Here is a 107,188-nt window from a genome sequence, read left to right on the forward strand (position 1 = left end):
ACAGGGAGTAATGATAGAGACAAGATCTTTCATTTATGTTTTTTAAACTGCTAAATTATAAAAATCTTTTTTCATAAAGATGCCAGGAGCTTATACCTACTGCAATTACCACCAACATACATACCAAAGCCATTACAAATGGATTGTAATCTTCAAACAATCCTAAAGTCTGGAAAGTCCTGATAATAGGGAAGTGGAAAATGTAGATTCCATAGGTGAAATCACCATATTTTCCAAAATTATTTAAGAATTTGAATGAATAGGCAACATACATTACGATAACCCCGATCATCATTGGAGAAAAAAGCTGAACTTTTAAAAATAAGTCAATCCACACAGTAACGAATGCAATAATGAAAATGATATTTTTATGCTGGATAAATTTATCGAAATTAAAGTAAATCAACATTCCAGGGATAAAATAGGATAATGTTCCTGGAAGCTGTTTGGCAAGGGAAATTTTATTTAAAGATTCAAAATAATTTAGATAAATAAGTGATAAGAAGTATAGAATAACCAAACTTACATTTCTGTATTTATTGTTTTTCCCGAAAAGCAAAAACAACAGAGGAACCGCAAAATAGTAGCACATTTCTATTTTCAGTGTCCATAGGGCACCATTTACTGCTTGATTCCCAAAAACTCCGGGAAGCCAGGGTGCTTTAAAATTTAAAAATAATGAATTCCAAAATAGGTATTTATAAACTTGTGTATTGCTGAAATATTCAGTGAAGGAATAGGTACTTACCAGGCTTAATAAAATTGCGCATAAAAAAATAACCAATAAGTAGGCGGGAACAATTCTTCTGATTCTCTTTTTTAAATAGCTTTTCAGGCTTGAAGACCTTTCATAGCTCCTTGCAATAAGAAATCCGCTCACCGCAAAAAAGCCGAAAACAGCAATTTCTATAGGGCTATGCTCAAAAATCCTGAGGTCAGGAGAAGCGCTGAGTGTGCCAAGATGTCCCAAAAAGACAATAAAGGCAAGGAGAACACGTATAAAATCAAAATTGTTTCTCGTAATATCCTGCATTTGTATTTTGTTTCCTGCAAAAATAACTTTTTTAATAGAATGAACGATGCTCATGTATTCACTATTTGTTAAATAAAGGGAAAATCAGGTGTCCCTATTTTTAAATATATATAAATAATCGTCGATGAAATAATTTTTCATAAAAAATAGTAATATAAATCAAAAAAATTATAATTTTAGCGCTTGAAAAAATTGATCTATGAAGAAATTAGCATTACTATTTGCAGGTTTATCTTTGTTTGCTGCAGCTACAGGCTGTAGTAGTGACAATGATACTGTTCTGGAAGCTCCTCTTGTTGGGACATGGCAACCGTTAAAAGAAGTAGTTACCACTGTAGAAGTTGGTGAAGACCCGGTTTCTAACACGATTACTTATACAGACTGTCAGAAAAAGACAAGATGGTGGTTCAGCGTTGATTCTAAGGGAGGGAAAACGAACTGGGGAGATACTGCTACCCCTGGTCAGTGTGCTATTCTTTCAGATATAAAATTCAATTATACTTATAATAAGGAAGGGAAAGACGTTCAGATGAAAATTCAGGGAATCGTAGAGCCGCAGAATGCAAAGGTGATTACTTTGGATGCAACAACGCTCAATCTTGCGGTAAGAGAGGAGACTCAGGATCCTACTATATTCCAGACAAGAACATATACCTTCAAGAGAGTTACTCAATAATAGTATATACTTCAGGATATAAAACAGATCTCATCTCCGGATGGGATTTTTTTGTTGAGGTAGAATTTGTAATTCATCATAATTTCAATTTCTATTTACTTTAAAATCATTAATTTTGTGAATCTTGACAAAAAGAAAAAATAATCAGTTTAACATATAACATATATATCAAGTGTTTTACGATCATCAGCAGATAGAAAAAAAGTGGCAGAAATACTGGGAGGAAAATCAAACCTATAAAACCTCTAATAACACAGACAAACCTAAGTTTTATGTACTCGATATGTTTCCGTACCCATCAGGAGCAGGACTTCACGTAGGTCACCCGCTGGGATATATTGCATCGGATATCTATGCGAGATACAAAAGACATCAGGGGTTTAATGTACTCCACCCGGTAGGATATGACAGCTTTGGACTTCCTGCTGAACAATATGCTATTCAGACAGGGCAGCACCCGGCTATTACTACAGAACAGAATATCAACAGATATGAAGAGCAGCTGAGAAAAATCGGTTTCTCATTCGACTGGACCAGAGAAGTAAGAACTTCAGATGCTTCTTATTATAAATGGACACAATGGATTTTTATCCAGTTGTATCATTCCTGGTATAATAAAAATACAGATAAGGCGGAGCCTATTGATTCTTTAATTCAGCATTTTGAAGAAAAAGGAACAGAAGGATTAAATGCCAATCAGAACGACGAATTAAATTTCACTGCAGAAGAATGGAAGAATGCTTCTGAAATTGATAAAGAAGACATCCTTTTAAACTACCGTCTTGCCTACAGAGCAGAAACCACTGTAAACTGGTGCCCTGCATTAGGAACTGTATTGGCCAACGATGAAGTAAAGGATGGAAAATCCGAAAGAGGAGGATTCCCGGTTTTCCAGAAGAAAATGATGCAGTGGAGTATGAGAATTTCCGCATATTCTGAAAGATTATTACAGGGATTAAATACCTTAGACTGGCCGCAGCCGTTGAAAGATTCCCAGGAATACTGGATCGGGAAATCTCAGGGAGCACAGGTTCAGTTCAAAGTAGAAGGGCATGACGAGACTGTTGAAGTATTTACAACAAGGCCTGATACGATATTTGGAGCAACCTTTATGGTACTGGCTCCGGAAAATCCTTTAGTGGAAACGATTACTACAGATGCTCAAAAAGTAGAAGTAGATACTTATATTGAAGAAACATCCAAAAAAACGGAGAGAGACAGAATGTCTGACGTGAAAAACGTGAGCGGAGCTTTCACAGGAAGTTATGCAATCAATCCTTTCAGCAATGAAAAAATGCCGATCTATATTTCCGACTATGTGTTGATGGGATATGGAACAGGAGCAGTAATGGCAGTTCCGGCACACGATGAGCGTGACCACAGATTTGCTAAGAAATTTAATCTTGAAATCAAGAAAGTTGTAGAAACCGAAGAAGACGTTCAGGAAAAATCTTTTGATTCCAAAGATTCCGTTTGTGTAAACTCTGATTTCTTAAACGGATTACATTATAATGAAGCGAAAGCAAAAATGATTTCCGAGATCGAAACGAAAGGAATCGGTCATGGAACAACAAACTACAGACAGCGTGATGCTATTTTCTCAAGACAGCGTTATTGGGGAGAACCAGTTCCTATATATTATAAGGATGGAATGCCTTACACGTTGCCAACTTCCGCTTTACCTTTGGAACTTCCTGAAGTTGAAAAATACTTACCTACAGAAGATGGAGATCCACCATTGGGAAATGCAAAAGAATTTGCATGGGATGAAGCTAACCAGAAAGTAGTAGCTACAGATCTTATTGATGACAAAACTATTTTCCCGTTAGAATTATCTACAATGCCAGGTTGGGCAGGAAGCTCATGGTATTTCCTTAGATACATGGATCCGAATGATGAAGAAACTTTTGTTAAAAAAGAGTTAGCAGATTATTGGGGACAGGTAGACCTATATATAGGAGGAAGCGAACATGCAACCGGTCACTTATTGTATTCCCGTTTCTGGAACATGTTCTTAAAAGACAGAGGATATATCAGCCATGATGAACCATTCCAGAAACTGATCAATCAGGGGATGATCTTAGGAATGAGTGCATTTGTATACAGAATTGACGGCACAAATCAATATGTGTCTAAAAATTTAGCTAAAGATTACCAGACTCAGCAGATTCACGTAGACGTATCCTTATTAAAAGGAACTTCTGACGAATTGGATACTGAAGCCTTCAAAGCATGGAGACCGGATTATGCAGATGCAGAATTTATTCTGGAGGACGGAAAATACATCACAGACCGTGAAGTAGAAAAAATGTCCAAGTCAAAATATAATGTAGTCAATCCTGATGATATCTGTGAAGAGTACGGAGCAGACGGCTTACGTTTATATGAAATGTTCTTAGGACCGTTAGAACAATCCAAGCCTTGGAATACTCAAGGGTTAAGCGGAGTATATGGTTTCCTTAAAAAATTCTGGAACCTGTATTTCAACGGAGACGTATTTGAAGTTTCAGACGAAGAACCTACAAAAGCGGAATACAAAGTTTTACATACCTTAATAAAGAAGGTAGTATACGATATTGAAAACTTCTCTTTCAATACTTCAGTATCATCCTTTATGATTGCTGTAAACGAGCTTCAGAAAATAAAATGCAACAAGCGCAATATTTTAGAACCGCTTGCCGTTATCATTTCTCCGTATGCTCCTCACATCTGTGAAGAATTGTGGAGTTTATTAGGACACGGTACATCGATAGAATTTGAAAAATTCCCGGCATTGAATGAGGATTATCTGGTTGAAGACGAAATTGAGTATCCGGTAAGCGTAAATGGTAAAATGAAGTTCAAAATTTCACTTTCCGCTCAATTATCTGCCAAGGAAGTAGAAGATTTGGTGATTTCTAACGAGAAAATGCAACAGATTTTGGAGGGTAAAACCCCTAAAAAAATCATTGTAGTCCCTCACCGTATTGTGAATATCGTAATTTAAAAAAAAATTAACATTGGGAAATTAAAAAAAATGGGTGTCTTATTTTTATGATTTTTTAATTCAAATGTTAAATTTGGAAAAAATAAATAAAATAATTTAAAATAATTATTATTTCGAAATCGTATTAAAATTTCTTTATCAAAAAAAAGCAAAATGTTTAATTAAGACTCTTGCATTTTAATTAATTTTGCCTTTAATTTACACCCTGTAAAATTTTAAAACAATATAATTTAGTTAAATATGGAAATGAATGTTTCAAAAAATGATGAGCAAGTAGTTGCTAGAAAGGCAGGAGGTTTAAATCCAGCTGTTATTATTCCTATTCTATTTGCTATAGGAGTATGTATTTATTTATTCGTTCTTGGTAGCCCAGGAAACTTTAAGGATGCAGAAAAACTAGGAAGTGGTTCTGTAGCTTTTTCAAGTGTTGAAGGAAAAGACATTCACCCAGAATCGTTTTTAGGTATTATCTACAAAGGAGGGGTTATCGTACCAATCTTGATTACTTTCATGATTACTGTAATCGTTTTCTCTTTTGAAAGATATTTCGTTCTTGGTAAAGCAGCTGGAAAAGGAAACTTAGACAACTTTGTTGTACAGGTAAGAAGCTTACTAAACCAAAACAAAATCGACGAAGCTATCGAAGAGTGTGACAGACAACAAGGTTCTGTTGGTAACGTGGTAAAAGAAGGTCTTACTACTTACAAAGCACTTTCTCACGATACTACATTAAATAAAGAGCAGAAAATGGTAGCGCTTAACAAAGCTATCGAAGAAGCTACTACTCTTGAGATGCCAATGCTTGAGAAAAACATGATGATCCTTTCTACTCTAGGTACAGTTGCAACCCTAATCGCACTACTTGGAACAGTAATCGGGATGATCAAAGCGTTCTTTGCATTAGGTTCAGGAGGTGGTACTCCAGATGCTGCTGCTCTATCTACAGGTATCTCTGAAGCCTTGATTAACACGGCATTAGGTATTGGTACTTCAGCAATCGCTATTATCCTTTATAACTTCTTTACATCTAAAATTGATGGATTAACTTACAAGATCGACGAGATCTCTATGAGTATCCAACAGTCTTTCGCTGAATTCAACTAAGAATTAGCAAGATATTTGCATTAGCAATTAAAAGAAGTTTAATTAAAAATATTTTATAATAATGGCGAGAGTCAAACCTAAAAGACATGGAGTAGTAACGGACATGACCGCAATGTGTGACGTTGCGTTCCTACTTCTTACGTTCTTTATCTTGACCACTCAGTTTAAAAAACCTGACGTGGAGCAGATCAAACCGCCATCTTCAATTTCGGAAAAATTGCTTCCTGATGCTAGTTTAATGACTATCAACGCTACTCCGGACGGAAAATTCTATTTCCAGCCAGTAGAAAATGCATCAGAAAGACTTGCTCTTTTGGATAAAATGGGACAAAAGTATGGGATTACTTTTGACAACAACCAAAAAGCTGCTTTCCAGAAAGTTCAGGCAATCGGAGTTCCAATGAACCAGCTTAAAGGTTACTTGGATATGCCTGCAGATGAGCAGAAAAATTATAGAAGTCCATCAGGAATTCCTATGGACAGTACAAATAAGCAATTAATTGATTGGGTAAAAGAAAGTTTGAGTGTTAACCCTGACTACAAGTTGGCGATTAAAGGTGACGTTACAACACAATACCCTAAAGTGAAAAGCTTATTTGAAGGTTTAAGAGATATTGATTTTCTTAAATTTTGGTTGATTACATCACAAGAAGGTAAACCTAACGAATAATATCGATAGAAATGGCAGAAGTACAAGTACAAGAAAAAGGCGGCAAGGGCGGCAAGGTCCGTTCCAAGAAGCAAAACACCAGAGTCGATATGACTCCGATGGTGGACTTGGGTTTTCTATTGATTACCTTCTTTATGTTCACAACTACGTTCAGTAAACCGAACGTGATGGATTTGGGTCTTCCGGCTAAACCGAAAGATGAAACAAAAAAACCACCTCCAACAGAAATTAAACTTTCTAACTCAATTTCTATCTTATTAGGAAAAAATAATAGAGTTTTCTGGCACCAGCAGGATGCTACATCCTTGAATGACCAAACTCTTATGGAAACTACTCTTGACAGAGAAGGAATTAGAAAAGTAATTCAGCAGGCAAAATCTAGAGCTGCAGATCAAACGAAATTTACCGTGATCATTAAGCCAACTGACGATGCTGTATATAAGAACTTTGTTGATATTCTTGATGAAATGGCAATTACCAAAAGTGAGCAGTACGGGGTTACTGATATCAAACCTTGGGAGAAAGCTATTTATGAGAAAAAAGTAGGAGGTGCTGCTGCACCGGCTGCTGCTACAAAGTAATTTAACCATAAAATTGTTATATCTAATCTATGGCAGATGAAAATGTATACGGTCAGAATCTTACTTTAGACGAGATCGTATTTGAAAATAGAAACAAGGAATATGGTGCCTATGATCTTAGACATCAGTATCCGAGACTTTTAACCAAGTCTTTTATTATCGGAACAGCATTATTCCTTTTGGCAGCTTTGTCTCCGTTCATCTATCTTACGATTAAAAATCTTACAGCTCCGCCTAAGCAGGAAGTGAAGGCAGATCTTGTAGATATTATCGAAGAAGATCCGATTATCGAGCAGCCTAAAGAAGAAGAACCACCTCCACCACCTCCACCTCCAAAAGAAGAGGAGAAAATTGAGGTAATTCAGAACGTAGTTCCTGAGCCTGTAAAAGCTCCGAAAATTGAAACTCCACCACCACCGATTTCTAAGCAGTTGGAAACTACAACTGGTTTACAGAATCAGGAGGGGGTAAAAGCTCCGGCTTATACACCACCACCGCCACCACCATCTACAGGTACTAAAGCTAGTACAGTAGAAGTGAAAGCGAACAACCCTAACGAGATCTATAAAGATGTTGACCAGTCTGCAGAATATCCTGGAGGTATGGGTGCATTGAGAAAGTTCCTGGGTGATAACTTTGATACTTCTTTGATGGAAGGAGGTGAAGGAACACTTAAAGCGAAGCTTAAGTTCGTTGTAGAAAAAGACGGTACTGTTTCGAATGTAACGATTGAAGAGAAATCTCCAAACGGCGACTTCAACAGTGAAGCGATGCGTGTAGTTAAGAAACTTAAAAAATGGACTCCTGCGAAAAGAAACGGGGAGAGCGTTAGATCTTACTATAGCGTACCATTTACTATGAACTTTGAATAAGACTTATTTATTCAAAATATAAATAAAAAGAGAGGCTTATGCTTCTCTTTTTATTTTTTTTGGTATTTTTGTTACATGATGTTCAATTGGTTATCCCTGGTTACGGGATTGTTTTATATCGTTTTAGGAATTGTAGTGATTGTCTACAAATTCTTCTTTACTATTTTAGAGCCAGCTGTTGCTTATGCATTGGGAGTGGTGCTTATTATTTATGGTATTTTTAGAATTTACAGGGCGATCTCAAGAATTAAAAAATCGAGAAATGAAGAATAGTTTCAAGCTTGCAGTAATTTTTGTATTGACTATGATGCTTGCAAGTTGCAAAAAGGAGAAAAACACTCCTTCTTATCACAAAGGTGATCTTACAATTTTTACTGACGAATCTTTTCAAAGCGTTACAGAAGCATTAGCTGACGGCTATATGATCAACTATCCTGAGACACACATCAAAGTAGAAACCAAGAAAGAAGATTTAGGACTTCTTGATCTTTTGAAAGGAAGTGCTAAAGTGGTAGTAATGTCCAGAAATCTTAATCCTGAAGAAATAAAAACATATGAGGAAAGAACAGATTTAAAGTTTCTTCCTGCTAAATTTGCTGCAGATGCAGTAGTTTTTGTTGTTCCTAAAGATTCTCCGAAAGAAAGTATTTCAATAGAAGAAATCAATAGCGGGTTGATGTCTGATAAAAAGGAATTTATTTTTGATGGAACGAACTCCAGTAACCTGAATTTTGTTGCTGAGAAATTAAAAAAACAGCCAAAAGACATGAAATTTTCCATTATTCCGGGAAATCAGAAGATTATAGAGGAGTTAGGAAAATATCCCGATAAAATAGGCGTTATTGGATTGAATACTTTTAGCCGTCCTTATGATAAAACGTCTGAAAAATTGAGAGAAATGGTAAAGATTCTTCCTGTGGTTGAGAAAGGAAAATTATACAATGCGGATTTTGAAGGACTTCGTACAATGAAATATCCGTTTACAAGAGTGCTTTATTTCCTGATTAACGAGGGTAATTTTAATATTGCCAATGGATTTATAAGATTTTCATGTACCCATTTAGGTCAAAAAATTGTACAGAAAGAAGGGTTGCAACCTTATAATATTTATAAGAGAGAAGTGCAGATGCGTTAAAAAATATTAAATTCACAATTTATCCTCATTAAAAATTTTGATTTGGTCTGAAAATTGTGTAGAATAAAACTCAATTATTTGAAAATATAAAATGAAAGATATAATGAATATGAATGTAAAGAAGATTGCTTTTGGAGCAGCCGTGGTATTTTTTACCGGTTTTGCCTCTGCACAGACATTGCAGGATGGTATCAACAGTATAGACAGTGATAAATTTGCGCAGGCAAAAACAAACTTCACTGAAATGATCGCTAAAGAGCCCACAGCTGATAACTACTTCTATTTAGGAAATACTTTCTTAAGACAAGGAGAGCCAGATTACGCTAAAGCAACTGAAAATTTCAATAAAGGCTTAGCGGCTGATGGTAAAAGCTATCTGAACAAAATTGGTTTAGCTGCTGTTAAATTGGGTAAAGGTGATAAAAATGCCATTGCTGAAATTCAGAAAGTAGTTACTGATTCAAGAGAAAAAGATGCTGAAGTTCTTTTCAGAGCAGCAGAAGCTTTAACTCTATTCGAGAAAAACAGTTCACCTGATCTTGCTATTCAGTTTTTGACTAAAGCTATCGAGAAAGCTGAGAAAAAAGGAGTTCCTGCACATTATTATTATACATTAGGAGACGCTTACAGATTGAAAAGATCTCCAGGAGAAGCAATGTCAGCTTACGACAAGGCGTTACCTGTAGCTAAAAATAAAGCTTCCGTTTACACGAGAATGGCTACTTTATGGATGGCAGCACAGGTATGGCAAAAAGCGAAAGAAAGCGTTGATAAAGCAATTGCTGTAGATCCTACATACGCTCCTGCGTACAAAGCATTGGCTGGTTACGATATCAGATACCAGCAAAATGCAAAGGCTACTCAAGACCTTATCAACTATACAAAATATGCTGACGAAGATCCATATACCCAGTTAGAAATTGCTAAATTATACTTCACCAATGAAGATTATGCAAACTCTAAAATGGTATTAGATAAGATTTTTGATAAAATTGATGATCCTATCAAATTCAAATTGAGAGCTTATAATGCATATGCAGATAGAAATTATGCAGATGCCAAGCAAAATATGGATACTTTCGTTTCGCAGGCTGAGAAAACAAGAATATTGCCTGCAGACCAAGGTTTACAGGGGCTTATTGCTGCCGGTTTAGCAAAAGATGAAAAAGATGCAGCTAAAAAATCTGCTTTAATGGCTGAATCTCAGCAAAAAGTAGGTATTGCAAAAGCTGCTAAGGATGAAACAATGAAGTGGGATCTTGAATTGGCAAACATCGCAGGTGGTGGTGGAGCTTCTCAGGCAGAAGCTGACAAAGGACCTACTAATCCTGAAATTGAAGCATTGAAACAGAAAGTTGCTGCCAACAGCCAGGATTCTGATTCATTATTTAAGTTAGCAACAGCTTATCAGGATGTTAAAAACTGGAATGGAGCAATTCTTACATGGCAAAAAATGTCAGCACTTCTTCCTGATTGGGCTCCGGCTTATTACAGCCAGGGATATTCTTACCAGCAGGCAGGAAACAATGAAGCAGCAAAATTGGCTTATGAGAAATTCATCAGCACAGTAAAACCTGCTGATCAGGAAGCTAACAAACAGACCCTTGCTTACGCTTACTTTGCAGTAGCATATATGAGTAAAGATTCTGATATGGCAAAAGCAAAAGATTATGTAGCTAAATCTTTACAGCTAGACCCTACCTATCAGGATGCTGTAAAATTAAATGCAGAAATCAACAAGTAATTTAAAATTTAAATTATAGATATTAAAACTTCCCATGCGTAATGTTTGGGAAGTTTTTATTTTAAATCCTATCTTTGAGTTTATGAAAACTGATATACTTGCTTTTGGTGCACATCCTGACGATGTAGAACTTGGATGTGGCGGAACTATTGCTAAAATGGTTTCTGAAGGAAAAAAATGCGTTGTTGTAGATCTTACCAGGGGAGAGCTTGGAACAAGAGGTACAGATGAAACCAGAAAGACTGAAGCAGCAGATGCAGCCAAAATCCTTGGGCTTTCCGCAAGAGAGAATCTTGGAATGAAAGATGGATTTTTGGTAAATTCCGAAGAATATCAAATGAGGATTGTAAAAATGATCCGCAAATACAGGCCAGAAATCGTCTTGGCTAATGCAATTGATGATAGACACCCGGATCACGCAAAAGGAGCGAAATTAGTATCGGATGCGTGCTTTTTGTCCGGACTGAGAAAAATTGAAACCGTACTGGAAGGTGAATCTCAGGAAGTATGGAGGCCAAAACATATTTTTCATTATATTCAGTGGAAAGATATTAAACCGGAATTTGTTATTGACATTTCAGAATACCTGCCTAAAAAACTGGAAGCTTGTATGGCGTACAAAACTCAGTTTTATGACCCAACTTCTAAAGAACCTGAGACTCCCATTACCACAAAAGACTTTTATGAAAGCTTAACGTACCGTGCACAGGATTTAGGGCGGTTATCGGGAGTTGCTTATGCTGAGGGCTTTACGTCTGAAAGATTAATTTCTTTGAAAAATTTTGATGGAATTGTTTGGTAGTTGAAGAAATTGTCCTATATTTGCACTCAGAAAACGGTGATTGTAGCTCAGTTGGTTAGAGCGTCGGATTGTGGTTCCGAAGGTCGTGGGTTCGAGACCCATCATTCACCCAAAGAAAGTACACTTTTTGAAAGTGTACTTTTTTATTTTGTACTAATTTCAGCAGTCGTTGAAAGTTTCTTTTTTTACTTTTTTCTCTAAAATTTTTCACGTATTAAGTTTATAATCTTGAGCCAACGCATAAAAATGGTATTCTTTGATCCTTTAAAATAAATTCATGGATTGATGATTGAAACTTTTATATTTGTCTAGCCGGCTTCAAGGGAAATATTTCTCTTTAAGATGATCTCAAAAATCAAAACTATTACTATGAAAAAACTCTTTGCAATTCTCACGTTATTATTTGTTCTACAGTCTTATGCTCAATCTTACTATAAAAATCTATTTGATGAGAAGCATTATGATACATCTTTAGGCAATTCAGACAGCCCTGATCAGGCTGAATTTGCTTGGGGTGTACCTGCCCATATGGAAGCATTAGTATTAATGTATGAAAAAACGCACGACCCTAAATATGCTAATACTTTGATACAATGTATGGGTAATGTAATTGATAGAAGGGACGATCTTAGAGGCCAGGTGCCTGGTCTAAATCAAATTTTTGATTATCGTAATGTTTCAGGTGCTGCCTGGTCGCATAATCACTACAATTATCCAAAGGCGGATTCGGGAAAGACTTACGCTCATTTAGTACATAGTGCAAACATAATTTACCCTATGGCTAAATTTGCTGCTATTGTTAAAAATGATAGTAGTATTCAAAATATACTATATCAATCAGGAGGGCGTTATAATGATATGACTTTTAAAAATATTGCTGATGATCTTAAACAAAAGATAAAAGAAACGCTTCTTTATCACAAAGGCCAATGGTTTACAGAGTATAATTCTAATCCTAATGATAGTATAGGTTATTATAAAGAAAGAGATTCTCTTAATGTTAATAGTAATCCTCCAATAAAGTATAAAGGTGTAATTGCTCCCTTTAATATGCAAAGCTCTATGGGAAGGGTTTTGGTACAAATGTATAGAGCAACAGATGATCAAAGTTATCTTAAACAGCTTAATAAAATAGCTAATTTTTTAAAATTAAATACTTCTGTTAATAATAATCTGGGGTCATATACTTGGATATATTGGAATCATTTTTATTTACGTGATGATATATCCCATGCAGGCTTAACGGTGAGTTTCCCATATGAATGCTATAGATATAATATAAAGAATAACTCCAACGATTCTCTTTATACATCTTTAGATATGGAGAGATATGTTAAAACTTATACAAAAGATATTTATCAGGGTCCTTTATCAATAAATGATGCAGTGAATTATAATGGGTTAAAATGGAATATTAAATATAGTACTATAAATAATCTTCCAACAGATATTAATACTAAATATGGCGCATATATTTCCTACATGTGGTTATATCTCTCAGCGGAATATGATAAAAAGATATATCAGATAATCGCAGACTTACAAGCGGCAAAAAATTATTATGATCATATCAATGTAGAAGGGTCTGCTTTGACACTTGCACTTTTAGCAACTTATGAAAAATTTATTGTACCTGTGAATACTTATCATTTGTGGGGAGAAGATTCTGATTGGAGAGGTGTAGCAAAGGGTAATTTTGATGGAGACAGTGATGATGAGTTTGTGAAAATCAGGAATTATGATGGGTTGATAGGTACTTTGGAACCTGATGGGAAGAGCTTTCATACTGTTACAAACAGCATCGCTTATGGAGGTAATTATAATTGGAAAGGATTGGGTGCTGGTGATTTCTTTGGAGATAATAAAAGCGAAATCATTGCATTAAGTGATCATGCTGATTTTAATAAGAATGGCTTTTATATTTTTAAAATTGAAAATAACCAAATTGTTGAGCAGTCAAAATTTACAGGGTTTGGAACAGACTCAGATTGGGTAGGAACCACTGCCGGAAATTTTATCAGTGGAGGCAAAGATGATTTTGTTGCAGTGAGAAATTATAACAAAGAAGTAAGAGTGTATAAATTTAATGGTACTGATCCTGAATTGGTTTATTTTAATCAGCTCAATCTGCCTGCAAATTCTAAAATTAAAGCGGTGGCAGCCGGTAATCTTGATGGAGTTGGTAAGGATGAAATTGTAGTGTTGGTTGATGCTGATGATTATATGCAGAATGGGGTGTATGTTTATAGTATTGATGATAATGGAGTAATGACTCTTATTGATAAATCTATAGGGTTTGGGGCAGCTTCAGACTGGAAAGGATTGGCTGTTGGAAATCTGGATGGTGATGAAGCAGATGAAATTATTGCTCATAGAAACTTTGATGGAGATTATAAAGTTTTTAAAATGAAGGAATCAAATGGGGCTAAATATTTAGATAATATTGGGCTTGAAAGCTTTCCTGCAGTGCAAACCCAAAATAATGTAATGTGTTTTGGAAACTTCGATTCAAGTTCAAAAAATGATGAACTGGTTACTCTTAGAAAAGATGGCGGTATAGTGATGTTTTCGGCTGCAAAAGTTGTCAAAAATCCTCCTGCTGCCAGTAAGCAAGCAGATCCATGTCAGAATGAGGTACCGGAAGTATTATTTAGCTTCCTGAATCCGGATCACTATAATAACTAAATTGCTCTAAAATTCATTTGAATTTTAAAATTATAATATGAAAAAACTTTTTACCGTTCTCACCTTATTATTGATATTAAAATCTCATGCTCAATCCTATTATAAAAATCTATTTGATAGTAAGCAGTATGATGTTGTGCCTCTTAATTCAACAAGCCCCAACCAAGCAGAATTTTCATGGATTGTATCTGCTCATATGGAAGCATTGGTGTTGATGTACGAAAAGACACATGATGTAAAATATGCTAATGTTTTAATAGGGACTATGGGCAACGTGATTGATAGGAGAGATGATCTTAGAGACCAATTACCACCTAATATAGGTGTAAGTAATATTTCCGATTACCGTGGAATTTCTGGTGCAGCCTGGTCTACCAATCATTATAATATAACCCCGGATTCAGGAGGAACTTATGCTCATGTAGTACATAGTGCTAACATAACTTATCCTATGGCTAAGTTTGCAGCTATAGTAAAAAAAGATACTACTATTCAAAATACAATGTATAATTCTGGTGGCCGTTATAATGGGTTGACTTTTAAAGTTATCGCTAATGACCTTAAACAAAAGGTAAGTGAAACACTTATTTATCATAAAAATCAATGGTATACAGAACCCAATAATATGATAGGTTACTATAAAGAACGTAATGATAATCCACCAATAAATAATGCAGGTGAAATTTTACCTTTTAATATGCAAAGTGCAATGGGAAGAGTATTAGTACAGATGTATCTGGCAACAGATAACCTGGATTATCTTACACAAATTAACCAAATTGCCAATTTTTTAAAAGCAAATACTTCTTTTAATGCTAATTTGCAGTCTAATAAATGGACCTATTGGAAAAAAGATACTTCGCGGGAAGATATTTCTCATGGTGGTTTAACCATATCTTTTCCCTATGAGTGCCATAAATATGGTGTTTTGAATGGTAGTACACCTATATATACGGATTCTGATATGAATGCCTATGCCAATACTTTAACTAGAGATATTTATCAATCCCCTTTGTATATAAATAATGGAGTAGATTATTCACTAATTTCTTGGAATGTAAAGTCTGGACCTGCTAGTGGCGTGGACATAAGTACCTATACTTGTTTTCGATGGGCGTGCTTATCTGTATATGATAAAAAAATATATCAATTACTTGCTGAGATACAAACGGCAGAAAATTATTATACGCCATTAACACCTGAAAATTCTCCCTTAGCAGTTGCTTACTTAGCTTATTATGAAAACTTAATTGTACCTGTCAATACGGAACATGGGTGGGGGTCGGGCTCTGATTGGAGAGGATTAGCAAGTGGTAATTTTGATGGTGATGATGCCCATGAATTTGTTGTTATTAGAAATTATGACGGGATGATAGGGACTATGGAACCCTATGGTAAAAAATTTCATTCTGTTACAAACGATAAATATTATAATGGTCAATATAATTGGCGAGGCATAGCAGCAGGAGATTTTTTTGGTGACAATAAAAGTGAGATTGTAACATTAAGTAATCATGCCGATCCTGGTAATAATGGAGTCTATATTTTAAAAATTGAAAACAATAATATTGTTGAACATACAAAATCTACCGGTTGGGATGGGCAATCTGATTGGGTAGGTACTGCAGCAGGAAACTTTATTACCGGAGGAAAGGATGATTTTATTGCTGTCAAAAATTTAAATAAAGAAGTACTTGTTTTTAATTTCAATGGGACTACTCCTCAACTGGTTCATACTAACGCTCTCAATCTGCCATCGAATTCTAAAATTACGGCGGTAGCATCAGCTAATCTTGATGGTGCAGGTAAAGATGAAATTGTTTTGCTTGTAGATGCTCAAGATTCTGATTATAACGGGATCTATGTTTACAATATAGATGATAATGGTGTAATGACAAAAATAGCTCAATCTACAAATTGGGGTTCAGGTTCAGAATGGAGAGGATTAGCTGTTGGAAATCTGGATGGTAATGGAGCAGATGAAATTATCGTTCATAGAAATTATGATGGTGAATATGTAGCGTATACACTAAATGGGAATATTTTGAATAGTACAGGTGTTGAAAGATTTCCTATCCTACAGACCCAAGACAACATCATGTGTACTGGAAATTTTGATTCAAGTTCAAAAAATGATGAACTGGTTACTCTTAGAAAAGATGGCGGTATAGTAATGTTTTCTGCAGCCAAAGTTATCAGAAGTAATTTTAGTAGTAATAAGCAATTAGATCCATGTAAGAATGAGGTGCCGGAAGTATTATTCAGCTTTAAATCAGCATCTTTTAAAAGGGACGATATAAAAGAAATATCTGTAAGATAACAAGATGCGGGAATAAAAATATAATATTAATAGAACGGGCTTCAGCCCGTTTTTTATGCATAGATAGTTTTAGCGCATAAAAAAAGCATCTTTTTCAGATGCTTGTGTTTTTAGATATTCTTTTTTAAACCTCGTCGTCAGAATCTATTGTGTAAGATCTGCTTTTGAAGTCTTTGTCATGTTTTTCTGAAATTACATCCTCACCCTTTTCATTAATGATGAAATCTGTGGACTCATTAAACATCTCCTGGAAACTCTTAAAATCTTCCTTGTAAAGGTAAATTTTATGCTTCTCGAATGTAGCTTCCCCATTCTCTCCGAAATTCTTCTTACTCTCAGTGATTGTAAGATAATAATCTCCTGCTTTCGTCTCGCGCACATCAAAGAAATAAGTTCTTCTCCCTGCTTTTAACACCTTCGTGAAAATCTCATTTTCATGGCGTTCCTTGTATTCACTCATTGTTAGATATTTTTTAATCTTGTTAAGAACAAATATAAAAGAATTCTTTTAATCACAAAATTTTTTTTATGATTTATTTAACAATTGAGAATGAAATGGCTAAGCGGTTACAGAATTGGCAATTTCGGTTAGGTTGATAATCTGATGGGCTTTTTGTGCGCTAGACTCTCTGTGTGTGATAATTATGGAAGTTGCGTTACTGATTTTTTTGTCAATATTTTCCAGAATATTCTGCTCCGTTTCTGTGTCTAAAGCGGACAGAGAATCATCAAAAATAATGATATTAGGATTCTTAATTAAGGCTCTTGCGATACAAATTCTTTGCTTTTGCCCCCCCGAAAGCATGACCCCGCGTTCACCTACAAGTGTTTTATATTGGTCTTTAAACTCTATAATATTTTTGTGAACATCTGCAATATTGGAATACTCTACTACTTTCTCATGAGAAGGATGATCAATGGCAAAACCAATATTATTTTCAATAGAATCAGAGAATAAGTAGCTCTCCTGAGGAATATATCCGATAAAGTTTCTGTAGTTCTCCAGATTATGGTCTTTCAGGTTTTTACCATCAATTAAAATTTCCCCTTCTGTAGGATCTATTAATCGGCATAATAGCAAGGCAATTGTTGATTTTCCACTACCGGTTTTCCCCATAATAGCTAATGATTCTCCGGCTTTTACTTTAAAACTTAGATTGTCCAGGGCTTTAATTCCTGTATTTGGATATACGTAAGAGACATTTATGAATTCTATATCTCCTTTGATTGGATAGTTTTCAAAATTAGTATTAATAATCTCCGATTTTTTATCCATAAATTCATTGATCCTCTGCATGGATGCTTCAGCTCTCTGGTTGACAGAAGTTACCCAACCTACCATGGAAAAAGGGAAAATCAGGGTATTGATATACATAAAGAAATCAGCAATCTTACCAATGCTTAATTCTCCGGCAATATATTTTGTACCTCCAATCCAGATAATAGCAACATTTAATAATCCGATGACAAAAAGAATAATGGTGAAGAAATAGGCTTCTGTTTTGGCAAGATCTAAAGCTTTATTCTGATAATCGGTGACTTTGATTCCGTAGTTTTTTTCAATGTATTTTTCTCTGGCGAAAAATTTTACCACACGGATTCCGGAAAAACTGTCCTGAACAAAAGTTGAAATCGCAGACTGGCTTTTCTGCATGATCTTTGATTTTTTATTGATAATAGAACTTACCTTATAAATGGCAAAAGATAAAATAGGAAGTGGAAGTAAAGTCCACATCGTCATGGAAGCATCCGTTTTTACCATGTAAATAGCAGTAATAATTACCAGTACAATGAGGTTGGCTACATACATTACCCCGGGACCAAGATACATTCTTACTGCCACCACATCTTCACTTAATCTGTTCATCAAGTCTCCGATAGTAGTTTGTTTATAATCCGTTAAAGATAAATCCTGATAATGTCTGTAGATTTTATTTTTAAGTTCGTATTCTATTCTTCTGGATGCAACAATGATGGTCTGTCTCATCATAAAGGTAAAGAATCCGGTTAAAAGAGAACATCCTACAATAATTCCAACATAAATCAGAACCTGATTGTTAAAGCCAAGATTCCCATTTTTTGTAAGTTCATCCACAGATTTTCCTACAAACTGAACCTTATATATATTAAAGAAATTACTGGCAATGATAAAGAGTACCCCCCAAAACAATAGTATTTTGTGTTTCCAAAAATAGGGGTTTAAGGTTTTAAGCGCTTTCATATAGTTGCACAAAATTACAAAAATGTCATCACACTACGAATTTCATCAATTTTAAATTTCGTATCTTTGCAGCCATAAAAAAGCTCTTTGAATGTTAGGAAGACGACAAATCCGTGAAAAAGTAGTACAGACCGTGTATTCTTACTACCAAAATCCTGTAAAATTTGATGTTTTAGAGAAAAACATGTTTGCCGGGATAGAGAAAATCTATTATCTATACATCTATCAGCTCAACTTTTTGGTGGGTTTGAAAGATTTGGCAGAAAATCAGATCGAAATTGGTAAGAATAAATTTCTTAAAACTGATGCTGATATTAATCCTAACCAAAAATTCATCAACAACCAGGTATTGCTTAAGCTGGAAGAAAATCCTGAAAGATTATTTTTTACAGGGCAGCACAAGCAGTTGAAATGGGATATGCATGATGATTTATTGGTAAAAACTTTCCAGAGAATTACTGCTGGGAAACGTTATCAGGATTTCATGAAAGAAGAAGGATATTCTTTTGAAGAAGATCAGAAATTTATAGGTAAATTATTTCTAAGGTATATTGCTGAAAATGAAGATTTTCATGACTATTTAGGTGATAAGGAACTTTCATGGTATGATGATATCCATATCGCCAATTCAATGGTACAAAAAACAATCGGTTTCCTGAGAGAAGATGAAGAAAGCAGAACTCTGATCAAAATGATTAAAGATGAAGAAGATAAAACATTCGCTTCAAAATTGCTAAGAGATACCCTGAATAACTGGGAAAACAATGAAAAGAAACTGGAAGAAAGACTGGAAAACTGGGATCTGGAAAGAGTTTCTCTAATGGATAAAGTAATTTTATCTACAGCCATTGCAGAGCTTGATAACTTTGCTTTCACACCTTCAAGAGTGATCATTAATGAATATATTGAAATTGCAAAAGTATTTGCTACAGACCGTTCCAATATCTTCATCAATGGTATTTTAGATAAATATTGTAAAGATCAAAATAGAATATAAAATGAAAAAGACGTTATCAATTATCGCCTTGTCAATTATAGGCTTTGGGTTAGTTTCATGTAAAAAAGAAAACAAAGAAACTCAAAGTGCTGAAACTGCAACTATTGATTCTGCAGCTGTTGCGGCTCCGGTTACCACTGATTCTGCAGCAGCACCTGTAGCAGGTGAAACAGTTGCTCCGGTTTCTAACGAACCATCTACTTCTGTAGCTTTATCTGAAAACAGCTTCGATTTTGGAAAAATCAAAAAAGGAGATAAAGTAGAGCATGTGTATGAAATTACCAACACAGGTAAAAACCCATTGATTATTTCTGAAGTGAAGCCAGGATGCGGATGTACAGCTCCTGATTTTACAAAAGAGCCTATCATGCCTGGTAAAAAAGGAAAAGTTACTTTACACTTCGATTCTTCAAGCTTCGACGGAAACGTTCAGAAGTATGCAGACGTTTTTGCTAATGTAGAAAAAGCTCCAATCAGATTAACTTTCACGGCGAACATTCAGCCATAATATTTTAAATATGTTGACACTATTTTTACAGGCACAGGGTGGTTCTTCACCTATGATGCTGATCATGATGGGGGTAATGTTTGTAGGATTTTATTTCCTGATGATCAGACCTCAAATGAAAAAGCAAAAGCAGGAGAAAAACTTTCAGGAAAACCTTAAAGTGGGAACAAGAGTAGTTCTTACATCAGGCCTTCACGGAAGAATTGCTCAGGTTCAGGATGACGGTTTTGTTATCGAAACATTATCCGGAAAACTGAAATTCGAAAAAGCTGCAGTTTCAAGAGAAATGACTGAGGCTCGTTTTGGAGATAAAGCAAAAACTGCTGAAAAGGCAGATGACAAAAAAGAAACAGCAACTGAAGAAAAGAAATAATTCAGTCTGAAAATATTAAGCTGCGGCGGGTGAACAAAGTTCACCCGCCGCAGCTTTTTATAAGATTTTGATTTCATAAGTCGTATTTACTTCCCATATTTTTAATATGTTTGGCTGCTTTTGGGTCCAATTGTGAAAGCAATGAGTGGGAATAGTGTTTAATAAAAAAATTATCTTTGCTTCATGAAGCAAAACACAAACAAAACGGTTCTTATTCTGGGAGCCAATTCAGATGTAGCGAAACAATGTATAATACAATATGTTGAAAAAGGATTTTCCGTAATTGCAGCTTCCAGGAATACAAACTCTTTGAATGATTTTATTGGATCAAACAATCTGGACCGCTCCAAAGTTTCTGTTTTGTATTTTGATGCTGCAGATTTTGATTCTCATCATCAGTTTTATTCCAGTCTTTCTGTACAACCTCATATTGTGGTTTATTCCGCAGGTTTTTTAGTAGACAATCAAAAGGCGCTGGCTGATTTCAAGGGAGCCAAACAAATGATGGAAGTCAATTATATGGGGGGAGTTTCTATCCTGAGTATTATTGCAATGGATAAAAGCAATACCAACCTGGAAAGAATAATCGGACTCTCTTCCTTGTCAGGAGTAAGAGGAAGAAAAAGTAATTTTGTCTACGGAAGCACAAAGGCTGCATTTACTCAGTTTCTTGCGGGATTGAGACAGGAACTAGCTTCCCGAAAAATAATTGTGAATGCCTTGGTTATTGGTTATATCAGAACAAAAATCAACGAAGGGCTGGAACTGAATGAATCTCTGATCATGGAGCCGGATTATGTGGCGAAATTTATTGTCAATGCTGGAAATTCCTTTACCATTGTTCCGAATTTTAAGTGGAAAATTATCTACCATATTCTTAGGCTTTTACCGGAAAGTCTGGCTGCAAAATTACCTTAGAGAATGTTTCTTGATATTATTTTCTTTGAAAACACTCACACTTCGGTATCGTTTTTGTAATTCTATGACCCAAAAATTATTTCTTCCTGCAAGATTCAATTTCTGAATGATTATTGAGTAAAGCAGAAATATTCTTTTCTGCTGTCAATCTATTTTTAAGGATAAAATATAATTTACTTTCACTCCACAGTGCAAGGTGAATTTCTTTTTTTTCGGATCCTGCAGAAGATGTCAATGCTTCATTGATATAAATAGTAAAACACACAGTATAAAAATGGACGATTTAGAACTGAACAAGATTCAACAACACTGGGATACCTTAATTTCTTCAGCAATTTCATGGGCACCGAGAATCTTTACTGCAATCATTTCTGCATTATTAATTTATCTTATCGGATCATGGATGATCAGGATGATTAAGAAACTGGTGGAAAAAGCTTTCAAAAAAAGAAATATGGAAGCTTCACTGCAGCATTTTCTTTTAAATATTATCAACTGGGGACTTAATATTCTTTTGTTTATTGTAGTTGTAACGCAGCTTGGAGTACAAACCTCTGCATTTGTTGCAATGATTGGTGCCGCAGGTTTAGCGGTTGGTTTAGCTTTACAGGGGTCCTTAACAAATTTTGCAGGCGGAATCTTAATTCTACTATTAAAACCTTTTAAGATTGGTGATTTTATTTCTACCAATTCAGGGGTTTCAGGGACTGTAGATGCTATTGATATTTTTCATACAAAACTGATCACCCCACAAAACCAGCTGATCGTTATTCCTAACGGAGTAGTTTCAAATAACAGTATTACCAATTTTACCCAACTGGGTACAAGAAGAACATCACTGGATATCGGAATTGCCTATGATGCAGATCTTAGACATACCAAGGATATTTTAATGAATGTTATTAAGAATAATCAATATGCTCTTGCAACACCTGCTCCACAAGTGGTAGTTACTGAATTGGGAGACAGTGCTGTCAATGTATCTGTAAGAGTAAGTGCTTCCACTGAAAATTTCTGGACGATGAATGAAGAACTAATCATCGGTTGTAAAGAAGCTCTCGATAAAGCTGGAATCGGAATACCTTTTCCTCAAAGAGATGTGCATATTTACAATCAATAATTATATTTAATTTTTTTAAGAAACTCCTGCGTTATACTATGTGGGAGTTTTATTTTATTCCATATTCTGCAGGAGTTCCAACGCCTTCATCATATCAATTCCCTTACCCAAAACCGGTTTAAACAAATCTCCTTTCTCCTTAATTCTGTCAAGAGCATTGTTAATAGTAAAATCTGTTGGTTTCACACCAGGCTTCAACTCATCCCAATCCAAAGGCATAGAAACGGAAGCACCTTGTTTAGGTCTCAGGCTGTAAGCACTTGCCAGAGTCTGCCCCGTTCTGTTTTGCAGGTAATCAAGGTAAATTTTTTTGTTATCCCTTTTTTGAAGACTTCTTTCCAACGTGGTAATCTTAGGCAGTTTTTCGTTTACCTGTTTCATGAGAATATGGGCGAAATCTTTTACCTGGTCAAAATCATAATGAGCTCCCATAGGAATATAGATATGAATTCCTGTACTTCCGGAAGTTTTACAATAGCCTTTTATTTTAATAGTTTTTAAAACTTCATTCACCTGAAGTGCTGTTTCAATCACCTCATCAAATGTATTTTTTGAAGAAGGGTCAAGGTCTAAAACCAGATAATCCGGATGCTCAAGATCTGGTAAAGAACTGTTCCATGGATTGAAATCAATGCAGCCTAAATTATTAAGATAAGCCATAGTAGCTTTGTCATTACAGTAAATATAATCGATATGTTTATCATTGGATTCCGAATATACCTGTGTGGTTTTTATCCAGTCAGGAACATGATCTCCTGCATCTTTCTGATAAAAGCTCTGCTCTTCAATTCCATTGGGAAAGCGGTTGAGAGAAAGCGGACGATTTTTTAAATAAGGGAGAATATAACGTGCTACAGACTGATAATATTCAATAACATCTCCTTTTGTAATGCCATCTTCAGGAAAATATACCTTATCCTGATTGGTAAGCTTTACGGAATGCTTGTCTAAGGTAATCTCTTTCTCTTTTTCAGAAGTCTTTGTCTTTTTTGATGAAGCTTTCGTATTCATATCTTTAGATTTTTCGGTGAAGGATGGAGCTTTAGTATCTTCCGGGCTTTTGTCATCCCTGATTGTGATAAAAACCGGATGTCTGAAGATTCCGTCCTTGGTAATTTCAGAATATTTGATTTCACATACCAGCTCAGGTTTTACCCACGTTACCGGCATATTAGTCTTCGGAGCTGTTTCGAATGGAGATGACTTTACAATTATTTTCTGAAGTCTCTCATACACTTCTTTCAAAGAAGCCGTATTGAAACCTGTTCCTGTATGACCACAGTAAGTAAGCTTCCCATCAATAAATTTTCCTAATATCAATGCTCCGAAGCTTTCCCGTGATCCTCTGGGTTCTGTAAAACCACAAATAATGACCTCTTCTGTATTGGAAAACTTGATTTTAAGCCAATCAGTGGTTCTGTGATTTTCAACATACGGACTGTCTGCCCGTTTTGCAATCATTCCTTCCAGCTGCATTTTCTTCATTTGTTCAAAAAATTCAATGCCCTTTTCAGGAATATGATCACAATATCTGATCCGTTCGGTTTCAGTTAATGCTTCTTTTAAAAGTTCTTTTCGTTGAATTAAGGGAAGATCTTCTGTAGAATATCCATTGAGCCATAAGATATCAAAAACCTGATAGGCAAGGGCGGCACCAGGGTTATCCCCAATTTGCTGTAAAAGCTGAAAGTCAGGCTTTCCCTGTTCATTATAGACCACAACTTCGCCATCCAGGATCATACGATGCCTTTGTTGGCCGAAGTCCTGAGCAATTTTGTCAAATTTAGATAAAAAGGAAATTCCATTTCGGGAATAGAAAAGCGGAGCATCATGGCTGAGGTCTGCAATAGCTCTGTAGCCATCCCATTTTATTTCAAAGATCCAGTCTTTATCATTGAAGGCTTCCTCTGAAAGTTTAGCCAGCATGGGTTTAATGAAAGACTTAAGCTTTTTTTCATTCGTTAACGAATTGAAATTCCTGAAGGTTTTTTCAGAAGTTATAACTTCTTTTTTTCTCTTATTTTTAGGCTTTTTTTTTCCTTTAAAAATTGAGTGACCAGTGATTTTGGTGAAGTATTTTCTTCGGCATTATAAGGACTTTCTGCAAATTCATCCTTATGTTTGATAAGCAACCATGAGTTGTCATCCGTATTTTTCATTTTTACCAGAGCAAATTCACCTTTCAGCTTTTTACCGTGTAAAATAAATTTTAAAGAACCGGCATGAAGTTCCTTCAGAAGTTCTTTTTCATCAGAAAGTTTTGAATTCTCCTCCAAAGGTTCATAGGTTCCGCTGTCCCATACTTCCACTTGTCCGGCACCATAATTTCCTTCCGGAATATTTCCTTCAAAATCTTTATAGTCGTAAGGGTGATCTTCTACCATCATGGCAAGACGTTTATCTTTTGGGTCTAATGACGGGCCTTTCGGAACGGCCCAGCTTTTCAGTACACCTTCCATTTCAAGCCGGAAGTCATAATGAAGTCTGGAGGCAGCATGTCTCTGAATCACAAAAATCAACTTTTCTTTGCTTTTCTTTGTTTTTCCTTTAGGTTCGCTGGTTTCATCGAACTTTCTTATGTTATGATAATCTTTGAGAGCCATTATGATGCAGATTTGGATTTAGAAGTATTCAGGCTGGCTTTTAACTGCGCCATAAGGTCAATCACTTTACCTTCCTTAGCAGGCTGCGCTTTTTGGGCTTTTACGTTTTTGCCTTTTGCTTTCTGCTTGATGATCTTCATCAGCTCATCAGAATAGGTATCTTTATACATTGCGGGATCAAATTCCTGGGAAAGCTGCTCAATCAGGCTAACAGCCATCTTCAACTCTGCAGGTTTCGGAGCTTTTTGGGCAGGAATTTTTAAATCTGAATAGTCTCTTATTTCCTGATCAAATCTCAAACGATTCAAAACAAGTATGTCGTCATTATAAGGACGGATCATCCCAATGGCTGCACTGTCACGAAGCACAAAAGTTCCTATACCTACCATGGCAGTTTTTTCAAGAGCTTTTAATAAAAGTCTGTAAGCATTTTCACCATTTTTCTGAGGTTCCAGATAATAAGGAGTCTCAAAATACATACTGTCTACTTCTACTTCCTTTACAAACTGGTCAATAGAAAGTATTTTTGTTTTTTCAGGGCTTGCTGCTTCGTAATCTTCTTCGTCAAGAACAATATATTTGTCGTCCATGAGATAACCTTTGACGATATTTTCCCATTTTACTTCTTTCCCCGTATTTTCGTTTACCCGTTTGAAACGGATGTTTGAAAAATCAGATTTATCGAGCATATCGAGATCCAATTTTGTGGTTTCCGTTGCGGAATAAATTTTAACAGGAATGTTGACTAATCCGAAGCCAATTGCGCCGTTCCAAATTGCTTTCATTGTCTTACGTTTTTAAAAATCAAGCAATTAATATGCCGACAGAAGCCCGTGTGGTACCTTTCATGGACTTTGTTGCCAAATGACAATTGTTTTTATCCGCGACTTTTATACCTTTATATTTCCGCAATCCGTGGTTATATCAAAATATGGAAGAGCTTTTTACTTATATCAAAAAATTCGGGACACTGAATCCTCAGGACGAGCTGTTGATTGCTGAAGGAATTCAGGAAATAACGGTCAAAAAGGGAGATCCTTTCATAGAAGCCGGAAAAGTAAGTCAGAGAATTGCTTTTGTGAAGGAAGGTGTTTTCCGGTCTTTGTATTATAACAAGCAAGGTGATGATTTTACACGGTATTTTATTTATGAAGGACGATTTATTGGGGACTTTCAGGGCTTTACCGATCAGCTGCCAGCGCATGAAGACATTGAAGCGATTACCGATGCTGTATTGCTGGTCATTGACCGTGAGCATTTTAAAATCCTGGAAGAGAAAATTGCGGTATGGCCTATTTTGTTTGCAAGAATTCATGCCTTTGTAGTAGAAAATAAACTGAAGGTCGCCAGTATCATGCTCAATCAGGATGCAAAATCACGATACATTCATTTTTTAAATCATTATCCGGGCCTTGCCAACAGGGTTCCGCAGTCTATGCTGGCTTCTTATCTTGGCGTGACACCTTCTTCACTTAGCAGGATCAGAAGAAATATAGTTTAAGATTATTACTGATAGATGATAATTGATTAATGATGTAAGTGGGAGTGTTGTGAATTGCTTCTAGGCTCTAATATTTAGCTTCTCATTTCTGGTCAGATCTCTTTTTGTCAAATGGCAATGGTGTTTCATGCTGACTGTCATAGCTTTGCTTCATAAAATTTAAAGTACGAATATGGATATTGTATTAGGACTACAATGGGGAGATGAAGGAAAGGGAAAGTTTATTGATCTGATCAGTGAAAATTACGACATTACAGCTCGTTTTAACGGCGGATCTAATGCTGGGCACAGTATTGAAAGAAACGGACGCAGAATAACGCTTAAAATGATTCCTTCGGGAATCTTTATGAAAGGAGTACAGAATGTGATCGGTACGGGAACTGTTATTGATCCGGTAAGTTTTAAAAAAGAAATTCTGAATCTTCAGGTATTTGATAAAACCGTTCAGCCAGAAAACAATATCATTATTTCCCAAAAAGCACACCTGGTAATGCCAACGCATAAGCTTCTGGATATTTTTATGGAGGAAAGTCCCGAGTATACCACTATCGGAACTACAAAAAATGGGATTGCTCAGGCGTATTCAAACAAAATATTAAGACAGAATCTGAGAGTAGGGGATATATTTTCATCGGATTTTCAAAGCAGGGCACAGCACATTTTGGATAGAGATTACAGAATGCTGGAAGAAGAAGGAATGCTTGTTTTGCCTGCTTTGGAAGAAATCAGTAAAGAGTTTTTTGATGCGGTGGAATTTCTTAAAAAATTCAATTGTACAGAGACTGAAATTTATATCAACAAAGCTTTATCTGAAGGTAAAAAGGTATTGGCAGAAGGATCTCAGGCAGCGATGCTGGATATTGATCATGGTACTTATCCGTATGTAACGTCTTCCTCCACGACAGCATCAGGGGCGAGTAGCGGTTTAGGTGTGTCACCGAAAAAGATCGGTGAGATTTACGGTATAGCAAAAGCGTATTGTACCCGTGTGGGAAATGGTATATTTCCAACGGAACTTTTAGATGAATTTGGAGATGATCTCAGAATGAAAGGAAATGAATTTGGTTCCAATACAGGACGTCCTAGAAGAACCGGCTGGCTGGATTTACCTGCTTTAAAATATGCGGTAATGATCAACGGGGTTACTCAGCTGGTTCTGACAAAAGCGGATGTTTTGAGTGGATTAAAATCTGTAGCAGTCTGTACCCATTATGAACTGGAAGATGGAAAAACAGTGGATGTTTCAGGTTTACTTCCTGAAAATGGAAAACCTGTATTGAAATGGATGAATGGCTGGAATGCTGATTTCTCTGCAATGAAAAGTCCTTCTGAGCTGCCAAAAGAAGTCCTCGGGTTTCTGTCATTCCTGGAAGAAGAATTGGGAATTCCTGTGGCTTATCTTTCAACCGGGCCGGGAAGAAATGAAATGTTAAAATTACTCTAATAAATAGTAATAGAATAGAAAGAGGTTAGAAAATTTATTTCCTAACCTCTTTTTGTATGAAGAAATTTAGTTAACTTTTGTAAGGATGAAGCGTTGTTTTGTAGAAGGCTGAAGCGTTTGATCAGTTGTTCCGATTACAATAGGGGTAAGATTGGTTGTTGTGCCATTTTTTACCTCTAATCTCAATGCTGGTGCATTCTTCGGAGCAAATCCAAATCCATTATTTCCTAAGTTGAATAATAACCATTTTTGAGAATCCGTATTGGCATTGGTTCTTAATTCAACAGCTGTTCCATTCGTTGTCCCATTACTTTTCACGGTTAACACCTTGGTAGGATCCAATATGGATTTGATGGTATAGTAACCATGATCTGATTTGGTGAAAGTAAATCTCTGGTTATTCCCTGTAGAAGCAGAATACAGAATGATGCTGGTGCCGTCTGTAGTTGAACTTCCTGAAACATCTACATTTTTATCACTTGCTAAAGCTGTTCTCATTGTATACGTTCCGTTGATGGCAGAATTAGCATTAACAGGTCCGTACAGATGATTGATACCAGCATAATCACCTGCAGACAATCCTGTTCTTTGCTTAGTGAATGTGGAACCATCCAGCTTAGTCATTACAGGCTGACTTGAGTCTATAGCAAAGTCTGTAGACTGATACATCATAACTGAACCGAAATCAAACGCACCGTGTCCTGCGTAATCATTGTAAAGATTGAAGTTATGACGGCTTCCTTCTACGGCTTTATTAACATCTACAATGATGTACTGATCCCTATCCGGGCGGCACTGCTCGTGCATGATTCCCATCGAATGCATGATTTCGTGAGCAATAATTGCTGGATAAGTGATATTATAGATTTTAATACCATTAACTCTGTTTTTCTGCCATCCAAGCGGAGAGCTGTTGGATGTTGTATAGGTAAAAGTAATATATTCTGTTTGGTTGGTTCGTTCAACAAACTGCATACTGGTTTGTGAAGAAATCATATCAAATGCTTTGTTGATATTGGTCAGGAACGTATTATAATTCTGGGTACTCAGACTTCCCTGGCTGGGTAATGTATAATAGACGGTTGCATTCGGCCATGTCTTAATAAAAGAGCTTACAATGGTACTTTTTTCTGCTGTTGATGTTCCGGAGTTGGCCTGCTTTTGTAATACATTAAACTGTTCGGGGCTGATCGTAATATCTTCTGCATAAAAATATTCACCATTTATTTCATTAACATAAGTGAATTTTCCGTCAATAGATAATTTGTGAATCTTTGCATTGTCGAGCTTCGTGGTTGCAGGATCGATTGAATCAGCTTGAGGATTTTCAATGTCTGACCTACATGAATTCAGTGCCAGAACAAGGCATCCTGATAATAGTAATAGTTTGCTTTTCATATTATTTAATATTGGTTTGGTTATCAAGGTTTAAAATATGAACAGCTATATTATTATCATGCGCATGAGATTATAAAAATACATCAATTTCTAAGTTTTGATTAAGTCTTCATTATAATTCAGCTGTGTAACGTAAATATATCAATAAAAATTATATTTACATATAACATAATATAATGATTGTTTTGTTGTTTTTTTATTTGAAAAATGTATTTATTTCGTTAATGTAATTGTTTTAATTTAATTTTTACTATTAAATTTTAAATTAAGTTATTTCACGAATATTTGACATAGTGTATAAAAATGTATATTTCACTAGTGTAAAGTTTGTTTTGTTAGTAAATTGATAAATTAGAGTGGAATTTGTAATGTTTTTTGATTCTAAATAATACTACTTTATTACTATTTGTTTTTCAAAAATAATATTGTCAGTATAAAGCATCAGGAAGTTCAGGGTAAACTTAAGGCTCCTGTATAAGAATATAAAAAAAGCGAGGCATTTGCCCCGCTTTACATTTATGCTTTTAAATTCAATTGTAATTCTAATTCGTCGAGCTGTGCATCAGCAATCGAAGCAGGCGCATCGATCATTACATCTCGTCCTGAATTGTTCTTAGGGAAAGCAATATAATCTCTGATTACTTCGTTTCCGTCAAGAATCGCTACCAAACGGTCAAATCCGAATGCTAAACCTCCGTGTGGTGGTGCTCCGTATTTGAAGGCATTCATAAGGAATCCGAACTGAGCTTCTGCTTCTTCTCTGGTAAATCCTAATAAATCGAACATTTTAGACTGAAGATCTCTGTCAAAAATTCTGATAGATCCACCTCCGATTTCGTTTCCGTTCAGAACCATATCATAAGCGTTAGCCCTTGCTTTTCCAGGATCAGTTTCCAATAAGTGGATATCTTCCGGTTTTGGAGACGTGAAAGGATGGTGCATTGCATGGTATCTTTCGGTATCTTCATCCCATTCCAATAGCGGAAAGTCTACTACCCAAAGTGGAGCAAACTCATTTCCTTTTCTTAATCCCAAACGGTTTCCAAGTTCCATTCTTAATGCAGAAAGCTGAGCTCTTACTTTATTTTCGTTTCCAGAAAGAATCAACATCAAGTCACCTTCTTTTGCTCCGAATTTTTCGATGATCTTTGCTAAATCTTCTTCGTTGTAGAATTTATTTACCGATGAGGTTTTTACACCATCATTCTGGAATTTTGCCCAAACCATTCCTGAAGCACCAATCTGAGGACGTTTAACCCAATCCACAAGTTCATCAATCTGCTTTCTTGTATAGTCTGCACACCCTTCTACATTGATTCCGACTACTAATTCAGCATCATCAAATATCTTAAAGTCTTTTCCTTTTACCAGTTCATTCAGTTCTACGAACTCCATTCCGAAACGGATATCCGGTTTGTCATTTCCATATTTTCTCATCGCATCTGCGAAAGTCATTCTTGGGAAATCTCCGAATTCCTTACCTGTAATGTCTTTTAATAGAGTCTTAGTCATTCCTTCGAATACGTTCATAACGTCTTCCTGCTCTACGAAAGCCATTTCACAGTCGATCTGCGTGAATTCCGGCTGTCTGTCTGCTCTTAAATCCTCATCACGGAAGCATTTTACAATCTGGAAATATTTATCCATCCCACCTACCATCAAAAGCTGTTTGAAAGTTTGTGGAGACTGTGGCAATGCATAAAACTGTCCAGGATTCATTCTGCTTGGTACAACAAAATCTCTTGCTCCCTCTGGAGTAGACTTGATCAAAACAGGTGTTTCCACTTCAATAAAACCTTCTTCAGATAAATAATTTCTTACTTTCTGTGCCATTTTGTGGCGGAAGATCAGCTTATCTTTTACCGGATTTCTTCTGATATCCAGATAACGGTATTTCATTCTTAATTCTTCACCACCATCCGTTTCATCCTCAATGGTGAAAGGTGGAAGCTGAGAATCGTTCAGAATAGTCAGTTTTTCTACCAGAATTTCAATTTCCCCGGTTGGAATATTAGGGTTTTTGCTTACTCTTTCAATAACTCTTCCGGTAGCCTGAATCACAAATTCACGGCCCAGTTTTTTAGCTTCCTCCATCAATTGAGCAGAAGAGCGGTCCTGGTCAAAAACCAGCTGGGTAATTCCGTAACGATCTCGAAGATCTACCCAAATCATAAATCCTTTATCACGGATAGTCTGTACCCATCCTGATAGTGTAACTTCTTCATTCAGATTTTTCAGAGATAGCTCTCCGTTGGTGTGTGATCGAAACATAATTATTTGTTTAAAGTTCAATGTTTAAGGTTCAATTCCGAACCTTGAATTTTTCGTTGGCAAAGATAAGATTTTTGCAGGTTTTATAAATAAAAAAAACTCCCTTTCGGAAGTTTCATATATTGTTTTTGGATTTTTTTAAATTCTGTTACCACCTTTTGCGATCAGAATTCTCTTTACATCCTCACTGCCTTTTGTTTCATCAGCTACTTCAAGAGGTGTTTTATTCTGACATTTTTTATTCACATTTGCCTTATTGTCCAAAAGGAAGTTGATAATATTCTTTCTGTCAGACATTACACTGAAGCCAAGGGGTGAATAAAGTATATCTCCCACAAGAAAACATTTGTTGTAATCTCCCGGAGCAAACTGTTTTTTAAATGTTGCTATATCATCAGAATAAATGGCTTTCATCTTTTCCTGACTCATCTTCTGGGCAGAGAACATGCTGCCGGACAGTAACATTCCAAATAGAAAAGTAGTAGAGATTATTTTTTTCATAAGGATAATTTTTAAGAATATACAAATCTAAATTAAATTTTATTACCAATTGCTAAGTTTTTCTAATAATTGGATTTGTATTTTTGGGATTACATAAAATATTAATTGCGAAATGACAAAATATATTGAATTTTTGAAAAAAGCATTCAGTGGTGAAGAAACTGATTTTACGAAAGTGAATATCAGAAGTGCTGTGCTGCTTTTAGCCATTCCCATGATGCTGGAAATGGCTATGGAATCTGTATTTGCTCTTGTGGATCTTTATTTTGTCGGCCATCTGAAAGAAAGCGGTTTTGCGATTCAAACGGTAGGGCTTACCGAATCTGTACTTTCGATAATGTATTCTATTGCCATTGGGATGAGTATGGCGGCCACAGCTTTGGTAGCGAGGAGAATTGGTGAAAAAAATCCGGAACAGGCTTCCAGAAGCGCAGCACAGGTATTACTCGTTTCCTTTGCGATTACTTTTATTTTAAGTTTGCTTGGAGTAATTTATGCTGAAGAAATTCTGATTCTGATGGGCTCAAAACCGGAAGCGGTTGCTTATGGAAAGAATTTTACCAGAATTATGATGGGAAGCAGCACGATTATTATGCTTTTATTTTTAATTAATGGGATTTTCAGAGGGGCCGGAAATGCTATGATTGCTATGAAAAGTTTATGGATCGCGAATATTGCGAATATCATTCTCTGTCCGATTCTGATAAAAGGCCTTGGGCCTGCTCCTGCTTTGGGACTAACGGGAGCTGCTTTGGCAACAACAATAGGACGTAGTATTGGAGTAATTTATCAGCTGTATCATCTTTTGGTTGCGGATACTCAGATAAGAATTAAACTTCCTTATTTTAAGCCGAATTATTCATTAATCAAATCCATTATAAAAATTGCAACTCCCGGAATTTTTCAGTTTGTCATTGCCTCATGCAGCTGGATTTTCCTTGCAGAACTTGTAGCAACTACAGGAGGAGAGAATGCATCGGCTGGTTATCAGACTGCTTTAAGACTGATGATGTTCTTTATGCTTCCAGCCTGGGGATTGAGTAATGCAGCATCCACTTTGGTAGGACAGAATATGGGAGCAAATGAAATGCTGAGAGCAGAACAGTCGGTGATGAAAACCGTGAAATATAATGTCATTTTTATGCTGGTGGTAAGTTTAATTTTCCTTTTTATGGGGAACTTTTTAGTTAGTTTTTTTACTCAGGAAATGGCGATTAAAGATTTTGCTAAAAATGCACTTCAGATTATGAGTATAGGATTTATTTTCTATGGAATCGGGATGGTGATGATCAATGCCTTTAATGGAGCTGGTGATACATGGACCCCTACCTGGGTTAATCTTTTTGGTTTCTGGCTGTTTCAGATTCCGCTGGCCTATTTTTTATCAAAATATCTTGACTTGGGACCCAAAGGAGTTTTTATATCAATTCCAGCCGCAGAAACATTGATTACCATTGTTGCCTTTATCTTATTTAAAAAAGGAAAATGGAAGACAATAAAAGTGTAGAAAGCGTGGGTGATGGAATTCTCCAGCTTTCCTCCCTAATTTATAAAACTTTAACAGCTTCATTAATTGGATTTTAGTATTGTATTTTCTAAATTCGTGGTACAACAAATACATAATACTATGGGAAAAGGAGACAAAAAATCTAGAAGAGGGAAAATCAATTCAGGAAGTTATGGTAAAAGAAGACCTAAAAAAGCCTCAAAATCTTTTGCAGCTTCTGAAGAAAAATCTAAAAAGTAATCAAAAATAAAAAGACCGAAGATCATATCTCCGGTCTTTTTTATGAAAATTAAATTAATTATTTACCTCCCAAAATATTACCAAGGATGCTGCCTAAACCGCCGCCGCCTTGTTGTTGGTTTCCACCACCACCCAATACACTTCCCAGTATATCGTTCAGTGGATTTCCTGATGATTGTGATTGTCCGCCACCTCCTAAAACACTTCCAAGAATGTCATTCAAAGGATTAGACTGCTGAGCTTGTGCCTGATTGGAAGCATTACCAAGGATCCCTCCTAAAAGATCTCCCAGGCCGCCTGCTCCTACGTTGCTCTGTTGTTTCTGCTGTCCGATGTAACCCATTACTACTGGTGCCAGCATCGCAAGGATAGGACCAATTTTGTCTATTGAAATTCCTGTGTTCTGTGACAGTTGGTTTTCAACGGTGCTTTTTTGCCCACCGAAGATATGATCAAGAATAGATCCTCCTTCAGCCTGTCTTGCTTCAATTTGTGAAGCATCATTTAAAATACTTCCGTTGTGGTCTTTATCTAAAGCATTATTTAAAGCTTCTGCTTCTTTAGCATCCTGAGATTTATTTCTAAGATAAGAAATGATAAGAGGGGTAGCAACAGCTAACAGGGCAATTACCTGGTTTTTACTGATTCCGAATTTGTTTTCAGCCTGTTCAGCAACCTGATTGCCTGTGTTCCCTGTAAGTAGGTCAATTAAACTCATTTTTTGTGTTTATTTAGTATTAAGTACACCAAAGTTATCAAAAAATATGCCTCACAAAATCACCGCCCTTCATAATTATTGTTAAAGTTTCTGAGCGTGTTTCAGAAGACCTTAGTTTTTAATGATAGGAACGTTTGAACACGCTTCTCCGAACATCAGAGATTTTACAATAGGCTTTAGCTGTTCTACCAATTCGATATAAGCATTTTCAGGAATTTCTTTATCTGAACATCCTTTCACCAGTACTCTTTTTCCTCTCATTTCTTCAAAATCATGAGTCTGGATGGCATTATGCATTAAAATAACTTCCAGATCCTCGCGGTTTCCAAAAACTACTTTCTTTGCTACATCGGTGATTTTTGCTGTTAAAACAAAATAAGCCCATAGAGGAATAATAGTGTCTACAGAATTGTAAATATATACGTAAGCGTCTTTATATTTTTCCGTATCGATAGCATCTACCTTTTCGCGGAAATCTTTTTCTTTCAGGATCAATTCCTGAAAAAGGAAATCTTTAAGGTCTATACCTTTTCTTTCCCCTTTTGGCAGTAAAGTGGTAAGGTCAAAATTGATAAGGCCGCTTTCTGCAACTTTATTCCGGATTTCAAATTCTTCTGACATTTTTTATCATTATCTTTGAACAAATTTACGAATTAAGATCATATCTGTCTTAATTTGTTCTCTATCCTTACTATAGAAATGAAGTATTATATTATTGCAGGAGAAGCTTCCGGCGATTTACATGGAAGCAATCTGATGAAAGCCATAAAACACAAGGATCCCCAAGCGGAATTCAGATTTTGGGGTGGCGACCTGATGAAAGCTCAGGGCGGAACGTTGGTGAAGCATTACCGTGATCTTGCTTTTATGGGATTTCTGGAAGTGGTGATGAATCTCCGTACTATTCTGAATAATATTAAATTCTGTAAAGAGGATATTCAGAAGAACAGACCTGATGTTTTGATCCTGGTGGATTATCCTGGATTTAATCTGAGAATTGCCAGATTTGCCAAGGAATTGGGAATCAAAGTCGTTTATTATATTTCTCCCCAGCTTTGGGCTTGGAAAGAAGGCCGAGTAGAGATTATTAGAAAATATGTGGATGAAATGATGGTCATCCTTCCATTTGAAGAAGACTTTTATAGAAAACATGGAGTTCACTCCCATTTTGTAGGTCATCCTTTGCTGGATGCTATTTCAGACCTTGAGGAAATAAGTATTGAACGTTTCAAATCGGAGCATGGCTTGAATGAAAAAGAAATCATTGCATTGCTTCCTGGTTCCAGAGAACAGGAAGTAGAAAAGATGCTTGAAATAATGCTTTCCGTAAGACCGCAGTTCCAAAACTATCAGTTTGTGATTGCCGGTGCGCCAAGTCTTCCAAAAGAATTTTATCAGAAATATGTAGATGATAATGTTCATTTTGTTTCTAATAAAACCTATGATCTGCTAAGATGTTCAAAAGCGGCTTTGGTGACTTCCGGAACAGCTACGTTGGAAACCGCTTTGTTGAATATACCTGAAGTAGTTTGCTATCGTGGAAGTAAAATTTCCTATGCTATTGCTAAAAGATTGGTGAAAAATATCAATTATATTTCTCTGGTTAATCTGATTATGGACAGAGAAGTGGTGAAAGAATTGATTCAAAATGATCTCAATACCAAAAATCTGGTTGAAGAGCTCAATAAAATTTTGTCAGGAGAGAGAAGGGAACAGGTTCTGAATGACTATCATCTTCTCAGAGAAAAGCTTGGCGGAAAAGGAGCCAGCGATCATGCTGCTGAGGTGATATTGAAAGTGTAGTTTGTATTGAGTTTCTGATTATTAATCTACTTTTTAACTATGAATTATTGTAACCGTTTTCTGTTGTTACTGACTTTTACTTTGTTTTTCACAAACAGTTTTGCCCAGCAGAGCAGTGTAAGAGATAAAGTCCAGATATTTTATTACGGCTGGTACGCCAATCCTGCAACAGATGGAGAGTATCAGCATTGGAATCATGAGATCCTTCCTCACTGGAGCAATCCGAAGTGGAACAATCTGGGACATCATAAAGGAGGAGATGATATCGGAGCTAATTTTTATCCGGCTCTTGGCAATTACAGTTCCAACGATGCGAAAACCATCGAGCAGCATATGAAAATGATCAAAGACTCAGGAGCAGGAGTGGTTGTCGTAAGTTGGCTGGGAAAAGATTCGTTTACGGATAAAAGCCTTATCAAATATCTGGATATTGCAGATCGGTATGATTTAAAAATAGCATTTCACATTGAGCCATTTTATAAAAACACTTCAGAATTAAAAGAGCAGCTTTCTTATCTGGTAAAAACGTATTCTAATCATCATGCATTCTATAAAAAAGAAGGGAAACCTCTGTTTTATGTCTATGATAGCTATAAAATACCTAAAGAAGAATGGGTGAAAATACTATCCGCAAATGGAGAAAAAACAGTCAGAAATACAGATTTAGATGCCCTTTATATCGGACTTTGGGTTGAGAAAGATGATGCTGAATTTTTTGATTCGGCAGGCTTCGATGGTTTCTATACCTATTTTGCCAGCGAAGGATTTGTATACGGAAGTACAACTTCGAATTGGGATTTTATGGCAAACTTCGCTAAAGATCACCATCTTATTTTTATTCCTTGTGTGGGTCCTGGTTATTCCGATACGAGAATTCGTCCATGGAATGAAGCGAACTTCAAAAGCAGAGACAATGGAAAATATTATGAGAAAATGTTTGATGCTGCTATTAAAGTAAATCCGGAGTTCATTGGCATTACATCATTCAACGAATGGCATGAAGGAACACAAATAGAGCCTGCTGTTCCTAAAAAAGCCGGTGATTTCAAATATGAAGATTATGGGAAAGATCCTTTATTTTATATCAAAGAAACGAAGCGTTTGACGGATAAATTTTTGAAAAAGAGATAATATACTTTTAATCCTAATTTTTAGGAAAAAAAATTAAGCGTTCTGTTAACATTTTTAATGATGACAGAACGCTTATTTAGTTTTTAAAGAGATCATGAATTTCCCATTCATTGCCTATTTTAAAAGGATAATTAATGGATTTTGAACAAACAGCCTCTTCTTATTCTGGCAATATGCTTTATTCTTGGAATTCTTTTTCAGGATAAAATGGTATTGCCAGAGACCATTGTTGGTGGAGTTGGAATGACCTGCTCAATATTGTTGATTTTAATCTGCTTTCATTCTTATCTTCTGCATAAAACCAAAACAGTTTTCCTGATGCTTCTGCTGTTCGGAGCAGGAATTGTTCTTCATTTCTATAACACTTCTTCACTAGTTGGTAAGCATTTGGTGAAGAAGCATGAAACGATTTCATTTAAGATCTCTCAGAAATTAAATTCTTCGGAAAAATATAGAAAATATGAAGGCATTGCACAGTCAGATAATGCATGTTTCAATTCAATTTTTTATGTTCCAAAAGAGAGTAAAGAGCTGGATTTTATTCATTACTACAAAGCTGAGGCTTACATTACACAACCTCAGGTTCCATCGTATGATTTTCAATTTGATTATGCTCAATATCTGAAAAGAAAACATATTGATTACCAGGTTTATCTTTCAAAAGAAATTATATCTGCAGAACGGAATGATTTAAAGTGGGCAGATCAGCTTAGGCAGTATAGGTTTGAGGTTCTTAACAAAATAGATAAAACAGAAATTTCTGAGAAAACTAAAGAATTTCTAAAAGGTATTATTCTGGCAGACCGAACAGAGATTGACACGGGTACTGTTAGAGATTTCAATAGATCAGGGCTGGTTCATTTTCTTGCTATTTCCGGAACTCATATTGTGGTTGTTTTTGGGATATTCTATTTTTTTCTGATTCGGTTTGCTCCTTTACAATTCAGAAAATATGCTGCTATTTTTAGTTTGATTTTTATCTGGTTGTTCGCCGCTTTTATTGGATTTGGGAATTCAGTATTACGATCTTGCATTATGCTGAGTGTTTATTTCATTTTTGTTTTGCTTCAGCGAAAGACGGATTTGCTTCACTCACTGGCCCTGTCTGCTTTTTTTATTCTAATCGGAGATACGCAACAGATTTTTGATGTAGGTTTTCAGCTCAGCTTTTCGGCTGTTTTAGGCATTTATTGGCTGAATCAGCCTTTGTTGAAATACTTCCCAAAACAGGATAATTATATTAAAAAACTCTTGTTTAACACAATTACAATATCTTTATCCGCACAGTTGGTAACTCTACCTCTGGTGTTGTATTATTTTCATCAGTTTTCATTGATATCAATCCTTGCCAATTTTGTTATTGTTCCTTTTTCTGAATTAATTATTATTTTCTCTTTTTTAATAACAGTTCTTATTTCTTTTGGGATTGATTTTGAACTTATAAATGGTCTGTATGATGAGATTATTCAGGTTTTACTGAAGGTGATCCATTGGTTTGCTGAAGTGGATGTGCTGTTCTTTGAAAATATTCCAATGAATGGGGTAGAAGTGATATCCGTATCAATGTTTGTCTATTTACTAAGAGCAGCGATACTGAAATTCAATGCGAAAAACACGATGAGGCTGATGATGGCAGCAATACTATTTCTCATGATAAGAAACGGAATCACAGCTTTTGAAAATCGGAAGGAAGAGATATTGGTTCATCATTTTAACAGAAACAAAATTTTTTCAGTGAAAAATGGTGACCGAGTCTGTTTCTGGATTTCGGATATGAAAAATAAGACGAAGATTTTACAGTATATAGTCAATCCATATTGTGCTTCCAGAAGAGTAGATCATTTTGAGATAAAAACCTTGTCACCCTCCATTCAAAAAGTAGTTTTCAGGAATAAGATTTATGATCTGAAATGATGGTTCTGAATTTAGCCATTTTCCTGTATTTATAATGGGTGAAAATCTTATTTAGAAAGATTACAAACTGTCTATTTGTGAGATTTCTCACTTTTCGATATTGTTAAACTTTCTTAATTTTGTGGAAATTCAAATTTAAACTTATATGGCAGGTTTAACGAGTTCTACGATAGGTAGAAAATACGCTATGGCATTATCAGCTCTATTTTTGCTGATTTTTCTTATACTGCATTTGACAACCAATTTGTTATCAGTTCTAAACAAGGATGCATTCAATACAGCATCTGACTTTATGGGCTATAATCCTTTTGTGCAGTTCTTAATGCAGCCTATTCTTGGTTTTGCAGTAATTTTCCATTTTGTAATGGGATTTGTGCTTGAGATCAAGAATAATAAAGCGCGTCCGGTAAAGTATGCAGCAAACAATGCATCAGTGAATTCTTCATGGATGTCCAGAAATATGATTATTTCAGGAGCTGTTATTTTAGCTTTCTTGGCGCTTCACTTATATGATTTCTGGCTACACGAAATGAATTACAAGTATGTAGAGGGATTGACTCCTGATGCAGAACGTTTCTGGCCTGAGCTTCATGAAAAGTTTGCTGACCTTTGGAGAGTAGCTTTGTATGTAATCTCTTTTGTTTTGTTAGGATTACACTTAGCTCACGGATTCCAGTCTTCATTCCAGTCTATCGGTGCCAGACATCCAAAATATACACCGGTGATCAAAGCTTTCGGGACATGGTATTCAATCCTTATCCCAGCAGGATTTATCATCGTTGCAGTTTTCCATTTTATAACTCAATAATATCAATATACTAATATGAGTAAATTAGATTCAAGAATTCCAGCGGGTCCTCTTAAAGACAAGTGGAAAAATCATAAAGACCATATGAACCTTGTTGCACCAAACAACAGAGATAAGATTGATATTATTGTTGTAGGTACAGGTTTGGCAGGAGGTTCTGCTGCAGCTACATTAGCTGAGCAAGGATACAACGTAAAAGCATTCTGCTACCAGGATTCTCCAAGAAGAGCTCACTCGATTGCAGCTCAGGGAGGGATCAACGCAGCTAAGAATTACCAGGGAGATGGTGACTCTACTTACAGATTATTCTACGATACCATCAAAGGTGGTGACTATAGAGCAAGAGAAGCTAACGTTTACAGATTAGCTGAAGTTTCTGCAAATATTATTGACCAGTGCGTTTCCCAAGGGGTTCCTTTCGGAAGAGATTACGGTGGTCAGTTGGATAACCGTTCATTTGGTGGGGTTCAGGTAAAAAGAACTTTCTACGCAAAAGGACAAACCGGACAGCAGTTATTATTAGGTGCTTATTCTGCAATGAGCCGTCAGATCGGTAAAGGAAGAATCAAGATGTACAACCGTCATGAGATGTTGGATCTTGTTATTGTTGACGGAAAAGCAAGAGGAATTATTGCAAGAAACCTTGTAACAGGAGAAATTGAAAGACACTCTGCTCACGCAGTGGTAATTGCTTCAGGAGGATACGGAAACGTATATTTCCTTTCTACCAATGCAATGGGATCTAACGTTTCTGCTGCGTGGAAAATCCACAAGAAAGGAGCTTACTTCGCAAACCCATGCTACGTACAGATTCACCCTACTTGTATTCCTGTTCACGGAACACAGCAGTCTAAACTGACTTTGATGTCTGAATCATTAAGAAACTCAGGAAGAATCTGGGTTCCTAAGAAAATTGAAGATTCAGTAGCGATCAGAGAAGGTAAATTAAGACCTGAAAATATTAAAGAAGAAGATAGAGATTATTATCTGGAAAGAAGATATCCTGCATTCGGTAACCTTGTACCTAGAGACGTTGCTTCAAGAGCTGCTAAGGAAAGATGTGATGCCGGATACGGAATTGAAAATAATGATACTAAAGAAGGTGTTTACCTTGATTTCTCTACAGAGATCATGAAAAAAGGTAAAGAAGCCGCTATCGAAAAACATATTCATAACCCTACAGATCAGCAGATCTATGATCTTGGTAAGAAGTGGGTTGAGGAGAAGTATGGTAACCTATTCGTAATGTACGAAAAAATTACCGCTGATGATCCTTACAAAACTCCAATGAAGATCTATCCTGCAGTTCACTATACAATGGGTGGTGTTTGGGTTGATTATAATCTTCAGTCTACGATCCCTGGATGTTTCGTAATCGGTGAGGCTAACTTCTCAGATCACGGGGCAAACAGACTGGGGGCTTCTGCATTGATGCAGGGTCTTGCTGATGGGTATTTTGTACTTCCTTACACGATTGCAGATTACCTTTCTGCAGATATCAGAACAGGAGCTATTCCTACCAATTCAGCAGCATTTGACGAGGCTGAAAAAGGAATTAAAGAGAAAATTAATTTCTTCTTAAACAATAAAGGAACTCATTCTGTTGACTATTTCCACAAGCAGTTAGGAAACATTATGTGGAATAAAGTAGGAATGGGAAGAACTCCTGAAGGGTTAAGAGAAGCGATCAAGGAAATTGAAGAAGTAAGAAACAATTTCTGGAAAAACGTAAAAGTTCCGGGAGAAGGAGAAGGAATGAACACTGAGCTTGAAAAAGCATTCAGAGTAGCAGACTTCCTTGAACTTGGACAATTAATGGCTATCGATGCACTGCACAGAAACGAATCTTGTGGTGGACATTTCCGTGAAGACCATTCAACTCCGGACGGAGAAGCGGAAAGAGACGACGTAAACTACAAATACGTCGGAGCTTGGGAATATCAGGGAGACGATATCAACGCGGAAGTGTTGCATAAAGAAGAACTGATCTACGAGAACATCGAGGTTAAAACTAGAAGTTATAAATAATCTCCAACCTATAAATATAACATTATGAGTGCAAAAAAAGGCTTACATCTTACGCTGAAAATTTGGAGACAAAAAAATAGTAAAACTAAAGGTCAGTTTGAGACCTATAAAATATCAGATGTATCTACAGACTCTTCATTTTTAGAGATGTTAGATATCCTGAACGAAAATTTAATTAACGAAGGAAAAGAACCAATCGCTTTCGACCACGACTGTCGTGAGGGAATCTGCGGTATGTGTTCTCTTTACATCAATGGTAGAGCTCACGGACCTGATACAGGTATTACAACTTGTCAGCTTCACATGAGAATGTTCAAAGATGGTGAGACGATCGTTATTGAACCTTGGAGAAGTGCTGCTTTCCCTGTAATCAAAGATTTGATGGTAGACAGAAGCGCATTCGACAGAGTAATGGCAGCAGGAGGATTCATTTCTGTGAACACTTCCGGTAATACACTGGACGCTAACGCTATCCCTGTTCCCAAAGAAGATGCAGATAAAGCAATGGATGCTGCAGCTTGTATCGGATGTGGAGCTTGTGTAGCTACATGTAAAAACGGGTCTGCAATGTTATTCGTTGGAGCAAAAGTTTCTCAGTACGCATTACTTCCACAAGGTAGAGTAGAAGCTAAGAGAAGAGTTCTGAACATGGTGAAAGCTATGGACGAAGAAGGATTCGGAAACTGTTCAAATACCGGAGCATGTGAGGTAGAATGCCCTAAAGGTATTTCTCTTGAAAACATTGCGAGAATGAACAGAGAATACATGGCTGCTCTTGTAGATCAAGGATAGAATTGATTCAAATACATAGAAAATCGTCTTCATTTTTGGAGGCGATTTTTTTATGGAAAAGTTAACCCTGTTAAAGTTTGTTAACTTATTAACTGATCTTCGTTATTCTTTATTTATTAAGTATATATTTGGAAGGTAATTGAATCGTTTTCTGAAAAAACTTTCAAATACTTTTTACCTCCAAAAAGATGATTTCCAATAATTGGAATATCTCTTTTTAATGGTAATAATAAAATTTTTAAAAAAAATAATTAGTGTGAATTAGCAAGCCCTAAAAAGCGTATTTTTGTGTAATATTAAAAATTGAAATGAAAAAATATCTTTTATTGTTTATCATCACATTCTTTGTGATGTCTTGTTCAAAAAAAGTAGAAGTAAAAGGAAAAATTACCGGAAGCTCACCATTAGAAAGAATTGAATTTGTAGAAGCTTCAGGAGTAGGAACCCTGCCTTTGATTAATATAGGTCTTGATAAAGACGGAAACTTTTCAGGGAATTTTGACGCTCCTAAAGATGGAATGTACGTAATCAATTACGCGGGCAGACAAAGCCTGATTTATCTTGAAGGTGGCCAAAAAGTAAATATCTCAGGAAACGGAGCTACTTTCCCAAATGAATATGTGATTACCGGAGATGCTAAAAAGAATAATGACTTCCTTACGGCAAGTATGAAGTTCTTGGCAGACTATGGAGGTAAAGTTAATTTACCTGTATTAATGGGTGGTGACGAAGCTGCATTTTTGAAAGGTATGCATAAAATTGAAGCAGATATTAATAAAAATGTAGATGACCTTGCCAAGAAAAATAATCCAAGCAAAGGACTTTTGGAATGGAAGAAAAACGATGTGAAAGTAACCATTCTTAACTTGCTTGCCAACTATGAAATGTCTCATGGTCCAATGTCAGGGAACCCATCTTTCAAAGCTTCTAAGGCCTTCAAAGATTACGAAACTCAGCTGGAAACAGACAAAGATGGAATGGTAAAAACTATTCCTCTTTACAGACAATATCTTCTTGTAAAAATGACTCCTGATTTCCAGAAATATGCTGAAGCAAACAGCAAAGGAAAAACAGGGATTACAACTTCTGAGATGTTCGCCCAGTATTTAAAAACAAAAAAAGATTTATCTCAAACTGCAAAAGATTATCTTCTTGCATTTGTAATGGCTCAGGCTGATATTCATCCAACAACTCCAGCTGCCAATATTGACAAGATTAAAAAGATCATCGATTCAGATATTAAAGATGCTACGATTAAAAGTGACCTTTTAAAAATGCAGGTAGCTATTACAGGACTTAAAATCGGAGAGACAGCTCCTGAAGCAGCGTTAGCAAAACAAGACGGAAAAACATATAAACTTTCTGAAAACAAAGGAAAACCTTATATGTTGTTCTTCTATGCTTCATGGAATCCTTACATTAGCGAAGCTACAGTACCTGTATTAAAAGAAGTGGTAAACTTTTATAAGTCTAAAATGAATTTTGTATTTGTAAACGTAGACGATACAAAAGATCAATTCATTAAGACAAGCAATTCTTTATTAAAAGGAATTCAGGGAGTGAATGTTTATGGAGAAGGAGGATTGAACTCTGACATCGCTAAGAAATATGGAGTATACGGGTTCAAGTTACCTTGCTTTGTCATTATCGATAAAGATGGTAAAATTGCCAGCAGATCTTTCGTAAACCTTGGTGAGCAGGAACTAGTGACTATTTTGGATAAACAAACAGGTCTTTCAGCTCCGAAGGTAGATCCAAATGCACAAATGCAGCCACAATTACAGCTTGATCCATCTGCAATGCAACAAGCGCCACAGCCAGCAAATCCACAGCCGGCTCCAACAAAATAATAAACTTTAACACAGTATAGAAACCTTATCTTCGGATAAGGTTTTTTTTATTGTATTTTTGCAAACCGGAACGTAAAAGTTCCCATTAGGAAAATAGAAAATTTTAGAATGAGTAGGAAGAAAAAAAGAGATCTAACTCTTGAAAATATAAAATTGTTGACAGCCGGAGCAAAAGGCGTGGCAATAGGAAAAACAGAGGAAGGTAAAACGGTAATGGTAACAGGCGCAATTCCAGGTGATATTGTGAATGTGAGAGTGAAAAAAGCAAAGTCTAAATACTATGAAGGCGAAGCCATTGAAGTACTTGAAAAATCACCGTACAGAGTTGAGCCTAAATGTATTCATTTTGGTACTTGCGGAGGATGCAAGTGGCAGAATATGAGCTATGAAAAACAGCTTGATTTTAAACAGGAAGAAGTCTATAATAATATCAAAAGGATCGGAGGAATTGATGACTTTGAAACGGTTCCGATTCTAGGATCTGAAGAACAATATTTTTACAGAAATAAAATGGAGTTTTCCTTCTCCAATGCGAGATGGCTTACTCAATATGAAATAAGCTCCGAAGAAAATTTCGGGAGCAAAGATGCCTTAGGTTTTCATATTCCGGGAATGTGGAGCAAGATTCTTGATTTGAAGGAGTGTTTCCTTCAAGAAGATCCTTCCAATGCCATTAGACTGGCTGTAAAAGAATATGGCGTTAATACTGGCCTTGACTTTTTTGATGTGAGAAATCAGGAAGGATTCTTAAGAACTTTAATGATGAGACAGAACTCCAAAGGAGAATGGATGGTTCTTTTCCAGCTTTACAGAGAAGAAAAAGAAAACAGAGAGAAACTTTTTGAATTCTTATTAGAAAAATTCCCACAGATTAAAACATTGGTATATGCCATTAATCCTAAACAGAATGACTCTATCTATGATTTAAATATCAACGTATATTTCGGAGAAGGGTATCTTATGGAAGAAATGGATGGGCTGAAGTTTAAGATTGGACCGAAATCATTCTTCCAGACCAATTACAAACAAGCGCTAGAATTATACAGAAAAACACTGGAGTTTGCAGACCTAAAAGGTGATGAAGTAGTATATGACCTTTATACAGGAACAGGAACAATTGCTCAGTATGTAGCGAGAAATGCAAAACAGGTAATCGGAATAGAATCTGTACAGGAAGCAATAGATGCAGCAATAGAGCATGCAGCATTGAACGGTTTAACAAATACAACGTTCTATTGTGGAGATATGAAAGACATTTTCAATGATGAATTCATGGCCAGCCACCCTAAAGCAGATGTATTAATCACAGATCCACCAAGAGACGGGATGCACCAGAAGGTTGTAGAGCAGATTCTTAAGCTTTCACCGGAAAAAGTAGTTTATGTAAGCTGTAACTCTGCTACACAGGCAAGAGATCTTGCTTTAATGAAAGACCATTATATTTTAGTAAAGATCTTACCAGTAGATATGTTCCCACAAACACACCATGTTGAGAACATTGCATTACTGATTAAAAAATAAATTTATTTAAATTTGAATTTCAAATCTTAATATGAAGTACTTTAAATTTCTTATAGCGATCTGCTTTTTAGGAATGCTTGTTTCCTGTGGGGGTGACGATGATATTTGTGAAAGCGGAGAAGGAACTCCCAGACTGAAGGTGGTCTACAGAGATAAGGATAGTGGAAAAGAGACTACTCTGGATTCACTCTATGTTGCAGTAGATTATGGTGCAGGAAAGGTAGATCTCGGAGTCGCTGTAAAGACTGATTCAAGGTTAATTCCTCTACGGGTAGACAATTCACCTTATACAGACGTTTATTTTAAACTTACTAAAAAGGGGAAGGAATCTAAAGTAAGAATTAATTATACAACGAAGTCAACCTATGTATCTCCCGGATGCGGAATCAAAAAGTATTACGAGAATTTAACTTCAGAATTAGTAACTCCGGATCCAGTTCAGAAAGTGGAGGTCGGACAAAATCAAATAGAAAATGAAGACAAGACTAATCTTTACCTTTCTTTTTAGTTTATTTGGAATAATAAGCTGGGCACAAGACAAAAAAAAGGAAGCAGAGAAGAAGGTTCAGGAAAAATATGAACCTAATTTTATGGTTGGCCTTGATGTATTGAATACCGGAGCCGGATTTTTTTCAGATAGAAAACTGTATCAGGGATTTATTTCCTCCAAGATCAAAGGAAATGTTCATGCTATTGCAGAAGCAGGTTTTGAGAAAAACGTATATCAGAAAAATGGCTATGATGCTAAGGCAAACGGACCTTTCGTAAAGTTAGGTGCGTTCTATATGCTGGCAAAAGATGCTGAAAATGAATTCAACGGATTTTATGCCGGAGGAAAAGTGGCAGGATCATTCTATAATCAGGAATATATGGCGATTCCTGTTCGTGGATTTGGAGGAAGTAATTCTTCTGAAGCATTTCCTTCATCCTCGCAGTCTTCTTTTTGGCTGGAGGGAACTATTGGAGGTAGAGTACAGTTATTCAGCTCTAATTTTTATATAGATGTGAATCTTCAGCCAAGATATATGGTATACACTACCAAGCAGGATGACATCTCTCCGATGATAGTTCCCGGGTTCGGAAAAAGTTCCTCAAAGTTTAATATGGGATTTGCATGGAATATTGCTTATAAGTTCTAGAAATAACTGCTCTTAGCGTTTAAAATATAAAAAACACAAACTTTAGATTGTTCTAAAGTTTGTGTTTTTTTTAATGAATGTTACTTATAATTTCTATAAATGATAATCCTTGAATTGTACAATATATAGAATATAAAATTAATCATATTATTTGATTTGTATTTTTTTTAATGAATATGTTTGTTAGGTGTATAATATTAAAAAATATTAAGTTATTTCATTTGTGTGATTTATAAAATAGCTATATTTGGCGGAAATTATAATTGTGTTTTAATTTATGAAAAAAGTATTTACTGCTTTAATGTTTACTTTTATAGGAGGAGCAGTGTTCGGCCAATGGACACCCACCTCTCTTAAAAAAGGAGACGATAACAAAAGAAGTACAGGATTTAGAGTAGATCAATCTAATGTAAGAAGTAACGGGTATTATAAACTGGACCTGAACTTACTAAGATCTCAGCTGAAGAATGCACAGGAAATGGGAGCAAATTCCACTCCTGTAGTAATTTCTCTTCCTACAATGAGCGGGAAGATTGAAAGGTTTAATGTATATAGTTTTCCAGTAGTTGTAAAAGAACTGGCAGACAAGTATGAATTAGGATCTTATGTTGGAACTAGTGTCGATGACCCTACCAAATACTTAAGATTCAGTATCGCTCCTAATGATTTTCAGTCAATGATCATCCATGGAGATAAATATGAATTTATAGACCCTACAGCCGCAGATAAAACAGTATATGCTGTTCATCCTAAATCAAAAAAGGAAAAGAACGGTTTCTTGTGTTCTACAGAAGAATCTCCTGCTGCTAAGAAGGAAATAGATGCTTTATTAAAAAATGGACAGTCGTTCACTAATCAGCCGACAACTTTTAACAAAAGTTCTGATAAGAAATACAGAACAATGAGACTGGCAATGTCTGTTACGGGTGAATATACGCAATACTTTATGGGACTTGCTGGTGTACCTGCTACTGCTACGGATGATCAGAAAAGAGCTCCTGCACTTGTTGCTATCAATAATACTCTAACCAGAGTAAATGGAGTTTTTGAGAAAGACTTTGCATTGCATTTGAATTTACAGAACTTTCCTAATGTAATTTATATTGATCCTGCTACTGATCCATATTCTGCAGCTGCAACCGGAGCACAGGGAGCGTGGAACGCGCAGTTACAATCAGCTTTGACAGCCAATGTTGGAAATACCAACTATGATATCGGACACTTATTCGGTAAATCTGGAGGTGGAGGAAACGCCGGATGTATCGGATGTGTATGTATTAATCCTACAACTTCAGTTCCTAAAGGAAAAGGTTCAGGATTTACTTCTCCTGCGAATGGAATTCCATCAGGCGATAGCTTTGATATCGACTATGTAGCCCATGAGATGGGTCACCAGTTAGGAGCTAATCATACTTTCTCTCATAATCTTGAAGGAAGTGGAGTAAATATGGAACCTGGTTCTGGAACTACTATTATGGGATATGCTGGTATTACCGGTCCTGATACAGATGTTCAGCAAAACTCTGATCCTTATTTCCATAAAGCAAGTATCGGTCAGGTACAAGCAAACTTAATTGCAAAAACTTGTGACGTAGAAACTACAATTACCAATAACCCACCGGTAATTGCTGATCTGCCAACATATACTATACCAAAAGGTACTGCTTTTGCTTTGACGGGTAGTGCTACAGATCCTGAAAATGACCCAATGACTTATTCTTGGGAAGAGGTAGATGATGCCTTGGTTTCTATTGATAAATATAACTTAGGAAACACAACATCAGGAGCTTCATTCAGATCTGCTGCTCCAAACGCAAGCCCAACAAGATATTTCCCGAAATTTACGTCTGTAATGAACGGAGTATTAAATAATGCAAACAATACTTGGGAGGCAGTGTCTACTACGGCAAGAACTACAAATTTTGCATTAACGGTAAGAGATAATAATTCCAATGTAGCTCAACAGCAATCTGCTTTTAAAGTTCAGACTATTGTTGTAGGAGATAATGGTCCTTTCAGATTAGCTAACCAATATGCTGATGTGAATACTCCAACTCCAGTTCAATGGATTGTTGCCAATACCAATGCAGCTCCTTATAATGTTGCTAATGTAAAAATTGATTACACTACAGATAACGGAACAACCTGGACGGTATTATCAGCATCAACACCTAATGACGGATCTGAAAACTTCACTTTCCCTTCTTCATTGAACGGTCAGACAATTAAAGTAAGAGTTTCTTCAATAGGAAATGTTTTCTATGCGGTAGGACCTGTAAGTATTGCACCTCTATCTGCTTGTAGCAGTGCTGCTCCAACCAACGTTGTTGTAAGTAACATTACAGTGTCTTCAGGAAGTGTATCTTGGATGTCTTATACAGGCGCAACTTATAAAGTACGTTACAGAAAAGTAGGTACAACTGTATGGACTGAAGCTGATACAGCAGTTCCTTCAATCAACTTAAGTAACTTAATTGATGGTACAACGTATGAAGTTCAGGTAGCTTTAGTTTGTGGTACTACAGTAGGAACATATTCTGCATCCGTAAACTTCAGTACACCTGCACTTGCTTACTGCGCAGCTGCTTCAACAAGTTCAGACTATGAGTATATTGCCAATGTGACACTTGCGAATGTAAATAACACTTCTGTAAATAGTACATATACAAACTATACAACAAATACAGCACTTCAAATTAACTTAACAAAAGGGAATGTTTACCCTATGTCTGTTACCGTAGGGAACTCCGGTAGTGCTGATTATGATACGGTAGCTGCATTTATAGACTTTAACAAAGATGGTGTTTTCAGTGATTCAGAAAGAGTATTGAATTATCCTGTAACATTAACGCAGCCATCAACTGTAGTAAGCGGAAACGTTACAATTCCAGCGAATGCAGTAGAAGGACAGCCATTAAGAATGAGAGTTGTAGCATTCTATGTAGGTGCTGGAACTGGAGGGGGTAACGTTGGTTTATCATTACCTTCAGATTATGTTTGTGGAGAACTTTTCGATGGTGAGGTTGAGGATTATAACGTAGTTATTACGGGTAACCTTGCTACTTCTGAAAATACTATTAAAAATAATGGCATTCAGATTTATCCAAACCCTGCAACTGATGTTCTGAATATTACTAAGGTTTCAGATAAAGCAACTTATAAGATCTATAGTGCTGCCGGACAATTAGTAGATAGAGGAAATATCAATAATGGAAAGGTTAATGTTTCAGCTTTAGTTAAAGGTGGTTACATTATTACAATAGATGATAAAGGAATTGAACAGTTCAAATCTAAATTTATCAAAAAATAAAGATAACCTTTAAATATTAGTAAATCCCCGGGAACTCCCGGGGATTTCTTTATTTAGAGCATAAGTGATGAATTTGTTATTTTTTTATAAAAAAAACATAAATGCACTTATAAATTAATAATAAAAAATGATTAGATTTGTGTGATTAATATTATAATGAAAACATTATGAAGAAATTCTTTACCTCTTTAATTCTGTTTCTCTGTTTGATTTGTACAGGCTTTGCATCCAAAGTCTCGGCTCAGGCAGGACAGATCGGGACAGGAACTGGTACCTCTGTGTATCTCCCCATACGTTCCTATTATGGGTATAGTTATTCCCAGCAGATTTATACAGCTGCGGAACTTACGACTGCCATTGGTACGTCGAACTATATCACAGCTATAAAGTTTTATTCTACCACCGTTGCAGCCTCTCAGGCTGTTTATAAGGATTGGGTGGTATATATGGGAAACACAACCCAGAATAGCTTTACATCCAATACAAACTGGGTTCCGGTAAGTTCTATGACTCAGGTGTTTGACGGAGTTTTACCTAACTTAACGAATGGAAGCTGGGTAACTCTTCAATTGTCTACACCATTTTTATGGAATGGAACAGACAATCTTGTGGTTGCTGTCAATGAAAAAACTCCCGATTATGCATCTTCTCCAGGAACGGCTTGGGGATCATATAATGCTGGAGCGAACCGTGGGATCATCTATTATGAGGATTCTACAAATCCAGATCCTGCATCACCGCCTTCTGCAAAAGACAGGCTTGCAGATATTCCGAGAATACAGTTGGAAAGCCACCCGCTTCCAGCTTGTTCAACGGCGCCACCTACCAACATTACAGTTTCAAACCTGACAACAACTTCTGCTAATGTAGGATGGTACCTTTCCTCGGGTGCCACTTATGTGGTAAGATACAGACCTGTTTCTGGGGGAGCCTGGACAACAATCAATGTTACAACTCCTATGGTCGCAAACCAGATTATTACCGGATTAACTGAGCAGACTCAGTATGAAGTTCAGGTAGCCACTGTCTGCGGAGGGACACAGGGAGCATTCTCTTCCAGTGTCAACTTTACAACTCCGGCTCTTACATATTGTACTTCCGGTGCTACAAGTACCTATATTGACGGATATATCAATCAGGTTTCTGTTAATGCACAAGGTGCTCCGTCTATGTACAGCAACTCTGGTCAGAGTGGATATACAGATTACAGTACGGATCCTACAAGAGTAGTTACTTTGGTAAGAGGAGGTACAGCTACCGTTTCAGTTTCAAAAGCTTGGCCAGGTACTCAGTATAGCTTCTTAACAGGAGTTTGGATTGACTTTAACCGTAATGGTGTTTTTGAAGCAACTGAAAGAGTGCTTACTTCACCAAGTAACACAACTACTCCGGTTACCGCTACATTTACAGTACCCAATGGAGGTGGTGTATATACAGGAAACCTGACTACAAAAATGCGCGTTGTATTAAATGAATACAGCCCTATTAGTGCTTGTGGAACTTACTATTATGGTGAAACTGAAGATTATGCTGTGAAACTGATCGATTTGGCAGGATGTTCTACAGCCCCGCCATCTAATATTATGGTTAATAACGTAACTCCTTCTTCAGCGAATGTTACTTGGACATCTACTACAGGAGCTACTTATATAGTAAGATACAGAGTGTCTCCTTCAGGAGCATGGCAACAGATTGCAGTAAATACACCATTAATCAGTAACCAATTACTTACGGGATTATTGGAGCAGACTGCATATGATGTACAGGTTGCTACTGTTTGTGGAGGTACTACAGGGGCATTCTCACCAACCGTTACCTTTACAACACCTGCTCTTACTTATTGTACAGCAGGTCCTACAAGTAATACTGCAACAAGCGGATATATTAATAATGTAACTGTTACTCCTACGAATACTCCTATTATGATGAGTAATTCCGGATCTGACAATTACAAAGATTATACAGCGGATGCTACAAGAGTAGTAATCTTTGAAAGAGGTTCTGCAAATAATAAAATTTCTGTAAACAAATACTGGCCGGGTTCTCCTTCTTCATATGCAGTTTCAGCATGGGTAGACTTTAACAGAAACGGAACATTTGAAACCAGCGAGAGAATTCTTAATACAACCTATAATACAACTACACCGGTAACAGCTACTTTTGCAGTACCTACGGTGGCAAGTGGTAACGTGTATACAGGAAATCTTCCTACCCGTATGCGTGTAGTAATGAGATATTTTGATAATGCTAATCCATGTGGAACATTCACTCAGGGAGAAGTAGAAGATTATGCAGTAAAATTTGTAGATGCTCAGCCTTGTTCAACAGCTCCTCCAACAAATATTACAGTAAATAATATTGGGGCAACTACTGCAACAGTGTCATGGGTTGCTACTGCAGGGGCTACTTATAATATCAGATGGAGAGTTTCTCCAAGTGGGGTTTGGCAAACTGCTACAGTTCCTGCTGGTCAGAACTTCTATGGAATTACTGGTCTTACAGAGCAGACTAATTATGATGTTCAGGTTTCTACAACTTGTAACGGTTCTACAGGATCTTATTCATCAACAGTAACATTCACAACACCTCCATTGACTTACTGTCAAATGACAGGTACCGGTACAAATGACCATATTTCGAATGTAACAGTTACCTCTTCGAACCTTGGAGTGCCACCAATGAATAATACTTCGGTACAAACCAATTATACCAGCTATACTACTCCGGAGACGCTTATAACTTTAGATGTAGATTCTCAGAATAATAAAATCTCTGTAGCGAAAGGTTGGACAGGTGCCACAGGTAACGATGCTGTAACAGCATGGATCGACTTTGACAGAAACGGACAGTTTACAGATGCCGAGAGAATTTTAATTTCTCCAGCCAATACAACTACTCCGGTAACGGCTACTTTTGCTGTTCCTTCAAATTCTTACACAGGACCATTGACAACTACAATGAGAGTTGTATTAAAACGTACAAATGCTCCAGTAATGTGCCAGAATGCAGTGGATGGGGAAGTGGAAGATTATAGAGTAAGAATCAGACCTTGTAGTAATGCAACTCCTAACGCTCCAACATTTACAACTACACATACAACAGCTACTGTTACCATCACGGGAGCAGGAGTGAGCTATGTGGTGAGATACAGAGCTCAGGGAACAACAGCTTGGACGCAAGTATATGCTTCAGCACAATTGGGTAACCTTCCGTTAGTAATCACCGGACTGACACCAGCAACTACTTATGAAGTAGAGGTAGCAGCAATTTGTGGAGATATCGTTGGAACAGCAACACCAATCAAGACATTCACTACAAGATGTGATCCTACTCCTCCAAATGTAACAGTAAGTAACATTACTCCAACAACAGCATTGATTACATGGGCTCCGCTTGCAGCAAGCTCTACGTATACAATGAGATGGAGAAAAGTAGGTACTACTACATGGGCAACTATAAGTTTACCAGCAGCTCCTGCAAATACTTATGTATTGGGAAGTGCAACTCCTTTAGAGCCATATACAACTTATGAAGTACAGATTGCTAACCAGTGTAATGGTGAAACAACATTGAATCCATATTCTAACCCTAAAGTATTTACTACAGAAAGAATATGCCAAATTCCGCCTCCAGGATTGACAATTACTCAATTGCTTCCTACATCAGCGGCAATTCAGTGGGATCCGTTCCCGGGAGCAACGTATGTTCTTAGATATAGAAAAGTAGGTATTCCAAGTTGGACAGAAGTACCATCATTAGTTAATAACCTTGTATTGACAGGTCTTACAGAATTAACAAAATATGAAATGCAGGTAGTGAATATCTGTAACGGTACGCCAGGAAACTATACTCCTCCTTACTACTTTACAACACCTACAGTAATCTACTGTAAGATGAAAGGTGAAAACTCTACAGGAGAGCATATCTCTAAAGTTACTGTGAAGCCTACAGGTAAGAAAACAATGGAGAATGAATCCGGAGCTTCTACTTATACAGATTATACTGGAGTTCCTAAAACATTTATCGAGATGATCCAGGGATCAACTGACAATGAGATCATCATTGAGAAAAAATGGACAGGAACTACTTACAATGAAGGAATCGCAGTTTGGATTGACTTCAACAGAAACGGAGAGTTTGACATCAACGAAAGAGTATTTACTTCTTCACCTAATTCAAACAGCCCTGTTTCAGGTAAATTCAATGTACCTGCAGATGCTTTTGTAAGTATGACAGATTATAAGTATGTAGTGATGAGAGTAGCGATGTCTAGAGACGGTATCCCTGTGAACTGTACTGACTTCAAAAACGGAGAAGTAGAGGATTACACGGTAAGAATCTCTAAACCGACTGTTGCTAATCCAATTGATCAGACAAGTGTTATGATTTATCCTAACCCGGTAAGCTCAGTATTGTTTGTGAAAAATGTTAGCAAGAGAGCTAAATACAAAATCTACAATGCTGCTGGGCAGGTAATTGCTGACGGTATCTTACTAAACAACCAGATCAATGTAAGCAGATTGATTAACGGTGTTTATGTAATTGATATCGACGATAACGGTAATACTACCCAAAAGAAATTTATCAAAGAATAAGTCATTTAAATTTCACATAGAATAAGCCTCCATTTTTGGAGGCTTATTTTTTATTAAATTATCTCATTGGAATAATGTCTCAGAAATTATTTTTTTGCAGAAAAAAACTCGTTAGAAAAGCTTCTAACGAGTTTTTATTTATTCGATACTGAAAACTACTTTTTCAGTTTGTTCTTTTAATTCTTCGAGATTGGTATTGTTATAGATAATACAATCTGCCATTTTTATTTTATCCCTTTCAGGCATCTGTTTTTCCATGACAGCTTCTACCTCACGATAAGTTTTGTTATCCCTGTCCATTACTCTTTTAATCCTGATATTATCCTCGGCTGTTACCAGAAGAGACTTATAACATTGTCTGTTAAGTTTCAGTTCAAACAATAAAGCTGTTTCTTTAAAAACTAAATATTTGCTTTGTTTCTTAACCCAGTTTTCAAAATCAATTCTTACAGCGGGGTGGATGATCTCATTCAATTGCTGAAGCAGATCTCTGTTATTAAAAACCTGATCAGCCACAAATTTTCTGTCATATAACCCATTTTCATCATAAGATTCTTTGCCAAGAAGTTCCTTGATTTTTGTTTTCAGGTCTTCACTCTCATTAACAATGGCTTTAGCTCTGTCATCGGAATAATAAACCGGAAAGCCGAATTCCTCTATAAAGCGCGCTACTGTGGTTTTTCCAGAACCTATTCCTCCTGTTAAACCAATGATCTTGGGTGCTGGTTCCGGCTCTGTCTGCTGTGTTTCTGAATGTAATTCTTCCATGATTAAAATTAATATCCAAAAACATCATTAAAGCTAAACGTCTCATCAAGTCTCACTCCTTTTTCGGTCATTTTAAGACTTGCCAGCTCATGATGAGCATCGTGTTCAAAGAACAGTAAATATTCATTGTCTACACATTGCTTCAGGAACTTTGCTTTCTCTTCCATTGTTAAAAGAGGCCTGGTGTCATATCCCATCACATACACCGGGTTGATATGTCCTGCTGTAGGAATAAGGTCAGCCGCAAAAACAACAGTTTTTTCCTGATACTGGATGACCGGAAGCATTTGTTTTTCTGTATGTCCGTCTACAAAGATAACGTCCATTTTAAGATCAGGAGCGAAACCGTAGTTTCCGGTAGTAGGAAGTGGCAGATAGTTAAGTTGTCCGCTTTCCTGCATTGGCATAATGTTTTCCTTCAGGAAACTTGCTTTTTCTCTTGCATTGGGTTCTGTTGCCCATTGCCAGTGATTTTCATTCGTCCAGAAATTAGCATTTTTAAAGGCAGGTCTGTATCCGGTTTTATCGTCATTCCATTCTATCGCTCCACCACAGTGATCGAAGTGAAGGTGAGTAAGGAATACATCCGTAATGTCCTCCTTTATAAAGCCATATTTTTTAAGATTCTTATCAAGAGTATCATCTCCCCAAAGAGAGTAGTGACCGAAGAATTTATCATCCTGTTTGTTACCAAGACCACAGTCTACCAGGATCAGTTTTTTTCCATCTTCAATAAGCAGAGAACGTGTCCCCAGCTCAATCAGGTTTTTTTCGTCTGCCGGGTTCGTTTTTTCCCACAGACTCTTCGGGACGACTCCGAACATAGCACCGCCGTCCAGTTTAAATTTTCCACATTGTATTGGATATAACTTCATATGTATATTTTGATTATTTCTTTATTAATTTCATTTTCTCCGCAATTTTTCTCGCGTTATCATCAGATTGCTCAAGTTGGGTAATGATGTTGTCAAAATCATCCTCTTTTCTGTTCTGAGAAAGTTTTTGCTTGATAAATATTTCGGTTGGAATAACTTTAATCCCAAACGCACCCTTCATTTCCTTTTCCACAAATTCCTTTCCCATATCTTTTACCATCATGGGACATTGCTGAAAACTTTCATATTTGGACGTTAATTTATCTAAATGAGCATATAGCTCATCATGATTCATTATTTCAACTTTTCCGTGAATCTGTACTGCCTCATAATTCCAGGTGGAAACATTGATATGATCATACCAACTGCTGGATATATAAGTATGAGCCCCTAAGAAGTCACAAAGAACTTCATCACCATTTTGTAAGGCTTTGGCCTGGGGATTAGCTCTTGAAATATGAGTTTCAATATAGGCATTTTCAGGATCATCTTCATTAAGCATCATCATAGAATGAGTAGCCCGTATCTTACCGACAGAAGAAATCAGTAAAGCAAAAGAATTTTCTTTGATAATCTCTCTCATCAAATCGTAATCTTCACTTCTGTATAATTTAGGTATAAACATAAACTAATCAATTCTCATTAACCTTAAACCTTAAACTTTGAATTAAAATAACTCTCCCGGGTTTTTAGGTCTTGTAATGTTTAAATGTTTGTAAGCTTTATCAGTAACTTCTCGCCCTCTCGGAGTACGGATAATAAACCCTTCCTGAATCAAAAATGGTTCATATACTTCTTCCAGGGTTTCCGGATTTTCAGCAATGGATGTTGCAAGAGCTGAGATACCAACTGGTTTTCCTTTAAAGTTTTCAATCATGACGCGCATGATTTTATTGTCCATTTCATCCAGACCAAATTCATCCACATTTAAAGAGTCCAAAGCATATTTTGTAATCTTGATTTCAATTTCACCATTCCCTTTGATCTCAGCGAAATCACGTACTCTTCTTAATAATGCATTCGCAATCCTTGGCGTTCCACGGCTTCTTCTTGCAATTTCTATTGCTGCATCTTCATATATAACTACGCCTAAAACCCTTGCACTTCTCTGAATAATCATAGACAGAAGTTCAATAGAATAATATTCCAGCCTGCTTTGAATTCCAAATCGGGCAAGCATTGGTTTTGTAAGCATACCACTTCTTGTCGTAGCACCTACGAGAGTAAAAGGATTTAGCCCTATCTGTACACTTCTGGCATTGGGGCCTGTTTCCAGCATAATGTCAATCTTGTAATCTTCCATTGCAGAATACAGGTATTCCTCTACCACAGGAGAAAGACGGTGAATCTCATCAATGAAAAGAACATCATTTTCTTCCAGATTGGTCAGTAAACCAGCTAAACTTCCGGGTTTATCCAATACAGGGCCCGAAGTAACCTTGCAGTTTACCCCAAGTTCATTAGCAATAATATTGGCTAAAGTCGTTTTACCAAGTCCCGGCGGACCATGTAATAAAACATGATCCAATGCTCCTCCACGTCTTTTCGCAGCGGTAACAAAAACCTCAAGGTTCTCCAGCGTCTTTCTCTGCCCCGCAAAATCTTTAAAGCTCTGTGGACGGATCTGTTCTTCCTGCATCAGCTCCTCTCGTGAGTAGTTTTCCTTATCTGGATGTAAAAAATCTGGCATTAATTCATTTCATTTACTTCAAAGATAGCAAATTTAGACAAAGGTTGAAGGGCAGATTGAGAAAACGTTGAGATTGATAGAGAGGTTTAAGCCAGGGTTGAAAATGAGAACAGCTAAGATTTAAATAATTGGGATATTTTAAGTATTTTTGAGAGAAGAAATTATTAATAAAAATTAATGAAATTTTGAATGTTTGGAAAATTGAGTTTGATATAAAATGGATCAGCTTACATCTAAACATCGCATTAACTTTAAACTAATGAAATTAATAGGCCCATTTAAACAGGTGGTAACGCTTGCCAACTTACCCTTAAGAGGAAAAATTTCTGATGAGCAGCTGGAAATTATTGTAGACGGAGGAATTGTAGTAGATCAGAATACCATCAGGAAAGTTGGAAATTTTGAAACATTGAAAACAGAAAATCCTACCATAGAAATCGAACAGATTGAAGGAGAACAGATTGTTCTTCCTGCTTTTGTAGATTCACATACCCACATTTGTTTCGGAGGAAACCGTGCGAATGACTTTGCCATGCGTAATGCAGGAAAAACCTATCTGGAGATTGCGGAAAGCGGTGGTGGAATCTGGAGTTCCGTACAGCATACAAGAAATGCTTCAGAAGAAGAATTGTTAAAAACTTTAGGAGAAAGAATCAACTTTTTGATTGATCTGGGAATTACGACCATTGAAGTGAAAAGTGGATACGGTCTGGATGTGGAAAACGAGTTGAAGATGCTTAGAATTATTAAAAAAGCACAGAATGTAACCAAAGCCACTTTAGTTCCAACGTGTCTTTCAGCCCACTTAAAACCAAGAGATTTTGACGGAAGCAATCCCGAATATCTGCAATATATCATCACCGAAATTTTGCCAAAAGTAAAAGAAGAAAGCTTAGCGAATAGAGTAGATATCTTTATTGAAAAGTCTGCTTTTCAGCCGGAAGAAAGTAAAGAATTCTTGCTTAAAGCAAAAGAATTAGGTTTTGAAATTACGGTTCACGCAGATCAGTTTACCCCTGGAAGTTCAAGAATTGCCGTAGAAGTAGGAGCGAAGTCTGCAGACCATCTGGAAGCAACAATAGATGAAGATATTCAGTTTCTGGCAGAATCTGATACGGTGGCAACAGCCCTTCCGGGAGCGAGTTTAGGATTGGGTGAGAAATTTACCCCGGCAAGAAAATTATTAGATGCAGGAGCTATTGTAGCTATTGCTAGTGACTGGAATCCGGGATCTGCCCCAATGGGAAATTTAATTACCCAGGCTTCTATTTTAGCCACCTTCCAAAAGCTTACTACAGCTGAAGTTTTGGCCGGGATGACCTTCCGTGCTGCTTATGCATTGAATCTTGAAGACAGAGGACAACTGGAAGTAGGGAAAAAGGCAGATTTTGTCACTTTCAAAACCAACAATTTCCAGAATGTACTGTATAACCAGGGAAGCCTGAAAGCAGAACAGGTTTATATTGATGGAAATCTGATATAAAATTATAAATTAACAATATTTGTTCTTCAATCATAATCGATTGAAGAACAGACAATAGGCAAATGACTGAATAATGAGTACTATTTGGCAAGGCAGATTGGACGGAGAAGAACTTCTCTATCACAGATTATTTCAAAGAGTTAAAGAAGAACGTAATTACGACAATATTGCTGCAGGAGATTTTGCATTGCATGGTTTTGCTGTGGATGAAGGAGTAAGGAGAAATAAAGGCCGTCAGGGAGCGAAAGATGCTCCTGATGTGATAAGGAAAAATATGTCTAATTTTCCGGTAATTCTTCCGGATTTTTCTCTGCTGGACTTTGGAAATCTTACCTGTGAAGACGGTAATCTGGAAAACGCTCAGAATAATCTTGCTAAAAATGTCTCAAAAGTCCTTCTAAAAGGAGGAAAATCCCTTGTTTTGGGCGGAGGACATGAAGTTACCTATGCTCATTATTTAGGCGTTAAAACAGCCTTCCCGGAACAAAAAATTGGAATTATTAATATTGATGCCCATTTCGATAACCGACAACCAGAAAATGGAGTAGGACCAAGCTCAGGAACCGGATTCTGGCAGATTGCTCAGGAAGGTCCCATCAATTCTCTGCATATTGGAATTCAGAGAAACTCCAATACGTTGAAACTTTTTGATACGGCCCATCAGTATGGGATGAAATATATCCTGGCAGACGAATTATTTTTTGAAAACCTTACCTCCATCTATCAGCGTATTGATGAATTGCTGGACAATGTAGATTATGCCTATCTAACCATTTGTATGGACGTTTTTAATGCATCAATCGCTCCCGGTGTTTCGGCTGCTGCTTATAATGGTATCTTTGCAGATGCTGCATTTATGCATTTTTACAGGCATATCTTAAAAAATAAAAAATTGGTGGCGCTGGATGTGGCAGAAGTTAACCCTTCTTTCGATATCCAGGACAGAACAGCAAGACTGGCAGCATGTCTTGTAAATGAATGGCTAATGATGTAAGATAAAGTTATATTCTTCCGATAGAGAAAATCATTATTTTATTAACCCTTAAGGAATGGAATTTGCTGATTTCACCGTGCTTTTAAAATAAAAGCGCTCATAAATTCATTAGCTGAATTTAAAACAGAAATTTATATTATGGAACAATTAATTGAAAGCAAGCTTATTAAAGCAGATAAAGCGTTTTCAGTGTGGAGAAAAGTGCCGTTTGAGGAAAGGCAGAAGTTAATTGCAAAAGCAGCGGAAATTTTAAAGAATAATTCGGAGAAATTTGGGAAAATAATTACTACAGAAATGAATAAACCCATTTCAGAATCTATTGCTGAAGTGGAGAAGTGTGCTTTAATGATGAATTATTATGCCACTGCTGAAAATATATTAAAACCAGAAAAAGTTGAATCAGAATTTTCTTATTCTGAAGTTCATTATGCTCCGAAAGGGGTAATCTTAGGTGTAATGCCTTGGAATTTTCCTTTCTGGCAGGTGCTGAGATTTGCTACTCCTGCGATTTTAGCTGGGAATACAATCGTTTTGAAGCATGCTTCAATTTGTTTCGGAAGTGGAAATGCCATTGAAGAAGTACTTCTGGAAGCAGGTTTTCCTGAAGGTATTTTTCAGAATCTTGAAGTAGGACATAAAGCTGTAAAAGAAATCCTTGAACATGATACTGTAAAAGGAGTAAGCTTGACAGGCAGCGGAAAAGCCGGAGGAGAAGTAGCTTCAATTGCCGGTTTAAATATTAAAAAATCTTTACTTGAATTAGGCGGAAGTGATGCTTTCATTATTTTCGAAGATGCGGATCTGGAGGAAGCAGCAAAAGCAGGAGCAAAATCCAGACTTCAAAATTGTGGACAAACCTGTACTGCAGCAAAAAGATTTATCATTGATGAAAAGATTGAAGATGCGTTTTTACCAATATTCATTGAAGAATATAAGAAATATGAGATTGGAGATCCTTTAGATAAAGAAACCAAACTGGCAGGAATGGCAAGACCCGATCTTGCCGATGAATTGGAAGCTCAGTTCAACAGGGCATTGGAAAACGGTGCAGAAATTATTATTCCTTTGGAAAGAGTTTCTGAAAATGAATTTAATCCTGGTTTAATCAGAGTTCAGGAAGGAAATCCTATTTTAAAAGAAGAACTTTTTGGTCCTCTTGGTATGGTGATGATTGCAAAAAATGATGAAGAAGCTTTACAGATGGCCAATGATATTCCTTTCGGACTTTCCAATTCTGTATGGACTAAGAATAAAGACCGCCAGTTATTTTTCATTGAAAACCTTGAATCTGGAACAGTCAATATCAACCGTATGACAAGTTCTGATCCACGTTTTCCATTTGGAGGATCAAAAGCTTCAGGATATGGAACAGAACTATCTTTATTAGCTTTAAAAGAATTTGTGACCGCTAAGACGATTGTAGGTAACTAAATCAGGTATAATGTCATTCTTGGGAATCGAGGAATCTCAGAGGTTTTTCACTTCAATACGTTTCGTTCAGAATGACAAATTATCACACATAGAAAAAAAACTCCCGGAAATTCATTTCCAGGAGTTTTTTTATGCTTTGACAAAAAGTAATTTTGCTTATTGCTTATTGCTTATTGCTTATTGCTTATTGCTTATTGCTTATTGCTTATTGCTTATTGCTTATTGCTTATACTGTAGTAAGTCTCAATGTATTCGTTTTTCCACCTTCATATGATGGAGTAGCATTGATGTTGATTACGAAGTCTCCGGTTTCAATATAACCATAGTTGTGCGTTAGCATATTGACCTGGATGATCGTTTCGTCAGTAGACTTTTTCATATCATAGTAATAGGCATGTACACCCCAAAGAAGGTTCAGCATCGTAATTACTCTTCTGTTACCACTATATACGATGATGTGTGAGTTGGGTCTGTGTGCTGCAAGCTGGAAGGCTGTATATCCTGAATGAGTAAGGGTTACAATAGCAGAAACATTGGTTGTTTTAGCAATTCTTACTGCTGCAAGACAAACCCTGTTGGTAATGAATCTTTCATCAATACAGTTATAATCTTTCTCGATAGGCTCATTTTTGTGTTGGTAGAAATGAGTAGTTTCGATATTTTTTACAATTTTAGCCATGTTTTCCACAACCTGTACCGGATATCTACCTACAGAAGTTTCTCCGGAAAGCATTACCGCATCAGCACCGTCCAATACAGAATTGGCAACGTCATTTACTTCCGCTCTTGTTGGTGTTAAACTGTTGATCATGGTTTCCATCATCTGAGTAGCAATAATTACCGGCTTGGAATAGAATCTTGCTTTTTCTACCAGGTTTTTCTGGATCGCAGGAACTTCCTCCATAGGAACTTCTACCCCAAGGTCTCCACGTGCAACCATTAATCCGTCGCATTCAAGAAGGATTTCATCAATATTTTTAACGCCTTCAGGTTTTTCAATCTTCGCAATAATAGGAGTCTTGAATTTACCGTTCGGGTGGTTTGCAATTAATTCTTTCAGGTCAATAATGTCCTGTGCGTGACGTACAAAAGAAAGAGCAATCCAGTCTACCTCCATGTCAAGCATGAAATTAGCATCCTGAACATCTTTTTCTGTCAAGGCAGGAAGAGAAACATTTGTATTAGGTAGATTAACTCCTTTTTTAGAACTTAACGGACCTCCCTGAATAGTTTTTGCTTTTACAGTATCTTTTTCATTGGTTTCGATAACCTCCAGCATTAGTTTCCCATCATCAATAAGGATTCTTTCACCTACTTTTACGTCTTGTGGAAACTGTTGGTACGTCATGTATACCTTTGTGGAATCTCCCTCCATCTTTTCATTAGTGAAGGTAAGAATATCACCTGGGTTCAGGTAAGATCCCTCCTTTACAACTCCCACTCTCAGTTTAGGCCCCTGAAGGTCTCCAAGGATTCCTACAGAATAACCATACTCATTGTTTAGCTCTCTAATTATTTCAATATTTTTTCGAACTAAGTCGTAATCTGCATGGGAAAAATTTATTCTGAAAATATCAACACCCGCTTTCATTAAATCTAACATTACCTCCTTCGACGATGAAGCAGGCCCTAGTGTTGCGATAATTTTTGTCTTCTTTAAATACTTATTCATAATACTGGATAATTTGATAAAGTTCCTCATCAGAACTCAATGTATAATCTTGAATTGGAAATACAAGATTTTCAGGGAGCAAAATTACGGAAAAATCAGGAAACTGTTCCGAACTATGCAGAATATATTCCACATCTACCTGATTATTTAATAAAAATTTAATGTTTTCTTCTTCTGTAAAGAGTTCTGTCTGAATTTTTTTTTGCTTACTTTCAGAAGATTTATTGGAAATGAAGGTAAAACAAGTCTTCGTATACTTGTGGTAGGCTTCAAATCTTGGAAAAAAATAATCATAATAACCTCCATGAAAGACAAGATCTTTCTTTCTTGAAAAACTCAGGTTGTTGATTTGATTTATTTTGTAGAAAAACTCGTGAGCAGGTATATCTTTGGCTAATCTTACCAATCCTATGGCAATATCTTCAAATTCTATATCATCAAGATCATAAAGTTTTTGAATTTCCAAGTATATTTTCTTTTTTGTTTAAAATATAAAATGCTCTCTGTGCTGCTTTTTCCTCTGCTTTCTTTTTGGAAGTCTCTGTTGCATTAGCAATTTTTTCATCTCCCAGCCATACATGGCATCTAAATACGATAGATTTATTAGCCTGTATTTCTTCGCAGGTTTCGTACTTTATATTGACCTTCTTCTTCTGACTCCATTCGAGCAGGAGACCTTTATAACTTACAATTTTGTTTTCAAGCTTATTGATCTCGGAAGGGGTCAGCAATTTTTCCAAAATAATCCTTTTACAGGTATCATAATGGAAGTCTAAATAAACGGCACCGATTAAGGCTTCAAACAAATTTCCAGAGATATTTTCTCCTAAAGCTGATGAGCTGTTTTGCTTTTGCAAAAGGCTGGTAAGCTTGAGATCTTCTCCTAATTTATTGAGGTTTTTCCTATTAACAATCTTAGATTTCATTTGTGTCAGATATCCCTCATTAGCCTGAGGGTAAGTCTGGAACAAATGACAAGAAATAATTGTACCCAAAACAGAATCTCCCAAAAATTCAAGTCTTTCGTAATTGCTGTCTTGATTTTTAGAAGAATTTTTCAAAGAAAAAGCTTCACGGTAAAGAGCGATATTCTGTACCTCTGTACCCAAAACTTTTCTAAGCTCGGTACTGAGAAAATATTCTCTCTCCGTTAATTGTCTTTTTCTTTTTTTGAGAAGGAATTTAGAAAAGTATTTCTGTAACTCCATTCATTGAATTTAGATTTTCTTAAATAGAACGCAAGCATTATGCCCGCCAAATCCAAAAGTATTGCTCATGGCTACTTTTACATCTTTCTTAACAGCAGTATTGAACGTAAAGTTGAGTCTGCTGTCAATATTTTCATCATCAGTAAAATGGTTGATGGTTGGAGGAACAGTACCATGAATAATAGTTCCCAATGCAGCGATAGCTTCAATAACACCTGCAGCACCTAAAAGGTGGCCAGTCATTGATTTTGTAGAATTAATCTGAATGTCATAAGCATGCTCGCCTAATAATTTCGAAATTGCATTGGATTCTGCGATGTCTCCTAATGGAGTAGATGTACCATGCATGTTGATATGATCTACTTCATCAGCAGTTAAGCCTGCATCTTCCAAACAGTTTTTCATTACCAGATAAGCGCCAAGGCCTTCAGGATGTGGAGCAGTCATGTGATGTGCATCAGCACTTAAACCACCTCCCAGTAATTCTGCATAAATTGTAGCACCACGTTTTACGGCGTGCTCATATTCTTCAAGAACAATACATCCTGCTCCTTCACCTAGCACAAATCCATCTCTGTCTTTGTCAAAAGGTCTTGAAGCTGTTGTAGGATCGTCATTTCTTGTAGAAAGTGCCATCATTGCGTTGAATCCACCGACACCACTTGCTGTAACGGCTGCTTCAGAGCCTCCGCACACAATCACGTCTGCTTTTCCTAACTGGATCAGCATTTTGGAATCAATTATAGCATTTGCTGAAGATGCACATGCAGATACAGTTGTATAGTTTGGTCCGTGGAAACCGTATTCAATTGAGATATGTCCTGGAGTGATATCCGCAATCATTTTTGGGATAAAGAAAGGGTTAAATCTCGGAATTTCCGTATTGGCCCATCCTAACACTTCAGTTTCAAAAGTCTCTAATCCTCCGATTCCGGAACCCCAGATTACACCAACTCTGTTTTTATCTACATTGTCTTCAATAATGCCGGAATGCGCTACTGCTTCTCTTGCAGCAACAAGTCCCAATTGAGTATTTCTATCCATTTTTTTAGCCTCTTTCTTATCGAAATGCTGTAACGGATCGAAATTTTTTACCTCGCAAGCGAACTTTGTTTTAAAGTTTGTGGCATCAAAAAGAGTAATCGGAGCGGCACCGCTCTCACCTTTCACAAGATTTTCCCAGTATTCTTTTGCATTATTTCCTATTGGTGTTATTGCTCCAAATCCGGTTACAACTACTCTTTTTAATTCCATAAACTTTGTTTAATTTCTTTTTTTGTTGAAGAATATTATTTATTTACTACTTCTTCGATGTAAGCGATAGCGTGTCCTACAGTAGTAATTTTTTCAGCTTGGTCATCAGGGATCTGAATGTTAAATTCTTTTTCGAATTCCATGATTAACTCAACTGTATCTAGTGAATCAGCTCCTAAATCGTTAGTGAAGCTAGCTTCAGGAGTTACTTCTGTTTCTTCAACGTCAAGCTTATCAGCGATGATAGCTTTTACTCTTGATGCAATGTCTGACATAGTAAATTATTTTTTTAATTGTTAGATGGTGCAAATATATAAAATTCTTTACGATAAAACATTTTTTTAGTCTTTTTTGTGGACCGGAAGCTTTCATTTTAGATTGTTTTGCTTTAGTCTTTTCGTTTTCAGGAGGTTATATTTATAGTGTTCAGGGAATATAAAATCAATCATGGAATGACTGAGAGAGAAATGGAAGATAATTCTTTTGAACTTCATTATTGTTAGGTTTGATTGATGAATAGCAGGTCAAAAAAATACGCGTTACAATAAAAAACGATTTCAAATTGGGTTTATCAATCTCAACAATTTTTTTATAAAGTCATCATACATATATATAACAGTTAGTTTTATTGTTGAAGTTTGAAATAAGCTTGTTTTAAAGTAAAAAACCACTGAATAATCAGTGGTTTTAGTGGAGTTGGAGGATATAAAACTTTCCTCTATTCATAGTAGTTTAGATATGGTGTTTAAAATTTGCTACCACAATTGCTACCACAATAGTTGACTTAGGATTATTTAATCTTTATCTCCGAGTAGGTTAATGTTGCTCCATATTTGTCTTCTTTCCAATCATCGTCTAATGTTATGTATTTAATTAAGCTTTCAACCTTTCCATTTTGATTGATGTTAAAGTCAATAATTTTATCATCATCTGTACTTACAAGATAAACTTCTTTATTGGTCTTGGTTATTTTTACTGTTTTTAGTTGCAAAACCTCTTTAATGCTGTCTTCAGCTGTTTTTATTTGAATTTCGTTTAGATCTCTTTTTGTTTCACGAATTTCTCCAATAATGTTTTTCATATATAAATATTTAGATTACGTTTGCTATATCTTTTAAAATTTCTGCCAATTCAGAATTTGTTAATTTCTTTTTTAGAATGCTTTGTTTTATCATAAGTTTAAAATCATTCCAGGGGATCTCTCCAGATCCAGCTTTGTTAAATTTTCCAGTTTGAATATTATCGTATCTATTTCTAATTGAGATTTGGTTTATATTAAAAGTAGCGTTTCCCCATTCTATAGAGTGATTGCTGGTATCTTGAAACTTGTCTGTTACCTTCATTTTATTAAATATTGATTTGGAACTATGGTAGTGGTTTTTCCCAGTGTGGTTTACTATCTTCATGGCTCTCATCATCTGGAATGACTAACATCAAATTTTGAATTGGTGGATAAGTATTTCTGAGAGGTGTTAATGAACGTACTGTTTCATCAATTACCCAATCTTCTTCTGGTACCGAATAAGACTGAAAAAAATGACAGAATATCCAACTTAAATTTAAATTATTTGTATCTATACTTTGAGCTGTATTCTGAATCTTCTCAAATCTTTGACTTTCAACTTCTGGTCCGTCATATGTTTCCATTCCTACGTGTATGACTGATCTATCATCATACTCCTCACCACTAAATTGTTCGATTGCAGAGAATATTTGGTTTTTAATATCTCTTGCTTTTGCAAAGATTGCTTCTTTTGCATCACATTTCCAAAAAACACCAAATGCATGTGATATTTTATTTACATAAAGATTATTTACTTCCCCTTCGCCAACTCTAAAGAAATCCCCTAAAATAGCACATGAAAAAGATTTATGATCAACACTTTTCCTTCCAATTAATTTATTCAACATAGGGGAGGGGTATTTTACGGAGTTGAGTCGTAGGTGATCGTTAATATCTGAAATGTTAACGGAAGAGAATGATATTGTCACTTCATTATTTGATATCTTTTGTCCAGAAAAAACCTTTCCTTTTTCTAAATTAAGAATATTTTTAAGATACGTATCCGGTAAGTTTTCAAGTTCTACGTGAAAAACAACATCTAAAAGTAAATTTTTTTTTAATAATTCTTTTCCTATATAGTTAAGCATTCGTTGTCTCTTTGCTGTTTCCCTATAGGTGTAGTCAGCTGTTTTAGACTGTCTTTTACATTCAATATGCCAAGTTTCTGACCCTTTGGTTGCTACTAAATCCGGTGTTTTGCTATCCTTTTTTTCCTCTAAAAAGGATACATTATAACCATTTTTTGTCCATAATAAAGCAACTAATAATTCAAATAGTAAGGCATCAGCTTCAGATTTTCTTTTTCGTATCAGTTCTTTGATTCTTTTTTCAATACCTGCTATATTCTTAAAAAGATTTATATCTATTCCAATTCGCTTAAATATGGGAATGATTCGAGCACCTTGATAATATTCGTATTTGTGAGGTTCATTGATATAAACATCAACTAAATACAAATACCATCCAATAACATCATTTTTAATTGCCAATAAGGTTCCTTCGGTTAGCGGTTTAGAAAAGGGAACCTCTGAACTAAATTCATAAGAGATCATTTTTTCTATGTCTGATCTTCTCTTTATCCAATCTTTTTCTATAATGAATGACATAAAGTAATTCAATGAATTTTGTATATCAGTGTCAGCTTGTATTTTAAAATTGTAGTTTTCAAGTGGTATTCTTTTCATTTGATTTTATGGTTATTTAAATACTTTTAGATGAAGTTAAAAAGAAGATTTAATTTATCATTATGGTTTTCCATAATGATATTTGATAATTATTTCTTACTAATTTATTAATTTCAACAAATTCAATAGAAAAAAGGATTTATTGTTTTATTCCTTTTTATTTAATGCTGTTCTATCCAAGTTCCAATGAAGTCACCAGAAAAAATCTTTGTCATAGTTAATTCTAGTCTATTGAGTTTATTATCAGTTATTTCCATAACTATTGGTTCAGTCCCTAGCAAATAATTGTGATAAAGAACAAATTTTCCATTTTGTTCTTTAATTTCATAATGGACAGCGTTGTGTGGATTATCTTTTAATCTTAAAGTATTTTCAGGAATAAATTGATAATAAAAACCATTTGTAGATTGGAATATTTTATTTTTTATTTGAGTTTTAAATTCGTTTAAATCCATGTGTTGATGTTCCTTTTATTTATAAATATCAAATTTTCGGAGACTAAAACAAATACTATTCTGTAAGCAATTTCATGCGAAGGTGTTGAAAATTAGATGTTGTTTTCAATATAAAGATTAATGTTTAGATATTAGCAGACTATGTTTTACGGAATATTTAATTGAATGACTCTTGTAAAGTTTTTTCTAGATATAGAATTAATACATTCCTAAAAGTTCTGATTTCTTTCAATTTATGTATTAATAAAGTGTTATATCTTGTTAACTCATTGTCTCTTTGTTGTTTTCTTAATATAGGATCGGAGACTGTTTTTATTATTTTTGTTATTAACATAAGGTGAATCTCAAATTCTTGCTGAAGTTTTAATAGAGTTATTGTTAAATCTTTTCTTGCATTATAAAAGCTATCTTCAGAAATAAACACCTCAATTTCACCTTCTTTTAGATTGTAATTAAATTTTGCCTCGTATAGTTTTTCAATAATTAGAGCATTTTTAATATCACAGTCATTTTCATAATTAGCCTCGCTGAGGGCAACTAGTCTTTCCCAATGATTATAAACGCCAAAGTAATCTAAAATAACTTTTCTTTTAAGTGAATTATAATCAATCTTACCGCTTGTTTGTATATTTATTTTAGATTCTACAGTTTTGATTTTTTCAGTGATTTCTTCTATGTCTTCTTTTGTTGCGACATTTTTCCCTTTTTCTGTAAAATACGCAGGAAAATAATTTTTTATTAAATAGAATAAAATTAAGGTAATTAAAATTGGTACCACAGTCGAAATCAGAATTTGCCAGTTCATGCTTGGAAATGTTTTTCGTTATTTAGTTTCATTAATAGATTACTATGATTATTGATTTATAATGTAATTATTTAGTAAATGCGATCAAAGTAAAAATATAAAATAGTTTAAATATAAAATACCGTAATTCTACGGTATTTTATAAAATGATATTTGTCTTTGTCTAGGAGTAGATTAATTAATATCCTTGGTGATTTTTAAATTCTTTTTCACATTTTAAAGAACAAAATTCTTTATCCTCAATAACAATACACTGGTATTTATTTCCATTTTCGTAACTGTCAATACATTTAACCGGATCAACATAACCAATGTTTATTAAAAGTCCTATTAATTGAAGCGGATCTTCGACAGGTACTACGATATTACTCAACAATTGTTTAGAGGAGTAGTATTTGCTTTCAAGAATGAATTCCTTTCCGCACCATTTACAATTCTTTGATTCAGAATTACATGATTTTCCGGATAAATCTTTTGGGTCTGGGTTGGGATCACTCAATATTTTTTTTAATTGTAATATCTGTTCATCATTAAGATTATATTGACTAATTACTTTTGAAGTATTAATAAGTTTTTCCGCTTCAGGAGTGATACTTATTTCTGACCAATTAAAGCCTGTATAAGTCGATTCAATATTATTTTCTTGATATGATTCATTATTATCAGAGTACTTTTCATTGATATGTTGTTTTATTATATCAGGTACAGGTTCAAATTCAGAGAACCAAAATTCTGTTTTGTCGAAATTGTAATTATAATCAATGATTGTAATCAGTAAAAAAGAATAGACTATATATCCAACAATGTTTAAAGTTTTGTTCAAAATAATAGATGTATGATCTTTACCAGAACGTTTTCCAAAAATTAAATGGGACAGAAACAAAAAGAATCCAAAACAGACAAGAAATGAAATAATAAACTTGGGAGATAATAAGGATTCGGGGTCAAAGAGGTTTAGATAATCATTATAGTACATCCGGTTATATTTTAATGTATATATTATTTTCTGTAGTAGTCAATCTTTTTGTCTTTTTGACCATCTCCGTTTTGATCGTAATAATCATACTCCTGAAGTTCCATATCTTGGTTGGTTAATTTATTTAAGTAATATTTTTCCCCATCAATATCAAGTAATTTGGTGGTAGGATTGTAGATATAGGGTAGTTGTTCTATAGTACCGGATTGTTTACATTGATTAGTTGAAAAATTCATGACAAAAGTTGTGAGATAATACTTATTATTGTTCTTAAACTCATGAATTGACTCCTTTTCACATTTTGAGTGTTCATAAGATTGTAGGATTGTATTATCCTTTCCACTAAAAACAACTGTTTTATATCTGTGCCATACTCCTATAAGTTGATTAGTTGTGTTCTTTTCTTCTAATGATTCATCATTGTGGTTTCCACATGATGATAACAGAATACTGATTCCAATGATTAATTGAGTTTTTTTCATAGTTATTTTCCTTTTTTATATTCCTCTAATTTTTCAAGAGTTGGGTTATTAAGTTCATTGTATTTTTTCTTTATTTTATCCGCAGTGAAACTACTCTTGTTTCCCTTGATACTTTCACGGACGAAATATTCAGAAACCTGAAAAGATGATGAGAGAACTTTGACTATTTGAGTATTGTATGTCAGTCTTTTTTGCGTATTTTTATCCATTGCTTACTTTGTTTCAAATACGAAACAAATATATCAATATTTCAATACAAATCAATAAATATATAGTAATAATGAATGATTTTTTTGAGAGATTAGATAAATACATGGAATACAAAGGTTTAAATGATAATAAACTTACCGTTGAGACTGGTATTTCTGTAGGTATAATCGGAAAAGGGAGAAAAAGAGGAGGGTTGTCTCAGGAAAATATAGCAAAAATACTATATCGTTATTCTGATTTGAATGCCAACTGGTTATTTAGAGGTGAAGGGAATATGATAATCGAGGATCAAATATTTTCTTCTTCAGAGATTAATTGGAAAAAAATAATAAAATCTCAAGAAGATTTATTAGAGATTTTGAAAAAACAAACTGCTAAATAAGTATCTAAAGTATACTTATTTTAGTAATTTTATTAGCCATTTTTCATATTTAAAGAACTTTTACACTATCTTTTTAAACCTTTTTTGCCTGAAATTATAATACCCGGTTTAAATTTAAACTAAAAATAAAATCCCATTTATAATGGTATAAATAAAGCTTTTTCACTCTTTACCTAGGGTAAATATTAATTTATTACACTCGAAAAACATCGATATCTATTTCAAATTCGTAATATTTTTTCAAAATTCTTAAAATATTATTTTGCCGGAGGAAACAACTAGTATTATATATCTTAGAATACAATTTTTAAATTAAATCATTTCAAGTTTTATTGCCACTTTTTTTACTTTCATAACCGTCTTTGTTGACATTTCAAGAATTTTACCTATCTCTCTCAGGGTTCTTCCTTTCTTAAGATATTCTAATGCCTTCTTATTTTTTGGTTTGTTAATAAAGTTGGAATCACCTTCATTGGTTCCAATTGGTCTTCCTAAAATTCCACCATTCTGAAGATAAACCATTCTCCCAACACTAGTTCTTTCCAAAATATTCTCAAGTTCCATTTCATATAGTGAAGACATTACAGAAGAAATCATTTTCCATATTGCGTTTTTCTTACCGTTAGGTCTGGACTGAAGACCTATATTTCTTACAACCACATTAATCTTTTCATCTTCCAACCATTCCAGTGTTTGGATTACATCTCCAGTGTTTCTTCCGAGTCTTGAAAACTCTTCTACCACGATTTCTGAAATTTTCCCTTCTTCAATCAGTTTAATGAGTTCTTTAGATTTGGGACGGTCTTTAAAACTTACCGATCCGGATATTTTATCAAGAAAAACCATATCATATTTTTCTTTGTCTGCTTCAAAACGATTTCCTGTTTGAAGTAATGTAGAAACTCTATTGTATTTTACTCTCATTTTGTGGTTGTTTTAATCACAGATTAAATTTAAAGCGAAAATACCTTTAAGCCTAAGCATTTAGCACTATTTAGCACTTTCAGAATGCGTTACCTTTTATTGTAATATAAAGGAAAACACTATAAGTCTACGGAATATTACTATAGGGACAAAATAATAATCAATACCTTTTATATAATAAAGAAGGGAGTCAATCTCTCCCTTCTTATAATATTCTAAAAATCATCATTATCCCCCCTCTAGAGGGGGACTCAAATCCTCCCTCCTCCCCCTATGGTATTTTGATAAAAAAAACTGGGTTCAATAATTTAACTGAAATCTCAATAAAAAAATTTCTGGAAAAAAATCTAAAAATTGAAGTAATTTATCATTTTTCTATGAAATCATGATTTACTTATTTAACAGCCTATGCTATTTTCTTCTTAATAATAAATTGATCTGATACATACAAAGGGAAATTTGAATATACTTCCACTGTACAATCATTTCTTAATGTTCTTGCTCGTCCTACCGCCTGTATTAAATCGGATTCTATTAAAGATAATTGAATATCTCTTAGATCTTCATTATCAAATGCATTAAACATAAACTCAAATCCATTATACTGTATTTTTTGATAAGTCATTGGTGAATTTTTTATGTCAAAATTAACTCCCATCAATTTTGCCATTAGAAAATATTCAATATTATTTCGGTGCGGAGTACCAACAATCGTAATATTTTGTCCATTAAGATTATCATAGCCAGAACAATTACCAAAATGAACTTCTTTTGGTGAGTTTTGAAAAATTTCTTTGTGGTCAATAAATGTAATTACAGTTTTACCTCCAACTTCATCACTAATTTGTTTACCATAGATGTTCAATCCTTTTCTAGAACATGATCGACCTGTATATTGTATTATTTCCCCTTTTTGTTCAACATGTTTGATATCAAAAACTTCAAATTCCATTTCAGGATATAATTTCTTATAAAATTCAACCGGAATAGTTGCGGACATAATTATATTTTTTGAGTCAATAGGAAGCTCCTTCTTTATTATGTAATAGACCATATCCTCATTTTTGATGAAGAACTTACTATTAAAAAAATCGAAAACATTAGTTTGAAAAATGTTTTTATCATGGATGAAGTCAGAAAGATTATCATGATTGATTTTAAAGTTTGGGGTTTCATAAATCCCAGCTTCAAGTGGTAAGAAAAAAATTGCAACTTCTTTCAATGGATCGTGTAAGTATTGAGTTCCAATGATATCTTTAATCGACATAGATTTTATTTCCACCAGTGAATTGAGAGGGTCTTCATCAAAAATAATAGTTTTATGTATGAAGGAATCTGAATTTAAAACTCTTTTATGAGTAGTTAAAACAGTTTTATTTGGGTTCTTACACTCTTCAAGTTGAGTTATATAATCTGCAGCCAGTTTAATATCATCCAAATTACTTGGATATCTAAATTCAGAGACTTGTCCAATTAATCCCATTGATTTCTTTGGTAAACCTATTTGATAATAATATTCTATTTTTGTATTAAGAGAATTTTTAAAAAACTTAATAGTATCTGGTGAAAAAGTATGATCTATAACCATTCTCTCTTTCACCTCATTCTTAAGATTATTAGTTGGTAATGCAATAACACATTTTTCAACATTAGTTAATAATCTTGTTTTTCCAATTGCAGTTGGTAATGAAAATATATAGGTTTTATTCGTCTCATCATTGTCGAGAACTTTATTAAAACTTGAGATCATCTTCTCTTCTGCTTCTTTAAGACTTATCTTATTAATCGGCTCTAATATTTCTATATGTCCTCTAATATTGTTAACTTCAGTAATTATGTCATGAATATCACTATCTTCGATATAATTGGAAAATTTATAAACAGGTATTGGATGATATTTCATCTTTTTAACGTAAGGTATAATGGCGAAATTGTTGGAAGTATAGTTTGTTTTACCTTCTAAATTAAATTTTTTCATTATTTCTTTTATTTTCTTCTCACCACCTCTTATATATATAATATTGGTGACCAGTCCGAAAAGTTGATTATGATCTAGCCATTCTCCATTAAAAAAACTATCCAGAATTTTTACCTTTTTTCTTGCCATATCCCAATCAACGATTTTTCCCCCTTTTAAAGAAGTACAATTAAAATTATTGTTATGTGCTAAAAAGTGTTTATCCTTATAATTATTATATAGATTATTACAAAAATTAGCAGTAATTGAATTTGTACCAAGAATATTTCTTGTAAGATAATTATCTCTAGAAATTTTATTAATATCAATAAATTCAATGAACTTAATTAGCGATACGGGTACAGTACTAGTTATTTTTACATTGGTTCCACCATAAAATATTCTGGATGGATTTTTACATTTAGGATCTATAAAAAATATCTTTTCTAAGGCAATCATAATCTTATCATAAATACCAATGTCATTAATTGTACTATCAAAGAAAAAAACTACCCGGAATTTATGAAGTTCCACCGAAGTTCCAAATGTATCATAATGAAGATTAGGACAAATTCCAAATTCTTCAAATTTTTGATAAACTTCTTTTAACGAAATTTCTCCTTTATCAAAATCCAATCCGATAATAGAAGATTGAATCCATTCATTATTACTTATCGATTCTTTAAAAATACCACCACTCCAAGAATGTGCCTTTGGTCTGGTAATTAATGTCGCAAAATCTCTGATTGTTGTTTCTGTTGGAATAATGGATTGGTTCACTTGCCAAAATTGACCATCTCCCAACTTTTTGTTAAATATTCTCTCACTTATAGAATATTTGAATAACTTTTCTTCCATATTATTATTTTTATTGGAAGTTTATTGGATAACTAATCATCCCATTACATATGTAAGTGCATTTTCTAAGAAAACAAAATAAGAAAGTTAATTTTAGCATTTTTTAGCATGACAAGATCATATTAATTTATACTTTCAATATTTTTATTAACTGATATACAACTTCTTATATTAAAAATACAAAAATTACCACTTTATAATTGGGTAACTATTATTTTTTTATATCTTTGTCACATAAAATAGATAATATGAAAATTGATATAAGTAACATCGTTCAAAAACTTAGTCAAATGACGATTAAGCCTAGGACATTTTATGTGGGATTACCTATAATTCAAATAAAAAAGATGAATAAAAAGGAGGTTATGCATGAACTGAGGAATCCCGATAGAAACTTATATAAAAAGTTTACAGATAGTTATTTTGAGGATATTGAAGAGGAGAAAAAAAAGGTGATTCAAAATTTCAATAAATTTCTTCATGAAAAAATTGATTCTCTCAATGTAATTGATATTATAGAAAGAATAAACGAATGGATAATCCGTATTGAGAAATTAATCTTGATTTATGATCCTAAATATTACCGATCTGTTTTCGAAAAAAAAGGTTCGGGTTTTAAATATGATAAGGTGAAGATTGTTTGGATCGATTCCAATGGAATTAAAGATAAAAATACAACTCGAACTTTCGGGCAAATTGGTGAAGAGAGTTTAAAAGAAATAATGAAAAAATTTCTTGTAACTAATGAGAACGCAAAAAATCCTAGAGAAGAAGAAAGGATTAAAGTTGTTGATGGTTTCTTTATTTCAGATCTAATTGTTGAAATTGACAGAGAAGATTGGATATTTGAATTTAAAATGGCAACCAAAGACGACTATATACAAGAAGCAGTAAGAAAGGAAATATGGGAGTTATATAAAAAAGAATACAACTTGTAAATGTCTTTGATTAAATAAGGAGATAGAGGGATAATTCCCTTTTTTTTATAAAAAAAACAAAAGTTACCCAAAATAAAATTAACCTACTATAAAATTAAAAATAATATCATTATGAAAAAAATAGAAAATTCATCAGTTGTATTCCCGTTAGTAAACAATATTACGACAATTCCTACATCACAAATTGAAATCTCAGAAGGATGGAAAGAACTGTTTGATAAAGAAGGAAAATCGTTTTTCATTAAAAACCTTGAAGATCAAATAAAAAAAACTGGATATTATTCTCCAATTGTTGTTTTTAGGGTTGATAGTAAATATGTTATTGTTGATGGAGTTTTAAGGTTTTTAACGTTGTTAAATTTAAATTTAAACCAAATTAACTGCATAGTACTAGATAACACTCCTGAATCAAAGGAGGAATTTAAAGACAGAATAATCGAATACAACTTAAAATCAGTTCCAACAATAGAGGAACGTAAAAGACTTTTATCTCATTATCTTCGGATAGTTGATTGCCAAAGCGAATTGGATGAAAGCTCTTATAACGAAAAATACAGATTTATTTCTGAACAATATGGTAAAGGATGGGGAAGAAATAACGTAATTACTTTTAAAAAATCTTTAATTTTTGATAAAGAAAATCCAAGTAACAATTTGAATCTTTCGACGAAAATTTTGGAAAATGAAATCTCATGTGACAGGGCAAAACAAGCATTAGATTTATTGACTAATAAAGAATTGAATTACAGTCTTGAAAAAGAAAAAGAGGCTAAAATACTTGATGGATTCCTAAGCAAGAATTATGATTTTAGAAAGGCTAAATTATTAGTTAGTCAATATAATACGAAAAAGGATAAAAAGATTACAAACATAAATCCTATAACTAAAATTACTTCAGAAAGGTATTCCATATTATCTGGAAATTGCCTTGATACTCAATTTCCAAAAGATACAATACTAAATGGTATTTTCACCTCAATTCCTTATTATAATCAAATTGAGTATTCAGAGAAGAATACACAAGGGCGGGAATTTGAAATTGGTCGTGAAAAAAAACCTCTAGAATTTATCAAAAATATCGTGGATGTAATGAAACTTGGAGCTGAAAATATGAAAGATAACGGAGTTATAATAATAAATCTCCATGATTCTTACCAAGGAGGAATATGTGTAGGTATAGTTGCTCTTTTAGTAACAGAAATGCAGAAAGCCGGATTTTTCTATATCGATCAGGTAATCTGGCAGAAATCAAACAATAAACCGCAAGGGAATAATACCAAGAGATTTACAAATGGATACGAATCAATTCTTATTTTCTCTAAATCTAAAGATTATTATTACGATCAGTTAAGAATATTTGATCCGGAGAAATCTGCAACAGTTAAAAAAGGTTGTTCCGAACAAGGCAACAAAGGAGCGGATAAAGTATCATCTTATCATATATCCAATCATTATAAAACAATCAGAAATTTTCTTTGTGATAATGATATTGAGCAGATATTAAAATTAAATATTTCAAAAGAAAGATCTCAACAAGACGGTTTACAAAACGGATTTTTCGGATCTTTTCCAACATTACTTCCTATACCATTTCTTTTATCTTTTATCCCTGAAAACGGTACTGTATGGGATCCATTCGGTGGAACTGGAACTACAGGAAGAGCGGCGTTAATGCTTAATCGTAAAGTAATTATCAGTGAACTTTATGAAAAGAATATAGTGAAGATACGTGAAATTCTTGAAAAAGGTGTTTCTGAGTACAATGAGAAGGATTATATTACATTAAAACAAGATTTTTTATCAATAGACAACAAGATCGAGTATGCAGCATAATATTAAATTTTAAAATAATAAAGATGGATCAAATATATTTACAAAATATAACAAAGGATGAACTCATTGAAGAGATTAAGGTAAGTATTATTGTAGAACTTAAAAAAATTATCAGTAAAGAAGATAATAAGGATTTTTTGTTGAGTAGAAGAGAAGCTTGGGAATTACTTAAAATCAATGAATCAACATTAAATAGGTGGGTGAAATTGGGGAAATTAACTCCACATTATCTGGGAAGTAAGGTGTATTTTAAAAGATCTGAAATACCTCTTTAATTATTATAAAAAGGAACTGTTAAAAATAACAGTTCCTTTTTTTATTTTTTGAATTAATCAATATTTAATGTATCAAAAATACTTAAGATCTTATTTTTCATTTTTTTTGCCTTGTCTAACTCTGAATTTTGATCATATATGGCTACCATAGCCTGGGTTTTATGACCTGTATTTAGCATTACACCTTCATCGCCAAAGTAAGGTCTAAAAATAGTAACATAAGATCTTCTACATATATGTGAAGACACTAGTTCCCACTTCTGATAATTTCCTACTACTTTGCGTTTATCAATCATTTTACCCCCTATCATTATTTCTGTTAAACCTGCCTTTTTACAAACTTTTTTTATATAATCATTAAATTTTTGATCTGATATTTTTCTTGGGAATACACCATTTCTTTTTTCCAATATCTTTTTTATTGGTGGAAGTAAAATCATTGTTACTTCATCTTTGGTTTTCTTCTGCGTAAATGATAAAAGATCTTCTAATATTTCTGTATGATTTGTATTTAACAAGTCAGAAACCCTGAGTCCAGTATAACATCCTATAAGTAACCAATCTCTTGCATTATCTAAATAATCATGTTCCAGATTAACTAGTTCAATGGTTTTTAGTTCAGTTAAATTTAGAGTTGGATATTTATACTTTTTGGGAGTAACATAAAATATCCATTCGGAAACATCATCACTTACCTTGTGTTTTTTTGATTTAGCGTACTTAATAAACGTTTTGATTATCTTAAGTTCTTTTACAATGGTTATTTCTGAATATTTTTCATTTTCACTCCACTTCGTAAATTTATCCCTAAAATGATCATTGATCTCTTTTACCTGAAGTCTAGGATTTATTTTATTAAGTTTATTCTTGATAACATTAAACTTCTTAATTGAGGCCTGGGTAATAGGTTTATGTTTTCCTAATGCTAGAACACTTTTTTCTTCAATGTAGTTATCAATAAGTTCTGAAATTAATATAGAAGATTGTGTAGATCTTTGAATGTTTTTTACTTTGTCAGGGGAATAATTTTTACTAATAAAATTTTTTAATTTGTTACTGTCAATTTGATAATTATTAGAGATGATAAAACTATTCAGTGATATTTTAAATTCATTTAGTCTTAAATTAAATTCGTCAATATATTTGTTATTGTTCTTATCAATTTCATTTTTGGGATTTCTCTTCTTAAATATTTCAGAATATTTTTCATTCTTTGGATCCCAATGTTCAACATTAATAGAGAAAGGGGTGGTAAGAGTAATATCTGTTTTTCTATTTGGATGGTATCGAAAGTTAACTTTTGCGACCCCAATCTTCTTTCTCATATAAAATTTAATACTCATTAACGTCCTGTTTTAAGCTAATTTCGGGCAAAAAAATGGATAGGCAAAAAAATCTAATTAATATTTAGTGAAAATTGTCTCATAGTAATAAGTAAGTTTTTTTATAATTATTGGGATTAGTTTTCAACTTGGAAATTGATAAATTTATGGTAATTCTCAATAGAAAATTTAAAGTCCTATTTAACTATTTTTGTTACCTTCACAGAGTTTTGACATCTATAATTATATCATTGTTAATATTGTTAATAAAAGTCCTATTAAGCCAAATATCCAACCACTAAATGTGAAAATAGGATGATTAATAGTATCTATAAAAATCGCATAATTATTCCTGTTTGAAACAATTAATTTTTTATAACTAAGATTATTTGTAGCTTTTTTAATAAAATCAACTTTTAAATCAACAGATCTTATTACTGCAGAAAAATTTTTATTTTCAAATTGAGTAGATTCATTATCAAAACTCAGATATCTGTTGTCTTCTACATTATCTGAATTACACAATAATAAAGATTTTAATGTGTCAGCACCTGATACAAAATTTTCACCATACATCCCTTCAATGATGGTTCTAAGATTTTTCTTGTTTGTACTAGGAACTTCACAGTAGTCACTTAAGTCTCCAAAAATTTTTTCGTATCTATGTTTAATTGCTTCAAATCCAAAATGAATATTTTTCATATCCCAATGAATCCAAAAACAATCTCTATGTCTTTTTACAAAGTCATTATATAACCTAAGAATGCGTAGTTCTAATTCCCTATAAGAATCCTGTATTTGTTCTTTGGGAATGTCTGCCTTATCCGCTTCTAAATGGATTGCAAATTGTTTATCGATTTGTCCATCAAGAGATTTTATAACTATCGATGTTATAATTGGGGAAATATTTCCATAATCATCATCATCTAAAGTATTGCTAGCAGAATAGTGTATAAATAAGACCTTACTTGAATCTTCTGTTGTTTTTTTTAAGTTTTTAACAGCAGTTTTTCTATCCTTAACGACTCCCATTATCTCTTAGGTTTTATATTATATTTGATTCTATTACTACATAATCTTATTTGGTAACAATTTTCATTACAAATTCTAGATTCGTTTGTTTTTATAAATTTTTCATCACGAATCAAACCTACCGCATTTTTAATTTTTTGTTGAATTTCTTCAAGGTCATTTTCATAAAGCTTTTCCGGTGTTTTTGCTCTATTCTTTCCTATAACATAGGTCATAATATAATTAGCTGTTTCACCTGTTAATTCTCTGTGACCAAGTGCATAAAGCTTTAATTGATCCTTGGTAAGTGGAGCATCAGCATTTTCCTCATCACTTTTGAATTCAACAATTGTTGTTTCATAGTAACCTGAATCTCCAATTTTTTTAATCAAATCTATTCGACCTATTACTAAAATATTTTTATCTATCTTATATTGAATCTCTTGTTCAACAAATTCAATATTTTCAAATTCGTTTAAATTATCTCTGTAATAATCTTTTACATTATTTTTAACCTTATCATATAATGGTTGACTTAATTTTGTTGATTTAGTAAGGTAAGGAAAATGAGTTTGTCTATCTATAAGAGAAATTAATTCATTTTCTTGAAGAATTACCCCTTTTTTAGCCTCTTTATGTATTTCCATTAAACAATTATGAAATGATTTTCCAACTCCCATTCGTTGATTTAATGGATAACAAAATCCAAATACAGATATTAATTTAAAACGATAAGGACATTCAAATATATCTTTCAAACTTGTGAAGTCTAAAGATATATTCTTAACCTTTTCTTTTGGTTTACTTTGTATTTTTATGTTATCTGAGAACCTGTGTCTTAAATCAGTAATCATGACAGGAAATGAGTTTATTTTTGCCTCGGTAAGTTCTTGTATAAACTGTGATTCTTTTTTATATAATTTGTTATTTAAATCAGGTGCTTGTGTTAGTAATAGAAACTTTTGGCTTCTAGTCAACGCTACATATAGTAATCTTCTTTCATCTTCCTTTTCTTCATCACCTTCATATCTAGATTGTTCATCTATTAATTCTCGATCTAAGAAATGCCATTCATTTAATCCCCCTCTTTTTTTTGAAGGTAAGTAATTGTGATTTAAACCAGGGACAATGACACATGGAAACTCAAGACCTTTAGATTGGTGTATTGTCATGATTTGAACAGCATTAGGAGTCTTATAAGGGTTGTTTAACCATCCTTCAGGATAATAATCTTTTGCAACATAATTAATGAAACTCAAAAAGCTAAAAAGATGAAAGGAAGGACTTGTACTGTTGAAATTTATTGTTTCAAAATCATTTATTACTTGACTAAACTTTCCAAGATTAAAAAAGATAATTTCAGCCCTTTCTTTACTTCTTAATTCAATATCTTCATTTGATTGATTTATAAAATTTTCTTCATAAACCTCAGAATCATTCAAGAAGTTCCAAAAAATATCCTGAAGAGAATATTCCCAATTATCTTTTACTTTTTCAATATTAGGGTTCTTCATTGAAAGATTAAATATTGCAACATCAATTTTTTCGGGTGAAATTTTTGCATGAGGTATTTTTAACCATTTTTCCTTAAGCTGATATTCATCAATATCGCCGTATAAGTAATTAAAAATTGCTAGTGCTGCTTTAATTTCATCCATTTCAAACAACTGATTTACACCTGCAGTTATATATGGAATATTATATTTTTCTAATGCAGAAACAATTGAATTTGCTTTGCTCCAAGTTCTCAATAGTATGCTAATATCTGAAAAAGCAATACCTCTAGTCTCTTCGTCATTATCTTCAAACTTAACTCCTATAATATCATTTATATATTTCGCAATAGCTTCATTTTCATTTTCTACATTATCATATCTATTATATAGAATATCAATACCTCTATCAAAATTTTGAGATTTATAAGAATCCATTTTTTTGTCTGGAATTCTTTTTTGGTTGTTAGAAATCAATGTTTCAGATAACTTGGTAATTCCTTCAGAACTCCTGTAATTTAATGAGAGGGGAATTGTTTTAACCGAGTCTTTATTAAAATTATCTTCAAAATTTATTATATATTTATTATTACTACCTCTCCATTGATATATATTTTGATCATCATCACCTACAACAATTAATTTACAATCACTAATTTCTTGAAGCCTTTTAATCAATTTTTCTTGCAATGGATTAACATCTTGATATTCATCAACTATCAAATATTTAAGATTATTTTTAATGATATTTTTTAAATTAGTGTCATTATCAAGGCATTCTAGTGCCTTATCCATGATCATCGAAAAATCAAAATATTTTTTTGAAATAAGAGTTTCTTCATATTTCTTTTTTGCTTGTAGAATATTTTCTGGAAATTTGAGTCCTTTTTTAATATCAGACTCTCTTACAATATCCATTATTCTTATAAATAACGATGTGTCGATAAAACGGCGAAGAGAAACAGAGGGGTTAGATAGCTTGGTAACGTTTTTCATCCCAACTAAATCATAATGTTTATCAACAAATAGTTTTAATTTAATATCATCTAATACAGAAAAACTTTGATATCTATACTCATTCTCTTGTAGAGATTTTAAACACCAACCATGAATTGTCCCAATATACATATTTGCCATTCCTCTATATTGACCAACGTTATTGAGAATTTTGTTTTTTAATTCTCCAGCAGCTTTTTCTGTATAAGTAAAAGCTATAATATTTTCTGGTTTAATGTTGAAATTGTTTTCAGGGTCTAATAAATATGCTACTTTTCCAGCAACAGTTGTTGTTTTTCCAGAACCAGCACAGGCTATAATGCGTAGGTGTTTATCATTTATAAGTATTGCCTCTTTTTGACTAGGAGAAAAATCTTGTAAATTTATCATTTGGTTTAATTAGTTTTTTATCTAAGTTAGGTAGTTTTTTTATAAATGAGAATACTTTCTTTGCTCATTGTATTAGAGAAATTGTTTTTAGTTGGCATTCTTTTACTAAGAATATCTCTTTCTAATCCTGTAAATAGATCAATATTTCTAAATAGGAAAAGTTCACTTAAAATAAGATCATTTCGTACCACTTTTTTGTTAACATTTCTGTTACCAATAGTCCATGCTAGAAATGAATTTTCTCTCATATGAGGCATCATTTTGTCTATACTATTGTCTAATTCATATATGAACCTACTAACTTTTTCTGCTTTTTTACGTTCATTATCTTTAAATTGACATACAAATTTTTTAAGAGTATTTGATTTTTCAAAGATTTTTTCTTCAATAATTTTAATGTCTTCTTTAATACGACCTCCCAGACTTTTTCCATCTATCTCTTGTGTCGATTTAAGATATTCCAATTCAATATTATTGTCTATATCTTCTACTGGTATCCATTGCAAGGGAAGATATGAAAATTGACCATATGTTACAGTGGTTTGATTATCTCCATAAGGAGGTGATGTTACTAATAAATTAAAGGTTTGATTTGTTTTAATGTTTGAATTAGTATCTCCCCAAACAACTTTTGCCTGTTTGATATATTGCCCATTTTTAATGTGCCCATTTTGTATTAATATTGATATGAAGTCATTAATGTTTTTAACATTCTTTGTCATGACAGAAAAAAAAGTTCTTAACGCTGATACTTGTCGAGAGTTTATCTCCTCAATGGGTCTCATATGCATTTTAAAGGTAGAGGTTCGATCATTACTAGTGAGACGTATTGTTTCTGCCATTGCAACCCATAAGAACTTTCTCATATCTTTATTAACTTCTCTACGGATAGCTCTATATATTCTTGATAGTTCAATTTGAATCTCTTTTGTAAACCATTTATTTATATTTACAAATGATATCTCAATTTTTTTTGATTTATCATTTTGAATATTATTGCATACTCTTATTTCTAGTTCGTTAAGTTCTTCTGCATTGTAAAAAGTTGTTTTTACTTGACTTAATAAAATAGACAGAGGGTTTATATCTTGCCCGAAAACATTCATTCCATATTTCATACCTGTGACTAATGTGTTGGAGGCACCTGTAAAAGGGTCAAACAACGATACTTCGGTATTGAGAGCTTCTGAAAGCTTCTGTATGATGGGTTCTTGGACTGAAGGAACCATCATTGCTGGATAGTTCAAAATACTTCGTGCAAAATCACTTCTGGAATAATTTTCTCCATTTAGTACTTCTGAACTGATTGAATTTATCGTTGACTTTATATGTTTATTAATTTTACTCACTTTTTATTTTTAAACTGTCCCCTTGTTTGTAAGTTTTAGTGTATAAGTTTAAACTTAAACATTCTTTTGAATGTACTTAGTGTATTTTTATAATCGGATAATGATTTGCGCAAATATATAAAACAAAAAATAGAAGAACTTTATATTTAATCTCTTAATTATCTATTGTCACCACCAATGCCACCACTTAAGTGATATTTAAAACATTTAAATAACTATAAATGAAACAAAAAAAACACTCTATAATATTGATATAGAGTGTTTTTAGTTGTTGTTAGGTTTCATAACCTTTCGTGTTAGTGGAGTTGGAGGGACTAGGTTTTTAAATCTGTTAAAATATTAGTTAATTTATAAATGCTTTGTACAAGGGCTTTTTAAGGTTGTTTAATTAAATTGAATTTATTGAAATTAAACTATATTTGAATCTTTTGGGTACAACTTTGGGTACAACTTTAATTTTTAATCATTTTAATTATGGCATCAGTAAGCTTTTTTATTAGAGGAAAGGTAGCAGATAAAGAAAGTACAATTTGGGCAAAATTTAGAGACAGGGATATTGATATACGTGTTCCTGTTCCCTACTTGAGTTGTAAACCAAAAGAATGGAAAGATGGAAAATGCAAAATACCATCTAAAAAAATGCATAAAGATGATGCTGAAACTATAAACACTCGTCTTTCACAATTAGAAGCTAATATTATTTCAAGTTATATGGAGGATAATCCAGAAATCGATTTAAAAGAATGGCTGAAATCAATTATAGAACCTACAACCTTAAAAGCAGAGGATAATTACTATTCGGATGATGTAATTACTTTTATTGATACTTACATTTCTTTAAAAAAAGATAGTGTTATGGAATCGACTATTAAGAAGGCTAATGTTGTTAAGCAATTAATGATTAGATATGTAGCAGATAGGAAAATCAGAAAGAAAACATTTAGAGGATTAAAATTTAAAGATTTAGATAATTCTTTTAGATTTGATTTTGAAGAGTATTGTAATAAGGAGAATTACAAGATTTCAACAACATATCGTAACCTTAAATTTTTAAAAATGATTTGTAAAGTTGCAGGTTCTTTTGATATTGAAGTTCACAAGCATGCGGAATTGTGGAAATTTGAAGTTGAGAAAGCAACAAAGCATATCCCAAAATCAATTTATTTAACGTTTGATGAGTTGGATAGAATAGAGCAGAAAGAAATGCCACATGATTATCTTGATAATGCTAGAGATTGGTTACTTATCTCTTGTTATACGGGACAACGTGTGAGTGATTATATGAGGTTTAATTCCTCTATGATTGTGGAAGATAGTGAGGGACAGAAATACATCGAATTTACACAACGAAAGACTAATGCTAAGATGCAAATTCCTTTATTAAAAAAGGTTCAGGATATTTTAGCAAAGCGAAACGGTGAGTTTCCTCGAAAAATATCAGATGTAAAATTAAATCTTTATATCAAAGATGTATGTGAGATTGCCGAAATAGATGAAATTGTATACAATGGTAGAACAGAGACGATAGAAAAAGATGGGAAAAATATTACTCGCAAAGTTTTTGGTAATTTTCCTAAACATAAACTTGTTACATCTCATATAGGAAGAAAAAGTTTTGCTTCTAACTTTTATGAGAAAATTCCTACTACTTATTTGCTTAATTTTACAGGGCATACGACGGAAAAGCAACTATTAGCATATATCAATAAAACAGATGCTGAAAAAGCAAAGTCAACTGCAAAAATTTTTAACAGTTTAGGATTCTAATATGAAAAAACATACAGATGTTAATACAAAATCTGGAGTAACACTTGATTTTATTGTATATGCTGTTACGTCAAATTTGCCAGCTAATGTACATGGAGTTGGTGGGTTCTTTTTTCAAGGTTATAGAATAATAAATAAGGTGGAAAATTACTGTTCGGATGAAGAGATCAAAAATAATATTGCTAAATATTATACTGATATTACTGACGAAAAAGAAAGAAAACTTATTCTGCACGCATCAGAGGATATGTTTGTATATCATTGGAAAGCGTTGTTTCACGAGAAACAAGGTTCTGCGAAAGTAATTAAAGATTATTTTGAATACCTCAAATATTTTACAGATGTTAATGAAATAATTAACGAGGACTGTAATTATGTAGATTTTGATGAAATTAATACTTTATCAGACCTTTATGATGCAGAAGAAATAGAATCCATATTATTTGATGTAAATTACCTGTTAACAGAAGAAACATGTTATGGTTATGAGAAAGAACAAGACGATGACTGTTTGTTTGAAGAAAATTATAAAATTGATTTAGCTTCATTAAAAGAAGATTTTGAAGATTTTGTATCTTTACGGTATATATTTCGTAATACCTATATTAGTTATTATGCTTCGCAAATTCTTTTTTTAGATCAAAAAAGTAGTATCAAAATGAGACGTTTCATGAGAGAAATAGATGCTCTTACAAATTCACCTTTAATTAGTGAAGTCTCAAATGCCACTAAATACTTGGAAACATTAATATCGGAAAATGAAGTCTTGTGTTATAGGCATTCATTTAACACACCACAATTAGATGGTTTTTTTGAGGAACTCATTCCTCTTGTCTCATTCTATGATACTTTGTGGAATTATCTCACAATATTGAAAGATTCAAATATTTTTCAGTTGACTTATTTAAACAATATCTATCAGTATAATTATGTTGAACTGGATGATGAACATTGTTTATATGGAATGAAATTAAAATATTTGAATTTAAAGTTATATGGAGAAAACAATGATTTAAACGGTGAGAGTTTGAGTGAAAACTTTACTTACTTTTTTAAAGAAAAAGAAAATTTTGTAAACTATTTGAATAGAAAAAGTTTTACAATTCAGGAAATCAATATTGTTTTAAATCTCTTGTCAGAAAATAAATATAATTCCTTAAATATAAAAAGTCTTAATACTGACCGTGATATCTACTTCTTTAGAATTTGTTATTTTTTTCACGTTTTTGATTACTTCACAGAAGTAGAAGGAATCGTATTTGATTCAATTGCTTCATTTGATTCTATAATAAAGTTTAATCCACTAAACAAAAGAGAAAATAAACAGCAGTTTCTTAAAAATTACACTAATATTAATAATTCTGAACATAAGGATTATCCATTTACTTCAAAAAAGACAGAACTTTTCTTATCAGAGATTGAATATTCATTAGGAATTGATAGGGAAAAGTTGAAACCAATTCCAGAATTAAGAATTTATTGAAATTTTTCTCTTTGAATATTAGCTAGTTATGTGTTGTTAGCTAAAAAATATTTTCCCTACTTTTTCCCTGTTTTCCCTATTTGAAATTTTGCATCATAATCTTAACAAATAAAAATTATGACAAATTCAGCTATTCAATTGATGCAAATAGATATAGATTCTTTTGGTCAATTTATTCAAAAGCTTGTTAGGGAAGAATTAGAAAAAATCATTCCTGTACAATCAGAAGAAAAAGAGTTTTATACTCGTGAAGAAACAGCAAAACTTTTAAATGTAAGTTTGACAACCTTGTTTCATTGGAATAATGACGGTACATTAAAAAATACCAAAATCGGCAAAAGAGTGTATTACTCAAAAGATGAAGTATTTTCAAAACTGAAACAAGCATCTTAAAACAACTTTATGGGGAAATTCTAGACAACCCCAAATCATTTCTTAACTATTTACCACGCTTTTAATATTTAATCAAAGCACACTTAGAGTATTGTGTGGGTATCTCTTGTGTCAAATTTAAAATATCAACATCATGTCAAATACAATTCAATTATTCGGTCAAAATTATAATGTTAACAATACTTATGCAGGTTTAACAACAATTTTAGAACTACAAAATTATTTAACAATTTCAGATCCAGAGGGATATAGTCTATTAAAAAGTGATATCGCAAAAAACGGAATCCACGATCCAGTTTTATATACTACGGTTAATAATATAAAATTGGTTATTGATGGGCATGTAAGATTGCAAACATGTATTGAATTAGAAATATCGAATATTCCTGAGAAAGAAATCAAAGAAAATTTCCAAACTCTTTCTGATGTTCAGTTTTGGATGATAAAAAACCAATGTCAAAGAAGGAATCTTACACAAATACAAAAGCTACAGCTTGCATTTTTGCATGAGGAAACAATACAACAAATTGCAAAAGTTAATCTTATTGATGCAGGTAAGGGCAATAACATAGAAAAACCAGTAGATACACTTTTAGAAATAGCAAAAATTGCCAATGTTGGTAGAACAACTGTTTCAAGATATAAAAAGGTTCTTAATAGTGGTTTGGAGGATATTATCAAAAGAATGTTGCTAGAGGAATTGAGTATTACCTCTGCGTATAATTTAGTTCAGAAAAAAACAAAGGATGTACAGATTAATTTAAATGATAATAATCAAGAGATAGCTACAATACAATCAGAAACGATACAATCAGAAACACCCGTGTTGAAGTTTGTGCGGGATTATAATGAAGCTAAAAATCTTTTAAACACCAATGAATTTGAATGTCTTATCATGACAAAAGACGAGAGTAAAGTTAAAGATTTTGCTTCTCAACAGCCTAATGTTAAATATGCTGTATTTATATTCGAAGATTAAACCTTGTACACAAAGATACAAGGCTTTAGAAAGGCTGAATCTTTTTACTACTGCACGCTACAACTCTGCGTATGCACACGCAATTACGCAAAAATCAACTAAAAATCTTTTTATAACAATAACTCAAAGGCACAGTAAAACAGTTGTGATAGTCCTTACCGTGCCTTAATTAAAATACCAAAATATGATTGACTTTATAAAAGTATATACAAATACAAAAGAACCTTTGGAAAATAGAATTAAATATGATTTTCTTGATAGTGAAACAAAATGCTCGTATGATTATTTTAATAAAGATCCGAAATATCCATGTTATAGACGTTTTGAAAATATTGAAGTTCGAATTACGGAAAAATCAGCATTTGTCAAAAACTCCATACATACCTATTTTAACCTTAAAAACGATTTCGGTACTGGCAACTACACTGACTTTCCTTACGGCGATATTTTAACCGCTTTTCAACAGCTTCAGGGTGATCTGAACGAAGATATTTCAGATTGCAAAGTAACTAATCTGGAATTTGGCTTAAACATCCGAACCTCTCTAAGTCCTAAGCAAATGCTTGAAAATAACTTTTTAATGTTCAATTTTGATGAATTTAACCAATATGATACCTTTAAAAACAAAGGATCGTACAAACAATATAACCGTAATGAATACTATGTGAAAATGTATGATAAAGGTTTACAATATAAGTTAGAGTATCACCTGTTAAGGCTAGAAATTAAGATAACTGATAGTAAGTTATTGAAAAAAAGATTTGGAATCTATACAGTTCAGGATATTTACGAGAAAAGTCGACTGGAATTACTGTTTAAATTTCTTATGGATCGTTTTGATGAAATAAATATCATCGACAGCTATATTACTCAGGAAATCAGCGGGGAAGAAAAAATGTTTTTTGAACTAGGCAAAAGTCCTCATTATTGGCGGGAAATAAAAAACAGCAAATCTCGTAGCTACTATTATGATCTAAGAGCAAAGTATATTAATCTAATTGAAAAGTACCAATTAGATACCATAAAAAAGGAGTTACACGATTTGCTTGTGACTAAATTTCAGTGTTTGATAGGGGTATTATTAAATAGCTAGGTTCGGATTTGGAAGTGTAGGGGAGGTGAAAAAGGACAAAATCGGAATATATATTAAGAGTAATTTGTACTTAAATTTTAATATAAATATATTAATTCGAAATAATATTTGCCGATTATTTTATGTGTTAAATTTTCGGCGGAAAATAAAGAGTTTATAAATAGATATTTTAGTAAATTATTGTAAATTTGCAAGTAGAGTGAGCAAAACTGAATTACATAAGTTATTGATTAAGTTAAACTTATATGGATCTGTCTTTTTTAGAAATGAAGATGGGAGTTCCTATGGTTTTGACTTTCATCCAGATATATTAAACAAAATTGACAGAATAAATCCTGATGCGATTTATGTCTTCAATAATCAACCGTTAATTCTTTTCTTTGATTTAACATTAAATGAAGATTTGAACAAAGAATCTGAGATTCATAAGCAAGTATGGTCTTTTGATAATTCTCCAATAGTATTTATTATAAATGATAAGGATATTTCTGTATATAACGCTCTAAATTTTGTAAAAAACAAAGATAATAAAGGAGGTTGGTTAGAAAAACTGAATTTATCCGAAAAGGAGAGAAATGAAAGGTTTTCATTTTGGAATCTACAATCAGGTGAAACTTGGGCATGGTTTCAGGATGAATATCTAAGCAAAAAAAATGAAAATCAAAAACGTGTAAATCAAAGACTATTTCAAAATATTAAAGAAGTTAGGAAGTACTTAACTGACAAAGCAAAACCTAACTACTTAGAAGAGAAATCTTCTAATTCGCTGATATTGAGATTGATTTTCATTAGATATTTGATTGACCGAGATATTAAGATTGATGACAACTATATATCAGGTGAAAATATTAATGAAAAAAGGAAAAATTTTGTTTTATTAATTTCAGAACCAGATAGCTTAAATAAGCTGTTTGAGGTGTTGAATGAAAAATTTAATGGTGTTTTATTTAAAGAAACAAATATTACATTAAATCAAGATCAAGCAAAGTATTTAGCAGATGTATTTAAGGGTGAATTAGAGCAACAAGGTTCATTGTTTGAAGGCTATTTTTTTGAAATCTTTGATTTTTCAATAATTCCTGTTGAAGTTATTTCAGGTATCTACGAATCTTTAATTGATGATGAGACAAAAGATTTAGATTCTGCAGTATATACGCCGTCGTTTCTTGTTGACTATATATTAACAGATACTGTCGACAAATACTTAAATGAAAAAAAGACTTCGGAATGTAAAATTTTTGAAGTAGCCGTAGGTTCAGGGATATTTTTAGTTCAATCTTTAAGAAGAATGATTGAAAAAGAAATTGAAATTAATGGTTCAGGTAATAAAAAAGAATTCAGCAATAAAATCCGAGAAATTGCTAAGAATAATCTTTTTGGAATTGATATAAATTTGGAGGCATTAAAAGTTACTTGTTTCTCAATTTATATTGCATTATTAGATTATCAGCAGCCTAAAGATATTGATAAATATCCTTTTCCACACTTATTAGGAACTAATTTATTTGAAGCTAACTTTTTTGATAGTACTCATGAATTTAATACAGTGGTGGCACAAAATACACCTGATTTCATATTGGGAAATCCACCATGGAAAAGTAAAAAAGAAGATAATATTCATGTTAATTGGATAAAAAATAACAATAAAACGGTTGGTAGATTTGAAATAGCACAATCATTTCTATTGAGGACTAAAGATTTTATGTCTGAGAAAACCAAGTCGGCATTAATTGTTACTAGTACGATATTTTATAATGTTTCTGATAAAACGAGAAGTTTTAAAGACGAATTTTTAACTACATATTGTGTTGAAAAGTTTTTTGATTTATCGCCAGTAAGAAGATTGATTTTTGAAAAGAAAAATAGCCCAGCAAGCATTGTTTATTATAAACTTTCTAAAAAAGAGGATTATTTAAAAAATATTATAAAACATCAATCTGTTAAGTATAATCGTTTTATCAAATATTTCAAGATGTTAGTAATTGAAAAATTTGACCAAAAGGACTTGTTACAAAAAGATTTTTTAGAAAATGATTGGATGTTTAAAGTAGCTTTGTATGGTAGTTATTTAGATTTAAAATTTTTAAAAAAAATTAAACTTTCAAGTATTAAGTCCTTAATAGATAATAAAACTGTTTTTAAAGGAGCTGGTATTGAAAGAGGACAAAAGGCTCAGTATTTTCCTGATTTAATTGGAATGACTATAGTTGAAAATAGTCAAATACAACAAGGATTTACAAATATTAATACAGATAAAACTTTAAAAGAAGAAGATGTTTTCTTATCAAGAGGGAGAGATAAAAATATTTTTTTAGGACATAAAATATTATTTAAAGAGCAAACATTAAATGAGACTGAACCTCTTATTTCATATTCTAATAATGATTTTGTCTTTAGAAAAGGAATATTTTCAGTTTCATCACAAAATAAAAACTTGATAATGTTGCTTTATGCACTTTTCAAATCAGACTTTAGTAAATACTATCTTTTTCTAATATCTGGAGCTTGGGGAGTTGGGACGAGACCTGCAATTAGATTTGATGAAGAATTATTAAATCTTCCATTGAAAGATTTTAAACAAGAAGAAGAGAAAATATTAATTGATAATGCAAAATTACTTATAAAATATTATATTGATTTTTTTAAAGACTTTAAACTAGGTGAACCAATTGAAAACCAATCTATACTTACAGTTATTAATAAAATCATTTATAAATCTTATGATATTAAAGATTATGAAAAGGACTTAATAGATTATACTTTAAACATTTCACGTTATCAATTTCAACAAAGTAAGCAAAACCTTATAATTAATTTTAATAGCTCAGACCATAGAAATAAAAAAAATGTGTTAGAAAGCTATGCTAATATTTATGTTAGAGAATTTGAAGAGATATATTATGACGAATTTGTAAAAATAGAAATCTTCCCAATGAGACATTTTATTGCGATGAATTTTATTATTACAGATGTAAAACCAAAAATAACAATAAATTATCCCGAAAATTCTGATGAAAAAGAAGTTTTGAAAAAGTTGGCTAATAATCTAAGTATTGAAAAAATAACAGATACTAAAGACCCGTCAAAGAATCTTTACATTCAAAAAGATATAAAAGGTTTTGAAAGTGATTCTTTCTATATTATTAAACCTAATGAGTATAAATGTTGGCATCCTGCAATGGCATGGTATGATATTGCTGAATTTAAACAAGCTATTCAAGAAGCGGAATTAGAACGATTAAATTCTTCTGCAGATGATTAATGGTGCTATTGGTTTTAAGTCAGGTTCTAGTAGAGTAATAGAATCTCATGTCAGAAAAATACTACGATATGTTGTTTCATGCTATCATCTTATGTTAAAAGATGGAAAAAAATACAACTATTCCACAAGAGGTAAAATAAAGCAAGAAAATTTTTTACGGAATGGTTTGGTTGATGATTATTTAAGGAAAAATATAAATTTACTTAATTCTGAAGGTATTAATCAATATACAATAATTAACCGAGAATCAACCGAGACTTATCATAGTGAATCAGATGGATTAATTCATGATGACCCAATTGATATAAAAATTGAGTATTCACCTTTGAAAAATGACTTGCAAGATGATGCTGTTTATTTTGCGATTGAATGCAAAAGGATTACCATAGATAGTGATTCTAAAGACTATGTTTCAGATACGGAAAAGTTTTCAGATAGAATCTACACTTCAAAAAGATTGCCTTTTGAGGGGCAAATTGGATTTTTAGAAAATCCTAAAATATCTCATTCTAGTATTTGTATAAAAGTTAATGAACGCTTACAATCCTGCGAAAAATTAACAACCACTCAGAAGTTAGAAATTGTTAAAATTAGCCCAGATTTTGAAGGTTCTTATAAATCAATGCATAAGAAAATAAATGAGAGTAAAGATGATTTCTCTGTATTTCATTTATTTTTCGATTATTCTAATGTAGTAATAAACTAATATTAATAATATGGCGTGTTCTCGTGGGAAAGCAAATCCAAATCCTCATACTAAATTGCTTTTATTTGCTGATTCAGGAGGATATTGTCAAAATCCAAATTGTAATGTTGGTTTGTTTTTTGATTTGAAAGAGACAAGCTTTCACATTGCAGAGATGGCTCATATAATTAGTGCAGGCGAAGATGGACCTAGGAAAAAAGGGGTTTCTCAAGAAGAAAAAGGGAATTTTCAAAACCTGATTTTACTTTGTCCATCTTGTCATACTACTATAGATAAGGCTGAAAAAGATTATCCTGTAGAGTTATTAAAAGAATGGAAACAAAGGCATTCGGATAAAATCAAAAAGTTATTTGAAATAAAGGAAGTTGAATCTCGTATAGATGCACATAAGTTAGTTTTACCTTATTTTGATGAGAATAAGGCAATCTTTGAAAACTATGGTCCACAAAATGAGAATAATATGAATCCTGAAAGTGAAGCCCCTCTGTTATGGATAGATAAAGTTCATAAATATATTTTACCAAACAATAGAAAAATTCTTAACATAATCGAGGTAAATTATTCCCTATTAAATGAGGATGAAAGAGTAACTTTCAATATATTTAAGCAACATATACTAGACTTAGAAAATAGACATTTAAATAATGTTGTTATTGATGGTCAACAATTTCCCTCTGAAATAACTCAAATTTTTACGTAGATTATGAACCCTTTTGAATGGATAAAAAGCAAACTGCAAAATAAAAATTATATAGAATCTATTGATATTAAAGATGGTGTCTTGCATATCATGAGAAAAAATGGAGTTTCATTTAATGCTATTTATATTAAAGATACAAATATTGATACTAGTAAAATTAAAAATAGAATTGAAAACATAGACGTAAATTTTGTCTTAGCAACAAATAGAGACGTTATTATCGACGGTGGTGTATATGCTTTTTTGGAGGAATCTGAAATTGTAATAGGTGATTTTAAAGATCTTTTTAGAGTAATTTCTCAAAATGATAATTTTCCTTATTTAAATCCAACAGTTAAATTTATTTTGCAAGGATTACGCCAGCATGATAGAGTTAAGAGTGTGGAAAGATTAGATAATAACAGATATTTAATTCACAGACATTTTGGAGATAGTATTACTATTTTATCATTGGAAGATTACAATATTACTATACAAAATATGAGAGATTCTATTGACAAATACAAAAATGCTTTTCAAGCAGTATTAAAAGCAAATCCAAATGGAGGAATTGCTGAAAATGCTTACATTTTTGCTGAATCTAAAAATCTAAAAATCCTGAAATGGGGTGAACTTCTAGGTGATTTAAACAGAGTATGGACTTAAAGTTTATAATAGAGCTTCTCCAAAAAGAATTTTCAGAATTAGAATCTAGTGATAAAGTGCAAATTTTTCTTTTTGGATCTATTCTTATAACTCCAGATTATAATGATATTGATATTTTATTTGTTTATAATAATCCTAAAGATATTAAGGGAGTACAAATGATCCTATTGAAATTAAATTTTCTTCCGCTTGATGTAAATTATTATACACTTGATGAGGTACTAGAATTTAATTTTTTTAATAATTGGAAACATATAAAAATATTGTGATCCTATTTATTCTTTGTGGTAGATCATGTTAATTTTCACTCCTGTAATTTTTGTGATTACTTCATAAGGAAACCATTTTATTTGCATAGTTGGAGAATCTACATCTCCAAAAACTCTTAATAGACAAGGAATGCCTTTTCCCTTTATCTGTGTTTCTTCAATTAATTTAAGTAAATTCTCACCTTGATATTTGAGTTTTTGTAAAATTAACGAGTTCATTTTAGTGTTAACATCTCTGAGTAATTCAGTTTTTTCTTCAAGTAGTGGAAGTATATCAAATTGGCTATCTTGATTTTGAAGATCAGGTTTTACATTCAACCCCCAAGAGTCGAAGCTACCTAATAAATCATCTCTAAGTAAGGAGAGTTCTAATTTGTATCCATTTACATCATCTGTCAAATTGATTGAGCCTGTTGGTAATCCACAATGTTGAGCATAATTTCTAAGTTTTGATAAAAAGCGATATGAAAAATAATTATCGAAGCATTCAGACGTTAATCTCTTAAATAGTAGAAATTCTTCTGACTCATTACCGAAATTTCTTTTAAGTCTTGTTTCTGTATGATCTAAATATGTTCTTATTGAGGATAGTGTGTTTAAAATAATTCTATTTAGATCTAGGAATTGTAATGAGAATTCTTTGGAGTCAAGCTTTGGATTTTCGGCATATTTTTCTAGATAAAATTTGCATCTTTGATTTAAGTCATTAAGATTTAATTCAATTATACTATATAAAGCTTCATCGTGTTGGAATTTTTCAAGTTTATTGATTATTTGGGAAATGCTCTCATAATCATGATAACTTAAAATTCTAATATTTGTTATATTAGGGCTATCAATAGTTGCTAGAGAATAAGTTACTTCCCCATCCATATATACTAAACAATTTAAAAAGCATAATTACTTCTAGTAGTATGCTTTATAATTAATCAATTTTCTTGAATCTTAAAAAGATAAGTTTCCTCATCACCATTTTTTTCTAAACTTTCAAATAGAAATCCATAGGATTCAATATTAGAATAAGGAAATTGTAGATTTATTAAAGGTTGATCATTATGATCAAATGCTACTAAATTATTTTCTAAATCTATAAAGTTTAAAGTTGCTGTTTTAGTTCTGTGATTTGCAATCACAATTGCTTTCTTTGCCATAAATTTTATTTTTATATAGGTTCTTCAAAGGAAAAATCTCCATGGGAGCCATATTTTAGGTAATCTATATTTTTAATATAAAAGATTTGTAATGTCATATATTCGAGATTATTAAATATACGAAATTTAAAATCTGCTACACGATTAATTCTTTCTTCGCAATCATAAAGTATTTTTTTTACTGTACCCTCTTTCCAGTCTTCTTTTTTTCCTTCAAGAAGGATAGTAGTTAATATTTTTGATCCTTATCTGCAAACTGTGGTAAATAATTAATTATAACATTTGCATTCTTGTTGTTAATAATGGACTTAATCACATCTACAAATCCAATCGCATATTGATCTTGTTCATTTAATATTTCCCATTTATAATTCATGTCTATTAATTTGGTACAAGATCGGAAAAAACGGGTATTAATCATATAGGTATTTTCACTATATTTTCTTCTCTGAAGTTTTTTTGAAATGCTCAAGTAGATTATAGAATTTGATTTTATAATGTTACTGGCTATTTGTTGCTTATCAATATTATGGAGATACAAACATTATAAGGTCAGAGTGCTTATCTTATAATAAATTGCAGATAGTATGAGCAATAGAACTCCTAATAGGTTTTTCATAGTTAATTACTTATTTTGAAATGTAATAAATATAATAACTACCAGAAAAATCTTGTGAATCATAAAATTTCACATAGGTTAAATCGTCAGGTATAAAGATGGCTCCATATTTTGATTTATATTCAGATCCTGATTTTTTTGGGTTGTAAGTCTTATCAGTTAAATCTCTATAATTTTCAATATTTGTAGCTGTTTTAAAATGTACAAATTTAGAATCAATCATCAAATAAGAATTCAAATCATTTGAATCTTTAACAATAGAGTTTTTACTGTTAAAATATGTGATTCTTTTAACTCTGTGATATGAGTTAGCTAAATTATCTAAGATTACGACATTATATAATACATCATTATATAACTTTTTTGAGTTTGCTTCATTTAATTCAAACCTTTCAGCTAATGAATAAAATTCATCGAGGTTTTCTTTATATGATTTTGAAATTACATTAGCGATTAAAGTATGTTTAATTTTATCATAATTTTTTTTTGCAGCTACGTCTAGTTCCCTAAAATTCTGGTCATACATATTGAAGTAGCTGTTACTATAATCCTTTTTAGATTTTTGTACCGAAGAGTTATTATCATTTTCTGCAGCATTTGCATTACTATAATTATTTTGATCGCTGTTGAAAGATTTGGTGTTAGAAGCTTGAGCTTTTTTAATAATTATGTTTAAAGAATCATACAGCCATTTTATGATACGGTTAGTTTCATTTGCCGAAGAATAATTAATCTTAGTTCGGTTTAATTCATTAACGCATTGTTGTTGAAAATTTTGATATATTGCTTGTTTTTGCTCATCAGGTAAATCTAAATTATTGATTTGTTCAACTATATTATTAACAGAGTTTTGTAATTGCTGTACATTGTAATTATAGTTATTTTGTTTCGTCTCCATAGTATTGCCTAAAGCAGAAATATCTAATTGTTGTGGATCTCTGTATTGTGTTGGTTGTCTAGATTGAGAAGTATTATTTGTTGTATAATATTCCCATTGTTTTGAGAAACTGTTGTATTTTTCGTAGCCAATCATATTTCCGTTTGAATCAAAATATTCATATCGGTTCTGGAATGAGTTAAACTTTTTTGTAGTAGTTTGAGATAAACAAGAAATTCCGAGTAATATACATACGGAAATAAAAATCTTTTTCATAAGTGATTTATTTATATCACTCAGTCCCCAAGTGAAAGGTTATTAATGCAGAAAGCGTGGGACTACACTCAATTTGCTAACAGAGGTTCTGACAAAACCTTATACCACAAACAAGTAATAGCCCACACGCCATAGCACGGGCATCAACTGTTTATTCTGTGGTATGTTGAAACTGTCAGATTTCTGTTAACAGAATAAAAGCAGACGCTTTATATTTTTCGTTAAAATTCAGTCACGAAGATATGAATTTTTGTAATTATATGACAGTTTTCTTTATTGGAAAACAAAGGTTAGCGTATCATCAACCAATAAAAAAGAGACAACTATCAAAGCCTCTTTTATTCCTTTAAAATATTTCTATTTAAACCTATAATAAATTTTGCTACATAAAAAACAGCCACTAATAAGGCTGTAATGTGGTCGATATTTTTAGATTTGGGGATTCTTCTTAAAGAGTTGTGCAACGGTTACCTATGTTATCTGCAGTATTTACTTAAATCCATTTTATTTCCTTTACGATCATACTATGGAAATTGATAATAAAATAAATTAGCGCGCAAATATTTAAAGTTATAATGCAACATTTTGCTTCTGTTAAAAAACGAAAATCAATTGAAATTAAGCAAATTAATGGTGAAACTACTCCAATTATTAAAGAAAAAAGTATTAATAAGTAAATTAAATTATCGAGCTTGCTTAAACCCTTTGCTAAAAAAACTAATAATGAATGTAGTTCTGGAAAATAATATTCGTTCATATCATCGGATATTTCCTTAATTAAATTCGCGTCAACACTCCTATTGTTATATTTTATATTTATTTTTTTTGCACAATTTTTTATATAATCTTGATTTTCCATTGAAATTCTATTGAAATGTAATATATCATAGCGATCGAAGAAGTTCCAAATCATAGAGCAATGATCAATTTCAATTACTTGCTCGACGAAAGGAAGAGTATAAATACCCTTTCTTTCAAAATCACCATATAAATCGTTTGATGAATAATATAACCTATCATTTTTTCGGTCATGAACTAAGCTTACAATCGCTAAATAAGCATCAGTATATACATCACTATAATTTATATCGTCTCTTAGTCGTTCAATATTCTCTTCACTTTCCGAAATATAATCACTTATTCCACTCATTCGAAATTCATAATATGTAATTCTTTTATAATTGTCATTATGTTCCAATAAACTTTTAGATTGCACATCATTTATCCAAACATTATAATATTGAGTTAATTTGTTTAAGATTCTGCGATAATTTGTAATTTTCTGGGATAATAATTCTGCTTCTTTATATTTTTCTAATTTGAGTGATTTGGCCCAAGAGATATTAGAGAAAAAATAAGTTATTAAAATTGCAGAAAATAAACCATTTACTGTTAATACAATTTCAAGAATTCCATTTAATTCAACTCTATCATTATTTATTAAAAGTACATAACAAAAAATTCCTATTTGAATTATTATTAAATATAAAAGAAAGTCTATAATTCTTTCAAATTTGATAGATTTATAAATTCGGATGAGTTTGTTCAATTGGTTGTACAGTTTTTTAATATTGCAGATAACGCCTCAATTTACGCATTGCGCAAATATTAACAATAAATATTGCATTAATTTTTTTAACGTTTATGAATTAATGTATGTAATTGTTTGATTTTCAGTGGTAAATATGAATTGTTTTTGCTTCTTTTTGTGTGGGCACAATTTAATGTTATTTTATGATAAAATACACTTGTGGAAATTATATCATATCTGTAGAAACTAAGGATATTACTCTATCTACAATAGCTTTATAAGTTATTGTTCGCTATAAACTACAAGATTTGATTCATTTTGAAAATTTTTACAAGTTTATTATGCCTTAGGTAAGTAATCTTAATGATTTCGACGGGGTGTGGAAAAAATGGGAATCATAACAAGTGTATTTTTGTCAATATATATCTACCTATTTACCCCAAAACGAAAAAGTCCCTGGATAAACATAAATAATGAAAAATCTATTACTTTTTATTGGTAAGTGTAACTTCACTTTATAATCTCTGCAAATTACTTTAAATAGAGGTGTTTTCAGGGTTTCTGCTACATAGTACCTATATATCCTAACATTATTCTATCACTCTCTAACTCACTTCTCACAACCTTTAACCAACATTTCGGGTAACTATGGTAGACGGATTGTGATATTCTGTGTGGAGTGGTAGTTTTGTCTGCGGAATTTCGGGAAAGTGTACAATACTTGGTCTACTATTTACACGACCCGCCAAATTTTCGTTGTAAAAGCCCCCCCCCCATGCCGAGTTTCAAAATTTTTATACAGGCATCGGGTGTCTACCTACTATACAGATTTTATGCCCTGTCAGTGAGGTTTTTTCGTTGCGCCCCCCTGTTAAAGATTTTTGTTTTTTGACGGCTGTTTTTGTTTTCCTGTGGTCAGAGTGGTTAAAAAGTTTTTAACAGACGTTGATATTTTAGTTAAAAAGTGTTGTAAACTCTTTTATTTATGGGCTTTTTGTTGTATATTTATACATCTTTACAAGCTACTTTTAGCCTTGTTTCTTTGGGTACAAGGTTCAATATAAAAACAAAAATGCCTAGAAGTATTGGCGTACTACTAGGCGAATCAATAAATTTTAAATTACGCTTAAAACTTATCAACATGACAAATTTACGAAATTGTCTTGATACTGCTAGTATCTATTGTGGCACGTATGCCAAGTATAATAATGGCTCATTATTTGGAAAATGGCTGAACCTTTCAGGATATGCCGATTACGACGAATTACTTGCAACAATGTATGAACTTCATTCTGATGAAGCCGACCCTGAATTTATGTTTCAGGATTATGAATGTCCGATTCTTGAAAAGCTAGGATTATTGAGCGAGTGCTATATATCAAAAGATATTTACGATGTACTAGAAAAAATCAATGATTCAGGGCATGATGTAGAAGTTTACGAAGCATGTTTGGATTGTTTAGGAAAAATGAATTTTCAAAGCCTGTACGAATATGTAAATAATTTTTATTACGGGAAATTTAATTCGGATGAAGATTTTGTACAATGGCTGTACGAAGATGATACGTTTGATATTCCTAATTGGGTTGTGATTGATTGGGAAGCAACTGCACGGAGCATAATGTTTGATTATTTTGAAAGTAATGGACATTATTTCAAATCATAGTATATTTGTAATATTATAAATCCTTTTGTATGCTTAAAAAATTCAAATAGGTTTTATTAAATTCAAACAGATTTAAAAAAGTACATTTCAAAAATTCGGGTACAACTTTGGGTACAAAAACAAAAAAGAGAAAATGTAATTATTTAAAAATCAATAATTTGCAAATTCTCTTTAGTTTAAAAAGTGGAGTTGGAGGGATTCGAACCCTCGTCCAAACAAGCAATACATAAGCTTTCTACATGCTTATTCTACCATTGGTTTTCGACTGGAAACAGAGGATAGACACCCAACTACCAGCTTATCTTCTGAAATTTTCGAGCTTTAGCCAAAGCTTCTAAAGCCTTATTTCTGCATTCCTATATCCCAGGATCAAACGCCGCAGAACAGAGCATTTGTGGAATATCTTGCTTCCCTACTGAAATCTTCGGGAAAACGCTTGATCTACTATACTTCGATATTAAGCTGCAAGAGCGAACTCTTCGTTGCCAGTTAAAATTTTGTAGCAAGGGATTATAGAGATCGCGCTACGGTTCTCTGCATGCTTACTTACCCATTGGTCTTGCTGTCGAAACCAGTCAACCCCATGAATAAAGTGAATGCAAAGATAATGCTTTTTGTTTACATTTCATTAATGTAGATGGTTTTAATAGAAATTAGGAAATAAAATGAGTAACCTGAAGGTAGTAAGAATTGAATATCCAGTAATTGTGGATAAAAATATTATTGTTTGCTAACAGGCTTTAATACGGGGTTTTTTAACAGTCATAGGGTGGAGTAGTGATTGTTTATGGCAATATATTTTGTGTTCTCATAAAAATTGTCTAGTTTTGCAATCCAAAATGAGATGTAAAATATGTTAATAATTCCAGTAAAAGATGGTGAATCCATCGACAGAGCTTTAAAAAAATACAAGAGAAAATTTGATAAAACAGGAACTGTTCGTCAATTAAGATCTAGACAACAGTTTATTAAGCCTTCTGTAACTTTGAGACAAGCTAGACTAAAAGCGGCTTACAAACAAAGAGCGCTTAGCAAAGAAGAGCAGGCTTAAGATTTTTTCTTAACCATATATTAATTCACTTCTTAAATTCTTATATTTGAGGAGTGAATTTTTATTTTTATACCTATGATGCTGGAAAAGTTTTTAGAATACTTACAATTCGAAAAAAGATATTCTCCTCATACCATCACAAGCTACAAAAAAGACCTTGAAGACTTTTCCCATTTCTTTCTCCGAACGGAATCTTCCGACAATTTAGCCAAGGCAGACAAAAAGATTATCCGGAATTTTATTGTTGAACTCAGTGAAAATGACATTTCCAAAAGAAGTATTAACAGAAAATTATCCTCGCTCCGTAGTTTCTATCTTTTTCTTTTAAAAATAGGGGAGATTAAAGTCTCTCCTACCGAAGGTATTTCTTCTCTGAAGTTTTATGCTGAAAAACAGATTCCTATGTCTAAAGAGGAAATGGAAGAACTTAATGAAAGGGTTTTCGAACAGGTATATGATGTGCTTGAAAAATGCATTATGGAAGTTCTTTATCAGACAGGAATGCGTAAAGCTGAACTTTGTGGCCTGATATTTGAGAATGTTGACTTATATGAAAATGAATTAAAAGTAATAGGAAAGGGAAATAAAGCAAGGGTAATTCCTATTTCCGATGAACTGTCTGAACTTCTAAAAAGTTATCTGGAAATAAGAAATCCACAGACAGAATTTAAATCATATTTTTTCGTGAATAAGAAAGGGAAAAAACTCAATGAAAAATTTGTTTATGTGGTAGTTAATAAGTACCTTAGTCTTGTAACAACGAAAGAAAAAAAAAGTCCTCACATCCTTCGGCATAGCTTTGCTACTCACGTTTTGGATAATGGGGCGGAGATCTCCAAAGTGAAAAAAATATTAGGGCATTCCAGTCTTGCCAGTACTCAAGTCTATACGAATGCTAATATTGAACAATTGAAAAAAGTGTTTAATCAGGCTCACCCTCGAGCATCAAAAAAAGAAGAATTATGAAGATTTCAGTTCAATCAATCGGTTTAACACCACACGAACCACTAGAGTCACACATCGACAAAAAAGTTAGCAAATTGGATACCTTCTATGACAAGATTCAGGAGTGTAAGGTATTTTTGAAAGTGGAAAATAATGCTGACAAAGCAAATAAAACAGCCGAGATTATTTTGGCGGTTCCGGGAGACGATATCGTAGTAAAGAAGACATCTACAAGTTTTGAAGAAAGTTTGGACCTTTGTGTTGATACTGCTAAAAAGCTATTAATCAAGAAAAAAGAAATGGCATAGAAAAAAAAGTTAAAAAAAGTTTATAAAATATTTGAGAATTCAAAAAATCCGTTCTATATTTGCACTCGCAAAAAAGGAACAGCGATCTTTTGAATTCTTTTTTATATTTGCCTCCATAGCTCAGTTGGCCAGAGCACGTGATTTGTAATCTCGGGGTCGTGGGTTCGAATCCCTCTGGAGGCTCATAAAATATAAACTTTTGGGGAGATTCCAGAGTGGCTAAATGGGACTGACTGTAACTCAGTTGCTTCGGCTTCGTAGGTTCGAATCCTGCTCTCCCCACTTTATATTTTTATAAAAAAAACTTGCAAGATTAAATAAGTTTTCTTAGTTTTGCACAGCGTTTACCAATAGTTTTGGAAACAAAATTGCGGAAGTAGCTCAGTTGGTAGAGCGTCAGCCTTCCAAGCTGAATGTCGCGGGTTCGACCCCCGTCTTCCGCTCAAAGAAATCACCATAAAAGTGATTCTTTTTAACACTGAAATGTGTAGAGTAGAGTTTCTCGATCAGTTTCAGTCCTTTATTAAAATGCCTCCATAGCTCAGTTGGCCAGAGCACGTGATTTGTAATCTCGGGGTCGTGGGTTCGAATCCCTCTGGAGGCTCCATTTTAATATAAAATATCTGGGGAGATTCCAGAGTGGCTAAATGGGACTGACTGTAACTCAGTTGCTTCGGCTTCGTAGGTTCGAATCCTGCTCTCCCCACATTTTATATTATAAAAAACTTGCAAGATTAAATAAATTTTCTTAGTTTTGCACAGCGTTTACCAATAGTTTTGGAAACAAAATTGCGGAAGTAGCTCAGTTGGTAGAGCGTCAGCCTTCCAAGCTGAATGTCGCGGGTTCGACCCCCGTCTTCCGCTCAACA

The 107,188-nt window shown here is 33.5% G+C and carries 94 protein-coding genes, 7 tRNA genes and 1 other RNA gene (1 of these 102 running past the window's edge); 61 read left to right on the forward strand and 41 right to left on the reverse strand.

The genetic code is table 11. The annotated features are described in order from the left end of the window. Together DEU39_RS16800 and DEU39_RS16805 are read right to left on the reverse strand one after the other, a co-directional pair. Nucleotides 1-33: the beginning of a glycosyltransferase family 2 protein gene (locus DEU39_RS16800; protein ID WP_062675751.1), read on the reverse strand. Its footprint begins 723 nt before the window's first position; 33 of the gene's 756 nt are visible here — the first part of the coding sequence; it begins with the start codon at nt 31-33; its stop codon lies beyond the left edge, outside the window. Between the two features lie 22 nt (nt 34-55). Next, nucleotides 56-1,087, reverse strand: coding sequence for an acyltransferase family protein (locus tag DEU39_RS16805; protein ID WP_120232717.1), 1,032 nt, complete (start codon nt 1,085-1,087; stop codon nt 56-58). A gap of 145 nt (nt 1,088-1,232) precedes the next feature. On the opposite strand from DEU39_RS16805, the gene DEU39_RS16810 reads away from it, so the two are divergent. The 13 genes from DEU39_RS16810 to DEU39_RS16870 all read left to right on the forward strand — a co-directional run bounded on the left by DEU39_RS16810 (nt 1,233) and on the right by DEU39_RS16870 (nt 16,608). Next, on the forward strand, nt 1,233-1,709 hold the full coding sequence (locus DEU39_RS16810; RefSeq protein ID WP_120232718.1) for a lipocalin family protein: 477 nt from the start codon (nt 1,233-1,235) through the stop codon (nt 1,707-1,709). 172 nt (nt 1,710-1,881) lie between these two features. After that, nucleotides 1,882-4,695, forward strand: a complete 2,814-nt coding sequence (gene leuS / locus DEU39_RS16815; protein ID WP_120232719.1) for a leucine--tRNA ligase — start codon at nt 1,882-1,884, stop codon at nt 4,693-4,695. 240 nt (nt 4,696-4,935) lie between these two features. Continuing rightward, the gene (locus DEU39_RS16820) at nt 4,936-5,799 is read left to right on the forward strand and encodes a MotA/TolQ/ExbB proton channel family protein (RefSeq protein ID WP_034693032.1); all 864 of its coding nucleotides are present in this window, start codon (nt 4,936-4,938) and stop codon (nt 5,797-5,799) included. A 61-nt stretch (nt 5,800-5,860) separates the two neighbouring features. After that, a complete protein-coding gene (locus tag DEU39_RS16825) occupies nt 5,861-6,469 on the forward strand; it encodes an ExbD/TolR family protein (RefSeq protein WP_120232720.1) in 609 nt (202 codons plus the stop codon). Nucleotides 6,470-6,480: 11 nt separating this feature from the next. Beyond that, nucleotides 6,481-7,050 carry a biopolymer transporter ExbD gene (locus tag DEU39_RS16830; RefSeq protein WP_062675756.1) on the forward strand — a complete coding sequence of 190 codons (570 nt, stop codon included), beginning with the start codon at nt 6,481-6,483 and terminating at the stop codon, nt 7,048-7,050. 29 nt (nt 7,051-7,079) lie between these two features. Beyond that, complete coding sequence (locus DEU39_RS16835; RefSeq protein WP_062675757.1) at nt 7,080-7,922, forward strand: energy transducer TonB; 843 nt, start codon at nt 7,080-7,082, stop codon at nt 7,920-7,922. A 75-nt stretch (nt 7,923-7,997) separates the two neighbouring features. Continuing rightward, complete coding sequence (locus DEU39_RS16840; RefSeq protein WP_171006307.1) at nt 7,998-8,195, forward strand: DUF308 domain-containing protein; 198 nt, start codon at nt 7,998-8,000, stop codon at nt 8,193-8,195. After that, on the forward strand, nt 8,185-9,057 hold the full coding sequence (locus DEU39_RS16845; RefSeq protein ID WP_062675758.1) for a PstS family phosphate ABC transporter substrate-binding protein: 873 nt from the start codon (nt 8,185-8,187) through the stop codon (nt 9,055-9,057). The genes DEU39_RS16840 and DEU39_RS16845 overlap by 11 nt, the downstream gene beginning before the upstream one ends. A 91-nt stretch (nt 9,058-9,148) precedes the next feature. After that, the gene (locus DEU39_RS16850; RefSeq protein ID WP_120232721.1) at nt 9,149-10,801 is read left to right on the forward strand and encodes a tetratricopeptide repeat protein; all 1,653 of its coding nucleotides are present in this window, start codon (nt 9,149-9,151) and stop codon (nt 10,799-10,801) included. A gap of 82 nt (nt 10,802-10,883) precedes the next feature. Continuing rightward, nucleotides 10,884-11,603 carry a bacillithiol biosynthesis deacetylase BshB1 gene (gene bshB1, locus DEU39_RS16855; protein WP_062675760.1) on the forward strand — a complete coding sequence of 240 codons (720 nt, stop codon included), beginning with the start codon at nt 10,884-10,886 and terminating at the stop codon, nt 11,601-11,603. Nucleotides 11,604-11,638: 35 nt separating this feature from the next. Beyond that, nucleotides 11,639-11,714: transfer RNA gene (locus DEU39_RS16860), tRNA-His, on the forward strand. Nucleotides 11,715-11,972: 258 nt separating this feature from the next. Then, nucleotides 11,973-14,288: a hypothetical protein gene (locus DEU39_RS16865; RefSeq protein WP_147367603.1), complete on the forward strand. Its 2,316-nt coding sequence runs from the start codon at nt 11,973-11,975 to the stop codon at nt 14,286-14,288. A gap of 37 nt (nt 14,289-14,325) precedes the next feature. Further along, the gene (locus tag DEU39_RS16870) at nt 14,326-16,608 is read left to right on the forward strand and encodes a VCBS repeat-containing protein (RefSeq protein WP_120232723.1); all 2,283 of its coding nucleotides are present in this window, start codon (nt 14,326-14,328) and stop codon (nt 16,606-16,608) included. A 124-nt stretch (nt 16,609-16,732) separates the two neighbouring features. On the opposite strand, the gene DEU39_RS16875 is transcribed toward DEU39_RS16870, so the two are convergent. Together DEU39_RS16875 and DEU39_RS16880 are read right to left on the reverse strand one after the other, a co-directional pair. Then, the gene (locus tag DEU39_RS16875) at nt 16,733-17,068 is read right to left on the reverse strand and encodes a DUF3276 family protein (RefSeq protein ID WP_002976288.1); all 336 of its coding nucleotides are present in this window, start codon (nt 17,066-17,068) and stop codon (nt 16,733-16,735) included. A gap of 99 nt (nt 17,069-17,167) precedes the next feature. Then, complete coding sequence (locus DEU39_RS16880; RefSeq protein ID WP_120232724.1) at nt 17,168-18,829, reverse strand: ABC transporter ATP-binding protein; 1,662 nt, start codon at nt 18,827-18,829, stop codon at nt 17,168-17,170. Nucleotides 18,830-18,920: 91 nt separating this feature from the next. Between DEU39_RS16880 and DEU39_RS16885 the strand changes: the two genes are divergently transcribed. The 5 genes from DEU39_RS16885 to DEU39_RS16910 all read left to right on the forward strand — a co-directional run bounded on the left by DEU39_RS16885 (nt 18,921) and on the right by DEU39_RS16910 (nt 22,745). Next, entirely contained in the window at nt 18,921-19,826 is a 906-nt protein-coding gene (locus tag DEU39_RS16885; RefSeq protein ID WP_062675764.1) for a transcription antitermination protein NusB, read from the forward strand. A 1-nt stretch (nt 19,827) separates the two neighbouring features. Further along, the gene (locus tag DEU39_RS16890) at nt 19,828-20,334 is read left to right on the forward strand and encodes a DUF1573 domain-containing protein (RefSeq protein WP_120232725.1); all 507 of its coding nucleotides are present in this window, start codon (nt 19,828-19,830) and stop codon (nt 20,332-20,334) included. 10 nt (nt 20,335-20,344) lie between these two features. Continuing rightward, nucleotides 20,345-20,707 (forward strand): preprotein translocase subunit YajC, encoded by a 363-nt coding sequence (gene yajC / locus DEU39_RS16895; protein WP_062675766.1) that lies wholly within the window; start codon nt 20,345-20,347, stop codon nt 20,705-20,707. Between the two features lie 183 nt (nt 20,708-20,890). Beyond that, nucleotides 20,891-21,625: an SDR family NAD(P)-dependent oxidoreductase gene (locus DEU39_RS16900; RefSeq protein ID WP_120232726.1), complete on the forward strand. Its 735-nt coding sequence runs from the start codon at nt 20,891-20,893 to the stop codon at nt 21,623-21,625. A 274-nt stretch (nt 21,626-21,899) separates the two neighbouring features. Continuing rightward, nucleotides 21,900-22,745: a mechanosensitive ion channel family protein gene (locus tag DEU39_RS16910; RefSeq protein WP_062675768.1), complete on the forward strand. Its 846-nt coding sequence runs from the start codon at nt 21,900-21,902 to the stop codon at nt 22,743-22,745. A gap of 54 nt (nt 22,746-22,799) precedes the next feature. On the opposite strand, the gene ligD is transcribed toward DEU39_RS16910, so the two are convergent. The 3 genes from ligD to DEU39_RS16925 all read right to left on the reverse strand — a co-directional run bounded on the left by ligD (nt 22,800) and on the right by DEU39_RS16925 (nt 26,133). Beyond that, nucleotides 22,800-24,671, reverse strand: a complete 1,872-nt coding sequence (ligD, locus tag DEU39_RS16915) for a DNA ligase D (RefSeq protein ID WP_120232728.1) — start codon at nt 24,669-24,671, stop codon at nt 22,800-22,802. A gap of 71 nt (nt 24,672-24,742) precedes the next feature. Next, the gene (locus DEU39_RS16920) at nt 24,743-25,348 is read right to left on the reverse strand and encodes a DNA polymerase ligase N-terminal domain-containing protein (RefSeq protein WP_120232729.1); all 606 of its coding nucleotides are present in this window, start codon (nt 25,346-25,348) and stop codon (nt 24,743-24,745) included. After that, complete coding sequence (locus tag DEU39_RS16925; protein WP_120232730.1) at nt 25,348-26,133, reverse strand: Ku protein; 786 nt, start codon at nt 26,131-26,133, stop codon at nt 25,348-25,350. The genes DEU39_RS16920 and DEU39_RS16925 overlap by 1 nt, the downstream gene beginning before the upstream one ends. A 146-nt stretch (nt 26,134-26,279) precedes the next feature. Here DEU39_RS16925 and DEU39_RS16930 point away from each other — a divergent pair, with 146 nt between their 5' ends. Both DEU39_RS16930 and DEU39_RS16935 read left to right on the forward strand, forming a co-directional pair. Beyond that, complete coding sequence (locus DEU39_RS16930) at nt 26,280-26,849, forward strand: Crp/Fnr family transcriptional regulator (protein WP_062675772.1); 570 nt, start codon at nt 26,280-26,282, stop codon at nt 26,847-26,849. A gap of 172 nt (nt 26,850-27,021) precedes the next feature. Next, on the forward strand, nt 27,022-28,293 hold the full coding sequence (locus DEU39_RS16935) for an adenylosuccinate synthase (protein WP_120232731.1): 1,272 nt from the start codon (nt 27,022-27,024) through the stop codon (nt 28,291-28,293). A 66-nt stretch (nt 28,294-28,359) separates the two neighbouring features. Here DEU39_RS16935 and DEU39_RS16940 read toward each other — a convergent pair whose 3' ends face one another. The 3 genes from DEU39_RS16940 to DEU39_RS16950 form a co-directional block, all read right to left on the reverse strand. Further along, entirely contained in the window at nt 28,360-29,691 is a 1,332-nt protein-coding gene (locus tag DEU39_RS16940; RefSeq protein WP_120232732.1) for a M12 family metallopeptidase, read from the reverse strand. A 516-nt stretch (nt 29,692-30,207) separates the two neighbouring features. Continuing rightward, complete coding sequence (aspS, locus tag DEU39_RS16945; protein WP_062675775.1) at nt 30,208-31,962, reverse strand: aspartate--tRNA ligase; 1,755 nt, start codon at nt 31,960-31,962, stop codon at nt 30,208-30,210. 138 nt (nt 31,963-32,100) lie between these two features. Beyond that, nucleotides 32,101-32,463 (reverse strand): ankyrin repeat domain-containing protein, encoded by a 363-nt coding sequence (locus DEU39_RS16950; protein ID WP_120232733.1) that lies wholly within the window; start codon nt 32,461-32,463, stop codon nt 32,101-32,103. Between the two features lie 112 nt (nt 32,464-32,575). On the opposite strand from DEU39_RS16950, the gene DEU39_RS16955 reads away from it, so the two are divergent. Together DEU39_RS16955 and DEU39_RS16960 are read left to right on the forward strand one after the other, a co-directional pair. Beyond that, nucleotides 32,576-33,970, forward strand: a complete 1,395-nt coding sequence (locus DEU39_RS16955) for an MATE family efflux transporter (protein WP_120232734.1) — start codon at nt 32,576-32,578, stop codon at nt 33,968-33,970. Nucleotides 33,971-34,090: 120 nt separating this feature from the next. Next, nucleotides 34,091-34,210, forward strand: a complete 120-nt coding sequence (locus tag DEU39_RS16960; RefSeq protein ID WP_065119703.1) for a 30S ribosomal protein THX — start codon at nt 34,091-34,093, stop codon at nt 34,208-34,210. 58 nt (nt 34,211-34,268) lie between these two features. Here DEU39_RS16960 and DEU39_RS16965 read toward each other — a convergent pair whose 3' ends face one another. Both DEU39_RS16965 and DEU39_RS16970 read right to left on the reverse strand, forming a co-directional pair. After that, the gene (locus DEU39_RS16965) at nt 34,269-34,928 is read right to left on the reverse strand and encodes a DUF937 domain-containing protein (RefSeq protein ID WP_034693065.1); all 660 of its coding nucleotides are present in this window, start codon (nt 34,926-34,928) and stop codon (nt 34,269-34,271) included. A 111-nt stretch (nt 34,929-35,039) separates the two neighbouring features. Next, on the reverse strand, nt 35,040-35,549 hold the full coding sequence (locus DEU39_RS16970; RefSeq protein WP_120232735.1) for a DUF2480 family protein: 510 nt from the start codon (nt 35,547-35,549) through the stop codon (nt 35,040-35,042). 78 nt (nt 35,550-35,627) lie between these two features. On the opposite strand from DEU39_RS16970, the gene lpxB reads away from it, so the two are divergent. The 12 genes from lpxB to DEU39_RS17030 all read left to right on the forward strand — a co-directional run bounded on the left by lpxB (nt 35,628) and on the right by DEU39_RS17030 (nt 55,819). Next, the gene (lpxB, locus tag DEU39_RS16975) at nt 35,628-36,731 is read left to right on the forward strand and encodes a lipid-A-disaccharide synthase (RefSeq protein WP_120232736.1); all 1,104 of its coding nucleotides are present in this window, start codon (nt 35,628-35,630) and stop codon (nt 36,729-36,731) included. Between the two features lie 39 nt (nt 36,732-36,770). Continuing rightward, nucleotides 36,771-37,862 (forward strand): glycoside hydrolase family 99 protein, encoded by a 1,092-nt coding sequence (locus DEU39_RS16980; protein WP_120232737.1) that lies wholly within the window; start codon nt 36,771-36,773, stop codon nt 37,860-37,862. Nucleotides 37,863-38,003: 141 nt separating this feature from the next. Next, a complete protein-coding gene (locus DEU39_RS16985; RefSeq protein WP_120232738.1) occupies nt 38,004-39,776 on the forward strand; it encodes a ComEC/Rec2 family competence protein in 1,773 nt (590 codons plus the stop codon). A gap of 145 nt (nt 39,777-39,921) precedes the next feature. Further along, nucleotides 39,922-40,584: a succinate dehydrogenase cytochrome b subunit gene (locus DEU39_RS16990; RefSeq protein ID WP_076594954.1), complete on the forward strand. Its 663-nt coding sequence runs from the start codon at nt 39,922-39,924 to the stop codon at nt 40,582-40,584. A 15-nt stretch (nt 40,585-40,599) separates the two neighbouring features. Further along, nucleotides 40,600-42,612 (forward strand): fumarate reductase/succinate dehydrogenase flavoprotein subunit, encoded by a 2,013-nt coding sequence (locus DEU39_RS16995; RefSeq protein ID WP_120232739.1) that lies wholly within the window; start codon nt 40,600-40,602, stop codon nt 42,610-42,612. Nucleotides 42,613-42,636: 24 nt separating this feature from the next. After that, the gene (locus DEU39_RS17000; RefSeq protein ID WP_062675785.1) at nt 42,637-43,404 is read left to right on the forward strand and encodes a succinate dehydrogenase/fumarate reductase iron-sulfur subunit; all 768 of its coding nucleotides are present in this window, start codon (nt 42,637-42,639) and stop codon (nt 43,402-43,404) included. A gap of 308 nt (nt 43,405-43,712) precedes the next feature. Then, entirely contained in the window at nt 43,713-45,254 is a 1,542-nt protein-coding gene (locus DEU39_RS17005; protein ID WP_062675786.1) for a TlpA family protein disulfide reductase, read from the forward strand. Nucleotides 45,255-45,362: 108 nt separating this feature from the next. Beyond that, on the forward strand, nt 45,363-46,775 hold the full coding sequence (gene rlmD / locus DEU39_RS17010; protein WP_120232740.1) for a 23S rRNA (uracil(1939)-C(5))-methyltransferase RlmD: 1,413 nt from the start codon (nt 45,363-45,365) through the stop codon (nt 46,773-46,775). A gap of 31 nt (nt 46,776-46,806) precedes the next feature. Continuing rightward, complete coding sequence (locus tag DEU39_RS17015) at nt 46,807-47,283, forward strand: DUF6452 family protein (RefSeq protein ID WP_120232741.1); 477 nt, start codon at nt 46,807-46,809, stop codon at nt 47,281-47,283. Then, nucleotides 47,249-47,914, forward strand: coding sequence for a DUF6048 family protein (locus tag DEU39_RS17020; RefSeq protein WP_120232742.1), 666 nt, complete (start codon nt 47,249-47,251; stop codon nt 47,912-47,914). Before DEU39_RS17015 ends, DEU39_RS17020 begins: the two co-directional genes overlap by 35 nt. A gap of 277 nt (nt 47,915-48,191) precedes the next feature. Beyond that, nucleotides 48,192-51,224, forward strand: a complete 3,033-nt coding sequence (locus tag DEU39_RS17025) for a reprolysin-like metallopeptidase (protein WP_120232743.1) — start codon at nt 48,192-48,194, stop codon at nt 51,222-51,224. Nucleotides 51,225-51,391: 167 nt separating this feature from the next. Beyond that, nucleotides 51,392-55,819 (forward strand): GEVED domain-containing protein, encoded by a 4,428-nt coding sequence (locus DEU39_RS17030; RefSeq protein WP_120232744.1) that lies wholly within the window; start codon nt 51,392-51,394, stop codon nt 55,817-55,819. Between the two features lie 138 nt (nt 55,820-55,957). On the opposite strand, the gene coaE is transcribed toward DEU39_RS17030, so the two are convergent. Genes coaE through ruvB form a run of 4 tightly spaced genes read right to left on the reverse strand, consistent with a single transcriptional unit; the run spans nt 55,958 to nt 59,152 of the window. Further along, nucleotides 55,958-56,587: a dephospho-CoA kinase gene (gene coaE, locus DEU39_RS17035; RefSeq protein WP_062675792.1), complete on the reverse strand. Its 630-nt coding sequence runs from the start codon at nt 56,585-56,587 to the stop codon at nt 55,958-55,960. 8 nt (nt 56,588-56,595) lie between these two features. Then, complete coding sequence (locus DEU39_RS17040) at nt 56,596-57,462, reverse strand: MBL fold metallo-hydrolase (RefSeq protein ID WP_062675793.1); 867 nt, start codon at nt 57,460-57,462, stop codon at nt 56,596-56,598. Nucleotides 57,463-57,475: 13 nt separating this feature from the next. Beyond that, nucleotides 57,476-58,087 (reverse strand): FMN-binding negative transcriptional regulator, encoded by a 612-nt coding sequence (locus DEU39_RS17045; RefSeq protein ID WP_120232745.1) that lies wholly within the window; start codon nt 58,085-58,087, stop codon nt 57,476-57,478. 42 nt (nt 58,088-58,129) lie between these two features. Continuing rightward, complete coding sequence (ruvB, locus tag DEU39_RS17050; protein WP_062675795.1) at nt 58,130-59,152, reverse strand: Holliday junction branch migration DNA helicase RuvB; 1,023 nt, start codon at nt 59,150-59,152, stop codon at nt 58,130-58,132. Nucleotides 59,153-59,411: 259 nt separating this feature from the next. Here ruvB and hutI point away from each other — a divergent pair, with 259 nt between their 5' ends. From hutI to DEU39_RS17065, 3 genes are all read left to right on the forward strand, one after another. Beyond that, a complete protein-coding gene (gene hutI, locus DEU39_RS17055) occupies nt 59,412-60,635 on the forward strand; it encodes an imidazolonepropionase (RefSeq protein WP_062675918.1) in 1,224 nt (407 codons plus the stop codon). 73 nt (nt 60,636-60,708) lie between these two features. Then, nucleotides 60,709-61,629 (forward strand): formimidoylglutamase, encoded by a 921-nt coding sequence (gene hutG, locus DEU39_RS17060; protein WP_062675796.1) that lies wholly within the window; start codon nt 60,709-60,711, stop codon nt 61,627-61,629. Nucleotides 61,630-61,767: 138 nt separating this feature from the next. Then, nucleotides 61,768-63,060 (forward strand): aldehyde dehydrogenase family protein, encoded by a 1,293-nt coding sequence (locus tag DEU39_RS17065; protein ID WP_120232746.1) that lies wholly within the window; start codon nt 61,768-61,770, stop codon nt 63,058-63,060. Nucleotides 63,061-63,286: 226 nt separating this feature from the next. Here the strand turns inward: DEU39_RS17065 and pyk are convergent, their stop codons facing one another. The 13 genes from pyk to DEU39_RS17135 form a co-directional block, all read right to left on the reverse strand. Continuing rightward, the gene (gene pyk, locus DEU39_RS17075; protein ID WP_062675798.1) at nt 63,287-64,732 is read right to left on the reverse strand and encodes a pyruvate kinase; all 1,446 of its coding nucleotides are present in this window, start codon (nt 64,730-64,732) and stop codon (nt 63,287-63,289) included. Then, on the reverse strand, nt 64,725-65,198 hold the full coding sequence (locus DEU39_RS17080) for an IPExxxVDY family protein (protein ID WP_120232748.1): 474 nt from the start codon (nt 65,196-65,198) through the stop codon (nt 64,725-64,727). Before DEU39_RS17080 ends, pyk begins: the two co-directional genes overlap by 8 nt. After that, complete coding sequence (gene rnc / locus DEU39_RS17085; protein ID WP_062675799.1) at nt 65,176-65,940, reverse strand: ribonuclease III; 765 nt, start codon at nt 65,938-65,940, stop codon at nt 65,176-65,178. Before rnc ends, DEU39_RS17080 begins: the two co-directional genes overlap by 23 nt. 9 nt (nt 65,941-65,949) lie before the next feature. Further along, nucleotides 65,950-67,194, reverse strand: coding sequence for a beta-ketoacyl-ACP synthase II (gene fabF / locus DEU39_RS17090; RefSeq protein WP_062675800.1), 1,245 nt, complete (start codon nt 67,192-67,194; stop codon nt 65,950-65,952). 35 nt (nt 67,195-67,229) lie between these two features. After that, nucleotides 67,230-67,469 (reverse strand): acyl carrier protein, encoded by a 240-nt coding sequence (locus DEU39_RS17095; protein ID WP_002976354.1) that lies wholly within the window; start codon nt 67,467-67,469, stop codon nt 67,230-67,232. A 515-nt stretch (nt 67,470-67,984) separates the two neighbouring features. Further along, complete coding sequence (locus tag DEU39_RS17100) at nt 67,985-68,275, reverse strand: hypothetical protein (protein WP_120232749.1); 291 nt, start codon at nt 68,273-68,275, stop codon at nt 67,985-67,987. Nucleotides 68,276-68,285: 10 nt separating this feature from the next. Then, entirely contained in the window at nt 68,286-68,537 is a 252-nt protein-coding gene (locus DEU39_RS17105; protein ID WP_120232750.1) for a hypothetical protein, read from the reverse strand. 22 nt (nt 68,538-68,559) lie between these two features. Further along, nucleotides 68,560-69,942 (reverse strand): restriction endonuclease, encoded by a 1,383-nt coding sequence (locus tag DEU39_RS17110; protein ID WP_120232751.1) that lies wholly within the window; start codon nt 69,940-69,942, stop codon nt 68,560-68,562. Nucleotides 69,943-70,103: 161 nt separating this feature from the next. After that, nucleotides 70,104-70,397: a hypothetical protein gene (locus tag DEU39_RS17115; protein ID WP_120232752.1), complete on the reverse strand. Its 294-nt coding sequence runs from the start codon at nt 70,395-70,397 to the stop codon at nt 70,104-70,106. A 157-nt stretch (nt 70,398-70,554) separates the two neighbouring features. Next, nucleotides 70,555-71,202 (reverse strand): hypothetical protein, encoded by a 648-nt coding sequence (locus DEU39_RS17120; protein ID WP_120232753.1) that lies wholly within the window; start codon nt 71,200-71,202, stop codon nt 70,555-70,557. Nucleotides 71,203-71,380: 178 nt separating this feature from the next. Then, complete coding sequence (locus DEU39_RS17125) at nt 71,381-72,178, reverse strand: hypothetical protein (RefSeq protein WP_147367604.1); 798 nt, start codon at nt 72,176-72,178, stop codon at nt 71,381-71,383. Nucleotides 72,179-72,201: 23 nt separating this feature from the next. Continuing rightward, a complete protein-coding gene (locus tag DEU39_RS17130) occupies nt 72,202-72,660 on the reverse strand; it encodes a hypothetical protein (protein WP_120232755.1) in 459 nt (152 codons plus the stop codon). 2 nt (nt 72,661-72,662) lie between these two features. Continuing rightward, on the reverse strand, nt 72,663-72,869 hold the full coding sequence (locus tag DEU39_RS17135) for a hypothetical protein (protein WP_120232756.1): 207 nt from the start codon (nt 72,867-72,869) through the stop codon (nt 72,663-72,665). A gap of 71 nt (nt 72,870-72,940) precedes the next feature. Between DEU39_RS17135 and DEU39_RS17140 the strand changes: the two genes are divergently transcribed. Further along, nucleotides 72,941-73,252: a hypothetical protein gene (locus tag DEU39_RS17140; RefSeq protein WP_047096490.1), complete on the forward strand. Its 312-nt coding sequence runs from the start codon at nt 72,941-72,943 to the stop codon at nt 73,250-73,252. Nucleotides 73,253-73,564: 312 nt separating this feature from the next. Here the strand turns inward: DEU39_RS17140 and DEU39_RS17145 are convergent, their stop codons facing one another. Both DEU39_RS17145 and DEU39_RS17150 read right to left on the reverse strand, forming a co-directional pair. Then, entirely contained in the window at nt 73,565-74,176 is a 612-nt protein-coding gene (locus DEU39_RS17145) for a recombinase family protein (protein ID WP_120232758.1), read from the reverse strand. Between the two features lie 406 nt (nt 74,177-74,582). Continuing rightward, complete coding sequence (locus DEU39_RS17150) at nt 74,583-76,991, reverse strand: hypothetical protein (RefSeq protein ID WP_120232759.1); 2,409 nt, start codon at nt 76,989-76,991, stop codon at nt 74,583-74,585. 248 nt (nt 76,992-77,239) lie between these two features. On the opposite strand from DEU39_RS17150, the gene DEU39_RS17155 reads away from it, so the two are divergent. The 3 genes from DEU39_RS17155 (at nt 77,240) to DEU39_RS17165 (ending at nt 80,037) form a co-directional block, all read left to right on the forward strand. Continuing rightward, nucleotides 77,240-77,929: a hypothetical protein gene (locus tag DEU39_RS17155; protein ID WP_120232760.1), complete on the forward strand. Its 690-nt coding sequence runs from the start codon at nt 77,240-77,242 to the stop codon at nt 77,927-77,929. A 111-nt stretch (nt 77,930-78,040) separates the two neighbouring features. Beyond that, a complete protein-coding gene (locus DEU39_RS17160; protein WP_120232761.1) occupies nt 78,041-79,762 on the forward strand; it encodes a site-specific DNA-methyltransferase in 1,722 nt (573 codons plus the stop codon). 23 nt (nt 79,763-79,785) lie between these two features. Further along, complete coding sequence (locus tag DEU39_RS17165; protein WP_120232762.1) at nt 79,786-80,037, forward strand: helix-turn-helix domain-containing protein; 252 nt, start codon at nt 79,786-79,788, stop codon at nt 80,035-80,037. A 53-nt stretch (nt 80,038-80,090) separates the two neighbouring features. Here the strand turns inward: DEU39_RS17165 and DEU39_RS17170 are convergent, their stop codons facing one another. The 4 genes from DEU39_RS17170 to DEU39_RS17185 all read right to left on the reverse strand — a co-directional run bounded on the left by DEU39_RS17170 (nt 80,091) and on the right by DEU39_RS17185 (nt 86,598). Continuing rightward, complete coding sequence (locus DEU39_RS17170) at nt 80,091-81,362, reverse strand: tyrosine-type recombinase/integrase (RefSeq protein WP_183037436.1); 1,272 nt, start codon at nt 81,360-81,362, stop codon at nt 80,091-80,093. A gap of 240 nt (nt 81,363-81,602) precedes the next feature. Continuing rightward, nucleotides 81,603-82,391 carry a hypothetical protein gene (locus DEU39_RS17175; protein WP_120232764.1) on the reverse strand — a complete coding sequence of 263 codons (789 nt, stop codon included), beginning with the start codon at nt 82,389-82,391 and terminating at the stop codon, nt 81,603-81,605. After that, the gene (locus DEU39_RS17180; protein ID WP_120232765.1) at nt 82,391-85,249 is read right to left on the reverse strand and encodes an ATP-dependent DNA helicase; all 2,859 of its coding nucleotides are present in this window, start codon (nt 85,247-85,249) and stop codon (nt 82,391-82,393) included. Before DEU39_RS17180 ends, DEU39_RS17175 begins: the two co-directional genes overlap by 1 nt. A gap of 26 nt (nt 85,250-85,275) precedes the next feature. Next, nucleotides 85,276-86,598 (reverse strand): hypothetical protein, encoded by a 1,323-nt coding sequence (locus DEU39_RS17185; RefSeq protein WP_147367605.1) that lies wholly within the window; start codon nt 86,596-86,598, stop codon nt 85,276-85,278. A gap of 474 nt (nt 86,599-87,072) precedes the next feature. Between DEU39_RS17185 and DEU39_RS17190 the strand changes: the two genes are divergently transcribed. From DEU39_RS17190 to DEU39_RS17235, 10 genes are all read left to right on the forward strand, one after another. Beyond that, nucleotides 87,073-88,365 (forward strand): phage integrase SAM-like domain-containing protein, encoded by a 1,293-nt coding sequence (locus DEU39_RS17190; RefSeq protein ID WP_120232767.1) that lies wholly within the window; start codon nt 87,073-87,075, stop codon nt 88,363-88,365. A 1-nt stretch (nt 88,366) separates the two neighbouring features. Then, nucleotides 88,367-89,848: a hypothetical protein gene (locus tag DEU39_RS17195; protein ID WP_120232768.1), complete on the forward strand. Its 1,482-nt coding sequence runs from the start codon at nt 88,367-88,369 to the stop codon at nt 89,846-89,848. A 117-nt stretch (nt 89,849-89,965) separates the two neighbouring features. After that, nucleotides 89,966-90,241 (forward strand): helix-turn-helix domain-containing protein, encoded by a 276-nt coding sequence (locus tag DEU39_RS17200; RefSeq protein WP_120232769.1) that lies wholly within the window; start codon nt 89,966-89,968, stop codon nt 90,239-90,241. Between the two features lie 133 nt (nt 90,242-90,374). After that, nucleotides 90,375-91,220 carry a ParB N-terminal domain-containing protein gene (locus tag DEU39_RS17205; RefSeq protein WP_120232770.1) on the forward strand — a complete coding sequence of 282 codons (846 nt, stop codon included), beginning with the start codon at nt 90,375-90,377 and terminating at the stop codon, nt 91,218-91,220. 184 nt (nt 91,221-91,404) lie between these two features. Continuing rightward, entirely contained in the window at nt 91,405-92,313 is a 909-nt protein-coding gene (locus DEU39_RS17210) for a hypothetical protein (protein WP_120232771.1), read from the forward strand. A gap of 199 nt (nt 92,314-92,512) precedes the next feature. Further along, nucleotides 92,513-95,575, forward strand: coding sequence for an Eco57I restriction-modification methylase domain-containing protein (locus DEU39_RS17215; protein ID WP_228436820.1), 3,063 nt, complete (start codon nt 92,513-92,515; stop codon nt 95,573-95,575). Beyond that, nucleotides 95,568-96,281 carry a hypothetical protein gene (locus tag DEU39_RS17220; protein ID WP_120232773.1) on the forward strand — a complete coding sequence of 238 codons (714 nt, stop codon included), beginning with the start codon at nt 95,568-95,570 and terminating at the stop codon, nt 96,279-96,281. Before DEU39_RS17215 ends, DEU39_RS17220 begins: the two co-directional genes overlap by 8 nt. Before the next feature lie 10 nt (nt 96,282-96,291). Next, the gene (locus DEU39_RS17225; protein WP_120232774.1) at nt 96,292-96,981 is read left to right on the forward strand and encodes an HNH endonuclease; all 690 of its coding nucleotides are present in this window, start codon (nt 96,292-96,294) and stop codon (nt 96,979-96,981) included. A 3-nt stretch (nt 96,982-96,984) separates the two neighbouring features. Next, on the forward strand, nt 96,985-97,626 hold the full coding sequence (locus DEU39_RS17230; RefSeq protein WP_120232775.1) for a hypothetical protein: 642 nt from the start codon (nt 96,985-96,987) through the stop codon (nt 97,624-97,626). Further along, complete coding sequence (locus tag DEU39_RS17235) at nt 97,617-97,895, forward strand: nucleotidyltransferase domain-containing protein (protein WP_120232776.1); 279 nt, start codon at nt 97,617-97,619, stop codon at nt 97,893-97,895. Before DEU39_RS17230 ends, DEU39_RS17235 begins: the two co-directional genes overlap by 10 nt. A 6-nt stretch (nt 97,896-97,901) precedes the next feature. Here DEU39_RS17235 and DEU39_RS17240 read toward each other — a convergent pair whose 3' ends face one another. The 5 genes from DEU39_RS17240 to DEU39_RS17255 form a co-directional block, all read right to left on the reverse strand. Beyond that, nucleotides 97,902-98,768, reverse strand: coding sequence for a hypothetical protein (locus tag DEU39_RS17240; protein ID WP_120232777.1), 867 nt, complete (start codon nt 98,766-98,768; stop codon nt 97,902-97,904). Between the two features lie 56 nt (nt 98,769-98,824). After that, the gene (locus DEU39_RS17245) at nt 98,825-99,046 is read right to left on the reverse strand and encodes a hypothetical protein (RefSeq protein WP_120232778.1); all 222 of its coding nucleotides are present in this window, start codon (nt 99,044-99,046) and stop codon (nt 98,825-98,827) included. A gap of 229 nt (nt 99,047-99,275) precedes the next feature. Then, nucleotides 99,276-99,422 (reverse strand): hypothetical protein, encoded by a 147-nt coding sequence (locus DEU39_RS24740; protein ID WP_228436822.1) that lies wholly within the window; start codon nt 99,420-99,422, stop codon nt 99,276-99,278. A gap of 253 nt (nt 99,423-99,675) precedes the next feature. Next, entirely contained in the window at nt 99,676-100,818 is a 1,143-nt protein-coding gene (locus DEU39_RS17250) for a hypothetical protein (RefSeq protein ID WP_120232779.1), read from the reverse strand. Between the two features lie 493 nt (nt 100,819-101,311). Next, nucleotides 101,312-102,367, reverse strand: coding sequence for a hypothetical protein (locus DEU39_RS17255; protein WP_120232780.1), 1,056 nt, complete (start codon nt 102,365-102,367; stop codon nt 101,312-101,314). A 1,123-nt stretch (nt 102,368-103,490) separates the two neighbouring features. On the opposite strand from DEU39_RS17255, the gene DEU39_RS17260 reads away from it, so the two are divergent. After that, nucleotides 103,491-104,015, forward strand: a complete 525-nt coding sequence (locus DEU39_RS17260; protein ID WP_120232926.1) for an antirestriction protein ArdA — start codon at nt 103,491-103,493, stop codon at nt 104,013-104,015. A 181-nt stretch (nt 104,016-104,196) separates the two neighbouring features. On the opposite strand, the gene ssrA is transcribed toward DEU39_RS17260, so the two are convergent. Next, nucleotides 104,197-104,598: a transfer-messenger RNA gene (gene ssrA, locus DEU39_RS17265) on the reverse strand. A 270-nt stretch (nt 104,599-104,868) separates the two neighbouring features. Between ssrA and rpsU the strand changes: the two genes are divergently transcribed. The 9 genes from rpsU (at nt 104,869) to DEU39_RS17310 (ending at nt 107,183) form a co-directional block, all read left to right on the forward strand. Beyond that, the gene (rpsU, locus tag DEU39_RS17270; protein ID WP_034693154.1) at nt 104,869-105,066 is read left to right on the forward strand and encodes a 30S ribosomal protein S21; all 198 of its coding nucleotides are present in this window, start codon (nt 104,869-104,871) and stop codon (nt 105,064-105,066) included. Nucleotides 105,067-105,144: 78 nt separating this feature from the next. Then, nucleotides 105,145-106,032, forward strand: coding sequence for a tyrosine-type recombinase/integrase (locus DEU39_RS17275; protein ID WP_120232781.1), 888 nt, complete (start codon nt 105,145-105,147; stop codon nt 106,030-106,032). After that, nucleotides 106,029-106,319 carry an HPF/RaiA family ribosome-associated protein gene (locus tag DEU39_RS17280; RefSeq protein WP_047435429.1) on the forward strand — a complete coding sequence of 97 codons (291 nt, stop codon included), beginning with the start codon at nt 106,029-106,031 and terminating at the stop codon, nt 106,317-106,319. Before DEU39_RS17275 ends, DEU39_RS17280 begins: the two co-directional genes overlap by 4 nt. Before the next feature lie 109 nt (nt 106,320-106,428). Continuing rightward, a tRNA-Thr gene (locus DEU39_RS17285) sits at nt 106,429-106,502 on the forward strand. 18 nt (nt 106,503-106,520) lie between these two features. Beyond that, nucleotides 106,521-106,601, forward strand: a tRNA-Tyr gene (locus tag DEU39_RS17290). Nucleotides 106,602-106,689: 88 nt separating this feature from the next. Then, nucleotides 106,690-106,762 (forward strand) — tRNA-Gly (locus DEU39_RS17295). A gap of 87 nt (nt 106,763-106,849) precedes the next feature. Beyond that, nucleotides 106,850-106,926 (forward strand) — tRNA-Thr (locus DEU39_RS17300). Nucleotides 106,927-106,944: 18 nt separating this feature from the next. Beyond that, a tRNA-Tyr gene (locus DEU39_RS17305) sits at nt 106,945-107,025 on the forward strand. Between the two features lie 85 nt (nt 107,026-107,110). After that, nucleotides 107,111-107,183: transfer RNA gene (locus DEU39_RS17310), tRNA-Gly, on the forward strand. The last annotated feature ends 5 nt before the right edge of the window (nt 107,184-107,188 follow it).

Source organism: Chryseobacterium sp. AG363 (assembly GCF_003610675.1).
Taxonomy (GTDB): domain Bacteria; phylum Bacteroidota; class Bacteroidia; order Flavobacteriales; family Weeksellaceae; genus Chryseobacterium; species Chryseobacterium cucumeris.

Bases quoted from the DNA above. Each gene is read 5' to 3' on its own strand.
- DEU39_RS16885 (WP_062675764.1), top strand. From the start codon at position 18,921: ATGTTAGGAAGACGACAAATCCGTGAAAAAGTAGTACAGACCGTGTAT.
- DEU39_RS17105 (WP_120232750.1), bottom strand. From the start codon at position 68,537: ATGAAGGTAACAGACAAGTTTCAAGATACCAGCAATCACTCTATAGAA.
- DEU39_RS16935 (WP_120232731.1), top strand. From the start codon at position 27,022: ATGGATATTGTATTAGGACTACAATGGGGAGATGAAGGAAAGGGAAAG.
- DEU39_RS16840 (WP_171006307.1), top strand. From the start codon at position 7,998: ATGATGTTCAATTGGTTATCCCTGGTTACGGGATTGTTTTATATCGTT.
- rnc (WP_062675799.1), bottom strand. From the start codon at position 65,940: ATGGAGTTACAGAAATACTTTTCTAAATTCCTTCTCAAAAAAAGAAAA.
- ruvB (WP_062675795.1), bottom strand. From the start codon at position 59,152: ATGCCAGATTTTTTACATCCAGATAAGGAAAACTACTCACGAGAGGAG.
- DEU39_RS17110 (WP_120232751.1), bottom strand. From the start codon at position 69,942: ATGAAAAGAATACCACTTGAAAACTACAATTTTAAAATACAAGCTGAC.
- DEU39_RS17115 (WP_120232752.1), bottom strand. From the start codon at position 70,397: ATGGATTTAAACGAATTTAAAACTCAAATAAAAAATAAAATATTCCAA.
- pyk (WP_062675798.1), bottom strand. From the start codon at position 64,732: ATGAATAAGTATTTAAAGAAGACAAAAATTATCGCAACACTAGGGCCT.
- hutG (WP_062675796.1), top strand. From the start codon at position 60,709: ATGAGTACTATTTGGCAAGGCAGATTGGACGGAGAAGAACTTCTCTAT.
- aspS (WP_062675775.1), bottom strand. From the start codon at position 31,962: ATGTTTCGATCACACACCAACGGAGAGCTATCTCTGAAAAATCTGAAT.
- DEU39_RS17235 (WP_120232776.1), top strand. From the start codon at position 97,617: ATGGACTTAAAGTTTATAATAGAGCTTCTCCAAAAAGAATTTTCAGAA.
- DEU39_RS17065 (WP_120232746.1), top strand. From the start codon at position 61,768: ATGGAACAATTAATTGAAAGCAAGCTTATTAAAGCAGATAAAGCGTTT.
- DEU39_RS16810 (WP_120232718.1), top strand. From the start codon at position 1,233: ATGAAGAAATTAGCATTACTATTTGCAGGTTTATCTTTGTTTGCTGCA.
- DEU39_RS16930 (WP_062675772.1), top strand. From the start codon at position 26,280: ATGGAAGAGCTTTTTACTTATATCAAAAAATTCGGGACACTGAATCCT.
- DEU39_RS17220 (WP_120232773.1), top strand. From the start codon at position 95,568: ATGATTAATGGTGCTATTGGTTTTAAGTCAGGTTCTAGTAGAGTAATA.
- DEU39_RS17100 (WP_120232749.1), bottom strand. From the start codon at position 68,275: ATGAAAAACATTATTGGAGAAATTCGTGAAACAAAAAGAGATCTAAAC.
- DEU39_RS16995 (WP_120232739.1), top strand. From the start codon at position 40,600: ATGAGTAAATTAGATTCAAGAATTCCAGCGGGTCCTCTTAAAGACAAG.
- DEU39_RS17180 (WP_120232765.1), bottom strand. From the start codon at position 85,249: ATGATAAATTTACAAGATTTTTCTCCTAGTCAAAAAGAGGCAATACTT.
- DEU39_RS16970 (WP_120232735.1), bottom strand. From the start codon at position 35,549: ATGTCAGAAGAATTTGAAATCCGGAATAAAGTTGCAGAAAGCGGCCTT.
- DEU39_RS17160 (WP_120232761.1), top strand. From the start codon at position 78,041: ATGAAAAAAATAGAAAATTCATCAGTTGTATTCCCGTTAGTAAACAAT.
- DEU39_RS17200 (WP_120232769.1), top strand. From the start codon at position 89,966: ATGACAAATTCAGCTATTCAATTGATGCAAATAGATATAGATTCTTTT.
- DEU39_RS17250 (WP_120232779.1), bottom strand. From the start codon at position 100,818: ATGAAAAAGATTTTTATTTCCGTATGTATATTACTCGGAATTTCTTGT.
- DEU39_RS16845 (WP_062675758.1), top strand. From the start codon at position 8,185: ATGAAGAATAGTTTCAAGCTTGCAGTAATTTTTGTATTGACTATGATG.
- DEU39_RS16805 (WP_120232717.1), bottom strand. From the start codon at position 1,087: ATGAGCATCGTTCATTCTATTAAAAAAGTTATTTTTGCAGGAAACAAA.
- DEU39_RS16900 (WP_120232726.1), top strand. From the start codon at position 20,891: ATGAAGCAAAACACAAACAAAACGGTTCTTATTCTGGGAGCCAATTCA.
- DEU39_RS16865 (WP_147367603.1), top strand. From the start codon at position 11,973: ATGAAAAAACTCTTTGCAATTCTCACGTTATTATTTGTTCTACAGTCT.
- DEU39_RS16830 (WP_062675756.1), top strand. From the start codon at position 6,481: ATGGCAGAAGTACAAGTACAAGAAAAAGGCGGCAAGGGCGGCAAGGTC.
- lpxB (WP_120232736.1), top strand. From the start codon at position 35,628: ATGAAGTATTATATTATTGCAGGAGAAGCTTCCGGCGATTTACATGGA.
- DEU39_RS16890 (WP_120232725.1), top strand. From the start codon at position 19,828: ATGAAAAAGACGTTATCAATTATCGCCTTGTCAATTATAGGCTTTGGG.
- DEU39_RS16955 (WP_120232734.1), top strand. From the start codon at position 32,576: ATGACAAAATATATTGAATTTTTGAAAAAAGCATTCAGTGGTGAAGAA.
- DEU39_RS17120 (WP_120232753.1), bottom strand. From the start codon at position 71,202: ATGAACTGGCAAATTCTGATTTCGACTGTGGTACCAATTTTAATTACC.
- DEU39_RS17240 (WP_120232777.1), bottom strand. From the start codon at position 98,768: ATGGATGGGGAAGTAACTTATTCTCTAGCAACTATTGATAGCCCTAAT.
- DEU39_RS17165 (WP_120232762.1), top strand. From the start codon at position 79,786: ATGGATCAAATATATTTACAAAATATAACAAAGGATGAACTCATTGAA.
- DEU39_RS17170 (WP_183037436.1), bottom strand. From the start codon at position 81,362: ATGAGAAAGAAGATTGGGGTCGCAAAAGTTAACTTTCGATACCATCCA.
- DEU39_RS17195 (WP_120232768.1), top strand. From the start codon at position 88,367: ATGAAAAAACATACAGATGTTAATACAAAATCTGGAGTAACACTTGAT.
- rlmD (WP_120232740.1), top strand. From the start codon at position 45,363: ATGAGTAGGAAGAAAAAAAGAGATCTAACTCTTGAAAATATAAAATTG.
- DEU39_RS17125 (WP_147367604.1), bottom strand. From the start codon at position 72,178: ATGTACTATAATGATTATCTAAACCTCTTTGACCCCGAATCCTTATTA.
- fabF (WP_062675800.1), bottom strand. From the start codon at position 67,194: ATGGAATTAAAAAGAGTAGTTGTAACCGGATTTGGAGCAATAACACCA.
- DEU39_RS17045 (WP_120232745.1), bottom strand. From the start codon at position 58,087: ATGTTTATACCTAAATTATACAGAAGTGAAGATTACGATTTGATGAGA.
- DEU39_RS16940 (WP_120232732.1), bottom strand. From the start codon at position 29,691: ATGAAAAGCAAACTATTACTATTATCAGGATGCCTTGTTCTGGCACTG.
- DEU39_RS17230 (WP_120232775.1), top strand. From the start codon at position 96,985: ATGAACCCTTTTGAATGGATAAAAAGCAAACTGCAAAATAAAAATTAT.
- DEU39_RS17245 (WP_120232778.1), bottom strand. From the start codon at position 99,046: ATGGCAAAGAAAGCAATTGTGATTGCAAATCACAGAACTAAAACAGCA.
- coaE (WP_062675792.1), bottom strand. From the start codon at position 56,587: ATGGAAGAATTACATTCAGAAACACAGCAGACAGAGCCGGAACCAGCA.
- DEU39_RS16950 (WP_120232733.1), bottom strand. From the start codon at position 32,463: ATGAAAAAAATAATCTCTACTACTTTTCTATTTGGAATGTTACTGTCC.
- DEU39_RS17275 (WP_120232781.1), top strand. From the start codon at position 105,145: ATGCTGGAAAAGTTTTTAGAATACTTACAATTCGAAAAAAGATATTCT.
- DEU39_RS24740 (WP_228436822.1), bottom strand. From the start codon at position 99,422: ATGAATTATAAATGGGAAATATTAAATGAACAAGATCAATATGCGATT.
- yajC (WP_062675766.1), top strand. From the start codon at position 20,345: ATGTTGACACTATTTTTACAGGCACAGGGTGGTTCTTCACCTATGATG.
- bshB1 (WP_062675760.1), top strand. From the start codon at position 10,884: ATGAAAACTGATATACTTGCTTTTGGTGCACATCCTGACGATGTAGAA.
- DEU39_RS16875 (WP_002976288.1), bottom strand. From the start codon at position 17,068: ATGAGTGAATACAAGGAACGCCATGAAAATGAGATTTTCACGAAGGTG.
- DEU39_RS16880 (WP_120232724.1), bottom strand. From the start codon at position 18,829: ATGAAAGCGCTTAAAACCTTAAACCCCTATTTTTGGAAACACAAAATA.
- DEU39_RS16825 (WP_120232720.1), top strand. From the start codon at position 5,861: ATGGCGAGAGTCAAACCTAAAAGACATGGAGTAGTAACGGACATGACC.
- DEU39_RS16870 (WP_120232723.1), top strand. From the start codon at position 14,326: ATGAAAAAACTTTTTACCGTTCTCACCTTATTATTGATATTAAAATCT.
- DEU39_RS17210 (WP_120232771.1), top strand. From the start codon at position 91,405: ATGATTGACTTTATAAAAGTATATACAAATACAAAAGAACCTTTGGAA.
- DEU39_RS17175 (WP_120232764.1), bottom strand. From the start codon at position 82,391: ATGGGAGTCGTTAAGGATAGAAAAACTGCTGTTAAAAACTTAAAAAAA.
- DEU39_RS16835 (WP_062675757.1), top strand. From the start codon at position 7,080: ATGGCAGATGAAAATGTATACGGTCAGAATCTTACTTTAGACGAGATC.
- DEU39_RS16850 (WP_120232721.1), top strand. From the start codon at position 9,149: ATGAAAGATATAATGAATATGAATGTAAAGAAGATTGCTTTTGGAGCA.
- DEU39_RS17145 (WP_120232758.1), bottom strand. From the start codon at position 74,176: ATGAGAGTAAAATACAATAGAGTTTCTACATTACTTCAAACAGGAAAT.
- DEU39_RS16990 (WP_076594954.1), top strand. From the start codon at position 39,922: ATGGCAGGTTTAACGAGTTCTACGATAGGTAGAAAATACGCTATGGCA.
- DEU39_RS17140 (WP_047096490.1), top strand. From the start codon at position 72,941: ATGAATGATTTTTTTGAGAGATTAGATAAATACATGGAATACAAAGGT.
- DEU39_RS17225 (WP_120232774.1), top strand. From the start codon at position 96,292: ATGGCGTGTTCTCGTGGGAAAGCAAATCCAAATCCTCATACTAAATTG.
- DEU39_RS16965 (WP_034693065.1), bottom strand. From the start codon at position 34,928: ATGAGTTTAATTGACCTACTTACAGGGAACACAGGCAATCAGGTTGCT.
- DEU39_RS17030 (WP_120232744.1), top strand. From the start codon at position 51,392: ATGAAGAAATTCTTTACCTCTTTAATTCTGTTTCTCTGTTTGATTTGT.
- DEU39_RS16820 (WP_034693032.1), top strand. From the start codon at position 4,936: ATGGAAATGAATGTTTCAAAAAATGATGAGCAAGTAGTTGCTAGAAAG.
- DEU39_RS16925 (WP_120232730.1), bottom strand. From the start codon at position 26,133: ATGAAAGCAATTTGGAACGGCGCAATTGGCTTCGGATTAGTCAACATT.
- rpsU (WP_034693154.1), top strand. From the start codon at position 104,869: ATGTTAATAATTCCAGTAAAAGATGGTGAATCCATCGACAGAGCTTTA.
- DEU39_RS17095 (WP_002976354.1), bottom strand. From the start codon at position 67,469: ATGTCAGACATTGCATCAAGAGTAAAAGCTATCATCGCTGATAAGCTT.
- DEU39_RS17040 (WP_062675793.1), bottom strand. From the start codon at position 57,462: ATGAAGTTATATCCAATACAATGTGGAAAATTTAAACTGGACGGCGGT.
- DEU39_RS17205 (WP_120232770.1), top strand. From the start codon at position 90,375: ATGTCAAATACAATTCAATTATTCGGTCAAAATTATAATGTTAACAAT.
- DEU39_RS17280 (WP_047435429.1), top strand. From the start codon at position 106,029: ATGAAGATTTCAGTTCAATCAATCGGTTTAACACCACACGAACCACTA.
- ligD (WP_120232728.1), bottom strand. From the start codon at position 24,671: ATGCTGGCTAAACTTTCAGAGGAAGCCTTCAATGATAAAGACTGGATC.
- DEU39_RS17005 (WP_062675786.1), top strand. From the start codon at position 43,713: ATGAAAAAATATCTTTTATTGTTTATCATCACATTCTTTGTGATGTCT.
- DEU39_RS17155 (WP_120232760.1), top strand. From the start codon at position 77,240: ATGAAAATTGATATAAGTAACATCGTTCAAAAACTTAGTCAAATGACG.
- DEU39_RS17000 (WP_062675785.1), top strand. From the start codon at position 42,637: ATGAGTGCAAAAAAAGGCTTACATCTTACGCTGAAAATTTGGAGACAA.
- hutI (WP_062675918.1), top strand. From the start codon at position 59,412: ATGAAATTAATAGGCCCATTTAAACAGGTGGTAACGCTTGCCAACTTA.
- DEU39_RS17025 (WP_120232743.1), top strand. From the start codon at position 48,192: ATGAAAAAAGTATTTACTGCTTTAATGTTTACTTTTATAGGAGGAGCA.
- DEU39_RS16960 (WP_065119703.1), top strand. From the start codon at position 34,091: ATGGGAAAAGGAGACAAAAAATCTAGAAGAGGGAAAATCAATTCAGGA.
- DEU39_RS17260 (WP_120232926.1), top strand. From the start codon at position 103,491: ATGACAAATTTACGAAATTGTCTTGATACTGCTAGTATCTATTGTGGC.
- DEU39_RS17190 (WP_120232767.1), top strand. From the start codon at position 87,073: ATGGCATCAGTAAGCTTTTTTATTAGAGGAAAGGTAGCAGATAAAGAA.
- DEU39_RS17135 (WP_120232756.1), bottom strand. From the start codon at position 72,869: ATGGATAAAAATACGCAAAAAAGACTGACATACAATACTCAAATAGTC.
- DEU39_RS16910 (WP_062675768.1), top strand. From the start codon at position 21,900: ATGGACGATTTAGAACTGAACAAGATTCAACAACACTGGGATACCTTA.
- DEU39_RS17130 (WP_120232755.1), bottom strand. From the start codon at position 72,660: ATGAAAAAAACTCAATTAATCATTGGAATCAGTATTCTGTTATCATCA.
- DEU39_RS17015 (WP_120232741.1), top strand. From the start codon at position 46,807: ATGAAGTACTTTAAATTTCTTATAGCGATCTGCTTTTTAGGAATGCTT.
- DEU39_RS16920 (WP_120232729.1), bottom strand. From the start codon at position 25,348: ATGGCTCTCAAAGATTATCATAACATAAGAAAGTTCGATGAAACCAGC.
- DEU39_RS16980 (WP_120232737.1), top strand. From the start codon at position 36,771: ATGAATTATTGTAACCGTTTTCTGTTGTTACTGACTTTTACTTTGTTT.
- DEU39_RS17150 (WP_120232759.1), bottom strand. From the start codon at position 76,991: ATGGAAGAAAAGTTATTCAAATATTCTATAAGTGAGAGAATATTTAAC.
- DEU39_RS17020 (WP_120232742.1), top strand. From the start codon at position 47,249: ATGAAGACAAGACTAATCTTTACCTTTCTTTTTAGTTTATTTGGAATA.